This window comes from Pseudomonas sp. W5-01, assembly GCF_046540435.1.
Lineage (GTDB): Bacteria > Pseudomonadota > Gammaproteobacteria > Pseudomonadales > Pseudomonadaceae > Aquipseudomonas > Aquipseudomonas graminis_B.
In genome coordinates this window covers 115,343-230,685 of sequence record NZ_JAXCIP010000002.1, presented here as the reverse complement: position 1 = coordinate 230,685, position 115,343 = coordinate 115,343, and the positions used below count along the sequence as shown (strand labels likewise).

101 protein-coding genes, 1 other RNA gene and 1 pseudogene (1 of these 103 cut by a window edge) are annotated in these 115,343 nt (G+C 61.7%); 21 read left to right on the top strand and 82 right to left on the bottom strand.

Translation table 11 applies throughout. The annotated features are described in order from the left end of the window. Nucleotides 1–41: 41 nt before the first annotated feature. Entirely contained in the window at nucleotides 42–1,748 is a 1,707-nt protein-coding gene (gene acpA, locus SLW75_RS06415; protein ID WP_410933940.1) for an acid phosphatase, read from the top strand. A gap of 46 nt (nucleotides 1,749–1,794) precedes the next feature. On the opposite strand, the gene SLW75_RS06410 is transcribed toward acpA, so the two are convergent. From SLW75_RS06410 to ffs, 5 genes are all read right to left on the bottom strand, one after another. Next, nucleotides 1,795–2,991, bottom strand: a complete 1,197-nt coding sequence (locus SLW75_RS06410) for an MFS transporter (RefSeq protein ID WP_410933939.1) — start codon at nucleotides 2,989–2,991, stop codon at nucleotides 1,795–1,797. A gap of 100 nt (nucleotides 2,992–3,091) precedes the next feature. Beyond that, entirely contained in the window at nucleotides 3,092–3,460 is a 369-nt protein-coding gene (locus SLW75_RS06405; RefSeq protein ID WP_410933938.1) for a Rap1a/Tai family immunity protein, read from the bottom strand. Beyond that, nucleotides 3,460–4,386 (bottom strand): type I pantothenate kinase, encoded by a 927-nt coding sequence (gene coaA, locus SLW75_RS06400; RefSeq protein ID WP_065988705.1) that lies wholly within the window; start codon nucleotides 4,384–4,386, stop codon nucleotides 3,460–3,462. The genes SLW75_RS06405 and coaA overlap by 1 nt, the downstream gene beginning before the upstream one ends. A 102-nt stretch (nucleotides 4,387–4,488) precedes the next feature. Beyond that, the gene (locus tag SLW75_RS06395) at nucleotides 4,489–5,160 is read right to left on the bottom strand and encodes an HAD-IA family hydrolase (RefSeq protein ID WP_410933937.1); all 672 of its coding nucleotides are present in this window, start codon (nucleotides 5,158–5,160) and stop codon (nucleotides 4,489–4,491) included. A gap of 336 nt (nucleotides 5,161–5,496) precedes the next feature. After that, nucleotides 5,497–5,593: signal recognition particle sRNA small type (ffs, locus tag SLW75_RS06390), an RNA gene on the bottom strand. Between the two features lie 235 nt (nucleotides 5,594–5,828). On the opposite strand from ffs, the gene SLW75_RS06385 reads away from it, so the two are divergent. Next, nucleotides 5,829–6,323, top strand: a complete 495-nt coding sequence (locus SLW75_RS06385) for a GNAT family N-acetyltransferase (protein ID WP_410933936.1) — start codon at nucleotides 5,829–5,831, stop codon at nucleotides 6,321–6,323. A gap of 4 nt (nucleotides 6,324–6,327) precedes the next feature. Here the strand turns inward: SLW75_RS06385 and SLW75_RS06380 are convergent, their stop codons facing one another. The 6 genes from SLW75_RS06380 to SLW75_RS06355 all read right to left on the bottom strand — a co-directional run bounded on the left by SLW75_RS06380 (nucleotide 6,328) and on the right by SLW75_RS06355 (nucleotide 18,199). Next, a complete protein-coding gene (locus SLW75_RS06380) occupies nucleotides 6,328–8,133 on the bottom strand; it encodes a putative bifunctional diguanylate cyclase/phosphodiesterase (RefSeq protein WP_410933935.1) in 1,806 nt (601 codons plus the stop codon). A gap of 171 nt (nucleotides 8,134–8,304) precedes the next feature. Continuing rightward, nucleotides 8,305–9,471 carry a putative zinc-binding metallopeptidase gene (locus tag SLW75_RS06375; protein WP_065988709.1) on the bottom strand — a complete coding sequence of 389 codons (1,167 nt, stop codon included), beginning with the start codon at nucleotides 9,469–9,471 and terminating at the stop codon, nucleotides 8,305–8,307. Nucleotides 9,472–10,501: 1,030 nt separating this feature from the next. Continuing rightward, nucleotides 10,502–12,850 carry an NAD-dependent DNA ligase LigA gene (ligA, locus tag SLW75_RS06370; RefSeq protein WP_410933934.1) on the bottom strand — a complete coding sequence of 783 codons (2,349 nt, stop codon included), beginning with the start codon at nucleotides 12,848–12,850 and terminating at the stop codon, nucleotides 10,502–10,504. A gap of 74 nt (nucleotides 12,851–12,924) precedes the next feature. Next, nucleotides 12,925–13,773, bottom strand: coding sequence for a cell division protein ZipA (gene zipA, locus SLW75_RS06365; RefSeq protein WP_065988711.1), 849 nt, complete (start codon nucleotides 13,771–13,773; stop codon nucleotides 12,925–12,927). Between the two features lie 274 nt (nucleotides 13,774–14,047). Further along, complete coding sequence (gene smc, locus SLW75_RS06360; protein WP_410933933.1) at nucleotides 14,048–17,536, bottom strand: chromosome segregation protein SMC; 3,489 nt, start codon at nucleotides 17,534–17,536, stop codon at nucleotides 14,048–14,050. A 3-nt stretch (nucleotides 17,537–17,539) separates the two neighbouring features. Continuing rightward, complete coding sequence (locus tag SLW75_RS06355; protein WP_065988713.1) at nucleotides 17,540–18,199, bottom strand: GntR family transcriptional regulator; 660 nt, start codon at nucleotides 18,197–18,199, stop codon at nucleotides 17,540–17,542. Between the two features lie 318 nt (nucleotides 18,200–18,517). On the opposite strand from SLW75_RS06355, the gene xdhA reads away from it, so the two are divergent. The 4 genes from xdhA to guaD all read left to right on the top strand — a co-directional run bounded on the left by xdhA (nucleotide 18,518) and on the right by guaD (nucleotide 24,732). Then, nucleotides 18,518–19,987, top strand: a complete 1,470-nt coding sequence (xdhA, locus tag SLW75_RS06350; RefSeq protein ID WP_410933932.1) for a xanthine dehydrogenase small subunit — start codon at nucleotides 18,518–18,520, stop codon at nucleotides 19,985–19,987. Beyond that, nucleotides 19,980–22,388, top strand: coding sequence for a xanthine dehydrogenase molybdopterin binding subunit (xdhB, locus tag SLW75_RS06345; protein ID WP_410933931.1), 2,409 nt, complete (start codon nucleotides 19,980–19,982; stop codon nucleotides 22,386–22,388). Before xdhA ends, xdhB begins: the two co-directional genes overlap by 8 nt. Before the next feature lie 163 nt (nucleotides 22,389–22,551). Next, on the top strand, nucleotides 22,552–23,391 hold the full coding sequence (gene xdhC, locus SLW75_RS06340) for a xanthine dehydrogenase accessory protein XdhC (protein ID WP_410933930.1): 840 nt from the start codon (nucleotides 22,552–22,554) through the stop codon (nucleotides 23,389–23,391). A 24-nt stretch (nucleotides 23,392–23,415) separates the two neighbouring features. Further along, complete coding sequence (guaD, locus tag SLW75_RS06335) at nucleotides 23,416–24,732, top strand: guanine deaminase (protein ID WP_410933929.1); 1,317 nt, start codon at nucleotides 23,416–23,418, stop codon at nucleotides 24,730–24,732. A gap of 53 nt (nucleotides 24,733–24,785) precedes the next feature. Here guaD and SLW75_RS06330 read toward each other — a convergent pair whose 3' ends face one another. Further along, the gene (locus tag SLW75_RS06330; protein ID WP_410933928.1) at nucleotides 24,786–25,550 is read right to left on the bottom strand and encodes a GntR family transcriptional regulator; all 765 of its coding nucleotides are present in this window, start codon (nucleotides 25,548–25,550) and stop codon (nucleotides 24,786–24,788) included. Nucleotides 25,551–25,908: 358 nt separating this feature from the next. Here SLW75_RS06330 and SLW75_RS06325 point away from each other — a divergent pair, with 358 nt between their 5' ends. Further along, nucleotides 25,909–27,255: an NCS2 family permease gene (locus tag SLW75_RS06325; protein WP_410933927.1), complete on the top strand. Its 1,347-nt coding sequence runs from the start codon at nucleotides 25,909–25,911 to the stop codon at nucleotides 27,253–27,255. A gap of 1 nt (nucleotide 27,256) precedes the next feature. Here the strand turns inward: SLW75_RS06325 and SLW75_RS06320 are convergent, their stop codons facing one another. From SLW75_RS06320 to uraH, 4 genes are all read right to left on the bottom strand, one after another. Continuing rightward, nucleotides 27,257–28,846, bottom strand: a complete 1,590-nt coding sequence (locus SLW75_RS06320; RefSeq protein ID WP_410933926.1) for a gamma-glutamyltransferase family protein — start codon at nucleotides 28,844–28,846, stop codon at nucleotides 27,257–27,259. Between the two features lie 135 nt (nucleotides 28,847–28,981). Further along, on the bottom strand, nucleotides 28,982–30,148 hold the full coding sequence (gene oxlT, locus SLW75_RS06315; protein WP_410933925.1) for an oxalate/formate MFS antiporter: 1,167 nt from the start codon (nucleotides 30,146–30,148) through the stop codon (nucleotides 28,982–28,984). 450 nt (nucleotides 30,149–30,598) lie between these two features. Continuing rightward, nucleotides 30,599–31,024, bottom strand: a complete 426-nt coding sequence (locus SLW75_RS06310; RefSeq protein WP_065988722.1) for a DUF3830 family protein — start codon at nucleotides 31,022–31,024, stop codon at nucleotides 30,599–30,601. Between the two features lie 50 nt (nucleotides 31,025–31,074). Further along, on the bottom strand, nucleotides 31,075–31,428 hold the full coding sequence (gene uraH, locus SLW75_RS06305; protein ID WP_410933924.1) for a hydroxyisourate hydrolase: 354 nt from the start codon (nucleotides 31,426–31,428) through the stop codon (nucleotides 31,075–31,077). 384 nt (nucleotides 31,429–31,812) lie between these two features. On the opposite strand from uraH, the gene puuE reads away from it, so the two are divergent. The 7 genes from puuE (at nucleotide 31,813) to SLW75_RS06270 (ending at nucleotide 39,046) form a co-directional block, all read left to right on the top strand. After that, entirely contained in the window at nucleotides 31,813–32,739 is a 927-nt protein-coding gene (gene puuE / locus SLW75_RS06300; protein WP_410933923.1) for an allantoinase PuuE, read from the top strand. Continuing rightward, nucleotides 32,736–33,251 (top strand): 2-oxo-4-hydroxy-4-carboxy-5-ureidoimidazoline decarboxylase, encoded by a 516-nt coding sequence (uraD, locus tag SLW75_RS06295; protein WP_065988725.1) that lies wholly within the window; start codon nucleotides 32,736–32,738, stop codon nucleotides 33,249–33,251. The genes puuE and uraD overlap by 4 nt, the downstream gene beginning before the upstream one ends. Nucleotides 33,252–33,292: 41 nt before the next feature. Further along, the gene (alc, locus tag SLW75_RS06290) at nucleotides 33,293–34,288 is read left to right on the top strand and encodes an allantoicase (protein WP_410933922.1); all 996 of its coding nucleotides are present in this window, start codon (nucleotides 33,293–33,295) and stop codon (nucleotides 34,286–34,288) included. Between the two features lie 209 nt (nucleotides 34,289–34,497). Then, entirely contained in the window at nucleotides 34,498–35,001 is a 504-nt protein-coding gene (locus tag SLW75_RS06285; protein ID WP_122622636.1) for an ureidoglycolate lyase, read from the top strand. 47 nt (nucleotides 35,002–35,048) lie between these two features. Further along, nucleotides 35,049–36,404, top strand: a complete 1,356-nt coding sequence (locus SLW75_RS06280; protein ID WP_410933921.1) for a urate hydroxylase PuuD — start codon at nucleotides 35,049–35,051, stop codon at nucleotides 36,402–36,404. A 139-nt stretch (nucleotides 36,405–36,543) separates the two neighbouring features. Further along, nucleotides 36,544–37,899, top strand: a complete 1,356-nt coding sequence (locus tag SLW75_RS06275; RefSeq protein ID WP_410933920.1) for a nucleobase:cation symporter-2 family protein — start codon at nucleotides 36,544–36,546, stop codon at nucleotides 37,897–37,899. A gap of 358 nt (nucleotides 37,900–38,257) precedes the next feature. Next, nucleotides 38,258–39,046 carry a hypothetical protein gene (locus SLW75_RS06270; RefSeq protein ID WP_410933919.1) on the top strand — a complete coding sequence of 263 codons (789 nt, stop codon included), beginning with the start codon at nucleotides 38,258–38,260 and terminating at the stop codon, nucleotides 39,044–39,046. A gap of 131 nt (nucleotides 39,047–39,177) precedes the next feature. Here the strand turns inward: SLW75_RS06270 and SLW75_RS06265 are convergent, their stop codons facing one another. Next, nucleotides 39,178–39,402: a hypothetical protein gene (locus tag SLW75_RS06265; protein ID WP_065988731.1), complete on the bottom strand. Its 225-nt coding sequence runs from the start codon at nucleotides 39,400–39,402 to the stop codon at nucleotides 39,178–39,180. A gap of 239 nt (nucleotides 39,403–39,641) precedes the next feature. Here SLW75_RS06265 and SLW75_RS06260 point away from each other — a divergent pair, with 239 nt between their 5' ends. After that, on the top strand, nucleotides 39,642–40,250 hold the full coding sequence (locus tag SLW75_RS06260; protein ID WP_192130053.1) for a TetR/AcrR family transcriptional regulator: 609 nt from the start codon (nucleotides 39,642–39,644) through the stop codon (nucleotides 40,248–40,250). 3 nt (nucleotides 40,251–40,253) lie between these two features. On the opposite strand, the gene SLW75_RS06255 is transcribed toward SLW75_RS06260, so the two are convergent. Beyond that, nucleotides 40,254–40,652 carry a response regulator gene (locus SLW75_RS06255; RefSeq protein WP_410928795.1) on the bottom strand — a complete coding sequence of 133 codons (399 nt, stop codon included), beginning with the start codon at nucleotides 40,650–40,652 and terminating at the stop codon, nucleotides 40,254–40,256. Between the two features lie 618 nt (nucleotides 40,653–41,270). Here SLW75_RS06255 and SLW75_RS06250 point away from each other — a divergent pair. The 3 genes from SLW75_RS06250 to SLW75_RS06240 all read left to right on the top strand — a co-directional run bounded on the left by SLW75_RS06250 (nucleotide 41,271) and on the right by SLW75_RS06240 (nucleotide 45,086). Then, a complete protein-coding gene (locus tag SLW75_RS06250) occupies nucleotides 41,271–42,902 on the top strand; it encodes a methyl-accepting chemotaxis protein (RefSeq protein WP_410933918.1) in 1,632 nt (543 codons plus the stop codon). A gap of 181 nt (nucleotides 42,903–43,083) precedes the next feature. After that, nucleotides 43,084–43,950: an ion transporter gene (locus tag SLW75_RS06245; protein WP_410933917.1), complete on the top strand. Its 867-nt coding sequence runs from the start codon at nucleotides 43,084–43,086 to the stop codon at nucleotides 43,948–43,950. A gap of 134 nt (nucleotides 43,951–44,084) precedes the next feature. Then, a complete protein-coding gene (locus SLW75_RS06240; RefSeq protein ID WP_410933916.1) occupies nucleotides 44,085–45,086 on the top strand; it encodes a sulfate ABC transporter substrate-binding protein in 1,002 nt (333 codons plus the stop codon). Nucleotides 45,087–45,939: 853 nt separating this feature from the next. On the opposite strand, the gene SLW75_RS06235 is transcribed toward SLW75_RS06240, so the two are convergent. The 10 genes from SLW75_RS06235 to ccmA all read right to left on the bottom strand — a co-directional run bounded on the left by SLW75_RS06235 (nucleotide 45,940) and on the right by ccmA (nucleotide 53,560). Beyond that, nucleotides 45,940–46,356 carry a hypothetical protein gene (locus tag SLW75_RS06235; RefSeq protein WP_296314454.1) on the bottom strand — a complete coding sequence of 139 codons (417 nt, stop codon included), beginning with the start codon at nucleotides 46,354–46,356 and terminating at the stop codon, nucleotides 45,940–45,942. Between the two features lie 31 nt (nucleotides 46,357–46,387). Then, nucleotides 46,388–47,593, bottom strand: a complete 1,206-nt coding sequence (ccmI, locus tag SLW75_RS06230) for a c-type cytochrome biogenesis protein CcmI (protein WP_410933915.1) — start codon at nucleotides 47,591–47,593, stop codon at nucleotides 46,388–46,390. Continuing rightward, nucleotides 47,590–48,060 carry a cytochrome c-type biogenesis protein gene (locus SLW75_RS06225; RefSeq protein WP_410934362.1) on the bottom strand — a complete coding sequence of 157 codons (471 nt, stop codon included), beginning with the start codon at nucleotides 48,058–48,060 and terminating at the stop codon, nucleotides 47,590–47,592. The genes ccmI and SLW75_RS06225 overlap by 4 nt, the downstream gene beginning before the upstream one ends. Before the next feature lie 98 nt (nucleotides 48,061–48,158). After that, complete coding sequence (locus SLW75_RS06220) at nucleotides 48,159–48,695, bottom strand: DsbE family thiol:disulfide interchange protein (RefSeq protein WP_192130047.1); 537 nt, start codon at nucleotides 48,693–48,695, stop codon at nucleotides 48,159–48,161. Continuing rightward, on the bottom strand, nucleotides 48,692–50,665 hold the full coding sequence (locus SLW75_RS06215; RefSeq protein ID WP_410933914.1) for a heme lyase CcmF/NrfE family subunit: 1,974 nt from the start codon (nucleotides 50,663–50,665) through the stop codon (nucleotides 48,692–48,694). Before SLW75_RS06215 ends, SLW75_RS06220 begins: the two co-directional genes overlap by 4 nt. Nucleotides 50,666–50,668: 3 nt before the next feature. Next, nucleotides 50,669–51,142, bottom strand: coding sequence for a cytochrome c maturation protein CcmE (gene ccmE, locus SLW75_RS06210; RefSeq protein WP_410933913.1), 474 nt, complete (start codon nucleotides 51,140–51,142; stop codon nucleotides 50,669–50,671). Then, entirely contained in the window at nucleotides 51,139–51,315 is a 177-nt protein-coding gene (gene ccmD, locus SLW75_RS06205; RefSeq protein WP_065987324.1) for a heme exporter protein CcmD, read from the bottom strand. Before ccmD ends, ccmE begins: the two co-directional genes overlap by 4 nt. Next, complete coding sequence (locus SLW75_RS06200) at nucleotides 51,312–52,091, bottom strand: heme ABC transporter permease (protein WP_410934361.1); 780 nt, start codon at nucleotides 52,089–52,091, stop codon at nucleotides 51,312–51,314. Before SLW75_RS06200 ends, ccmD begins: the two co-directional genes overlap by 4 nt. Nucleotides 52,092–52,256: 165 nt before the next feature. Continuing rightward, nucleotides 52,257–52,928, bottom strand: coding sequence for a heme exporter protein CcmB (gene ccmB, locus SLW75_RS06195; protein ID WP_122536817.1), 672 nt, complete (start codon nucleotides 52,926–52,928; stop codon nucleotides 52,257–52,259). After that, nucleotides 52,925–53,560 carry a cytochrome c biogenesis heme-transporting ATPase CcmA gene (gene ccmA / locus SLW75_RS06190; RefSeq protein ID WP_410933912.1) on the bottom strand — a complete coding sequence of 212 codons (636 nt, stop codon included), beginning with the start codon at nucleotides 53,558–53,560 and terminating at the stop codon, nucleotides 52,925–52,927. The genes ccmB and ccmA overlap by 4 nt, the downstream gene beginning before the upstream one ends. Nucleotides 53,561–53,721: 161 nt before the next feature. On the opposite strand from ccmA, the gene SLW75_RS06185 reads away from it, so the two are divergent. Further along, nucleotides 53,722–55,350 carry a flagellar hook-length control protein FliK gene (locus SLW75_RS06185; protein ID WP_296306536.1) on the top strand — a complete coding sequence of 543 codons (1,629 nt, stop codon included), beginning with the start codon at nucleotides 53,722–53,724 and terminating at the stop codon, nucleotides 55,348–55,350. Further along, nucleotides 55,350–55,670 (top strand): EscU/YscU/HrcU family type III secretion system export apparatus switch protein, encoded by a 321-nt coding sequence (locus SLW75_RS06180; RefSeq protein ID WP_410933911.1) that lies wholly within the window; start codon nucleotides 55,350–55,352, stop codon nucleotides 55,668–55,670. Before SLW75_RS06185 ends, SLW75_RS06180 begins: the two co-directional genes overlap by 1 nt. 131 nt (nucleotides 55,671–55,801) lie before the next feature. Here SLW75_RS06180 and SLW75_RS06175 read toward each other — a convergent pair whose 3' ends face one another. The 44 genes and pseudogenes from SLW75_RS06175 to SLW75_RS05960 all read right to left on the bottom strand — a co-directional run bounded on the left by SLW75_RS06175 (nucleotide 55,802) and on the right by SLW75_RS05960 (nucleotide 100,337). Then, entirely contained in the window at nucleotides 55,802–56,206 is a 405-nt protein-coding gene (locus SLW75_RS06175; protein WP_410933910.1) for a DUF2802 domain-containing protein, read from the bottom strand. Continuing rightward, nucleotides 56,207–56,686, bottom strand: a complete 480-nt coding sequence (locus SLW75_RS06170; protein ID WP_065987319.1) for a chemotaxis protein CheW — start codon at nucleotides 56,684–56,686, stop codon at nucleotides 56,207–56,209. It lies immediately after the preceding gene. 84 nt (nucleotides 56,687–56,770) lie between these two features. Next, nucleotides 56,771–57,745 carry a chemotaxis protein CheW gene (locus SLW75_RS06165; RefSeq protein ID WP_410933909.1) on the bottom strand — a complete coding sequence of 325 codons (975 nt, stop codon included), beginning with the start codon at nucleotides 57,743–57,745 and terminating at the stop codon, nucleotides 56,771–56,773. 113 nt (nucleotides 57,746–57,858) lie between these two features. After that, on the bottom strand, nucleotides 57,859–58,647 hold the full coding sequence (locus SLW75_RS06160) for a ParA family protein (RefSeq protein ID WP_065987317.1): 789 nt from the start codon (nucleotides 58,645–58,647) through the stop codon (nucleotides 57,859–57,861). 37 nt (nucleotides 58,648–58,684) lie between these two features. Next, on the bottom strand, nucleotides 58,685–59,566 hold the full coding sequence (gene motD, locus SLW75_RS06155; RefSeq protein WP_410933908.1) for a flagellar motor protein MotD: 882 nt from the start codon (nucleotides 59,564–59,566) through the stop codon (nucleotides 58,685–58,687). A 7-nt stretch (nucleotides 59,567–59,573) separates the two neighbouring features. Then, complete coding sequence (locus SLW75_RS06150) at nucleotides 59,574–60,314, bottom strand: flagellar motor protein (RefSeq protein WP_065987315.1); 741 nt, start codon at nucleotides 60,312–60,314, stop codon at nucleotides 59,574–59,576. Further along, the gene (locus SLW75_RS06145) at nucleotides 60,314–61,486 is read right to left on the bottom strand and encodes a protein-glutamate methylesterase/protein-glutamine glutaminase (RefSeq protein ID WP_410933907.1); all 1,173 of its coding nucleotides are present in this window, start codon (nucleotides 61,484–61,486) and stop codon (nucleotides 60,314–60,316) included. Before SLW75_RS06145 ends, SLW75_RS06150 begins: the two co-directional genes overlap by 1 nt. Nucleotides 61,487–61,760: 274 nt before the next feature. Further along, nucleotides 61,761–64,103 (bottom strand): chemotaxis protein CheA, encoded by a 2,343-nt coding sequence (locus tag SLW75_RS06140; RefSeq protein ID WP_065987313.1) that lies wholly within the window; start codon nucleotides 64,101–64,103, stop codon nucleotides 61,761–61,763. 144 nt (nucleotides 64,104–64,247) lie between these two features. Further along, entirely contained in the window at nucleotides 64,248–65,036 is a 789-nt protein-coding gene (locus SLW75_RS06135; protein WP_065987312.1) for a protein phosphatase CheZ, read from the bottom strand. A gap of 19 nt (nucleotides 65,037–65,055) precedes the next feature. Beyond that, the gene (locus tag SLW75_RS06130) at nucleotides 65,056–65,430 is read right to left on the bottom strand and encodes a chemotaxis response regulator CheY (protein ID WP_172612850.1); all 375 of its coding nucleotides are present in this window, start codon (nucleotides 65,428–65,430) and stop codon (nucleotides 65,056–65,058) included. Between the two features lie 244 nt (nucleotides 65,431–65,674). Continuing rightward, nucleotides 65,675–66,418, bottom strand: coding sequence for an RNA polymerase sigma factor FliA (gene fliA / locus SLW75_RS06125; RefSeq protein WP_065987311.1), 744 nt, complete (start codon nucleotides 66,416–66,418; stop codon nucleotides 65,675–65,677). Further along, entirely contained in the window at nucleotides 66,415–67,248 is an 834-nt protein-coding gene (gene fleN / locus SLW75_RS06120) for a flagellar synthesis regulator FleN (RefSeq protein ID WP_037011520.1), read from the bottom strand. The genes fliA and fleN overlap by 4 nt, the downstream gene beginning before the upstream one ends. A gap of 117 nt (nucleotides 67,249–67,365) precedes the next feature. Further along, on the bottom strand, nucleotides 67,366–68,709 hold the full coding sequence (gene flhF, locus SLW75_RS06115) for a flagellar biosynthesis protein FlhF (RefSeq protein WP_065987310.1): 1,344 nt from the start codon (nucleotides 68,707–68,709) through the stop codon (nucleotides 67,366–67,368). A gap of 11 nt (nucleotides 68,710–68,720) precedes the next feature. Then, on the bottom strand, nucleotides 68,721–70,850 hold the full coding sequence (flhA, locus tag SLW75_RS06110) for a flagellar biosynthesis protein FlhA (RefSeq protein ID WP_065987309.1): 2,130 nt from the start codon (nucleotides 70,848–70,850) through the stop codon (nucleotides 68,721–68,723). A 694-nt stretch (nucleotides 70,851–71,544) separates the two neighbouring features. Further along, nucleotides 71,545–72,276, bottom strand: coding sequence for an anti-sigma factor domain-containing protein (locus SLW75_RS06105; RefSeq protein ID WP_410933906.1), 732 nt, complete (start codon nucleotides 72,274–72,276; stop codon nucleotides 71,545–71,547). Continuing rightward, nucleotides 72,273–72,836, bottom strand: coding sequence for a sigma-70 family RNA polymerase sigma factor (locus tag SLW75_RS06100; RefSeq protein ID WP_410933905.1), 564 nt, complete (start codon nucleotides 72,834–72,836; stop codon nucleotides 72,273–72,275). The genes SLW75_RS06105 and SLW75_RS06100 overlap by 4 nt, the downstream gene beginning before the upstream one ends. A 111-nt stretch (nucleotides 72,837–72,947) precedes the next feature. After that, a complete protein-coding gene (locus SLW75_RS06095) occupies nucleotides 72,948–73,490 on the bottom strand; it encodes a DUF3455 domain-containing protein (protein ID WP_410933904.1) in 543 nt (180 codons plus the stop codon). A 659-nt stretch (nucleotides 73,491–74,149) separates the two neighbouring features. Beyond that, nucleotides 74,150–75,289, bottom strand: a complete 1,140-nt coding sequence (flhB, locus tag SLW75_RS06090; protein ID WP_065987306.1) for a flagellar biosynthesis protein FlhB — start codon at nucleotides 75,287–75,289, stop codon at nucleotides 74,150–74,152. Nucleotide 75,290: 1 nt separating this feature from the next. Further along, on the bottom strand, nucleotides 75,291–76,076 hold the full coding sequence (gene fliR, locus SLW75_RS06085) for a flagellar biosynthetic protein FliR (protein ID WP_065987305.1): 786 nt from the start codon (nucleotides 76,074–76,076) through the stop codon (nucleotides 75,291–75,293). Nucleotides 76,077–76,083: 7 nt separating this feature from the next. Then, nucleotides 76,084–76,353 carry a flagellar biosynthesis protein FliQ gene (fliQ, locus tag SLW75_RS06080; RefSeq protein ID WP_065987304.1) on the bottom strand — a complete coding sequence of 90 codons (270 nt, stop codon included), beginning with the start codon at nucleotides 76,351–76,353 and terminating at the stop codon, nucleotides 76,084–76,086. Nucleotides 76,354–76,378: 25 nt separating this feature from the next. After that, nucleotides 76,379–77,122 (bottom strand): flagellar type III secretion system pore protein FliP, encoded by a 744-nt coding sequence (fliP, locus tag SLW75_RS06075; RefSeq protein WP_410933903.1) that lies wholly within the window; start codon nucleotides 77,120–77,122, stop codon nucleotides 76,379–76,381. 119 nt (nucleotides 77,123–77,241) lie between these two features. Further along, nucleotides 77,242–77,724: pseudogene (fliO, locus tag SLW75_RS06070) on the bottom strand (flagellar biosynthetic protein FliO); the annotation flags it as partial. Continuing rightward, entirely contained in the window at nucleotides 77,725–78,183 is a 459-nt protein-coding gene (fliN, locus tag SLW75_RS06065) for a flagellar motor switch protein FliN (protein ID WP_410933902.1), read from the bottom strand. A gap of 62 nt (nucleotides 78,184–78,245) precedes the next feature. Continuing rightward, on the bottom strand, nucleotides 78,246–79,214 hold the full coding sequence (gene fliM / locus SLW75_RS06060; RefSeq protein WP_065987300.1) for a flagellar motor switch protein FliM: 969 nt from the start codon (nucleotides 79,212–79,214) through the stop codon (nucleotides 78,246–78,248). Between the two features lie 9 nt (nucleotides 79,215–79,223). Then, complete coding sequence (gene fliL, locus SLW75_RS06055) at nucleotides 79,224–79,730, bottom strand: flagellar basal body-associated protein FliL (RefSeq protein WP_192130034.1); 507 nt, start codon at nucleotides 79,728–79,730, stop codon at nucleotides 79,224–79,226. Nucleotides 79,731–79,967: 237 nt separating this feature from the next. Continuing rightward, nucleotides 79,968–81,389, bottom strand: coding sequence for a flagellar hook-length control protein FliK (locus SLW75_RS06050; protein ID WP_410933901.1), 1,422 nt, complete (start codon nucleotides 81,387–81,389; stop codon nucleotides 79,968–79,970). 116 nt (nucleotides 81,390–81,505) lie between these two features. Continuing rightward, nucleotides 81,506–81,898: an Hpt domain-containing protein gene (locus SLW75_RS06045; RefSeq protein ID WP_410933900.1), complete on the bottom strand. Its 393-nt coding sequence runs from the start codon at nucleotides 81,896–81,898 to the stop codon at nucleotides 81,506–81,508. Nucleotides 81,899–81,927: 29 nt separating this feature from the next. Further along, on the bottom strand, nucleotides 81,928–83,637 hold the full coding sequence (locus tag SLW75_RS06040) for a fused response regulator/phosphatase (protein WP_065987297.1): 1,710 nt from the start codon (nucleotides 83,635–83,637) through the stop codon (nucleotides 81,928–81,930). Next, complete coding sequence (locus SLW75_RS06035) at nucleotides 83,637–83,951, bottom strand: STAS domain-containing protein (RefSeq protein ID WP_065987296.1); 315 nt, start codon at nucleotides 83,949–83,951, stop codon at nucleotides 83,637–83,639. Before SLW75_RS06035 ends, SLW75_RS06040 begins: the two co-directional genes overlap by 1 nt. A gap of 755 nt (nucleotides 83,952–84,706) precedes the next feature. Next, on the bottom strand, nucleotides 84,707–85,156 hold the full coding sequence (fliJ, locus tag SLW75_RS06030) for a flagellar export protein FliJ (RefSeq protein WP_065987295.1): 450 nt from the start codon (nucleotides 85,154–85,156) through the stop codon (nucleotides 84,707–84,709). A 6-nt stretch (nucleotides 85,157–85,162) separates the two neighbouring features. After that, nucleotides 85,163–86,521, bottom strand: a complete 1,359-nt coding sequence (gene fliI / locus SLW75_RS06025; protein WP_065987294.1) for a flagellar protein export ATPase FliI — start codon at nucleotides 86,519–86,521, stop codon at nucleotides 85,163–85,165. Beyond that, complete coding sequence (fliH, locus tag SLW75_RS06020; protein WP_410933899.1) at nucleotides 86,511–87,326, bottom strand: flagellar assembly protein FliH; 816 nt, start codon at nucleotides 87,324–87,326, stop codon at nucleotides 86,511–86,513. Before fliH ends, fliI begins: the two co-directional genes overlap by 11 nt. 15 nt (nucleotides 87,327–87,341) lie before the next feature. Next, complete coding sequence (gene fliG, locus SLW75_RS06015; protein ID WP_065987292.1) at nucleotides 87,342–88,358, bottom strand: flagellar motor switch protein FliG; 1,017 nt, start codon at nucleotides 88,356–88,358, stop codon at nucleotides 87,342–87,344. Then, entirely contained in the window at nucleotides 88,351–90,138 is a 1,788-nt protein-coding gene (gene fliF / locus SLW75_RS06010) for a flagellar basal-body MS-ring/collar protein FliF (protein WP_410933898.1), read from the bottom strand. Before fliF ends, fliG begins: the two co-directional genes overlap by 8 nt. A gap of 14 nt (nucleotides 90,139–90,152) precedes the next feature. Further along, on the bottom strand, nucleotides 90,153–90,482 hold the full coding sequence (fliE, locus tag SLW75_RS06005; protein ID WP_065987290.1) for a flagellar hook-basal body complex protein FliE: 330 nt from the start codon (nucleotides 90,480–90,482) through the stop codon (nucleotides 90,153–90,155). Between the two features lie 317 nt (nucleotides 90,483–90,799). Beyond that, nucleotides 90,800–92,206 (bottom strand): sigma-54-dependent transcriptional regulator, encoded by a 1,407-nt coding sequence (locus SLW75_RS06000; protein ID WP_410933897.1) that lies wholly within the window; start codon nucleotides 92,204–92,206, stop codon nucleotides 90,800–90,802. Next, a complete protein-coding gene (locus SLW75_RS05995) occupies nucleotides 92,203–93,468 on the bottom strand; it encodes a sensor histidine kinase (protein WP_410933896.1) in 1,266 nt (421 codons plus the stop codon). The genes SLW75_RS06000 and SLW75_RS05995 overlap by 4 nt, the downstream gene beginning before the upstream one ends. A 139-nt stretch (nucleotides 93,469–93,607) precedes the next feature. Continuing rightward, nucleotides 93,608–95,083, bottom strand: a complete 1,476-nt coding sequence (locus SLW75_RS05990) for a sigma-54 dependent transcriptional regulator (RefSeq protein ID WP_065987287.1) — start codon at nucleotides 95,081–95,083, stop codon at nucleotides 93,608–93,610. A 171-nt stretch (nucleotides 95,084–95,254) separates the two neighbouring features. Beyond that, a complete protein-coding gene (fliT, locus tag SLW75_RS05985) occupies nucleotides 95,255–95,551 on the bottom strand; it encodes a flagellar protein FliT (protein ID WP_065987286.1) in 297 nt (98 codons plus the stop codon). Between the two features lie 11 nt (nucleotides 95,552–95,562). After that, nucleotides 95,563–95,958 (bottom strand): flagellar export chaperone FliS, encoded by a 396-nt coding sequence (fliS, locus tag SLW75_RS05980; protein WP_296309079.1) that lies wholly within the window; start codon nucleotides 95,956–95,958, stop codon nucleotides 95,563–95,565. Nucleotides 95,959–96,078: 120 nt separating this feature from the next. Continuing rightward, nucleotides 96,079–97,509: a flagellar filament capping protein FliD gene (fliD, locus tag SLW75_RS05975; RefSeq protein WP_410933895.1), complete on the bottom strand. Its 1,431-nt coding sequence runs from the start codon at nucleotides 97,507–97,509 to the stop codon at nucleotides 96,079–96,081. A gap of 78 nt (nucleotides 97,510–97,587) precedes the next feature. After that, nucleotides 97,588–97,977 (bottom strand): flagellar protein FlaG, encoded by a 390-nt coding sequence (locus tag SLW75_RS05970; protein ID WP_410934360.1) that lies wholly within the window; start codon nucleotides 97,975–97,977, stop codon nucleotides 97,588–97,590. Nucleotides 97,978–98,050: 73 nt separating this feature from the next. Next, nucleotides 98,051–98,902, bottom strand: coding sequence for a flagellin domain-containing protein (locus tag SLW75_RS05965; RefSeq protein WP_192174134.1), 852 nt, complete (start codon nucleotides 98,900–98,902; stop codon nucleotides 98,051–98,053). A gap of 298 nt (nucleotides 98,903–99,200) precedes the next feature. Beyond that, complete coding sequence (locus SLW75_RS05960; RefSeq protein ID WP_410933894.1) at nucleotides 99,201–100,337, bottom strand: flagellin; 1,137 nt, start codon at nucleotides 100,335–100,337, stop codon at nucleotides 99,201–99,203. 423 nt (nucleotides 100,338–100,760) lie between these two features. Between SLW75_RS05960 and SLW75_RS05955 the strand changes: the two genes are divergently transcribed. Beyond that, nucleotides 100,761–101,156 (top strand): hypothetical protein, encoded by a 396-nt coding sequence (locus tag SLW75_RS05955; protein WP_410933893.1) that lies wholly within the window; start codon nucleotides 100,761–100,763, stop codon nucleotides 101,154–101,156. Between the two features lie 118 nt (nucleotides 101,157–101,274). Here SLW75_RS05955 and SLW75_RS05950 read toward each other — a convergent pair whose 3' ends face one another. From SLW75_RS05950 to SLW75_RS05905, 10 genes are all read right to left on the bottom strand, one after another. Next, complete coding sequence (locus SLW75_RS05950) at nucleotides 101,275–101,535, bottom strand: hypothetical protein (RefSeq protein ID WP_410933892.1); 261 nt, start codon at nucleotides 101,533–101,535, stop codon at nucleotides 101,275–101,277. Next, nucleotides 101,532–102,827 carry a motility associated factor glycosyltransferase family protein gene (locus SLW75_RS05945; RefSeq protein WP_410933891.1) on the bottom strand — a complete coding sequence of 432 codons (1,296 nt, stop codon included), beginning with the start codon at nucleotides 102,825–102,827 and terminating at the stop codon, nucleotides 101,532–101,534. Before SLW75_RS05945 ends, SLW75_RS05950 begins: the two co-directional genes overlap by 4 nt. Before the next feature lie 101 nt (nucleotides 102,828–102,928). Beyond that, nucleotides 102,929–103,861, bottom strand: coding sequence for a ketoacyl-ACP synthase III (locus tag SLW75_RS05940; RefSeq protein ID WP_192130025.1), 933 nt, complete (start codon nucleotides 103,859–103,861; stop codon nucleotides 102,929–102,931). An 867-nt stretch (nucleotides 103,862–104,728) separates the two neighbouring features. Continuing rightward, complete coding sequence (gene pseI / locus SLW75_RS05935; protein ID WP_410933890.1) at nucleotides 104,729–105,781, bottom strand: pseudaminic acid synthase; 1,053 nt, start codon at nucleotides 105,779–105,781, stop codon at nucleotides 104,729–104,731. 70 nt (nucleotides 105,782–105,851) lie between these two features. Beyond that, entirely contained in the window at nucleotides 105,852–106,958 is a 1,107-nt protein-coding gene (gene pseG / locus SLW75_RS05930) for a UDP-2,4-diacetamido-2,4,6-trideoxy-beta-L-altropyranose hydrolase (RefSeq protein ID WP_410933889.1), read from the bottom strand. Continuing rightward, the gene (gene pseF, locus SLW75_RS05925) at nucleotides 106,955–107,653 is read right to left on the bottom strand and encodes a pseudaminic acid cytidylyltransferase (RefSeq protein ID WP_410933888.1); all 699 of its coding nucleotides are present in this window, start codon (nucleotides 107,651–107,653) and stop codon (nucleotides 106,955–106,957) included. The genes pseG and pseF overlap by 4 nt, the downstream gene beginning before the upstream one ends. 30 nt (nucleotides 107,654–107,683) lie before the next feature. Next, entirely contained in the window at nucleotides 107,684–108,862 is a 1,179-nt protein-coding gene (gene pseC, locus SLW75_RS05920) for a UDP-4-amino-4,6-dideoxy-N-acetyl-beta-L-altrosamine transaminase (protein ID WP_410933887.1), read from the bottom strand. Next, nucleotides 108,859–109,860 carry a UDP-N-acetylglucosamine 4,6-dehydratase (inverting) gene (gene pseB / locus SLW75_RS05915; protein ID WP_410933886.1) on the bottom strand — a complete coding sequence of 334 codons (1,002 nt, stop codon included), beginning with the start codon at nucleotides 109,858–109,860 and terminating at the stop codon, nucleotides 108,859–108,861. Before pseB ends, pseC begins: the two co-directional genes overlap by 4 nt. A 25-nt stretch (nucleotides 109,861–109,885) precedes the next feature. Then, nucleotides 109,886–112,810 carry a glycosyltransferase family 2 protein gene (locus SLW75_RS05910; protein ID WP_410933885.1) on the bottom strand — a complete coding sequence of 975 codons (2,925 nt, stop codon included), beginning with the start codon at nucleotides 112,808–112,810 and terminating at the stop codon, nucleotides 109,886–109,888. A gap of 396 nt (nucleotides 112,811–113,206) precedes the next feature. Beyond that, nucleotides 113,207–115,343 carry the 3' portion of a glycosyltransferase gene (locus tag SLW75_RS05905; RefSeq protein ID WP_410933884.1) on the bottom strand. The gene runs 1,439 nt beyond the window's last position, so only the last 2,137 of its 3,576 coding nucleotides appear in the window; its start codon lies beyond the right edge, outside the window — the gene reads right to left on this strand; it ends in the stop codon at nucleotides 113,207–113,209.

Here is a 115,343-nt window from a genome sequence, read left to right as displayed (position 1 = left end):
GGCGACACATGTTGTAACAACTCGACCTGCGAGCGCCCGCCATGAGCAAGAAACCGGAAGATCCAGCACAGGCTTCAGTCCCCCGGCCACAGGTGGATGATAGCCGCCGACGCTTCCTCGGTGGCGTTGCGGTGCTGGGCGCAAGCGCGACCCTGAGTGGCGTGGTGGGCGCTGCCGAATCAGGCGTTGAAGGCAAGCCTGCAACGGACGCCCTGCTGACCGGCCCGGCGCTGGACAAAGCGCTGCAGGACAACGTCAAGACCATCGTGGTCATCTACGGCGAGAACCGCAGCTTCAATAACCTGTTCGCCAACTTCCCCGGCGTCGAGCACCCGCTTTCCGCCGTGAAAGCCGACCACTACCGTCAGCGCGACCGCGACGGCAAAGTCCTCGACACCCTGCCGCAGTGCTGGGGCGGTGTCTGCCAGATCGGCCCGCAAAGCGTCGACGGCGTGACCTACGCCACGGGCATGCAGTACCAGGAAAACCTGCCCAACGCGCCCTTCCCCCTCAAAGGCCCGAGTGGCGAGGACCTGCCACTCAGCGTCGTCACCCGGGACTTGTGGCACGTGTTTTACCAGAACCAGATGCAGATCAATGGCGGCAAGAACGACGCCTTCGTCGCTTGGGCGGATTCCGGCGGCCTGACCATGGGCTATTACGCCCAGACCCAATATTCCCTGCGCCTGTGGGACGTCGCCAAAGAATTCGTGCTCTGCGACAACTTCTTCCAGGGCGCTTTCGGCGGATCGTTCCTCAACCACCAATACCTGATCTCGGCCCGAGCGCCCTTCTACTCGGACGCGGCGAACTCCCCGGCCAAGTCGCAGATCGCCGTGCTGGAAAGCAGCGACCCGCTGGACTATCGGCTCAAACCCCTGGAGAAGTCACCGGCCAGCGCCATGACCGGCCCGCCACAATTCGGCCCGAGCGCGCTGACGCCGGACGGTTACGGCGTCAACACCATGGCCCCGCCCTACTGGCCGACCTGGCTGCGTGACAAGGAGAAACCGGACTATTCGCAGCCGGGGCTGGCCAACGTGCTGGTGCCGCAAACCCATGAACACATCGGCGACAAGCTCTCGAAAAAGAACGTCGACTGGGCCTGGTACGCCGGCGCCTGGCAGGTGACGCTGGATGAATACAAGGACTCGACCGGCATCCCGAAAATCCCGAACTTCCAGTACCACCACCAGCCGTTCAACTACTTCAAGCAGCAGGGCCCCGACAATCCGGCAGAGCGCAAGAAGCGCCTGCGCGACGGCGGCCTGGGCGACGAGTCCTCCAGTAATAAATTCCTGGCCGACGCCGAGGCGGGCAAGCTGCCCGCAGTGACCTTCTACAAACCCCAGGGCAATCTCAACATGCACGCCGGTTACGCCGACGTGGCGGCCGGCGACCGACACATCGACCGTACGATCAAGGTGCTGCGCAACAGCCCGCAGTGGAAGAACATGGTGATTGTCGTCACGGTCGATGAAAACGGCGGCTGGTGGGACCACGTCGCGCCGCCCAAGGGCGACCGCTGGGGACCGGGCACGCGGGTGCCGGCGATCGTCATCTCACCCTTCGCGCGCAAAGGCACGGTCGACCACACGGTGTACGACACCGCCTCGATCCTGCGTCTGATTACACGGGTGCATGGTCTGGAGAAACTGGACGGACTGACCGAGCGCGACAACGCCATGGCCGCACGGGGTCAGGCACCGATGGGTGATCTGAGCAATGCGCTGCAGTTTCCGGCGTAGACAGGCGCGCAACCATCGCGGGCAGGTGAGCTGATCTTATGTGTAATCAAGCCGCCTGCCGACCGCCGCGCTCGTTCGGCAAGCAGGCGGTCAACACCGCCAGCACAACGGCAACTCCTGCAATCACCCCATACACGGCAACGAACGAGCCGCTCAGGCTCGCCAGCAGCCCGGCGCAGTAATTACCGAGCATGCCGCCGATGCCTTGCATGATGTTGGCGATGCCGAAGATGGTCACGGCCAGCGCAGCACGGGACGCCATCTTCGACACGTACGCCGGTATCAGTCCGAAGATCGGGTAGAACGCCACGGCAAACACGACGCCCGCCACCAGCGGCCAGTAGCCGGTCGGCGCGACGACCAGAATCACCGCTGCCGTCGCCACGCAGACGGACACCATCAGCATCGCCGCACGCAGGCCGATGCGGTCCGACAACGCGCCGAGCGCCAGGCCGCTGAACATGCCGACGAAACCGATGCTGGCCCAGATCTGCGCGGTGTATTCGACGCCGAAATGCAACTCCGTGCGCAAGTAGGACGACAGGTAGTTCTGAAACGGAAAGGTCGAGAAACCAATCAGAAAATTCATCGACCAGACTTTGTACACCCAACCCTGCAGCGCCTCACGCAGCACGCCTTTGCGTGGTGCGCCCTCACTGGCGCTCTCATCGTTGCGCAGAAAGAGCCGCGCGCGTTTGAACACCAGAAACACGCCGGCCACCAGAACGACCGTGATCAGCCCGACGATCCACCACACCGTGCGCCACTCGCCCTGGGGCGCATACAACGGCACCAGCAGGCTGTTGATGAACACGCCATAACTGGTGCCGCTCGACACCAGCCCCATGGCCATGCCGCGGTATTGATAGGGCACGGCGCGCGCGATCACGTCGACCATCGGCACGAACACCGTTGCCGCCGTGCCGGCCAGCACCGTCAGCAGCAGACCGATCAGCACCACATTCTGCGCCAGGGGCATGAGCAGCAAGGCCAGGGCGCACACCGCGCCCGATCCGAAGATCATCCAGCCGCCCCCAACACGAGGCGTCAGCCAGGCCGCCAACAGCGCGCTGGCGAGAAACCCCGCCTGCCCCGCTGCGGTGATGGTGCCCACGTAAGCGATGTCGAAGCCCAGGCTGGCGCGCATGTCCGGCACCAGTTGGGCAAAAAGATAGATTCCGAAACCGTAAGTGGCGGCCACGAGTCCGGTGAGCAGCAGCACAATCAGTGCATTGACACGCATCGTCGGCATCCTTGCTGATGGCCGTCGCAGACGCGGCGGCGCAGGTCGACCCGTAGAATCACTTCTGGATCAAGCAACAGGCTAGCTGAGAACTCGAGGGTTACTGGCAGGGAAACGCGTTTTTCAACGCCGCGACGACCAACACTGATTCATTCAAATGCAAGCTCTCGGAATGGGCCTGCAAGGACTGCACAATAATGCGCATCGACTGGATCATCGGAATGCCACCTTCGGGCACGCACACCAGCCGGGGCAATCCGCCCGCCTCGTGGAACAGATCCAGAGTGTCCATCGTCGCTTGCAGCACCCCGACACAATGCCCGACGCCCACGCCGTTCTGCGCCACGCCGCCGCTCATGCTGTTGATCCCGTCCTGGCATTCGAGCAGCAACTTGTTGCCGTCCGCCAGAGCGCCAGCGCTCACGCAGAGCGCGAATAACGCCGACACGCCCGCGATTGATTTACCCATCAGCGTAGCCACAATTCCTTCACCGAATGGTCCGACGCCTTACGCACCACGAGACTGGCGCGCTCACGGGTCGGCAGGATGTTTTCCAGCAGATTGGGCCGGTTGATGTCGTGCCAGATTTTGCGCGCCGCGTCCGGGGATTTCTCCGGCGGCAGATCGGCCAGTTCGCGGAAGTAGGCGCCTCGCGCGCGAAACGCGGTGCGTTGCAGCATCAGAAAGCGCTCGACGTACCAGCGCTCGATGTCACCCTCTTCGGCGTCCAGATAGATTGAAAAGTCAAAGAAGTCCGAGACGATGCTGCCGGGTTTCTGCCCGTCATTGCCCGCGGTCTGCAACACGTTCAACCCTTCGAAAATCAGGATGTCGGGCTGGCTGACCTTGAAGAACTGGTCCGGGACGATGTCATAGCTGATGTGGGAATAGACCGGGGCGGTGATTTCCGGCGTGCCGGCCTTCAGGTCAGAGAGAAACTTGACCATGCGCTTGCGATCGTAGCTTTCCGGAAAGCCCTTGCGGTGCATGATGCCGTCGGCGACAAGCCGGGCATTGGGGTGCAAAAAGCCGTCGGTGGTGATCAGATCGACCCGGGGATGATCCGGCCAGCGCGCCATCAGCGCCTGCAGCACCCGGGCGAAGGTGCTCTTGCCGACCGCGACGCTGCCTGCCACCGCGACGACATAGGTCTGTCGCTTGGCAGGGCGTCCGAGAAAGGTGTCCTTGATGCTGTCGAGATTGCGCGCGGCGCTGACGTGCAGGTTGATCAGGCGCGACAACGGCAGGTAGATGTTGGCAACATCCTCCAGCGAGATGTCCTCGTTCACGCCCCGCAATGCGGCGAGGTCCTCTTCGGACAACGTCAATGGCGTACTGGCGCGCAGCCCCGCCCACTCCGCGCTGCTCATTACCAGATAGTCATCAGGGGCCATCAATCGCGTTCCAGTCAGGTGTCCGTATCAACAATGGTGCGAAGACTATCGTATTGGTCCAAATGGAGGGCAGATTTATTTGAAGCTGCCGGGGCGACTGGCTTACCTCGCTGACGGCATCTCTGACAGATCCGCAGCCAGGGTTTCCAGCGTCGGCCGCATGATCAGAGGCGCCGGCGCACCTTCGGGCGCAGACAGGCCAAGGCGGTTATGCCAAATCGTCGGCAGTCCCACCTTGGCCGTGCCGAACAGATCGTACCCCGAACCCGCGACGAACACGGCATGGCTGGCATCGACACCCACGGTGTCCAGCGCCAGCCGATAAGGCGCGGGGTCGGGCTTATAAAAGCCGGCTTTCTCAGAGGTAATGACCACGTCGAACGGGATACCCAGCACCTCCGCCGCGATCCGGCCCAGGCGCTCCGAACAGTTGGTGACGATACCCAGCTTGTAATGAGGCTTCAGGGATTCGAGGACCGACTGGGCTTCCGGCCAGGGCTGCAACTCCCCGAAGCGCCGATCGAGCTCTGCGGCGGCATGCTTACCCAAGCCGACTTCCATCGCCGCCTCCTCGACCAGCGTGTCATAGGGGCGATAGCGGCCGCAGCCGTAGGTCGCCTTCAGGTAGGCCATGCGCCAGGTCCGGCCCAGCTCCTCGTAGCCGGCGACTGAATTCCACAGGGTCCAGGAGTCCAGCAAGGCGGTGAGCAGGTCGAAAAGTACGAGTTGGATGGGGGGTGTTGGACGCAGGGGTGATGGGGTGTCGGTTGTCATTATTATTATTCCTGAGCGGAGGGGTGGCGTGCGGAGGATGCCCGGCCAGTCAGCGTGATGGGCCTGTGGGTTTCTTCGCGATGGACTCCATTCTAGGCGGCGCATACGGCGATGAACCGCATGTGGCCTAACACTATGGTTCAGCGTTGGTTAAGGATCATTCGCTCAAGGTCGGGTTCCGACGAGCCAAGCGATCAGAGATAACAACGTTGAGACACGCAGCCATTTGCCAACAAGACAGGGATGAAAAATTTGAGAGAGTGGAAGGGATCGAGGCCGCCAGGGATGCGGATGATCAATACTCGTCATGGCGACGAGAGTGCGTTATGGAGGCAACCCCACCAGCCACACCCCGGCACACAATGTTCCCGCTGTGGCTGCTGCCTTCCGGCTCTGACCAGGTTCACGGGTAATCGTTGCGGGGGGACCGATGGGGTCACCATAACGACGCTCGCCAGTGGCGAGCCGCGCCATTGTACCGGTCTCGCGAGAAGTTACAACCTCTTGTTTCAGATTAAGATTTTGAGTGCCGTGAGCCCCTCGCCGCCTGCGCGATGCAGCGGCTAAGGCGCTGAATGCGGCACAATGGCGCCTGCCTTTTCACCTCCCACACGCAAGTGGCTGGCCCCTGCCCGGCACCGCCAGGGCGCAAGACCCAGGAACCACCGATGCATTTCGCGCTCACCCGCCATGAATCCCTCTCCCCCATTCAACAGCGCCAGTTGCTGGAGATCGAGCTGCTCCCCGCGCAGATCCGCCACGTCGGCGACATTCATGGCGGTCTGCACACGCTGACCGCACGTCCCGTCGCCGACCGGCAGGGCTTCGTACTGCTGGTGAACGACATCCCCCGGGGCTTTTTCGTGCTCAAGCGCAGGTCGCTGTTGCCGGAGTGGGCACGTGAACACGCGAAGGTGACCACCACGCTGCACGCGTTGATGGTCGATAAACGCTTTCAAGGCCGTGGTCTTGGCAAGCAATGCCTTAGGGCCCTGCCGGCGTTGGCGCGGGATTTATGGCCAGACACTGCACAGTTGATGCTGGCGGTGGAGGCCGGCAATCACCCGGCGCGCCAGTTGTACCTGGCGCTGGGCTGGCAGGCGTTGCCCGAGCGCGATCCGGACCACGTCAGCGTTGAGCGGCTGATGCTGCTCGCACTGTAATCACTCAATGGGCCAGTGATCGCAACTGCCAGACTTTGCTGCAGCACTCGACGTTCATCCAGTGCTCGAGCGCGGTGACGGTCATGGGCCGCGCGACCAGGAAGCCCTGCACTTCGTGGCAACCCAGCTCGCAGAGAATTTCGTAGACGCCTTCGGTTTCGGCGCCTTCTGCAACGACGCGATAGCCCAGGCGCATCGCCAGATCAACGATGGCTTCCACCAGGCCGCGATCCTTTTCATTGCTGTCGATGTTTTCCACCAGCGATTTGTCCAGCTTGACCGTGGTGGCGGGCAATTGCCGCAGGTAGGTCCAGTTGCTGTAGCCGGTGCCGAAGTCATCGATGGCGATGTCGATGTTCAATGCGCGCAAGCGCTCCAGCTGCAGCCGGGTGACTTCGGGGTTGTCGCACAGGGCGCTTTCGGTGAATTCGAGCTCGAAGCCACTCGGGTCGAGACCGCTGACCGTCAATTGCTCGAACAGCGCATCGCTGAATGACGCGTTGGCCAGATCGATTGCCGACACGTTCATCGCCACTTTGAAGGCATAGCCCTGCGCCTGCCAGAGCGCCGCCTGGGCAACGGCCTTTCTCAACACCCAAAGGCTGAGCGAGCGAATCAGGGCGGTCTTTTCCGCCAACGGGATGAATTCCGCCGGGCTGATCGGGCCCAGCACCGGGTGCTGCCAGCGCAACAGCGCTTCGACGGTCACGATACGGCCGGTGGCCACTTCAAGCCTTGGCTGATACACCAGCGACAGTTGGTCCGGGCAGCGCACGGCTTCGGCCAACGCCGCCAGCAGCAGAAAGGCCCGTTGCTGGGCGAAGTCTAGGTGCGGCTCGTACCAGCGCCAGCCCGTCGACTTGCCGCGGGCTTCGTCCGCCGCGCTGACCACCAGCCGAATCCAGTCGTGCTCATCACAGCGGTCCAGGCCCAACGGCAGCACGCCGATGCCGACGTCCATTTGAATGGGGATGTTGCGACAGATCAGCGGCCGCCGAAAATGCTCGAGCAACTGCCGAAACAGCAGCTCGGCCTGCTCCGGCCGGGCGTTGCGGGCGATCAGCGCGATGCGCGTGGGGCTGACCTTGTACAACGCGGTGTCGGCAGGCAGCTGGCTGCGGCAGTTTTCGATCATGCAGCGCACCAGTTCCTGGGCGAAGCTGTAGCCCAGCGCTTTGACGATGCTGTCGAGAAACGCTGGCGCGACCATGTCCAGCGCAACCAGCGCATATTTGCGCCGATCCGCCAGGGCGGCGAGGTCTTCTTGCAGGCGCAGACGGTTGAACAGACCGGTGGGCTGATCGACGTAGCTGGCATGGCGCAGGTTGTTGAGCCGCTTCATGACCAACTGGCCATACATCTCCAGCATTGCCACGTCGCGCGGGTCGAGTGGCGGCCGAGGCGTACTGTCGATGATGCACAGCGTGCCCAGGGCCAGGCCGTCGGCGGTCACCAGCGGCACGCCGGCGTAGAAGCGGATGTGAGGCTCGCCAGTCACCAGCGGATTGTCGCTGAAGCGCGGATCGAGCATCGCGTCAGGGACCTGAAAGATTTCGGGGCTGAGGATGGTGTATGCGCAGAAGGCGATCTCGCGGGGCGTCTCGCGCTCGTCCAGGCCTGCCCGTGCGCGGAACCATTGGCGGTGCTCGCTGACGATGGAAACAAGGGCAATGGGGACCTCGAAATAGTGGGTCACCATCAAAATGATGTGGTCGAGCACGTCGTCCGCTGTCGCATCGATTAAACCCATGTGGGTGATGCGCGAAATCCGGGAACGCTCGTTTTGGGGAAATGGAGCACCAGTGGCCATAACTGAAGTCCCTTTAAGACCGCTTTGCCAATCGCCTTGCCAGTAGTGTCAAAACGATATGTACAGGGAAAATAGCACCCCTTTTTCCCCGTTGCAGGCATCGCGGACAAGCGGCGAAGTCCTTTCACCGCTTCGTACCCGTGCTTTTTAGCCCTCACTCACCTGAGTGAATCACTGCACCTGCAGCACCTCATCAGCCTTGCCGCCAGCACCCTGTATGACCAGATGGATGAAATGCAGCTTGGTGATGACCGCCGGAGGCAACACGAACGGATAGAAATCCGCCTGACCCATGGCGCGGGACAATTCGTTGAGCATGCCCGCCAGCTCGATCCACGCATTGACGAACGAGAGAAACGCCGGACCGCCCGGATGCTGAGGGTCGTACAGGGTTTCCAGCGGGAACGGCTGGTAGTCGAGGTCCATGTCACGGGCGCTCATGCCCAGGCTCAGCGCGGTGTCGACGGCGTCCATCATGTGCAGGTAATGCGCCCAGGTTTCGGCCCAGTCTTCCCACGGGTGCATGGTCGCGTAGGCGCTGACGAAGCTCTGCTGCCAGTCGGCCGGCGCGCCATGCTGGTAGTGATGGTCAAGGGCGTCGGCGTAGCTGGCGCGGTCATCGCCGAACAGGTTGCGGAAACCGTCCTGCCAGTAGGTGTCGGCGATCAGGCGGTCCCAGTAGTAATGCCCCACTTCGTGACGGAAATGCCCGAGTAGCGTGCGGTAGGGTTCGTGCATCTGCACGCGAACCTTCTCACGAATGGCGTCGTCGGCTTCTTCGACGTTGAGGGTGATCAAGCCACTGGCGTGGCCGGTGGTGGGCAGGTTGCCTTCCAGGTCGACGCCGAGGAATTCGAAGGCCAGACCGCGTTCTTCGTCGACGCTTTTGGGGACGACGTGAAGGCCGAGGGTGATCAACTGTGCAACCAGCCGGCGCTTGGCGGTCTCGATCTTGCCCCAGCGCTCAGGGTTTTCCGGCACGGACAGGTCGGGGATGGTCTTGTTGAGGCTGCAAGCGATGCAAAAGTCGCCGGCGTTCAGCGCCGGAAACACCCAATTGCAGGCGGCTGCTGTGTCGAGGTTGGCGCAACGGCGGTAGAGCCCGGCCTGGGGCTCGTCGGTGAGACGCCAGGTCTGCGCCTCAGGGCCCGGTTCCAGCGCGGCAATCTTGCTCTGCTCGGGGAGATACCCCAACGCTGCGGAGCAGGCCAGGCACTGGCTGTTGCGGAAAAACACCGACTGTCCGCAATGGCATTGCCAGACTTTGCTGTTGCGTTTGTTCTCACCGGCGAACGGCGCCGCGATCCGTGTGCTGAGTTGCTCGAAGAACTGGAACATGGCGATATCCTGATGGGGCTGCAAGCACTAGATCGTCAAGGGTGGCGGGGGTTCCGTGGGATTTTCTTACTCTTTTAAGCGCGCCGTCGTCGATACTCCTTTATCCAAGTTCAGATCCGTGGCCCGCCTAACGGCGGACATTTCGCCTTCGGCGAGTTACTTGGAAAAGTCGAAAGTCGCACCATCCCCAAGTAACCAAGGGTGCCTGCTCCTGGTTTGGCCCTTCGTTCCTCAGGGTTCCCTCACTCCGACGACGCTCCGTGGGCCCGCGCCGAACGGACATCCATGTCCTGACGGCGCTCTCGCGGCATCCATGCCGCTCGGCCCACTCCGCGTCGTCTGCGTTCGGCCTGCACCCAAGTCGCGATTGGCGGTGTCTGGGCTGGCTGTGTATGAAGATCAAGATCAAGTGCAGATCAAAGGCTTCCCGGCTGAAGCCGGTCCTACGGGTGCGCGTTGTTTCTGCTGATCGTTGATCGTTCCCACGCTCCGCGTGGTAACGCCACCTCGGACGCTCCGCGTCCCTGCATGACGCGGAGCGTCTTGGGATGCATGCCCACGCGGAGCCTGGGAACGATCAGTTGCCGAACTGCGAAATTGATGGTGACTGAACTGCCCCCTTCCCGGCTAAAGCCGGTCCCACTAACGGCAGCGCGTGCATTCTGCGAGAGTCGCGGCAGACCTCGACCGTAGGACCGGCTTTAGCCGGGAAGCTTTTGATCTGCTTTTGATCTTCCTACACAAAAAGCCCAAACACCGCAGAACGCGACTTGGGTGCAGGCTGAACGCAGGTCTCGCGGAGTGGGCCGAGCCGCATGGATGCGGCGAGAGCGCCGTCAGGACATGGATGTCCGTTCGGCGCGGGCCCACGGAGCGAGACCGGAGTGAAGGAACCCCGACGCAGGAGGGGCCCAACCAGGAGCACAAGCCCTTGGTTACTTGGGGCTTTATCAAGTAACTCGCCGAAGGCGAAACAGTCTGCCCCCAGGCAGACGCTCTTGATCTTAAGGACCTTGATCTCGATATTGATCTAGCCGACCTCAACGCCTTGTTGCTTCAGAAACCCCACAAACGCCTCTTCGTCGAGCACCTTCAGCCCCAGCTCGTTGGCCTTGGTCAACTTCGACCCCGCCCCCGGCCCGGCCACCACCGTGTGGGTCTTCGCCGAGACAGAACCGGACACCTTCGCCCCCAGCCCCTCCAGCTTCTCCTTCGCCACATCCCGGCTCATCAACTCCAGCGAACCGGTCAAGACCCACGTCTGCCCGGCCAGCGGCAAACCCTCCACCACCTTTTTCTCGCTCTGCCAGTGCATGCCGAAATCCTTCAGCTGCTGCTCGATCGCCAACGCCCGCTGCGCATGCTCCGGGACATCGAAAAACGCCCGCACCGCCTGCGCCTGCTTCTCCGGCAGTGTCTGCCGCATATCCAGCCAGTCTGCCGAAACCACCGCCTCAAGGGTGCCGAACTTGTCCGCCAGTTTCTGCGCCGCACCCGGCCCTACCGACGGAATATTCAGCTTGTCCAGCATCCCGCCCAAGGTCGCACTGGCTGCGAACTCAGCGCCCAAGTCGCCCGTGTCCTGAAGCTCCATCTGGCATTCGCCGAGCAAGGCCCCGATCACGTTCTGGTTGTGCTCGTCTTCGAAAAAACTGTGGATCTCATGGGCGACTTCCAGGCCCACGTCCGGCAGATACGTCAGCACCTCCGGCAGCGCCACAATCACCCGATCCAGCGAACCCAACGAGCGCGCCAGCACCTTGGCCGTCTCCTCACCCACGTCCGGAATGCCCAGCGCATAGATGAAGCGCGCCAGCGTCGGCTGCTTGCTGTCATCGATGGCCTTGAGCAGCTTCTTGCTGGAGATCTCGGCAAAACCTTCCAGATCGATGATCTGCTCGTACTTAAGTTTGTACAGGTCAGCGGGCGAACCGATCAGTTTCTCGTCCACCAATTGCTCGATGGTCTTATCACCCAGGCCCTCGATGTCCATCGCCCGACGGGACACGTAATGGATGATCGCCTGCTTGAGCTGCGCGCCACAGGCCAGACGGCCGACGCAACGGTAAACCGCGCCTTCGCTGATGGTTTCCTTGCCCTTGCTGCGCTTGATCAGTTGCGTGCGCTCGACCTGGGAGCCACACACCGGGCAGGTCTGCGGGATCTCGACGGCGCGCGCGTCCTTCGGGCGGCGCTCCTGCACGACTTGCACCACTTGCGGAATCACGTCGCCGGCTCGGCGGATGATCACCGTGTCGCCAATCATCAGGCCCAGGCGGGCCACTTCGTCCATGTTGTGCAGCGTGGCGTTGGCGACGGTCACCCCGGCGACTTTTACCGGTTTCAAACGGGCGACCGGCGTGACGGCGCCGGTGCGGCCGACCTGGAATTCCACGTCGAGCAGCTCGGTGAGTTCTTCCATGGCCGGGAATTTGTGAGCGATGGCCCAGCGTGGTTCACGGGCGCGGAAACCCAGCTCGCGCTGGGCGGCAACGCTGTTCACCTTGAACACCACGCCGTCGATTTCGTACGGGAGCGTGAGACGTTTCTCGCCGATGTCGTGGTAGTACGTCAGGCAGTCTTCAATGCCGTGGGCAATTTTCATCTCGCGGCTGATCGGCATGCCCCACTCTTTCAGTTGCTGGAGGTTGCCGGTGTGGGTGTCGGCGATGTCGTGGGACACCTGGCCGATGCCGTAGCAGCAAAATTCCAGCGGGCGGTTGGCGGTGATTTTCGAATCCAGCTGGCGCAGGCTGCCGGCCGCCGCGTTGCGCGGGTTGGCGAAGGTCTTGCCACCCACTTCAAGCTGACTGGCGTTCAGACGCTCGAAGCCGGCCTTGGACATGAAGACTTCGCCGCGCACTTCGAGGATGTCCGGCCAGCCCTTGCCGTGCAGCTTCAGCGGGATATTGCGCACGGTGCGCACGTTGACGCTGATGTCTTCGCCGGTGGTGCCGTCGCCGCGGGTGGCACCACGCACCAGCGCGCCGTTCTGGTACAGCAGGCTGACCGCCAGGCCGTCGAGTTTCGGCTCGCAGCTGTATTCCACCTTCTTCGAAGCAGCCGGCAGGTCCAGCCCTTCGTTGACCCGACGATCGAACTCGAGCATGTCGGTTTCTTCGAAGGCGTTGCCGAGGCTCAGCATGGGGATTTCGTGGCGCACCTGGGTGAACGCCGACAGTGCCGCACTGCCCACCCGCTGGGTCGGCGAGTCAGGGGTCACCAGATGCGGGTTCTCCGCCTCCAGCGCCTTCAGCTCGTGGAACAGCCGGTCGTACTCGACGTCCGGGATGCTTGGCTCGTCGAGCACGTGATAGCGGTAATTGTGCTGATCCAGCTCAGCGCGCAGTTCAAGGATGCGGGTTTCGGCGGCTTTCATAGGTGTGATCTCGAAATGCAAAAGAGCAGCCGAAGCTGCTCAATTGGTGATGCTTGAATCTGTGGGAGCGCCAATCAACGGCGCTGGGTCAGGGCGCGACGTTCGAACTCGACGATGCGCTGACGGTAATGCTCGATGGTCTGCGCGGTCATGACGCTGCGCTGGTCATCTTTCAATTCACCGTTGAGCTCGTGGGCCAGCTTGCGAGCGGCGGCGACCATGACATCAAACGCCTGCTTCGGATGACGCGGCCCTGGCAGACCCAGGAAGAAGCTGACGGCGCGGGTGCTGAAGTGGTCGATATCGTCCAGATCGAACACGCCCGGCTTGACCGCATTGGCCATCGAGAACAGCACTTCGCCGTTGCCGGCCATGCTTTCGTGACGGTGGAAAATGTCCATTTCGCCAAAGCGCAGGCCGCTTTCCAGAATGTTCTGCAACAGCGCCGGACCTTTGAAGCCGCTTTCGTCCCGGGAGATCACGCTGATCACCAGCACTTCTTCCACCGGTGGCAGGTCCTTGTCTTCGGTGATGCGCTGGTTCGGCTTGTCGTCCGGGAAGTCGTCGTCGCGGGCACTGAACAGGTCAGGACCGGCGCTCAGGTTAAGGTCGCCCTGATGCGGCTCGTCCTTGCGCTTGCCCCGTCGCGGTTCACGTTCGGCGCGCTCCCGGGGCGCTGCACTCATCGTCGGCAGGTCATGCTCGTCGAGTTTCGGTTCTTTATGGGTGTCGAGGACGCGCGCAGGGCCCAGCACTTCGGCGGACGTTGGTTCGTCGTCGTCCGGCAGGTTGGATAAGTTGCGGTCCAGCCTGAATTTCAATTTGCCCTTGCCGCCGCGCATACGGCGCCAGCCGTCAAACAGAATACCGGCAATGACAATAATGCCGATGACGATCAGCCACTCTCGCAGACCGATTTCCATGTAGTCCCGTGCCTCTAATGAAATTCTGAAAATTAAGGGCGCAAACCCCTTTAAAACGTGGAGCCAACTCTATGTTCTGAATGGCCTTTTACCCACGCGAAATGGAAAAGTGGACATTAAGCTAGCACGACCAAAGGCAACTTTACACCGTCTGTTACATCTGGCAGGTCACAAGCATCTGTCACGCTGCGGCGGTGGTTCCTGTACTGGACGTCCGTGCGCCACTTTTCCCTGCAAATCTGCATGATCGCCACGCGATCAACTGCGCATCCTGCTATGACTCCACCAGCGCCATCGCCTCCTCTACGTCCACCGCCACCAGCCTTGAACAACCCGGTTCGTGCATGGTGACGCCCATCAACTGGTCAGCCATTTCCATGGCGATCTTGTTGTGGGTGATGTAGATGAACTGCACCGTCTGCGACATCTCTTTGACCAACCGGGCGTAGCGCCCCACGTTGGCGTCGTCCAGCGGCGCATCGACTTCGTCGAGCATGCAGAACGGCGCCGGGTTGAGTTTGAAGATGGCAAAAACCAGCGCCAGCGCGGTCAGGGCTTTCTCACCCCCGGACAGCAAATGGATCGTGCTGTTTTTCTTGCCGGGAGGACGCGCCATGATCGTCACCCCTGTATCGAGTAAATCTTCGCCCGTCAGTTCCAAGTAAGCGCTGCCGCCACCGAAAACTTTTGGAAAAAGTGCCTGAATTCCGCTGTTTATCTGATCAAAGGTCTCTTTGAAGCGGTTCCGCGTTTCCTTGTCGATTTTGCGGATCACGCTTTCCAGCGTGTCCAGCGCTTCGACCAGATCGGCGTCCTGGGCGTCCAGATAGCGTTTGCGTTCGGACTGCTGCTGATACTCGTCGATGGCAGCAAGGTTGATCGCGCCCAGACGCTGAATCCGCGCGGCGATGCGTTCCAGCTCTTCTTCGGCGGCCTTCTCGTTGGCGTCGGCGGTCAGGGTCGCCAGCACGCCATCCAGGTCGTAGCCGTCTTCGTGCAGTTGCTCCTGAAGCGCCTTGCGCCTTACGGTCAGGGTCTGCCATTCCAGGCGCTGCTGCTCCAATTGCCCACGCAACAGCGCCGATTGCTGCTCGGCCTGGTTGCGACGTTTCTCGGCTTCCCGCAGTTCGCGGTCGGCGTCTTCCAGGGCGTTCTTGGCGGTGCGCATCTCCTCGTCGACCACCATGCGCTTTTCCAGCAGCTCTTCGAGCTTCATGCGCAACTCTTCCAGCGGCGCGGCGCCCTCCTCCAGATTCAGGCTCAATTGCTCGCGCTTCTCGGTCAGGCGCTCGGACTGCATCTCCAGCCGTTCCAGGGCCTGACGGGTGGAATCATGCTGCGCGCGCAGCGAACCCAGGCGCACGGCCAACTGGTTGGCGTGATCCTTATGCTGCCGGGCTTCCTGACGCACCCGGTCCAGGCGCTCGCGCAGGCTGTCGCGCTGGGCCAGTAGCAGCTCGCGCTGTTCGGTGTCCAGCGCCATGCTGTCGAGGGCGTCCTGCAGTTGCAGACGGGATTCGCCGAGGGTTTCCTGCTCCATGGCCCGCTGTTCAGCGAGCTCGGTCAATTCTTCATCGAGCCGCGTGCGGCGCAGGGTCAGTTGCTCGACCTTGGCTTTGGCAGCGGACAACTGCGCCTTGAGCTCACTCTGCTGACGGGCTTCGTCCTGCAAACGGCGGCGCAATTGCTCGCGGTTGTCTTCCTGGGTGCGTTGCTGCTCGCGCTGAGTTAGCAATTGTTCTTCCAGCGCAGCCAGGCTCGCCTCACGTTCGTCGCGCTCGGCTTCAAGGCGCTCCAATTCCTGCCCCCGCGCCAGCACGCCGCTTTCGGCCTCGCTGGCACGGCGCACACGGAGAAAATCCCGGCCGACCCAATAGCCGTCGCGGCTGATCAGGCTCTCACCGGCGCCCAGTTGCCCGCGAAGCGCCAGGGCATCGTCGAGGGTTTCCACGGGTTTGACCTGGCCCAGCCAGTGGGTCAGATCGACCTGTGTATCGACTTTGTCCAGCAAACTACCAGGGATCCGGGTGACATCAGCGCCGGGATTCACCAGGCGCAGGTCGCCCTGACTGAATCCGGCCAGATCGAGACCGGCGAAATCATCCACCAGCACCGCATTCAGGTCGGCGCCCAGCACGGTTTCCACGGCCATTTCCCAGCCCGCCTCGACCCGCAGCCCCTCGGCCAGACGCGGACGCTCACTGAGTTGATGATCGCGCAGCCATTCGGCGGTACCGGTGCCGGGATCGAGTGCCGCCTGTTGCAAGGCTTCCAGCGAAGCGAGGCGACCGTTCAAGCGTTGCAGATCGCCCTGGGCCTGTTGCTGCGCCTGGGTGGCCTGTTGCAGATCGACGCGCAGTTGCTCAAGGCGCTCGATCAGGTGTTCTTCTTCAGCGGTCAGTTCTTCGAAAGCCATTTCCCGCGCGGCGAGGTCTTCGCTGAGTTCGAGAATCGCGGCGTCTTCGGGGTCAGCCGCGAGCAATTGGCGCTCTTCACCCAAACGCCGCTGACGCTCGGCCAGGCGCTCCAGGCTGGTTTCCAGCTGCTGAATGCGCGACTGCTGCACTTCCGCCTGGCGCCGGGGTTCGGCGGACGTGAGGTTGAAAGCGTCCCACTGCTCCTGCCAGCCTTGCATGGCGGTCTCGGCGTCTTCCAGCGCGGCGGCGGATTCTTCGGCGGCGGCGAGGGTGATTTCCTGCTCCGGCTCGAGCATTTCCAGCTCTTCGCCAAGGGTCGCCAGCAGTGTGCGGTCGTGGCCCAGGTGGGATTCGGTTTCCAGGCGCGCGCGCTCGGCTTCGCGCAGGTCGTCCTGCAACTGACGCAAGCGTTGCTGACCGTGCTGGATGCTCTGCTCGACCCGGGCGATGTCGCCGCCCACGGAATAGAAGCGCCCCTGCACGAGGTTGAATCGCTCGGACAGGTCGTGATGGCCATCGCGCAGGCGCTCGATGGCCGCGTCGGCGCTGCGCTGGTCGGCGACCAATGACTCGAAGCCGACCTCCTGATTGCCGATCACCGATTCGCGCTGGGCCACTTGCTCATTCAGCGCCTGCCAGCGCAAAGCCGACAGTTGCGCCTTGAGCTGACGCTCTTCGGCCTTGTATTCCTGATACTTCTCGGCCGCCTGGGCCTGACGCTGCAGGCGCTCCAGCTGCCGACCCAGTTCTTCGCGCAAATCGGTCAGGCGCGCGAGGTTTTCGTGGGTGCGGCGAATGCGGTTTTCGGTGTCGCGGCGGCGCTCCTTGTACTTGGAGATGCCGGCAGCTTCTTCGATGAAATTGCGCAGGTCTTCGGGCTTGGCTTCGATCAGCTTGGAGATCATGCCCTGCTCGATGATCGAGTAGCTACGCGGACCCAGGCCGGTACCGAGGAAGATGTCGGTGATGTCGCGGCGACGGCATTTGGTGCCGTTGAGGTAATAGCTGTTCTGGCTGTCGCGGGTGACTTTGCGGCGAATGGAGATTTCCGCGTAGCTGGCGTATTCGCCGACCAGGGTGCCGTCGGAGTTATCGAAAACCAGCTCGATGCTCGCCTGACTCACCGGCTTGCGGCTGGTGGAGCCGTTAAAGATGACATCGGTCATCGACTCGCCGCGCAGGTTCTTGGCCGAGCTTTCGCCCATGACCCAGCGCACCGCGTCGATGACGTTGGATTTGCCGCATCCATTGGGGCCGACCACGGCCGCCATGTTGCTGGGGAAGTTCACCGTCGTCGGGTCGACGAACGATTTGAACCCGGCCAGCCTGATGCACTTGAGGCGCATGAATCAGCTGGCCGCCAGGGCAGACAAAACCGATTGGCAGCTGCGCTCGGCGTAGCAGGTCAGCACGTCGCGGATGCGCGCCAGATCCCGCGCCACCACTGCTTCGAGCAACTGGCCGAACAGGGTCAGGTATTCGCTCATTTCCGCCTCGCGTTGATCCAGGGCGAGGAAATAGAAGCGGCTCATGGAGGGCTGCAGGTTCTCGACGGTCTCTTCCAGGTACGGGTTGTTGGCGAACGGATAGGCCGCGCGCATCACGTTGAAGCTCTCTTCGACGAAGCCTTTCACGTCCTGGCGCTCGCAACTGGCCATGAGCCGCTGCTGAATCTGCTGGAACGGCGCCAGATCGACCGGCTCCTTCCAGCTGCGCGCCACGGCCAGACCGAGCAGGATGTACATCTCGCTCATCAAGGCGCAGAGGCTGGTGATGTTGTGCGGGGTCAGGACCGACACCTGCGCGCCACGACGGGGCAGGATCACGATCAGGTGGCGGCGCTCGAGGATCAACAAGGCCTCGCGCACCGAGCCCCGGCTCACGTTCAGCGCGGCCGTGACCTTCTGCTCCTGAATCCGCTCCCCTGGCTTGAGCTCGCCGCGGATGATGCGCTCGGCAAGGTGGTGAGCGATCTGCTCGGCGAGGCTGTCAGGTGCCTTGAACGTCATTTCTTACCTTCAACTTCTTGGGTCGCAAACAAGCGGCGGAGTGTATCGCACTGCAGGTCTGTGGCGCAGGGCCATACTGTGGAAACTGGCACGAATTAAGCAGAAACACGGATATGTTCTGCTCACGCGCACCCAGTCTTTAAACATCATGTTCACCTGAGTTATCGGCCATATTTCGAAATAATGAATTTCTTGACCTTTGAGTCAGAAATTAATTGACCCGATAGTCAGAGCTGATAGATTCATCGACATGTTCGATGACCCCTCCGCCGGCAGCTGTGACCAGTGCTTTTAAATGACAAGAACGAGGCGCGACCCGTGATCCAGTTTCTCCTGAACCAAGAGCTGAAAACCGAACAGGCTCTGGACCCCAATGTGACGGTGCTCAACTATCTGCGCGAGCATCTGCACAAGTCCGGCACCAAAGAAGGCTGCGCCAGCGGCGATTGCGGCGCGTGCACCGTGGTCGTGGGCGAGCTGACCACCGATGCGGCGGGCCGGGAGCAACTGAGTTATCGCAGCCTCAATTCCTGCCTGACCTTCGTGGCCTCGCTGCACGGCAAGCAGCTAATCAGCGTCGAAGACCTCAAGCATCAGGGACGCTTGCACAGCGTCCAGCAGGCGATGGTCGACTGCCACGGTTCCCAGTGCGGTTTCTGCACGCCGGGCTTTGTCATGTCGCTGTTCGCGCTGCAAAAGAACAGCGCCGAATCCGCCTCCTCCGAGACCAGGCACGCCCAGGCCCACGAAGCCTTGGCCGGAAACCTATGCCGTTGCACCGGCTATCGACCCATCCTCGCGGCGGCCGAGCAAAGCTGCAGCCAAGCGCAGCCTGACCAGTTCGATGCCCTGAAATCTCAGACCATCGCCCGCCTCAAGGCCATTGCGCCGACGCAAACCGGCGAGCTGAACAGCGGTGACAAGCGCTGCCTGGTACCGCTGACCGTCGCCGATCTGGCGGATCTCTACAACGCCTATCCTCAGGCGCGATTGCTGGCCGGCGGCACTGATCTGGCCCTCGAAGTGACGCAATTCCATCGCCCGCTGCCGGTGATGATCTACGTCGGCAACGTCGCGGCGATGAAGAAGATCGAGCATTTCGAAGACCGCATCGAGATCGGCGCGGCCACGGCGCTCACCGATTGCTACGAAGCACTGAGCCGCGAGTACCCGGATTTCGGTGAATTGCTGCACCGTTTTGCATCGCTGCAGATCCGCAATCAGGGCACCCTCGGCGGCAACATCGGCAACGCTTCGCCGATTGGCGACTCGCCGCCCCTGCTCATCGCCCTGGGCGCGAAGATCGTGCTGCGCAAAGGCGAGCAGACCCGCACCCTGGCGCTGGAGGATTACTTCATTGATTACCGGGTGACGGTGCGTCAGGAAAGCGAGTTCATCGAGCGCATCATCGTGCCCCGCGCCAACGCCCGGCAGACGTTTCGCGCGTACAAGGTTTCCAAGCGGCTGGACGACGACATCTCGGCGGTGTGCGCAGCGTTCCGCGTGCAGGTCGAGAACGGTGCCATCGTCGACGCCCGCGCGGCCTTCGGCGGCATGGCGGCGATCCCCAAACGCGCCGCCCATTGCGAACAGGCGCTGATCGGCCAGCCGTGGACGTCGGCCACCATCGAGCGTGCCTGCGCCGCACTGGCCGAGGATTTCACGCCGCTGACGGATTTCCGCGCGAGCAAGGAATACCGCCTGCTCAGCGCACAGAACCTGCTGCGTAAGTACTTCATCGAAGTGCAAACGCCCCACATCCAGACGCGGGTGACAGCTTATGTCTAACCATCATTCAGCCAAGTCCCAGGAAGAAATGGTCGCCCTGTTTCAACAGGACCTGACCACCGGCGTGGGCCGCAGCGTCAAGCATGACAGCGCCGACAAGCACGTCTCCGGCGAAGCGATCTACATCGACGACCGCCTCGAATTCCCCAATCAGCTGCACGTGTATGCGCGGCTGTCCGACCGTGCCCACGCGCGCATCGTCCGCGTCGACGTGTCGCCCTGCTACGCCTTCGACGGCGTGCGCATCGCCATCACCCACGAAGACATTCCGGGCCTCAAGGACATCGGCCCGCTGCTGCCCGGCGATCCGTTGCTGGCCATCGACACGGTCGAGTTCGTCGGTCAGCCGGTGATTGCCGTGGCGGCCCGAGATCTGGAAACCGCACGCAAGGCGGCCATGGCCGCGATCATCGAATACGAAGACTTGGAGCCGGTGCTCGACGTCGTCCAGGCCTACCGCAACAAGCACTTCGTCCTCGACAGCCACACCCACCAGCGCGGTGATTCGGCGACGGCGCTGGCGTCCGCCACCCACCGGATTCAGGGCACGCTGCACATCGGCGGTCAGGAGCACTTCTACCTGGAGACGCAGATTTCGTCGGTGATGCCCACGGAAGACGGCGGCATGATCGTCTATTGCTCGACGCAGAACCCGACCGAGGTGCAGAAGCTCGTCGCCGAAGTGCTGGACGTGCCGATGAACAAGATCGTCGTCGACATGCGCCGTGTGGGCGGCGGCTTCGGCGGCAAGGAAACCCAGGCCGCGAGCCCCGCGTGCCTGTGCGCGGTGGTTGCGCGTCTGACCGGTCAGCCGACCAAGATGCGCCTGCCCCGCGTGGAAGACATGATGATGACCGGTAAGCGGCACCCGTTTTACGTCGAGTATGACGTGGGGTTCGACGACGACGGACGCTTGCACGGGATTCAGCTGGAACTGGCGGGCAACTGCGGTTACTCACCGGACTTGTCGGCGTCCATCGTCGACCGCGCGATGTTTCACGCCGACAATTCGTATTACCTGGGCGACGCCACGATCAACGGCCATCGCTGCAAGACCAACACCGCGTCGAATACCGCTTATCGTGGCTTCGGCGGCCCCCAGGGGATGGTCGCCATCGAGGAAGTCATGGACGTCATCGCCCGGCATCTGGGCAAGGACCCGCTGGCGGTGCGCAAGGCCAACTATTACGGCAAGACCGAGCGCAACGTCACCCATTACTACCAGACGGTCGAGCACAACATGCTCGAAGAGATGACTGCCGAACTGGAAGAAAGCAGTGACTACGCCGAGCGACGTAAAGCGATCACGGCCTACAACGCCCACAGCCCGATTCTGAAGAAAGGCCTGGCCCTGATTCCGGTGAAATTCGGCATTTCCTTCACTGCCAGCTTTCTCAACCAGGCCGGCGCGCTGATCCACATTTACACCGACGGCAGCATCCACCTCAATCACGGCGGCACCGAGATGGGCCAGGGTCTGAACGTCAAGGTGGCGCAGGTGGTGGCCGAGGTGTTCCAGGTCGACATCGACCGTGTGCAGATCACCGCGACGAATACCGACAAGGTGCCGAACACGTCGCCGACGGCCGCCTCCAGCGGCGCTGACTTGAACGGCAAGGCGGCGCAGAACGCTGCGGAAATCCTCAAGCAGCGGCTGGTGGAATTCGCAGCCAGGCACTATCAGTGCGATGAGTCGCGGGTCGAGTTTCGCAACGGTCATGTGCGCGTCGGCGAGCAGGTCATCAGCTTCGACACCCTCGCCCAGCAGGCGTGGATGGGCCAGGTGTCGCTGTCGAGCACGGGCTATTACAAGACGCCGAAGATCTTCTACGACCGCAGCCAGGCGCGCGGCCGGCCCTTCTATTACTTTGCCTTCGGCGCGGCCTGCACCGAGGTGCTGGTCGACACCCTGACCGGCGAATACAAAATGCTGCGCACGGACATTCTTCACGACGTCGGCGCCTCGCTGAATCCGGCCATCGACATCGGCCAGGTCGAGGGCGGCTACATTCAAGGGATGGGCTGGCTGACCACCGAGGAACTGGTCTGGAACGACAAGGGCAAACTGATGACCAACGGCCCGGCCGGCTACAAGATTCCGGCCGTGGCCGACATGCCGGCGGACCTGCGCGTGAAGCTGGTGGAAAACCGCAAGAACCCCGAAGACACGGTGTTCCATTCCAAAGCCGTGGGCGAGCCGCCGTTCATGCTGGGCATCGCCGCGTGGTGCGCGATCAAGGACGCGGTGGCGAGCCTGGGCGATTACAAGCATCAACCGAAGATCGACGCGCCGGCGACCCCGGAGCGGGTGTTGTGGGGCTGTGAGCAGATGCGCGCGTTGCGGGCTGCGGCGCCGGAAGCGGAAGGTGTCGCCCATGAGCTGGCGGGTTCGCCAGTTTGAACAGTGGTGGCTTGAGCCAACGCCTTCGCGAGCAAGGTGGAGCGCCACCCCGGTCGTTCCTACAGTCCAAATGCGAGCCTGTAGGAGTGAGCTTGCTCGCGATGAGGCCAGCACGGGCAATGACGATGTTTGATCTGCCAACCCGCCGATCAGGAGAAATCACATGAATAACTGGATCAGCGCCCTCGCCGATTTGCAGCAGCAGGGCGAGGCCTGCGTGCTGGTGACCATCATCGAGGAGCGGGGCTCGACGCCGCGCAATGCCGGCTCGAAAATGGTCGTCAGCGCCGGGCGGATCTTCGACACCATCGGCGGCGGTCACCTGGAATACAAGGCCATGGAAATCGCCCGGGAGATGCTCGCCAGCGGTAGCCAACAAACCCGTCTGGAGCGCTTCAGCCTTGGCGCCAGCCTGGGTCAGTGCTGCGGCGGCGTTAACGTGTTGCTGTTCGAACCCATGGGCCAGCCCCAGGCGCACATTGCCGTTTTCGGCGCCGGCCACGTCGGTCGGGCGCTGGTGCCGCTGCTGGCCAGCCTGCCCTGCCGCGTGCGCTGGATCGATTCCCGCGAGGCCGAATTTCCCGCGCACCTGCCAGAAGGCTTGACGCAGATCCTCTGCGAGGACGTCACCGAAGAAGTGGATAACCTCCCCGCTGGCAGCTATTGCATCGTCATGACCCACAATCATCAGCTGGACCTGGAACTCGCCGCTGCGATTCTCAAGCGTGGCGACTTCAGCTATTTCGGCCTGATCGGCTCGAAAACCAAACGGGTGAAGTTCGAGCATCGCCTGCGGGATCGTGGTTTTGAGCCCGCAGTGCTGCAGCGGATGCGGTGCCCGATGGGCCTGACGGAGGTCAAAGGCAAGCTGCCCATGGAAATCGCCGTGTCCATCGCCGGCGAAGTGATCGCCACCTACAACGCTCATTTCGGCGAGCAAAGCACCACCGCCGAACCTGTCGCCAAGCTGCTGCCGGTGTCCCGCCGCAGCCAGGCCCAATGAATCCCGGAAGAACGATCAACTGACATGACCACAGATATCAGCACCGCCAAAAAAGCCTACCGCGCCGCCATCATTCACAGCATCGCCGACCCTGCCGACGTAGCGGTGGAAGCGTCGTACGAATATTTCGAAGACGGCCTGATGGTGGTCGACAACGGCAAGATCATCGCCCTCGGCAATGCCGAAGACCTGTTGAAGACCCTCGCCAACGACGTCGAAATCGTCAGCTATCAGGACGCGCTGATCACCGCCGGTTTCATCGACACCCACATCCATTTGCCGCAGACCGGCATGGTCGGGTCCTACGGCGAGCAGTTACTCGACTGGCTGAATACCTACGTGTTTCCCTGCGAGAAGCAGTTCGAAGACCCCGAGCATTCGGCCCAGGTGGCTGACATCTTTCTCAAGGAACTGCTGCGCAACGGCACCACCACGGCACTGGTGTTCGGCAGTCGTCACAAGGAGTCGGTGGAGGCGCTGTTCAGTGCCGCCGAGAAGCTCAATCTGCGCCTGATTGCCGGCAAGGTGATGATGGACCGCAACGCGCCGGATTATCTGGTGGACACCGCTGAATCCAGCTACGTCGACAGCAAGGCGCTGATCGAGCGCTGGCATGGCAAGGGCCGTCTGCATTACGCCGTCACCCCGCGCTTCGCCCCGACCAGCACGCCCGAGCAATTGACCCTGGCCGGCCAGTTGCTGACCGAATACCCCGACCTGTACATGCAGACCCACATCAGTGAAAACCTGAAGGAAGTCGAGTGGGTCAAGGCGCTGTTCCCGGAGCGCAAGAACTACCTGGACGTGTACGACCATTTCAACCTGCTCGGAGAGCGCTCGATGTTCGCCCATGGCGTGCACCTGTGCGACCAAGAGTGTGAACGCCTGGCAGAAACCGGGTCAGCCATTGCCTTCTGCCCGACCTCCAACCTGTTCCTCGGCAGTGGGCTGTTCAACTTGCCGATGGCGGAAAAGCACAAGGTCAATGTAGGACTCGGAACGGATGTCGGCGCCGGGACGAGCTTTTCGCTGCTGCACACGTTGAACGAGGCGTACAAAGTCATGCAGCTGCAAGGCGCCAAACTGAGCCCGTTCAAATCGCTGTACCTGGCGACACTGGGCGGCGCACGGGCACTGCGGCTCGAAGACAAGATCGGCAATCTGCAGCCGGGCAGCGAAGCAGACTTCGTGGTGCTGGACTTCAACGCCACACCGCTGCTGGCCTACCGCATGAGTCAGGCGACCAGCATTGAAGAGCGGTTGTTCGTGTTGATGACCCTGGGGGATGACCGGACCGTGAGCGAAACGTATTCGGCGGGGGGGTTGGTGCATAAGCGTTGAGGCGCTGCTGCACGCTCTGCGTTCGCCGCAAGAGATGCGGCGAACTGGCGGGGTTAGACGGCGGTGCTGCGTCCTGCTTTTTTCTTCGGCAGCATCAGGTGCGAGAACACGGCGTGGAGGTCGTCGGAGGCGCTGTCTTCGTCGAGGTTGAGCTTGCTGTCGATGTGATCCATGTGGTGCATCATCAGGTTCACCGCCAGGGTCGCGTCGCGGGCTTCGATGGCGTCGATCAGTTGGGTGTGTTCATCGTATGAGCAGTGCGAGCGGTTGCCGCTTTCGTACTGCGCGATGATCAGCGAGGTCTGCGAGACCAGACTGCGCTGGAAGCTGATGAGCGGAGCATTTTTCGCCGCTTCCGCCAGCTTCAGATGGAATTCCCCCGACAGACGAATCCCCGCCCCGCGATCCCCTTTGGAAAAACTGTCGCGCTCGTCGCTGACCATCTGGCGCAGCTGGCTGAGCTGTTCCGCCGTGGCGTGCTCGACCGCCAGTTCAGTGATCGCCTTCTCCACCAGACGCCGGGCAAAGAACACCTGTCGTGCCTCATCGACGCTCGGGCTGGCCACCACCGCCCCACGGTTAGGGCGCAACAACACCACCCCCTCGTGGGCCAGTCGCGAGAGTGCGCGACGAATGATGGTGCGGCTGACGCCGAAGATTTCACCCAGGGCTTCTTCACTCAGTTTGGTGCCGGGCGCCAGGCGCTGTTCGAGAATCGCCTCGAAAATGTGCGCGTAGACGATGTCGTCCTGGGTGCCGGTACGGCCGGATTTGGCCGTGCGTGAGTGTTTCTTGAGGGGTTGCAGCTGATCGTTCATGGGCACTCGTGGTAACAGAATCCGGCGCGGGGCCTTGCCGTGATCAGGGCGGGTACGACCACTGTTGGAGCAACCAATAGCAGATATCCCGGCAAAGTCACAGTAAAAGTAATGGCGCATTGTACACAGCCGGCAACGTCTGCACAGGCCCCGAAACGGCGGGGCGTTATGCACACAATCCGCCAAATATCCCGAACAATATCGAAAACATTATTTGCATTATTTGTATACAAAAGCATAATCCTCTCGTGCACGTTTCTGACCTTTCAGTCAACAAATCGGCCTGACAGGTCCACTCGCCTCCCGGAGCCCGCAACCGGCTTTGTCATAACAACAAAAACGTCCCGAGGATTTCACTGTGGAAAGTCGCAAAACCGAAGCCACGCCGCTGGATCTCACGCTGCCGCGCAAAGGCCTGCTTGAACGCCTCTTCAAACTGAGCCTGCACGGCACGACCGTCCGGACCGAGCTGCTGGCGGGGCTCACGACCTTCATCACCATGGCCTACATCATCTTCGTCAACCCCAACATCATGGCCGACGCCGGCATCGATCATGGCGCGGCGTTCGTCGCGACCTGCATCGCCGCGGCGCTGGGCTGCCTGCTGATGGGGCTGTACGCCAACTGGCCGGTGGGCCTGGCGCCGGGGATGGGCCTGAACGCGTTCTTCACCTACACCTTGGTCGGCACCATGGGTTACAGCTGGGAAACGGCCTTGGGCGCGGTGTTCGTCTCGGGCGTGATCTTCATGTTCCTGACGCTGTCGCGGATCCGCGAATGGCTGCTCAACAGCATCCCGGTCAGCCTGCGCTACGCCATGGGCGCCGGGGTCGGCCTGTTTCTCGGGCTGATCGGCCTGAAGACCGCCGGCATCGTGGTCGACAGCCCGGCGACGCTGATCAGGCTCGGCTCGTTGCGCGAACCCGGTCCGCTGCTCGCCGCCATCTGCTTTCTGATGATCGCCGTGCTCAGTTACCACCGGGTCTTCGGCGCGATCCTCATCAGCATCATCGCGGTGACGCTGGCCGGCTGGGGCCTGGGGCTGGTGCATTACAACGGCATCTTCTCCACCCCGCCGAGCCTGGCGCCGACCTGGATGGCCATGGACCTGGCGGGCGTGTTCAACGTCAGCATGATCAGCGTAGTGCTGGCGTTTCTGTTCGTGCACATGTTCGACACGGCCGGCACGCTCATGGGTGTGGCACAGCGCGCCGGTCTGGTCCGCGAAGACGGTCGCATCGAGAACCTCTCACGGGCCTTGAAGGCAGACAGCGCCTCCAGCGTGTTCGGCGCAATGGTCGGTGTGCCGCCAGTGACCAGCTACGTGGAGAGCGCCTCGGGCGTGGCGGCCGGGGGGCGGACGGGGCTGACCGCCGTGACCGTGGGCGTGCTGTTCGTGGCGGCGATGTTCTTCGCCCCGCTGGCTGGCATGATTCCCGCCTACGCGACGGCAGGGGCATTGATTTATGTGGCGATGTTGATGATGGGCGGCATGGCGCACATCGACTGGGACGAAGCCACCGACAGCATCCCGGCGATCGTCACGGCGATCATGATGCCGCTGACGTTCTCAGTCGCCGACGGCATCGCGCTGGGCTTCATCACTTACGTAGTGCTCAAGGCCGGCACCGGCAAACACAGGGAGATTTCGGTCAGCCTGTGGGCGCTGTGCGCGATCTTCATCGCCAAGTTTGTGTTTCTGTAAATCAATAGCCGGCGGCGGCGCCATTGCCACGCGGGTCGAAAGCGCCTTCAAAACTGCCATTGACCAGCCGCACCGCAGCCCCGGCATGCCCCATGGTTTCAGTGAAGGCCGCAAGCAACTCGACCTCGTGGCCACGGCGCTTGAGTTCATCGACAACGGACGCCGGGAAACGCGACTCCAGTTTCAGGGTGTCCGACGTATCACCCCAGGTCCGCCCCAGTAACCAGCGCGGCGCCGTCACCGCCTGCTGCAATGGCTGACCAAACACCGCGTAGCGGCTGAACACCGCCGCCTGCGTCTGCGGCTGACCGTCTCCACCCATGGTGCCGTAGACCATGGCGCGGCCATCCTTCAAGCGGGCCGCCGCAGGGTTGAGCGTGTGGAACGGCTTCTTGCCCGGCTTCAAGACCAACAGGTGCTCAGGATCGAGACTGAACGAGGCGCCGCGGTTCTGCCAGTTCAAGCCCGAGCCCTGCAACACCACGCCGCTGCCGAATTCGTGGTAAATGCTCTGAATGAACGAAACCGCCAACCCGTCGTTATCGATCACACCCATCCAGATCGTGTCGCCCGGCCCCTTGCCTTCACCCCACGGCGCGGCTTGCTGCGGGTCAATGCGCGCGGCCAGCGCTTGCAGATTGTCCGGCGCCAGGCAGCTCTGTGGGTCGATAGTCATGTGCTCGGGGTCCGTTATGTGACCATCGCGCAGCGCGAATGCGAGCTTGGTCGCCTCCACCAGGGTATGAATATGGTCTGCCTCGTCCGCGGCATGTGAGGCCAAACCTGCGTGATCGGAAATCCCCAGGATCAGCTGCGAAACCAGCCCCTGGCTAGGGGGCGTCAGGTTGTAAACCGTGCCTGCGCTGTGGGTCAGCTCAAGGGGGCGCACACGCCTGGCCCGGTAGCCGGCCAGATCGGCGCGTGTCACCGGCGCGCCCAGTGCCTCCAGATCATGGGCAATGGAATCGGCAAGCGCCCCGCGATAGAAACTGTCGAGACCGTCGTCGGCCAAGGCTTGCAGCGTGTCCGCCAGACGCGGTTGCCGGAACAGACTGCCAGCTTGCGGTGCTGCGCCGTTCGGCAAAAACGTCTCCGCAAAACCCGGCACATGCTGCAGCTCAGCCTGCTTGGCAGAAGTGGCGACGTGTTGCGAGACGGTGGTGGGGATTCCAGACCGTGCATAGTGGATCGCGTCTTCGAGCAGGCGCGGCAAAGGAGTATGGCCACCCCGTTGCGCCGAAACTGCCAAGGCCTCCTGCCAGCCGCCTACGGTTCCCGCCACCGTCAGCGCCGCATCGACGCCACGGGTCGGGATCTTGCTCATGCCTTCGTAGCGGCTCAGGGTGGCCAGACTGCCAGCCGGACCGCTGGCGTCAATCGCCACCGGCTCGCCCTGAGCAGGCATGATGAGCCAGAAACCGTCGCCGCCCAGGCTGTTCATGTGTGGGTACACAACGGCGATCGTGGCGGCTGCCGCGACCATGGCCTCGATCGCGTTACCGCCCTCGCGCAATACTGCCAGCGCCGATTGGGCAGCGAGGCTGTGAGGTGCAACGGCAATGCCCCGAGCGGCCAGTGTGGTGTTCAACATGCGCAAATTCCTTGTTGTAAAAATTACAGAGCGTGTGCGGCAAGCCAGTTCATACGCATGCGTTTGAGCACTAAGAAGGCCAGCAGAGCGGTGACGATGTCAAAGCTGATGGCCACTGCGAATACCGGGTACCAGCTACTTGTGTACTGGTGCAGCAGCGCTGCAACCGGACCGCCAAACACCGCGCCAATCCCCTGCGCCATGTACAGAAAACCGTAGTTGGTGGTGGCGTGGCGGGTGCCGAAGGTGTCGGTCAGGGTCGAAGGAAACAGCGAGAAGATTTCGCCCCAGCCCAAGAACACGACACCCGACACCCGACAACAGCACGAACAGGACCGGATTATCACTGGTCAGCAACCACAGCGTCATGGCGACACCTTCAAACAGGAACGCGAACGCCATGGTGTTTTCACGGCCGAAACGGTCGGAAATCCAGCCGAACAATGGCCGGGTCAGGCCATTGCAGACCCGGTCGATGGTCAGGGCCAGTGGCAAGGCCGCCATGCCCATCACCATGACGGTGGTCATGCCGAAATCCTTGGCGAAGCTGGCCATCTGCGAAGTCACCATCAGACCGGACGTGGACATCATGGTGAACATGGCAAACATCAGCCAGAAGACTGGCGTCTTGAGCATCTCGCGGGGCGCGACATCAGAAACGGTCTGGGGCGTTTGCGCCACCGCCGCATCACGCAACAGTGCCGGTGGTTGACGCAAAAACCGCGACGCGGCAAGCCCGACCACCCCCAGCACCAGGCCGAACGTCATCATGGTCTGTTCCATGCCAGCACTTTGCAGACTGTTGCTGATAGGAAACGTGGTGAGCATTGCGCCCATTCCATAGCCTGCCGCCACAGCGCCTGCCGCAAAACCGCGACGGTCCGGGAACCAGCGCACCATCAGACCGACAATTCCCACGTAGACAATCCCGGTACCCAGGCCACCCACCACGCCATAACTCAAGTACAGCATGCTCAGAGAAGAAGCCTGACTGGCCAGCACCCAACTAAGGCCGGACAACGTGCACCCCAGACCGACCAGCAGGCGAATGCCAAAACGATCGACCAGATAGCCCTGCACGGGGGAAAAGAATGTCTGCAAAATAATCAACAGGGAAAAGGTGATTTGCACTTGCGCCAGCGAAACACCAAGTTTATTGGTCAGCGGGCCGGTAAACAGCGTCCAGACATATTGCGGACTGGAAATCGCCATCATGCACACAACACCGATGAAAAGTTGATACCAACGGGCGGTCGCAACAGGCGTACGTGCGCCTTCAATAATGTATTGATCACTGCTCATGGCATTAGGCTCGAAGTTGGGTTTATCGAGTCAAAGCAAAGAGCAAACGGCATGCCAGCTACTTAAATCGCTTCAACTTATCTGCCTATTAAAAACCAAACTTACGCCGGTCAAAACCTTTCGTCCGCGCCTCCGCCTTCCGGCTATTTATCCGAAATTCAATGTATATATAAGTCCAACTAAACAATGAGTGGAAAAGAACGTACGCGCCAAGCGCAGGCTTGTCTATCGCTAAAGGGACGGCGTATATCGCCTAACGGACACGCGCAAAATTCGAGGTCAGCTTATCGCCCGACGTCGGTGCAGCGACGCACGCCGCGCACCAGGCTGACCCGATTTACAACCGCGGCAACGGTATTGCCGAGTATGAGAAGAGCGGTCCGAACCCGGCCGCCCTCTTCATTCATAGCGCGCCGGGAATAGATCCAGCCGCCTTTGCGAGCGCGAACCTCACGCCCGCTCGAATACGATCTCTTGAGCCCCTTCCCATAACGTCTTCACGCCCAGGGCGCGCAAGTTTTCCTTGCCTTGCACGATGGTCAGAAAGTGATTGCCCGCCAGTTGCCCCATTTTGCTGGCAAAGCAGCAAGAGCCGTACGCCACGAGAATCTCGGTTTCGCTATAGGGGCCGGGGTAGAAAAGAATGTCACCCACGGAAGGATGGCTGGTGTGATTCTCGAAGCCGATGGGCTCCTCGCCCTTCAGAAGTTGATACTCACCCAATGGCACCCAGCATCCCTCGCCACTCCAACGCACGTGAATCAGCTTCTGACGATAAGGCAGCAATGCGAGAAACGCCGAGACAGTTTCCGGGGCATCGGGGTGAGTTTCGGCGAGAAACTGATACCCGCCTGCGGTGATTTTAAGAGTGGTCATGCAGCATTGTCTCCTCAATAGGCATGGCGATGATCCGAGGCGCGGCGGCCCTAGCTCCCGCGATAGGTCGAATAACTATAAGGCGAGATCAGCAGTGGCACGTGATAGTGGTCCTGCGCCGCATCAATGCCGAAGCGCAGCACGACCACATCAAGAAACGCGGGGTCGGGCAATTGAACGCCTTTGGCGCGGTAGTAATCACCTGCGTGGAATTGCAACTGGTAGACGCCTGAACGGTAATCATCGCCCTCCAACAATGGCGCGTCGCATCGACCGTCGGCGTTAGTGACGGCGTCGGCGACTTTCTCCAGCCGTTCGCCTTCAACCCGGTAAAGCACGATGTGAATGGAGCTGCCGGGGCAGCCGTGAGCGGCGTCCAATACGTGTGTGGTCAGTCGTCCCATGCTTGTCGGGGCCTCGCTTGAGAAGTGGAAAATCAGGCACGCGCACCAAATTGAGGGCTCGGCGGGTGCGGGGAATGAACGATTAAGACACTTTGAGCTTAAATTGTACACAATAGATATCGTTCCATAGCCCGTTTTGCTTGTCGCGTCTGGATAACCCATATTTCAGAGCCGAGTCAGGAAATTATTAGGGTTTTTGTAAAGATCCTGACCAATAAGGCAGGTTTCTTGCAGCACCAGCCTTCGCAAGAAAAGAAAAAACAGGCTTACAAAAAGCGGACAAGGTTGTATACAATCTTTTCACCGCAACGGCAGTCCACTGCATCGTTCTTGCAATGTCAGACAGCCACAGCAACAGACAACACGCACAGAAGGAATCTCGCAGTGAGCGCCGACTACCCACGCGACCTGATCGGTTACGGCAGTAACCCGCCCCATCCCCACTGGCCAGGCAACGCCCGTATCGCGCTGTCGTTCGTGCTCAATTACGAGGAAGGCGGCGAGCGCAACATTCTGCATGGCGACAAGGAATCCGAGGCGTTCCTCTCTGAGATGGTCGCCGCGCAACCGCTGCAGGGCCAGCGCAACATGAGCATGGAATCGCTTTACGAATACGGCAGCCGCGCCGGCGTGTGGCGCGTGCTCAAGCTGTTCAGGCAATTCGACATCCCGCTGACCATTTTCGCTGTGGCGATGGCCGCCCAGCGTCACCCGGACGTGATCCGCGCCATGGTCGACGCCGGCCATGAGATCTGCAGCCACGGCTATCGCTGGATCGACTACCAGAACATGGACGAGGCCCAGGAACGCGAGCACATGCTCGAAGCCATCCGCATCCTCACCGAACTCACCGGCGAGCGTCCGCTGGGGTGGTACACCGGGCGCACCGGCCCGAACACCCGGCGGCTGGTGATGGAAGAAGGCGGCTTTCTCTACGACTGCGACACCTACGACGACGACCTGCCCTACTGGGAGCCGAACAACTCCACCGGCAAGCCGCATCTGGTGATCCCCTACACCCTGGACACCAACGACATGCGCTTCACCCAGGTGCAGGGTTTCAACAAGGGCGATGACTTCTTCGATTACCTGAAAGACGCTTTCGACGTGCTCTACGCCGAAGGGGTCGAAGCGCCGAAAATGCTTTCGATCGGCTTGCACTGCCGCTTGATTGGCCGCCCGGCCCGCCTGGCCGCGCTGCAGCGTTTTCTTGAGTACGTCAAAGGCCACGAGCAGGTCTGGTTCGCCCGTCGCGTGGAGATCGCGCGGCACTGGCACCAGGTTCACCCCTTCAACGGAGCTGCCGAATGAGCCGTTTTCAGACCCTGACGCCCTCTTCCTTCAGCCGCGAAGCCTTCGTCCAGACCTTCGCCGACATCTACGAACACTCGCCTTGGGTCGCCGAACAGGCCTATGACCGGGGCCATCTGCACGAACTCGATGATATCGAGACGCTGCATGCACGCATGAGCGACATCCTGTTGAGCGCCGATCACGCCGCGCAACTGGCGTTGATCAACGCCCACCCGGACCTTGCCGGCAAAGCCGCCGTGCAAGGCCAACTGACCGAAGCCAGCACCTCTGAACAGGCTGGCGCCGGTATCCACCAATGCACGGCCGAAGAGTTTCAGCGCTTCACCGAGCTGAACGACGCCTACAAGGCGACGTTTGCGTTCCCCTTCATCATGGCGGTGAAAGGCAGCAACCGGCATCAGATCCTCGAGGCCTTCGAGACGCGCATTCACAACACGGCAGACGCCGAGTTTGCCTGCGCCCTCGCCGAGATCAACAAGATCGCGATGTTCCGCCTGCAAGCCCTCTGACCGACCGTTCCCACGCCCCTTATCAAAGGCAGACAAAAAGAATGAAAGCTTACGCCGCACCCTTCGAGAAGTTCGTCAACCTGGCCGATGCGCGTCTGGGGACGAAGATCCTGTCCGTCACCGATGACTGGTTCGCCGACGCCAACCGCCTGTTCCAGCCGACCCCTGCGGTCTGGAAAGAAGGCGTGTTCGACGACAACGGCAAGTGGATGGACGGCTGGGAGTCGCGCCGCAAGCGCTTCGAAGGTTACGACAGTGCAGTGATCCGTCTGGGCGTCGCCGGTTCGATCAAGGGCGTGGACATCGACACCTCGTTCTTCACCGGCAACTACCCGCCCTCGGCCTCGCTGGAAGCGTGCTTCCTGGCGTCGGGCGAGCCGGACGAGCACACCGTGTGGACCGAAGTGCTGCCGGCCGTGGAGCTCAAGGGCGACAGCCACCACTACCACGAGATCGCGGACGCCAAGGCCTACAGCCACTTGCGTTTCAATATCTACCCGGACGGCGGCGTGGCGCGTCTGCGGGTGTACGGCGTGCCTCACCGGGACTGGTCGGCAGTGGGCGACAACGAGCAGATCGACCTGGTCGCGGCGCTGAATGGCGGCCGTGCACTGGCCTGCTCCGACGAGCATTTCGGGCGCATGAGCAACATCCTCAACCCGGGCCGTGGCGTGAACATGGGCGACGGCTGGGAAACCGCACGTCGCCGCACCCCCGGCAATGACTGGGTGATCGTGGCGCTGGGGCATGCCGGTGAGGTCGAGCAGATCGTCGTCGACACCCTGCACTTCAAGGGCAACTACCCGGACAGCTGCTCGATTCAGGCAGCGTTCGTCAAAGGCGGCACCGACAGCCAGATCGAAACCCAGAGCCTGTTCTGGCGCGAACTGCTGCCGAGCCAGAAGCTGGAAATGCACGCCGAACACACGTTCGTCGAGCAGATCAGGGCGCTGGGACCGATTACCCATATCCGCCTGAACGTGTTCCCGGATGGCGGTGTGAGCCGGTTGCGGGTGCTGGGCAAGGTGGCGAGATAACACCTGACCCTATGGGAGCGTGGCTTGTCCCGCGATCGGCGACGAAGTCGTCGCAATAGCGGCAACTGCGCTCTGTCTGATACCCCGCGTGCGCCGGTCTTGCTGACGCTTCGCGCCAGATCGCGGGACAAGCCACGCTCCTACAAAAGATTGCGTAGACCAAAGACCACAGTGTTTTCATTTACGAATAACGAGAAAGAAGACCCCGCATGCGCACACTGATCATCGAGCCGTTGACCAAGGCAGCCTTCGCCCCGTTTGGCGATGTCATCGAAACCGACGGCAGCGATCATTTCATGATCAATAACGGCTCGACCATGCGCTTTCACCGTCTGGCCGAGGTTGAAACGGCCACGCCGGACGACAAGGCGATCATCAGCATCTTCCGTGCCGAGGCGCTGGACATGCCGTTGACTATCAGCATGCTGGAGCGCCATCCGCTGGGCAGCCAGGCCTTTATTCCGCTGCTCGGCCATCCTTTTCTGGTCGTGGTCGCGCCACTTGGCGATGCACCTGAACCCGAGTTGACCCGCGCCTTCATCACCAATGGCAGGCAGGGTGTTAATTACCATCGCGGCGTCTGGCACCACCCGGTGCTGACGATCGAAAAGCGGGATGACTTCCTGGTGGTTGATCGCAGTGGCAACGGCAATAACTGCGATGAGCATTTCTTCGAAGAGAGTCAGAAGATGGTTCTCGATCCCCAACTATAAGAAGGGTCTGACCATCCGCCAAGGGGTGGCAGGCAAAGGGTAAGACTGTGGCTGCACATCTGATGGAATGGCTGAATCTGGGCGTGCGCTGGATTCACATGATCGTCGGGATCGCCTGGATCGGCGCGTCCTTTTATTTTGTCTGGCTGGAGAACAACCTCAACCGCGCCAACCCCCGTGACGGTCTGTCGGGCGACCTCTGGGCGATTCACGGCGGCGGTATCTACCACCTGGAAAAGTACAAGCTGGCCCCGCCGACCATGCCGGACGACCTGCACTGGTTCAAATGGGAAGCCTACTGGACCTGGATGTCGGGCGTGGCGCTGCTGTGCATCGTGTTCTATGCCAACCCCACTCTTTACCTGCTGGCACCCGGCAGCACGCTGAGCGGCGGCGCAGGCATCGCCATCGGCGTCGGCTCATTGATCGCCAGCTGGACGATCTACGACATCCTCTGCGATTCACCGCTGGGCAAGCGCCCTGTCCTGCTGGGCCTGGTGCTGTTCGTGCTGGTCATCGCGGCCTGCTTCGGCTTCAGCCAGGTGTTCAGCGGGCGAGCAGCTTACCTGCACACGGGTGCGATCATCGGCACGATCATGGTCGGCAACGTGCTGCGCATTATCATGCCGGCCCAGCGCGCGCTGGTCGCCGCCATCGCCGAGAACCGCACGCCGGACCCGTCGCTGCCCGCCAAAGGCCTGCTGCGTTCACGGCACAACAACTACTTCACCCTGCCGGTGCTGTTCATCATGATCAGCAACCACTTCCCGAGCACCTACGGCAGTCAGTACAACTGGCTGATCCTGGCCGGGATCGCGGTGTGTGCGGTGCTGGTCCGTCACTTTTTCAACACCCGCCACAACAGCCACAAATATGCCTGGGCCCTTCCGGTCGGCGCGTTGGGGATGATGTGTCTGGCGTACGTCACCGGCCCGGCGCAAACATCTCGCAGCCCGGACGTGGCGGCGAACATCCAGTACCAGCCGCTGCCGGGCACGGCCATCGGCGGTCATCGCGCCGACGAGCCGAAGCCCGAGGTCGCGCCAGCGCCTGTCGCCGCTGCGCCTGAAACTGCAACTGCGCCTGCGCCCGCTGCCACTGCCCCCGCTGCCGCGAAACCCGCGCAGGCCAGCAGCGGCGGTGTGGATTTCGAGAAAGTCCACAGCGTGATTCAGGAACGCTGCACCGTCTGCCACTCCGCCAAACCCACCAGCCCGCTGTTCAGCAGCGCGCCGGCCGGAATCATGTTCGACACGCCGCAACAGATCCAGCAACTCGCCCCGCGCATCCAGGCCCAGGCCGTAACCGCGCAGATCATGCCGCTGGGCAACATCACCCAGATGACCCAACAGGAACGTGACCTGCTGGGTCAATGGATTGATAAGGGGGCGCAGACGAACTAAGCAGCTGCAAGCTTCAAGCGGCAAGCCACAAGTCAGAAGCAGTACGCGATCGGCTTTAGCTTGAGGCTTGCCGCTTGAAGCTTGTCGCCTTCACCGATTCAAAGCTTCAACCCCAAAATAAGAACAAATGAGGTGTTGCATGTCCGAGTCAACTCACGCGCGCATCCCTGCCGCGCCGCCACGACAGCCCCTGCCCTTGCTGCAACTGATTCTGGTGGGCCTGCAACACGTCCTGTTGATGTACGGCGGTGCCGTTGCAGTGCCGCTGATCATCGGCCAGGCCGCCGGGCTTTCCCGGGAAGACATCGCCTTTCTGATCAACGCCGACCTGCTGGTCGCCGGCATTGCCACGGTGGTGCAATCCCTCGGCATCGGTCCGCTCGGCATCCGCATGCCGATCATGATGGGCGCCAGTTTCGCCGCTGTCGGCAGCATGGTGGCGATGGCCGGGATGAGCGGCGTCGGCCTGCCGGGGATCTTCGGCGCGACCATCGCGGCGGGCTTCTTCGGCATGCTGATCGCACCGTTCATGTCGAAAATCGTGCGCTTCTTCCCGCCGCTGGTGACCGGCACGGTGATCACCTCCATCGGCCTGTCGTTGTTCCCGGTGGCGGTCAACTGGGCCGGCGGCGGCAGCAAGGCGGTGAGCTTCGGCGCCCCGGTGTACCTCGGTGTCGCTGCGCTGGTGTTGCTGACGATTCTGCTGATCAACCGCTTCATGCGCGGGTTCTGGGTGAGCATCTCGGTGCTGATCGGCATGGGCCTGGGCTACATCCTCTCCGGCTTCATCGGCATGGTCGACCTCAGTGGACTGGGTCAGGCCGAATGGCTGAAAGTGGTCACGCCCCTGCACTTCGGCATGCCGCAATTCAGCCTCGCGCCGATCCTGTCGATGTGCCTGGTGGTGGTGATCATTTTCGTCGAATCCACGGGGATGTTCCTCGCCCTGGGCAAGATCACCGACCGCGACGTCACGCCCGGCATGCTGCGCCGGGGCCTGCTGTGCGATGCGGCCGCCTCGTTTCTTGCGGGCTTTCTCAACACCTTCACCCACTCCTCGTTTGCGCAGAACATCGGCCTGGTGCAGATGACCGGTGTACGCTGCCGCTCGGTGACCATTGTCGCGGGCGGGTTTCTCATCGTGCTCAGCCTGCTGCCGAAAGCGGCCTATCTGGTCGCCTCGATTCCGCCTGCCGTATTGGGCGGCGCGGCCATTGCGATGTTCGGCATGGTCGCCGCCACCGGGATCAAGATCCTCCAGGAAGCGGACATCTCCGATCGGCGCAACCAGCTGCTGGTCGCGGTGAGCATCGGCATGGGCCTGATCCCGGTGGTGCGGCCGGAGTTCTTCAGCCAGCTGCCGCAGTGGATGGGCCCGATCACCCACAGCGGCATCGCCATGGCGACATTGAGCGCGGTGTTGCTGAACCTGCTGTTCAACGTGCTGGGCGGTGCCGATCGTGCGGTGATGGCCGGACCGTTGCATCCACACTGAGGGGTTGCCCTGTTTTCGACGGGAGTGCGCTGTGACAGAGCACTTGAGCACCGCCGCGCGAGTCAGTATCCTCCGCCGCCGCTCGAATTCACTCCAATAACAACACCGCAACTGACCTGACTGGCCGGACAACTCTCCGATCAGCCCGTGCCTCTTCCAAACGGCATCGATAAAACGACCCATCGACTGTTCTTTAAACAGCAGGCAGGACTTTTTTGTCTTTTTTCAACGTGTTGGCTCAGCTCTTGCTATCCACTCAAAGCTGACCAAACAGACAACTTAGTTAATTAAAACCAAGGCGCCATAACAGAGCGTCAGTTCGCAAAAAACCACGACGTCAATCCAAGGGAGTATTTACATGAACCGCACGCTTTCCAGCCTGATGGCCGCCAGCAGCCTGCTTGCCGCGGCGCCGGCCATGTCGGGTGATCTGCTGCAGTGGCAGAGCAACAGCCTGACTTATCTCTACGGCAAGAACTTCGCCGTGAACCCTGAGAACCAGCAGACGTTCACCTACGAACATGCCGATGGCTGGAAATACGGCGATAACTTCGTCTTCCTCGATTACATCAACTACAACGGCAAAAAAGACGGCAGCCTGGGCAACGCCTCGACGTACGGGGAGATCTCCCCTCGCCTGTCCATGGGCAAGATCTTCGATCAGAAGTTTCAGCTGGGGCCGATCACTGACGTGTTGTTGGCGACGACGTACGAGTTTGGCGAAGGGGATGTCGAGTCGTACCTGATCGGCCCGGGTTTTGACTTGAAAGTGCCTGGCTTTGATTACTTCCAGCTGAACTTCTACAAGCGTTACACCGACGGCCACCGCGCCGGTTACGGTGCCTGGCAGATTACCCCGGTCTGGTCCTACACGATCCCGGTGGGCAAGTCCGACATTCTCATCGACGGTTTCATGGACTGGGTCGTGGACAACAAACAGTCCAACAGCAAAGGTGATTACCACTCCAACCTGCACTTCAACCCGCAGATCAAATACGACCTGGGCAAGGCGCTCAATCTTCCGGACCGGCAGTTTTATGTGGGCGTCGAGTACGACTACTGGAGCAACAAGTACGGCATCAACGACACGCGCTCTTTCGACACCGATCAGAACACCGCCAGTTTGCTGGTAAAAGTGTTCTTCTAACGAAGCGTTGATCTGTTGCCGATCGATGGTCGACCGGCAAGATCCTTGTCGACCTGAGGCGCAGCGGATCAGACACCAAAGGTCTCTGATCCGCCACTTTCAGCCGCTCCAGCCCTGCCGACAGCACCCCCTCAGGAGTGCCCTTCCCACGGCAGCGGCTTGCCCGCTCGCACCCTCGCGTTGAGCGAGCGCAACAGGTCGAGGGGATCACGGTCCTTCATCGCATGACTCTGCTCGTCGACCCAGGTCATGACCTGCTGCCGGTCGAGCGTTGGCCGGCGGTGCAGGATTTCCACCAGCTGTCGCTCGCAATGCTGGGCATACGCAACGACGCTGGAAAACAATGGGCTGTTCATGCTGCCGACACCTCGCCACCGAATACGCGTTCAGCCTTGATAAGGCGCCCGTTCTGTTACTGCCCTTCTGCTACTGCTCCCGATGCAACCCGCCACACAATACCACCGGCACGCCGTCGCGCCAGTGACAAAGCCGGTGGACAAAGGGGTTGTTGTTGCACAGCAGTGGCAATGTTGAGCCTGCTGCGAGGCCGGTGCTAACATTCGCCACCGCCGAGCAGGCAAGGACATACCGGTTTATGAGCAGCATCCGCGAGCGCAACAAAGAACTGATCCTGCGCGCAGCCAGTGAAGAATTTGCCGATAAAGGATTCGCTGCCAGCAAGACCAGCGACATCGCCGCCAAGGCGGGTGTGCCCAAGCCCAACGTCTATTACTACTTCAAATCGAAGGACAACCTGTACCGAGAGGTGCTCGAAAGCATCATCGAGCCGATCATGCAGGCGTCGACGCCATTCAATCGTGAGGGGGTGCCGGCTGAAGTGCTGACAAGCTACATCCGCTCGAAGATCCGCATCTCCCGCGACCTGCCTTTCGCTTCCAAAGTGTTCGCCAGCGAGATCATGCACGGCGCGCCACATCTGACGCCCGAGCAGGTTGACCAGTTGAATGGTCAGGCCAGGCACAATATCGAGTGCATCCAGGGCTGGATCGATGACGGCCTGATCGCACCTATCGACCCCCATCATCTGATGTTCAGCATCTGGGCGGCGACCCAGACCTACGCCGATTTCGACTGGCAGATCTCAACAGTGACGGGCAAAGCGACCCTGGACGACGCTGATTACGAAGCGGCCGCCCAGACCATCATCCGGCTGGTGCTCAAAGGGTGTGAGCCGGACCGCTGAGGGTCACAGGCTTTCGTGCTTGTCGTAGCCCAAGGCCTTGTTAACGCCTTGTAAAAGCTGGCCGAAACTCCAGGGCTTGCGAATGAACACGACCGGGTGCACGACGCCAGAACTCTCGGGGGTCTCGTGACCTGACATGATCAGGATCGGGATGTGCGGATACTTGTTGCCCGACAGGTTCGCCAGATCGGCACCGTTCAACTGACCCGGCATGAGGATATCGGTGAGAAGGAGCGCCACGTCGTCGGAGTTACTCTCGAGGTACGTCGCAGCCTCGTCGGCAGTCTCCAGCGCATAGGTCATAAAATCTTCGTCCTGGAGGATTTCGCAAACAAACTCGCGAATGATTTGCTCGTCCTCAACCACCAGAATGAGTCTCTTGTTCGGTACGTCTGCTGCCATTTGCGCCACATCCACAATAATTATTTCCCATGCCTGCCCGGCCGGCCCTGTCCTGGACTCGGGTGTAGTCCGTACTGTGAGCGGCGCGAGCGCAGGAAATTCCATCGGGAAGCAACATTTGGTCGAAACGCTGTACAGATTCGGTAAATGAATGGGTACAAAAGGGCGTTCGCCAAATCGCGGGCAATAAAAAACCCGCCGAAGCGGGTTTGTGCAACACCGTCCAACTTCCTGTTGGCCGCCAATGCCTGGCAACGGTCGATCATCCTTGATCCTGCAGCGGTCCGTTGCTGCAGTTGATGGATCCAATGTACCGCGCCGAAGTGTTTCAACCTAGAGCCAAGTTCCTCAGCTCGTGTAAGCCTTTCGCTATACCTGTATCGGATCTGACGTCAGGCGAAGGCATTTCTTACAGCTTATTTGGCTTTGATAACTACCATTGCAGATATATCCCTGCACCGCTCTCACGTTTGTCACAAACAAGCCGAGACGCTTAATGACACGCGTCCTCTGTCTGTCGTTTGACGGTCATCGATCCGGTGTGCCGCAACCGGTTTGACTGGCGCGCTGCCCAGGACGCCAGCCCCATAAAAAGAACAAAGAAACGGAGTGACGATCATGAACATGCGCAATCTTTCCATCAGCCGGCGCTTGTGGTTGATTCTCATCGTCGCGGTGGTGATGTTGTTTACGCTGGCAGCGGCGATGCTCAAGCAGATCCATGACGATCTGTACGAAGCCAAAACCGTCAAGACCATGCACGTGGTGCAGACCGCCAGTGGCCTGCTTGATTACTACCATGGCCTGGAAACCGCCGGCACCCTGACCCGCGAGCAGGCGCAGCAGCAGGCCATGGATGCCGTTCGCGGGCTGCGCTATAACCAGACCGACTACTTCTGGATCAATGACCTGCGCCCGGTGATGATCATGCACCCGGCCAATCCCAAGCTGGTGGGCCAGGACCTGTCCGGCATCAAAGACCCGGACGGTTTCCAGGTCTTCAATGAGATGGTCACCCTGGCCAAGGCCAAAGGCGCAGGCATGGTCAACTATCGCTGGCCCAAGCCCGGCGCCACTGACGCAGTCGGCAAGACCTCCTACATCTCGCTGTTCGCGCCGTGGGGCTGGATCATCGGCTCAGGCGTTTACATCGATGACGTGCAGGGCGAGTTCTACAAGCAAGTGGTCAAGGCACTGTCGATCAGTGCCGGCATTTTCCTGGTCATGGCGCTGCTGTTGATTCTGATCGCACGCAGCATCGCCGGCCCGCTCAAGGCCACGGTCGAAGCGATGGCCAATATCGCCAGCGGCGAAAGCGACCTGACCCGCACCCTGGAAACCCAGGGCAACGACGAAGTCACGCAGCTGGCCCGGCACTTCAATGCGTTCACCGCCAAACTGCGGCGGGTGGTCAGCGAGCTGCAGTCGTCTGCGGTCGGTCTCGGCCAGGCATCCAGTGAGCTGGGCAGCAATGCCATCCAGGCCCAGGAGCGCAGCCAGCAGCAGTCGCTGCAGATGGAGCAGGTGGCGACGGCGGTCAATGAGGTCACGTACGGCGTACAGGACGTGGCGAAGAATGCCGAGCACGCCGCCAGCGAGATGCGCAATGCAGAGTCCCAGGCGCAGCAGGGTCAGGCCAAAATCGACAGCAGCCTGAAGCAGATCGGGCACCTGTCCGGCACCATCGATCAGGCCGTGGAGGTCATTCGGACACTGGCCAGCGAAAGCACGCAGATCGGCGGGGTGCTGGAGGTGATCAGTTCGATCGCCGAGCAAACCAACCTGCTGGCGCTCAACGCCGCCATCGAAGCCGCCCGCGCCGGTGATCAGGGCCGAGGCTTCGCCGTGGTCGCAGACGAAGTCCGCCTGCTGGCCCAGCGCACGCAGAAATCCACGGCGGAAATCCAGGCGATGATCGAGCGCCTGCAAGCCCATTCGGACGCTGCAGTGAAAGTGATCGCTGACAGCAGTCGTTCGTCGCAGCTGACCATCGAACAGGCCAACCTGGCCGGCCAGAGCCTGACATCGATCAGCCAGGCACTGCGCAACCTCAACGGCCTCAACGCCTCGATCGCCAGCGCCACCCTTGAGCAATCCCACGTGGTGGAAGACATCAACCAGAACGTCACCCAGGCCGCACAACTCTCCCAGAGCACGGCAGTGGCGGCGGAACAGTCCAGCGCGGCGAGCAATCAGCTCAAGGGGTTGAGTGAGCAGTTGAATGGGTTGTTGAAGCAGTTTCGGGTTTAAGCGACTGACGCCTTCCCGGCTGAAGCCGGTCCCACAGGGGTACGCGATGTTTTCGTAGGACCGGCTTCAGCCGGGAAGAGGCCGGTGGGAGCCCCATCAGATGTGCGGTGCGACGCCTCACAGGTTGCGCTCCTGAGCGCTTTGTCCCACGCTCTGCCGACCTTGCACGCGGAACGATCCCATGGACAGCAACATCAGCTGGCGCGAACAGCTACGCATCATCGTTTTTCAAAGTGACACCAAACCCGGCCGACGCTTCGACAAGATTCTGCTGGTGCTCATCCTCTGCAGCTTGCTCGTGGCGATCATCGACAGCATCGAGGCCGTGCACCGCAATTACGCCGCGCCATTGGCCTGGGTCGAGTGGACCTTCACCTTCATCTTCGCGGTCGAGTACCTGGTGCGCCTGTACTGCTCGCCCAAACCCCTCAAATACGCGTTCAGCTTCTACGGCCTGATCGACCTGCTGGCGATCGTGCCGGGCATTCTGGCGATCTATTACAGCGACGCGCAGTACCTGCTGATCGTGCGCGTGGTGCGGATGCTGCGGATCTTCCGGGTGCTCAAGCTCAGCCCTTATCTGAAACAAGCCAACTACCTGCTCGCCGCCCTGCGTGGCAGCAAACAGAAGATCATCGTGTTTCTCGCCACCGTGTCGACGCTGGTGACGGTGTTCGGCACCTTGATGTACGTCGTCGAAGGCCCGGAGCACGGCTTTACCAGCATTCCCAAGGGCATCTACTGGGCGATCGTCACGCTGACCACGGTGGGCTTTGGCGACATCGTGCCGAGAACACCGATCGGACAGATCCTGTCGTCGCTGGTGATGATCACCGGTTACTCGATCATCGCCGTGCCCACCGGGATTTTCACCGCCGAACTGGCCAATGCCATGCGCGGCGATCAACTGCAGCACGACTGCCCAGTGTGCGCCAAGAATGCCCATGAACCCCAAGCGGCGTTCTGTTCGCGCTGCGGCAATGCGCTGTTCCCCAAGCTCGGCGCGATCGCTGGATCGGCCAATGCAGAACCCGACATAAGCACATGAGTTTTTGATCTATTGGGGGGCTGGCGACTTTGGTTATAGTCGCCAGCCATTGGCCCTCTCGTCTGGTTATGACAACGGCTCAGTCAAGAGCGAATCAATAAACGCCTCATGCTCAACGCCACAAGGAATCCACAGTGAAAAAGATCTTCGCCGCTTCCCTGCTCGCCGCAGGACTGGCGCTGGGCAGCGCTGCACAGGCCGCCGCGCCATCGCTGCTCAACGTGTCGTATGACGTGATGCGCGATTTCTACAAGGACTACAACGCCGCGTTCCAGAAGCACTGGAATGCAGAGCACCAAGAGACCCCGACGATTCAGATGTCCTTTGGCGGGTCGAGCAAACAGGCGCGTTCGGTGATCGACGGCCTGCCGGCCGATGTCATCACCATGAACATGGCCACTGACATCAACGCGCTGGCCGATAACGGCGAGCTCGTGCCCAAGGACTGGGTCACTCTCCTCCCGAACAACAGCGCGCCGTTTACCTCGGCCACGGTGTTCATCGTGCGCAAGGGCAACCCGAAGGCGTTGAAGGACTGGCCGGACCTGGTCAAGGAGGGCGTTGAAGTCGTGGTGCCCAACCCGAAAACCTCCGGCAACGGCCGCTACACCTACCTGTCGGCGTGGGGCTATACGCTGAAGAAGGGTGGCGATGAAACGGCGGCCAAGAAGTTCGTCGGCGAGTTGTTCAGCCATGTGCCCGTCCTCGACACCGGTGGCCGTGGCGCGACCACCACGTTCATGACCAACCACATCGGCGACGTGCTGGTGACCTTCGAAAACGAAGCGGAGATGATCGCCCGCGAGTTTGGTCGCGATCAGTTCGAGGTGGTCTACCCGAGCGTCTCCGCTGAAGCTGAGCCGCCGGTGAGCGTGGTCGACAAAGTGGTCGACAAGAAAGGCACCCGCGCGGTGGCCGAGGAATACCTGAAGTACCTGTGGTCGCCAGAAGGCCAGGAAATCGCGGCCAACAATTACCTGCGCCCACGGGACCCGGCAGTGCTGGCCAAATACACCGACCGCTTCCCGAAAGTGGATTTCCTGTCAGTGGAAAAAACCTTCGGCGACTGGCGCACCGTGCAGAAGACCCACTTCAACGATGGTGGGGTGTTTGATCAGATCTACCCGGCGAAATAAAGCCCCCGGTTGCCGGCGGCGCGGCTTAGTACGCCAAGATCAAGAGCGTCTGCCTAAGGGCAGACGTTTCGCCTTCGGCGAGTTACTTGGAAAAGCACCCCCCTCTCGGTTTTAAAGAGCAGCCAAGGGTGCCTGCTCCTGGTTGGGCCCCTCGTCCCTCGGGGTTCCTTCACTCCGGTCTTGCCTGCACCCAAGTCGCGATGGGTGTCGTCTGGGCGTTAGGTGTTTGAAGATCAAGATCAAAAACAGATCAAGGGCTTCCCGGCTGAAGCCGGTCCTACGAGTGCGCGGTGTTCCGGTGATCTTTGATCGTTCCCCCGCTCCGCGTGGGAATGCATCCCGTGACGCTCCGCGTCACCTCCCCAGGCCTTGATGCGCGTCGGATGCGGGACGCGGAGCGTCCGGGGCGGCGTTACCACGCGGAGTGGGAACGATCAGAACACTGCAGAATGTTTGGTGCTCACACCGGTCTCTTCCCAGCTAAAGCCGGTCCCACTAACAGACCGCGCGCGCCCGTAGGACCGGCATCAGCCGGGAAGCCCTTGATCTGTTTTTGATGTTCATACACAGCAGGTCCAGTCACCGCTAAACGCGACTTGGGTGCAGGCTGAACGCAGGTCTCGCGCAGTGGGCCGAGCCGCAGGGATGCGGCGAGAGCGCCGTCAGGACATGGATGTCCGTTCGGCGCGGGCCCACGGAGCGTCGTCGGAGTGAGGGTACCCTGACGAAGGAAGGGCCCAACCGAGAGCAGGCACCCTTGGTTACTTGGGGTGCTTTTCCAAGTAACTCGCCGAAGGCGAAACAGTCTGCCCCCAGGCAGACGCTCTTGATCTTGATCTCGCCAAAGCAAGACTCAATTCCCGAACTGCTTACTCAACCCCGGCGGCACACCGCTGGCATCGGTCTCTTGCCACGGGCCACTTGGCGAAGTCGACCAGGTCCAGCCATCATTCCAGCGGTAGTACGTGCGCTGGCGATAGAACGTGTTCGGCACGTTATCCAACACATGCACACCCAGACGCGCATCCCAGTGGCTGTTACCACCCGGCGGCGGCGCGAAGTGCGAAGAGGTTTTCGGGCCGGGCGCAGGGATCGGCGTCGACGGCGGTGTCTGCGGCGCAGTGCGCGGGGTGCCGGGCTGCGGCGTCGGCGACGGACCAGGAACGGTCGGGATCGGTTCGGAACTCTGCGGCCCTGGATGCTGCACCGCACAGGCTGCGGTCAATCCCACCACCAGACTCAACAAGGCAAAACGGGCGACGCGATACATAAGGGCTCTCTACTCGCTGCGTTAACGGAGGTTACTGATCAGGGCTGTCGATGGTCAGGGTCTGCAGCGCCGTCACATTGCTCGGCAACGGCTGGCTACGGCCGATCCATTCGCCCGCCGTAGGTTGACCGGCGCGGGACACCCGGGCCACGAGTTGGACTTCGGCAAAGTTCGACAGTTTCAGCTGCGGCATCATAGCGTCGGCGTCGCTCAGCTCGACCTCCACCGGCAAGTCGGCCACGGTCACGCGCTTGACCGCCAGCGGCGCCGGCGGACCCGACACCGCGCGGGCAAACACAAACACCGTGTCGCTTGGTTGCACCTTGGCTTTCAGCGCCGCCGACAGCGTAACGCGCACCTTCAGATGTGCGGCCTGCACCGCCAACGGCTGGGTGTCTTCCAGCTTGCCGCCGCTTTGCACGAGCTTGTCTTTGGCACGTTTGATCCCGCCTTCCAGCGCCCCACGGGAGGGATCGTCCGGCGGCAACACGGCCAGCAAACGCGTCCAGTAACTGACTGCCTGATCAAACTGCTGGCTTTCAAACGCGTTGATCCCCATCAGGCCCAGGCTGGTGACCTCTTTGGGATTGAGCTTCAGCGCTTCTTCGGCAATCCCCTGAATCTGCGGGCTCCAGGTCTTGTTGCCAGCGAAATACAGCGCCTGAGCCCATTGCCCCAGCAGTTCGGGCTGGCGGCCGGCCAGCTTGGCCGCGCGCTCGAACATCCGCGCGGCATCGGCCGGGCGATCCTGGGCCATGTAGGTCCGCGCAAGGAAGTACGCGCTCTCGGCGGAATCCGGCTGCGCCTTGACCGCACGCTCCAGCCGCTCGGTCATCTGCGCCAGTGAACCCGGTGGCTGGGAGAACTCCCGGGTCAGCTCGACTTTGTCCGACGCGCCGAAGTGCAGATACAGGCCCAACGCCAATACCGGGACCAGAATCGCGGCGAGCAGCGGCAGCGGCTTGCCCAGGCGCGAAACCCGCTCGCCCTCCACGCCTTCGGTGTCGGCGAGCAATTCACGGGCAGCCTCGGCACGACCGCCGTCCAGTTGCGCCACCGAGAGCACGCCCTCCTCCTGCTGCGCTTGCAGCTCGGCGATGCGTTCCTGATACAAGGCGACGTTGAGGGCGGTGCGATCTTCTTCAGTTTGTACGCGGCGGCCGCGCACCACCGGGATCAGCAGAAAACTCAGGGCCACCAGCAACAGCAGGCCGGCGGCCATCCAGAAATCGATCATTCGCGGTTCTTATCCAGCAAGTGGGCGAGGCGCTGACGCTCCTCGTCGGAAAGCACGTCGGCGTCTTCGCGGCCTGAGCGGCGCCGGCGCACGACAATCACACCAATCAACACCGCGCCAACCGCCAGCAGCCCGGCCGGGCCGAACCAGAGGAGCCAGGTGTGGGCATTGAGCTCGGGCTTGTAGCGCACAAACTCGCCGTAGCGATCGACCATGAAATCGATGATCTGCTGATTGCTCTGGCCTTCGCCGAGCATGCGGTAGATCTCTTTGCGCAGGTCTGCGGCGATGGGCGCATTGGAATCGGCGATGTCCTGATTCTGGCATTTCGGGCAGCGCAGCTCGCGGGTCAGCTCGGTATAGCGGGCACGCTCGGCGTCGTCCTTGAAGGTATAAGCGTCAATGGCCGCCTGAGCAACACCTGCAAAACCCAGCGCCAACACCGCAGCAGCAGCCCATTGCCGCACTCCCTTGAGGAGCAAGCCAGCAGACACACCGCCGAACCCCTGTGGGAGCGAGCTTGCTCGCGAAGAGGCCCGACCAGCCGGCACATCATCGCGCCTGATCATGGCTTGCCCTCATCCACCAGCGCCTGATACTGGCCCGCCAGCTTCTCGCGCCAGACCGTCTCGTCGATCACGCCGACATGCTTGTAGCGAATGACACCCTTGGCATCGATCAAAAAGGTCTCCGGCGCGCCATACACACCGAGATTCAACCCCAGGCTGCCGGCCTCATCGTTGATGTTCAGCTGATACGGGTCGTGAAACGCCTTGAGCCACTTCTGCGCCTCGGCATTAACGTCCTTGTAGTTGACGCCATAGATCACCACGCCCTGCTGCGCCAGCTTGGTCAGCACAGGGTGCTCGACGCGGCAGGCCACGCACCAGGTGCCCCAGACGTTAACCAGTGCCGGTTTGCCAAGCAGGTCGGCGCGGGTCAGCGGCTTGCCGTCCTGCACCGCGGGCAAGCTGAACTCAGGGAAGGGTTTGCCGATCAGCGCCGACGGCAGTTCCGACGGATCCAGATACAAGCCTCGGTACAGCAACCCCGCCATGCCGAGAAACAACACCAGCGGCGCCAGCAACATCCAGCGCTTCATACCGCCGCTCCCGTCATGCCCAGCGCGTCGCGCACTTTCGCGCGGACTTTGACGCGATATCGTTTATCCAGCGCCGCCAGCACCCCGCCCAGCGCGGTGATCAACCCGCCAAACCAGATCCAGCGCACGAACGGCTTGACGTGGACACGCACCGCCCACGCGCCGTTTTCCAGCGGTTCGCCCAGCGCCACGTACAGATCGCGGGTAAAACCGGCGTCGATGCCGGCCTCGGTCATCATCGAGCGCTGCACGGTGTACAGGCGTTTTTCCGGGTGCAGCACAGTGATTTCCTTGCCGTCCTCCAGCACGCGAAGGGTGCCGCGATCGGAGGTGAAATTCGGGCCCTGATAATGCTGAGCGCCCTCGAACACAAACGTGTAGCCGCCTAGGTCCACCGATTCTCCGGGGGCCATGCGCAGGTCACGTTCCGCGCTGTTCTGGCTGGACAGCACCACGCCCAGCGCCAGCACCGCGATGCCGAGGTGCGCCACTTGCATGCCCCAGTAACTGCGGGTCAGCGAACGCATGCCTTTGAGCAGGCCTTTGTGCCGCGTCTTGTCGAACAGGTCGCGCACGCCGGCCAGCAGCACCCAGGCCGCGAGCAAACAGGTGGCAAGCACCGCCCAGTGGAAGTCGGCCATGGCAAACCCGGCGATCACCGCCAGCACCGCGCTGCCCACCAACACCGGCGCGAGCATGCCCATCAGCCACTTGACCGGCGTGTCCTTCCAGCGCACCAGCACGCCCACCGCCATGACCGCCATGAGCAACCCCATCAGCGGCACGAACAACGCGTTGAAATACGGCGGGCCGACCGACATCTTCGCCCCGCTCAGGGCATCCAGCACCAGCGGGTACAGGGTGCCGAGCAGAATCATCGACGCGGCCACCACCAGCACCAGGTTATTGCCCAGCAGCAAGGTTTCCCGCGACCACAGGCCAAAACCGACGTGGCTCTTCACCACTGGCGCGCGGAGGGCGAACAGGGTCAGTGAGCCGCCGACCACCATCAGCAGAAAGATCAGGATGAACACGCCACGGGCCGGGTCGGAGGCGAAGGCATGGACCGACGTCAGCACGCCGGAGCGCACCAGGAAGGTGCCCAGCAGGCTCAACGAAAACGCCGCAATGGCCAGGAGCACGGTCCAGCTTTTGAACACGCCGCGCTTTTCGGTGACCGCCAGGGAGTGAATCAGCGCCGTGCCCACCAGCCATGGCATGAACGAGGCGTTTTCCACCGGGTCCCAGAACCACCAGCCGCCCCAGCCGAGTTCGTAATAGGCCCACCACGAACCGAGGGTGATGCCAACGCCGAGAAAGGCCCAGGCGACGATGGTCCACGGCCGCGACCAACGCGCCCACGCTGCATCAAGACGACCGCCAAGCAACGCGGCGATGGCGAAGGCAAACGCCACGGAAAAACCGACGTAACCCATGTACAGCATCGGCGGGTGAACGATCAGGCCAATGTCCTGTAGCAACGGGTTGAGGTCGCGCCCGTCCTGGGGTACCTGCGGCAGGATGCGGCTGAACGGGTTGGAGGTGAGGATCAGAAACAGCAGAAAGCCGACGCTGATCATGCCCATCACGGCCAGGACACGGGCGAGCATGACCTGGGGCAATTGCCGGGAAAAGATCGACACGGCGAAGGTCCAGCCACCGAGGATCAGCGCCCAGAGCAGCAACGAGCCTTCGTGCGCCCCCCACACGGCGCTGAACTTGTAGTACCAGGGCAGCGCGCTGTTGGAGTTTTCGGCGACGTAGGCCACGGAAAAGTCATCAACCATGAACGCGTGGGTCAGGCAGCCAAAGGCAAACACCAGAAAGGCAAACTGCCCCCATGCGGCGGGCTGGGCGAGGCTCATCCACAGGCGGTCGCCGCGCCAGGCGCCCATCAGCGGCACGATGGCCTGCACGATGGCGAAGCACAGGGCCAAAATCATGGCCAAGTGGCCGAGTTCGGGAATCATCGTTTACCCCTGTTTGTCCGGGAGAGTGGCGGGCGTGGCGGCGGGTGCGGGCTGGCCGCTGTCTTTCAGCGCTTTCGCGACTTCCGGCGGCATGTATTTCTCGTCGTGTTTGGCCAGCACTTCATCGGCAACGACCACGCCGTCGGCATTGAGCTTGCCGAGGGCGACGATCCCCTGCCCTTCACGGAACAGGTCCGGCAGGATGCCGCGATAGGTGATGGGCACCGACTTGTTGAAATCGGTGACGGCAAACGTCACGTCCAGGGAATCCGGCGAGCGCTGCAGCGAGCCCTGGACCACCATGCCGCCGGCGCGAATCCGCGTGTCACGGGGCGCTTCGCCGCTGGCGATCTGAGTCGGGGTGTAGAACAGGTTGATGTTTTCCTTCAGCGCGCTGAGTGCAAGGCTGACCGCGATGCCGACCCCGGCGAGGATCGCCAGGATGATCAACAGGCGCTTTTTTCGCAGCGGATTCACGTAATGCTCTCCCGGCGCAGACGGCGCGCCTCTTGTTGCAGGTAACGCCGACGCGCGAAAACCGGTGCCAGGACATTGATCGCCAGCACGGTGAAACAGATGCCATAGGCCGACCAGACATACAGCCCGTGCTTGCCCATGGCGAGAAAATCACTGAAAGACTCGAAGCTCATCGTTCGGCTCCGTGGCGAGGGGACGCGGTGTGGCCAAGGTGCTTCGCTACGGCCTCTTTGACCCAACCGGCGCGGGCCTCGCGCTTGAGCACGTCCAGGCGCATGCGCATCAGCAGCAACGCCCCGAAGAAGCAGTAAAACCCCAGCACGGTGAACAGCAGGGGCAGCCACATTTCAGCGGGCATGGCGGGCTTTTCCGTCAGGCTGAAGGTCGCGCCCTGGTGCAGGGTGCTCCACCACTCCACCGAGTACTTGATGATCGGGATGTTGATCACGCCGACAATCGCCAGCACGGCGCAGGCTTTGGCGGCGCTGTCGCGGTTGGTGATCGCGTTGCCCAGCGCGATCAGGCCGAAATAGAGAAACAGCAGAATCAGCATCGACGTCAGCCGCGCGTCCCAGACCCACCACGAACCCCACGTCGGCTTGCCCCAGATCGCGCCGGTCACCAGCGCCAGGGCAGTCATCCACGCACCGATGGGCGCCGCGCATTGCAGGGCGACGTCGGCCATTTTCATCTTCCAGACCAGCCCGACCACGCCGCACACCGCCATCATCACGTAGCAGGACTGGGCCAGCATCGCTGCCGGCACGTGGATATAGATGATGCGAAAACTGTTGCCTTGCTGATAGTCCGGGGGCGCGAATGCCAGGCCCCAGACCACGCCAATGCCGATCAACAGCGCCGCAGCGATGCTCAGCCACGGCAGCAGACGGCCGCTGATGCCGTAAAACCATTTGGGCGAACCGAGTTTGTGGAACCAGGCCCAACTCATGCCGCCTTTAGCCTTGGCGCTTGTGTTCATCACGCTGCCTTTTCATCACGGTGCTCTTTATAACGGTGCGTCTCAGCACGAGTTGCTGTCAGGGCAAGGCGCTTCTTATGGCTGAAGCGTCCGTGACCTGCCGACGGAAAAACTGTCCGCTCGGTCAGGGTGCGATTATTCGCCAACGCTGATCTTCAAACCAGCGGCAATTGCAAAGGGCGTCAGGGTTACCGCCAGTGCGGTGAGGCTGCCAAGCCAAAGCAGATAACCGGTCGCGGGCATGCCCTCAAGGGCAGCCTGCAAGGCGCCGCTGCCGAGAATCAGCACCGGGATGTACAGCGGCAGAATCAACAGCGCCAACAGCAGACCGCCGCGCTTGAGCCCTACGGTCAAGGCCGCGCCCACCGCGCCAAGCAGGCTCAACACCGGCGTGCCCAGCAACAGCGACAGCAGCAACACCGGCAAACACGCGGTGGGCAGGCCCAGCATCAGCGCCAGCAGCGGAGACAGCAACACCAGCGCCAGCCCTGAAAATGCCCAGTGCGCCAGCACCTTCGCCAGCACCAGCAGCGCCAGCGGTTGCGACGACAGCACCCATTGTTCGAGGGAGCCGTCTTCGAAATCACTGCGGAACAGGCCGTCCAGTGACAGCAGCACGGACAACAGCGCGGCCACCCACACCAACCCCGGCGACAGCCGCTGCAGCAGTTGCGTGTCAGGGCCGACGGCCAGGGGAAACAGGGCGATGACGATGGCGAAGAACACCAGCGGGTTGAGCAGTTCGGCCGGGCGCCGAAACAGCAGGCGCGCTTCGCGGGCGATCAACAGGGTGAACACGTGACTCATGCCGCCCACTGCCCCAGGTCCAGCTCGCGATAACCCGAGGGGGTGCGACTCAGCGTGTGGTGAGTGGTCAGGACCACGGCGCCGCCCTTTTCACAGTGAGCGGCCAGGTGCGCTTCCAGTTGGGCGACACCCTGCTTGTCCAGCGCCGTGAAGGGCTCGTCAAGCATCCACAGGCCGGGGCCCGGCAAGTATAGGCGGGCCAGTGCCACCCGACGGCGCTGGCCGGCCGACAAGGTGTGGCACGGCACGTCTTCAAACCCGCGCAGTCCGACCGCTTCGAGGGCGCGCCAGATCTCGGCGGCCGCCACGGGGGTGTGCAGCGCGCAGAGCCAGGCGAGGTTCTCCAGGGGTGTGAGCACGTCTTTGATGCCGGCGGCGTGGCCGATCCACAGCAGGTGGCGGGTCAGTTCGCTACGCTGGCTGGCAAGGGGCTTGCCGTCGAGGAGCACATAGCCAGCGGTGGGCTGCATCAGTCCGCACAACAGGCGCAGCAGGCTGGTCTTGCCGCTGCCGTTGGGGCCGCTGATCTGCACCATGTCGCCTGCGCTCAGCCGCAATTCGAGATGCTCGAACAGCAGGCGCCAGTCACGCTCGCAAGTCAGCGCCACGGCTTCAAGAACGGGGATCGGCATCGGGACCTTCTTTTCGGTAGCAGCGGCACGGCGGTTCAAGTCGGGATCATGACGGCCGTTATACTGGTGCAGCTTAACGGTGGACCGCCGACGCAGTCGGTACCGGATTATACATACCCGGGCCCGCCACCCAGAGCGCAAATTCACCGAGTCGGGATCTGATGACAGGCGATATACCCAATCTTTCTCCAGTAAACGTGGCCACGGCCTTGCTGCGCGCAGGTGTGCCGGCGGGCGAAGTGCTCAAGCTGATGGAGCCGCGCGAAGGGCTGTTGTCCTCAGGTCAGGTGGCCAGCGCTGAAGTGGTGAGCCTCAAGCAACTGGGGCAGGACTTTCAGCTCTTGCTCAAACTGACCATGGACAACGGCCGGCAAACCACCCTGCCCGTCAGCAGTTCGCTGCCGCTGACGCCGGGCACCAGCGTCAACGTCGCCCAGGGCTCGGCCGACACCCTGACCATCAGCGTGCAGGACCTGCAGAAAGCCGCCACCAACAGCCTGACCAGCATCGACACGCGGCAACTGCCCGCTGGCACGCTGTTGCAAGGCAAAGTGCTGACCACTCAGGTGGCGGCACAGAATGTCGCGCAGTTGGCGGGGCAATCCCCCGGGCAATCGTCGGGCGGGGCGCAGCCGGCGAATTACCGCTCCATCGTCATCCTGCTCAACACGGCCCTGGCCGGCACCAGCCTGACCGTCGACAGCCCGCAGCCGTTGCGGGTCGGCAGTCTGCTCAGCGCCCAGGTGCAGAACAGTCAGGCGCTGAATTTCGTCGCCCTGCCCAATCGTCTGGATGAACTGGCCCTGGCGCAGCAGTTGTCGACACAACAAAGCCGCCAGGGCTCGCTGCAGGGCCTGATCACCGCCCTGCAGAACCTGCCGCCACCGGCCGATGGCGACAACCTTTCGCCGTCACTGCGGGCCAGCATCGAGCAACTGTTGGCCGATCTGCCGGACGTCCCACAGATGACCACTGCCAAGGGCGTGGCCCAGGCGCTGAATGCCAGCGGCCTGTTCATGGAACCGCGTTTGCTGGCCGGGCAGAACCCGACGCTGGTGCCGGACATGAAAGCCAACCTGCTGCGCCTGATCACGCAAATTCTGCCGGGCCTGCCGGACAGCGTCAGTTACAGCGCTGCCGCCGCCGGCAACACCCTGGCGCGGGCGATGCCTAGCGTGTTGCGCAGCGCCTTCGGCACCTTGGGGCTGGTGGCGCCGCCGAGCGAAACGATCAACTTCCCATTACCACCGCGCACCCTCGGCCATCCGGAAAACAAAGACGATCTGGAGATGCTGTTGAAACTGGCGGCGGGGGCGATATCGCGGCTGCAGAGCCATCAGTTGGGTGGCCTGGAGCAAACCCGGACCCATGCCGACGGCACCCAGGTGACCACCTGGCAGCTGGAGATCCCGATGCGCAACGCCCACGACATCGTGCCGTTGCAGGTCAAGGTTCAGCGCGAGGAGACGCCCGAGCGCGATGAGCATGCCGATACGCCGGCGCAGGAAGCCAGGGAGCGAGAAAAACTCTGGCGGCTGGAGTTGGCGTTTGATCTGGAGCCTCTCGGCCCGTTGCACGTGCAGGCGCAACTGATTGCCGGCAGCATCGCCAGCCAGTTATGGGCTGAACGCGAAGGCAGCGCCGAGTTGATTTCCAGCGAGCTGGGCAATCTGCGTGCGCGCCTGGTGGCATGCGGTCTGAACGTCAAGGAACTGGAATGCAATCGCGGCGTACCGCCCCAGGGGCCACGCGCCGTGCTCGAACAACGCTGGATCGACGAGAACGCCTGATGAGCAGACCCGAGCAGACACCGCGTCAGGCCATTGCCCTCAGCTACGACGGCCACCAGGCCCCGACGCTGACGGCCAAGGGCGACGACACCCTGGCGGAAGCCATTCTGGCGATTGCCAGGGAGTACAAGGTGCCGATCTACGAAAACGCCGAACTGGTGAAAATGCTCGCCCGCCTGGAACTGGGCGACAGCATTCCTCAGGAGCTGTACCTGACCATCGCGGAAATCATCGCGTTTGCCTGGCACTTGAAAGGCAAGTTTCCGGTGGGCTTTGACCAGAATGCAGGGCCGGTGGAGCGGGATATCACCCCTCGGTGAAATATGCACGGCGCCTTAACAGACGCCTTCCCGGCTAAAGCCGGTCCCACTAAAAACCGCGTACCCGGTAGGACCGGCTTTAGCCGGGAAGACATCAGTCGCATCATCCGGAACTCGCGATTTCCCGCCATTCAGGCGCTCCGATTGCCGCCATGCATCTTGGTCATCAGCTGCGCTTCGGCCTGGGTCAGGCCGCAGGATTGGGTGAGCTCGTCGATGCTGGCACCCATCCCGACCAGGCGGGCGGCCTGGGCGAAGGACAGCGTGGAAGGATCGCGCTGCTCGAGGGCAGTGATCTTGTCCGGCAGCAGCGCGATGATGGAACGCAACTCGTGCAGTTCCTCACCCATTTTCACCGTGCCACCCTGGTAATTTTCCAGGCGCCGGGCCAGCTCACGGATGCGCTGATCACGCAGCGAATCCGCTTCCAGCTGCTGCACGGCCAGCGTGCGCAAGCGTTTGGTGTGGGCCATGAACATCGCGACGCTCGCGACCCACAACACCGCCAGAAAAATGACCGCTACATCAAGAATCAATCAGATGTTCTCCAGCTCGGACCACTCTTCCTCGGACATCATCTTGTCCAGTTCCACGAGGATCAGCAGTTCGCCGTTCTTGTTGCACACGCCCTGGATGAATTTGGCGGATTCGTCGTTGCCCACGTTCGGCGCGGTTTCGACTTCCGACTGACGCAGGTAAACCACTTCAGCCACGCTATCGACCAGGATCCCGACCACTTGCTTGTCGGCCTCGATGATCACGATACGCGTGTTGTCGCTGACTTCAACCGGCGGCAGACCAAAGCGCTGACGGGTGTCGATGACAGTGACGACGTTGCCGCGCAGGTTGATGATCCCCAGCACGTAGCTTGGCGCGCCCGGGACCGGTGCGATCTCGGTGTAGCGCAGCACTTCCTGAACCTGCATCACGTTGATGCCATACGACTCGTTGTCCAGGCGGAAGGTGACCCATTGCAGAATCGGATCTTCGGAACCCTGTGCTGACGACTTCTTCATACCCCTAACCCCTTGCGTGTTGTGCCGTGCGGTCGACGATTCGTACGCCGGCCTGTGTTTATGTGATGTGCGTGATGACTGATGCTATTTGCGCGTGTGCATGTGCTTGACCGCGCCACTGGCGATCAGCTCGGCCAGCTCGGAAACGTCCAGCAGCGCACACATGTGCTCGATCACCGTCCCGGCAAGCCAGGGCCGCTGACCACGGTGGGTGCGCCATTTGATTTCATTGGGGTCCAGGCGCAACGAGCGGCTGACCTGGTGCACGGCCAGCCCCCATTCATAGCCCTGAACCGAGATCACGTATTGCAGGCCCTGACGAAAATCGTCGCGGTACCGGTCCGGCATGATCCAGCGCGCGGTGTCCAGTACCTTCAGGTTGCCCGCCTGGCTGGGCAGGATCCCGAGGAACCAGTCCGGCTGGCCGAACAGCGGCGTCAGATCATGGCCCGCCAGTGGGTAAATCGAACCCAGACACACCAGCGGCACCGCGAGGGTCAGACCGGCGACGTCGAACAGCAGGCATTCGAACGGCTCGGCAGCCCAGGCCGGGCGCTCGTCGCCGGTGGGCGGAGGCGTCGGTGTGCGCTGGGCAGACAGATGCACGTCAACCACCGGCTCGACCAGGGCCACTGGCGGTTCTTCCACCACCCGGGCCTCAAGGGCCGGGCTCTCAACCGCAGGCTCGACCTCCGGCATGATGACGGGCGGCAGAATCACCGGTGGCATCACCACTGGCCGTTCCATCACCCGCGCGGCGACCGGTTCAGGCTGAGCCGTATAGGCCAGCGACACCGGCGCAGGCCGGCTCATCGGAGCAGGCCGGCTCATCGGAGCAGGCTGGGACGCCGGCAGCGCAGGGGGCAACGCGGCAGCCACAGCCGCCGCTACCGCGGAACGCATGCGTGCATCATGGGCCTGCTCTTCGAGCACGGCCGCTTGAAATTCATCGACGGACTCGACGACCTGCAACTCCTCGGTCGCGTCAAACAGCAACGCGTCAAGGTAGTTCTGCAGCGCCAGTTGTGGTCGTGTAGCGATGTCCAGGGGGCGGTTCATACGGGAGCCCGAAAAGTAGTGATGCGATTGCCGCCTGAAACAGATATCGGCTGCATAGCCGATGGACTTGAGCGTGCAGACGCGCCGCTCGACAAATAATGATCAGCGGACACTCAGGCCACCTGCCCGACAAGCTGTTCGGTGAGCATGTGTTTGAGCAACGCGCGGTAGGCCAGCACGCCACGGCTCTTGTTGTCGAACTGCGAAGGCGTCACGCCGGCGCGGCTGGCATCGCGCAACCGCGTGTCCACCGGAATGAACGCATTCCAGACGTGGTCCGGATAACTGTCACGCAGCAGCTTGAGGGTGCTCATCGACGCCTGGGTGCGGCGGTCGAACAGCGTCGGGACGATGGTGTACGGCAGCGGCACCTTGCGCGAACGATTAATCATCGCCAGCGTATTGACCATGCGCTCCAGGCCCTTCACCGCCAGGAATTCAGTCTGCACCGGGATCGCCAGTTGCTGGCTCGCCGCCAGGGCGTTGACCATCAACACGCCGAGCAACGGCGGGCTGTCGATGATCGCGTAATCGAAGTCCTGCCACAGCTGCGCCAGACTCTTGGCAATCACCAGCCCCAGGCCGCTCTGCCCCGGCGACTGGCGCTCAAGGGTGGCCAGCGCGGTGCTCGACGGCAGCAGGGAAATACGTTTGTCGCTGGTCGGCAGCAGCAACTGGCCAGGCAAGCCTTCAGGCACCACGCCCTTGTTGAGGAACAGGTCGAAGCTGCTGTGTTCCAGCGTATCGGGGTCTTGCCCGAAATAGCTGGTCATCGAGCCATGGGGGTCGAGATCCACCACGACCACGCGCTTGCCCGCCTCTGCCAGCAAGCCGGCTAAAGCGATGGAGGTGGTGGTCTTGCCGACCCCGCCTTTCTGATTGGCTACTGCCCAGACTCTCATGTACTCGTTTTCCCCCCGACCAAAGCGACGACCGGGTTTAAGGGGCAGCTGACGAAGATTTGACGCCTTGCGGCGGCTTGGCCGGGACCGGTGCAGTTTGTGTGCCAGCACGGCGCAGCGCAGCATCCGGTTTTGCATTGGCCGTGGTGCCCGAGCCCGTGAGGCTGCGGCGCACGTCCAGGTTGCGCGAGATCACCAGCACCACGCGGCGGTTCCGCGCGCGGCCGTCAGCGGTGGCGTTGGAGGTCAGCGGCTGAAATTCGCCGTAACCGACCGAGGCCAGCCGCGCCGGGTTGATCCCGTCCATGGCCAGCATGCGCACGATGCTCGATGAACGCGCCGACGACAGCTCCCAGTTGGTCGGGAACTGCCCGGTGTTGATCGGCTGGTTATCGGTGAATCCTTCGACGTGTACAGGGTTGTCGAACGGCTTGATGATTTTCGCGACCTTGTCGATCAGGTCGAACGCCTGATTGCTCGGCATCGCGTCGCCGCTGCCGAACAGCAGGCTGGAATTGAGCTCGATCTCGATCCACAGCTCGTTGCCACGCACGGTCATCTGCTTGGAAGCGATCAGGTCACCGAACGCTGCGTTGACGTCATCGGCAATCGATTTCAGCGGGTCGTCCGCAGCCTGACCCAGGGCGGCGTCGGTCTGGTCGCTGTCCTGAACCAGCGGGTCGGCGGGTCGTACGGTCTGCGGTTTCTGCTCGCCGATGGGGATCGGCCTGACACTGCGCTCAGGCTCATTGAAGACCCCGACCAGCGCCTCGGACAGCACCTTGTATTTGCCTTCGTTCAGCGACGAGATGGAATACATGACCACGAAAAAAGCGAACAGCAAGGTGATGAAGTCCGCGTAGGACACCAGCCAGCGTTCGTGATTTTCGTGCTCTTCGTGGAGACGTCGGCGGGCCATCAGTCCATCACTCCATGAAGCCTTGCAGCTTCAGTTCGATCGAGCGCGGGTTCTCGCCTTCGGCAATCGAGAGCAGGCCTTCGAGGAGCATTTCGCGGTAGCGCGACTGGCGGATCGCCACGGCCTTGAGCTTGTTCGCCACCGGCAGAAGAAACAGGTTGGCGGACGCTACGCCATAAATGGTGGCAATAAACGCGACAGCGATACCGCTGCCCAGTTGATTGGGGTCGGCCAGGTTGCCCATCACATGGATCAGGCCCATGACGGCGCCGATGATGCCTATCGTGGGCGCATAGCCGCCCATGCTTTCGTAGACCTTCGCGGCCTGAATGTCGCGGCTTTCCTGGGTGATGAAGTCCACTTCCAGAATGCCGCGAATGGCCGCCGGTTCAGCGCCGTCGACCAGCAGTTGCAGGCCTTTGCGTGAATAGGCATCGGGCTCCGAGTCCGCCACGGCTTCGAGGCCCAGCAGGCCCTCTTTGCGCGCGGTGAGGCTCCAGGACACGACGCGATCAATGCCGCCGGCCAGGTCGATGCGTGGCGGAAACAGAATCCAGATGAAGATCTGCATCGCCCGCTTGAACGCGCTCATGGGCGTCTGCACCAGGCAGGCCGCCAGCGTACCGCCAAGCACGATCAGCGCGGCCGGGCCGTTGAGCAAGGCGCCCAGATGCCCGCCTTCCAGGAAGTTGCCGCCAATGATCGCGACGAACGCCAGGATGATCCCTATGAGCGTCAAGACATCCATCAGCTGCAGGCCTCCACCAGGTGGCGCCCGATGTCGTCGAGGCTGTAAACGGCGTCGGCCAGTTCGGCTTTGACGATCGCCATGGGCATGCCGTAGATCACGCAGCTGGCTTCGTCCTGCGCCCAGATCTGGCTGCCGCTCTGCTTGAGCAGACGCGCGCCTTCACGGCCGTCAGCGCCCATCCCGGTGAGGACGACGGCGAGGACTTTGTCACTGTAGGATTTCGCCGCCGAGCCGAAGGTGATGTCGACGCACGGCTTGTAGTTCAGGCGCTCGTCGCCCGGCAGGATTTTCACCGCGCCGCGACCGTCGACCATCATCTGTTTGCCACCCGGGGCCAGCAGTGCCAGACCGGGACGCAGGATGTCGCCGTCCTCGGCTTCCTTGACGCTGATGCGGCAGAGCTTGTCGAGGCGCTCGGCGAAGGCTTTGGTGAACGCGGCCGGCATGTGCTGGATCAGCACGATGGGCGCCGGGAAATTGGCCGGCAGTTGGGTCAGCACCCGCTGCAAGGCCACCGGGCCACCGGTGGACGTGCCGATCGCCACCAGTTTGTAGGCTTTGCGCTTGGGCGCAGCCGACGTCGGCGCGTGGTGATGGGACGCCGGGGCATGATGCTGCGGCGCTGGCGCGGCTGTACGTGCAGGCGCAGGGGCTGGCGCCGAACGTGACGGGCTCGGTGCGGCAGACGTGCTGCGCGGTGCCGGCGTTGAGGCGGAAGGTGCCGCTGCCGGCGCTGCGGCAGGCGTGCTGGTGTAACCACCGAAACGACGGTTGCTGCGGGAAATGCTGTGTACTTTCTCGCACAGCATCTGTTTGACCTTCTCGGGGTTGCGCGAGATGTCTTCGAAGTTTTTCGGCAGGAAATCCACGGCGCCAGCGTCCAGCGCATCGAGGGTGACTCGGGCGCCTTCGTGGGTCAGGGAGGAGAACATCAACACCGGGGTCGGGCAGCGCTGCATGATGTGACGGACCGCGGTAATGCCATCCATCATCGGCATTTCGTAGTCCATGGTGATCACGTCGGGCTTGAGGGCCAGGGCTTGTTCAATGGCTTCCTTGCCATTGGTGGCGGTACCGACCACCTGAATCGTGGGATCTGAAGAGAGAATTTCCGAAACACGACGTCGGAAAAAACCCGAGTCGTCCACGACGAGAACCTTGACTGCCATAAACACTCCAAAGAGCGCGCGCCACCCCTGAGGGTCGGCGCGCCCTGAATCACGTAGCTTGGGTCACATTGGCGATACGGGACAGGCCAGTGAGACCGGTTTTCGCGCTTAAAACAGGACCCGCGGGACCAGTAGGACCTATACCTGTAGGACCGGCTTTAGCCGGGAACCCGTCGGAAGTCACACCGAGAAATCCACGGTGTATATACCGGCCCTTTCCCGGCTGAAGCGGTCCTACAGAACATCGAAAGCCGCCTGCCTAAGCCGATCCTGCCTAACCAATCCGTCGTGCCGCGTAGCGCTTGAGCATGCTCGGGACATCGAGAATCAGTGCAATGCGACCGTCACCGGTGATGGTAGCGCCCGACATGCCCGGCGTGCCTTGCAGCATCTTGCCCAGCGGCTTGATGACCACTTCTTCCTGGCCGACCAACTGATCCACCACGAAGCCGATGCGTTGCGTGCCGACCGACAGGATCACCACGTGACCTTCGCGCTGCTCCTCGTGAGCCGCCGAACTGACCAGCCAGCGCTTGAGGTAGAACAATGGCAACGCCTTGTCGCGCACGATCACCACTTCCTGACCGTCGACGACGTTGGTGGTCGACAGGTCCAGGTGGAAGATCTCGTTGACGTTGACCAGCGGGAACGCGAAGGCCTGATTGCCCAGCATGACCATCAGCGTCGGCATGATCGCCAGGGTCAGCGGTACCTTGATGACGATCTTCGAGCCCAGGCCCTTGGTCGAATGGATGTTGATCGAGCCGTTGAGCTGGGAGATCTTGGTTTTCACCACGTCCATGCCCACGCCACGCCCGGACACATCGGAAATCTCGGTCTTGGTCGAGAAGCCCGGTGCGAAGATCAGGTTGTAGCAGTCGGTGTCGCTGAGGCGATCCGCTGCGTCCTTGTCCATCACGCCACGCTTGACCGCGATCGCACGCAGGACCGCAGGGTCCATGCCTTTGCCGTCATCGGAAATCGACAGCAGGATGTGATCGCCTTCCTGTTCGGCCGAGAGAATCACACGACCGTTCCGGGCCTTGCCCGACGCCTCGCGCTCTTCAGGCGACTCGATACCGTGGTCGACCGCGTTGCGCACCAAGTGGACCAGCGGGTCGGCCAGGGCTTCGACGAGGTTTTTGTCCAGGTCGGTTTCTTCACCCACCAGTTCAAGGCTGATTTCTTTCTTCAGCTGACGGGCCAGATCGCGAACCAGTCGCGGGAAGCGACCGAACACTTTCTTGATCGGCTGCATGCGGGTCTTCATGACCGCGGTCTGCAGGTCAGCAGTCACCACGTCCAGATTGGACACGGCCTTGGACATGGCTTCATCGGCGCTGTTGGCGCCCAGGCGCACCAGGCGGTTACGCACCAGCACCAGTTCACCGACCATGTTCATGATTTCGTCCAGCCGCGCGGTGTCGACGCGCACGGTGGTTTCGGCTTCAGCCGGCGGTTTTTCGCTGGCCGCCGGAGCAGCAGCACGCGCCGGAGCAGGCGCAGAGGCAGGCGTCGCTTTGGCCGGTGCCGCCGCAGCAGGCGTCGGTTTGGCGGGTTCGGCTTTGGCCACGGGCTCAGGCTTGTTGACCGGTGCAGCAGGTGCAGCCGGTGCCGCGGCGGCCACCGCAGGTTCGAACTTGCCTTTGCCGTGCAACTGGTCCAGCAGGTCTTCGAATTCGTTGTCGGTGATTTCGTCCGAGGCCGCCGCTTTCGACGGGGCCGCAGGTGCAACCGGCGCGGCAGGCGCAGCGGCAGCAGGAGCAGCATGAGCCGCGGCGTCAGGAGCAGCAGTACCAACGGCATCCGGCGAGAACGAGCCTTTGCCATGCAACTGATCCAGCAGCGACTCAAATTCGTCGTCAGTGATTTCGTCACTGGCCGGTGCGGCAGACGGCGTCACGGCCGCCGGCGGTTGCACGGCATCGACGGCGAACTGGCCTTTGCCATGCAACTGATCGAGGAGTGATTCGAATTCAGCGTCGGTGATTTCATCGCTGGCCGCAGCGCCCGCCGGTGCAGCGGGAGCCGCTGCCGCCGGTGCTGCCGCGACAGGTGCGGCTGCCGCAGGGGCAGAGGCAACCGGTGCAGGACCGCCCGCCGCTTGGGCCTTGACGGCGTTCAGCGAATCCAGAAGCTGTTCGAATTCAAGGTCAGTGATGTCTTCGGACGGCGCTTCAGCCACCGGCTCTTCGACCACCGGGGCTGCAGCCACTTCCTCTTGCGAAGCAGGCTCGGCCAGGCGAGCCAGCGCGGCCAGCAATTCAGGTGTGGCGGGGGTAACGCTGGAGCGCTCGCGCACTTGACCGAACATGCTGTTGACGGTGTCGAGTGCTTCAAGGACCACGTCCATGAGCTCCGAGTCGACGCGGCGTTCACCCTTGCGCAGGATGTCGAACACGTTCTCGGCGATGTGACAGCATTCAACCAGCTCGTTGAGCTGGAGGAAGCCGGCGCCCCCTTTTACAGTGTGAAAACCGCGAAAAATTGCATTGAGCAGGTCCGCATCGTCCGGCCGGCTTTCCAGCTCGACCAACTGCTCTGACAACAGCTCGAGAATCTCGCCGGCCTCTACCAGAAAATCCTGAAGGATTTCTTCATCGGCGCCGAAGCTCATTGGGGGGTGCTCCTAAAATTAACCGTCAAACCGATCCGGAGGCTGCACTGACGGCCTGCGCGCATTGCTTTCGTCGAAGCATTGGCGCGCGGGTCCAGCAGCCACTTTCACAGAAAACCTGAAGACCGAGACAGAATGACCGAATCAGAATCCGAGGCTGGATAGCAGATCGTCAACATCATCCTGTCCGGATACAACGTCTTCACGTTTATCGGCATGAATCTGCGGACCTTCACCCTTGGAGTGAAGTTTTTCTTGTTCTTTTTGCTGACGGAACATTTCCTGGTCGTGCTCGATGCCCGCGAAGCGGTCCACCTGGCTCGCCATGAGCACCAGCTTGAGCAGATTGCGCTCGACTTCGGTGACCAGCGTGGTCACGCGCTTGATCACCTGACCGGTGAGGTCCTGGTAATCCTGAGCCAGCAGAATGTCGTTCAGATGCGCGGAGACTTCGGTGGTCTCTTTCTCGCTGCGGGTCAGGAACACATCGACGCGGCGGGCCAGATCACGGAACTCTTCGGCGCTGATTTCGCGGCGCATGAAGCGTCCCCAATCGGCGCTCAACGCCTTGGCGTCATCACTGAGCCCGTGCATCAACGGCGTGCTCTGCTCCACCAGGTCCATGGTCCGGTTGGCCGCGTTTTCGGTCAGCCTGACCACGTACGACAGCCGCTCGGTGGCGTCGGTGATCTGGGAGACCTCCTCGGCCTGCGGCATGTTCGGGTCGATCTGGAAGTTGACGATCGCGCTGTGCAGCTCGCGCGTCAGTTTGCCGACTTCCTGATACAGGCCGCGGTCGCGGGTCTGGTTAAGCTCATGGATCAGTTGCACGGCGTCGCCGAACTTGCCTTTTTCAAGGCTCGCGACCAGCTCTTGTGCGTGTTTCTTCAGGGTTGACTCAAAGTCACCCATTGTCGAATCTTTGGAATCCATAGCGCCCTCGCAGCGGACATCAGCTATTGACGCGCTCAAATATTTTTTCGATTTTTTCTTTGAGCACTTGCGCGGTGAACGGCTTCACCACGTAGCCGTTCACACCGGCCTGAGCGGCTTCGATGATCTGCTCGCGCTTGGCTTCGGCAGTCACCATCAGCACCGGCAGACTGCGCAGACGCTCGTCGGCACGCACCTGACGCAACAGGTCGATGCCGGACATGCCCGGCATGTTCCAGTCAGTGACGAGGAAGTCAAAGGCGCCGCTTTGCAGCATGGGCAATGCGGTGAGTCCGTCATCTGCTTCGGCCGTGTTGGTGAACCCAAGGTCACGCAACAGGTTTTTTATGATCCGCCGCATCGTTGAGAAGTCATCAACGATGAGGATTTTCATGTTCTTGTCCAATTCGACCTCCAAGCAGTCTTTAACGCGTTCAGCACCTGAACGCGCGTCCAATCAATACCGGCTGTGCCGAACATGAAAAAGGGATTTCAATCGACCGGAACGAGCGCAGCGAAACCGGATCATTTACGACCCGGTTCGACCGACTCCTGCCGTGTCTCTTTTGCTTCCCGCTCACGTCTTGCACAGCCGGTCTTACAAGCAAAACACGCAGGCCTCATGGCCTGCGCCTGATTCACGAACGTGCGCGCCACTCGCCAAGACGACCGCGCAACCGCGCCGCGCATTGACTGTGCAGCTGACTGACACGCGATTCGCTGACCCCCAGGACCTCACCGATTTCCTTGAGGTTCAGCTCTTCGTCGTAGTACAGCGACAAGACCAGGCGTTCACGTTCGGGCAAGTTGGCGATCGCCTCGGCCAGCGCGGCCTGGAAGCGCTCGTCTTCCAGATCCCGCGACGGTTCGAGGGACTGGCTCGCGCCGTCCTCGTGCAGCCCTTCGTGTTCGCCGTCCTGCAACAGGTCGTCGAAACTGAACAGGCGGCTGCCCAGGGTATCGTTCAAAATCCCGTAGTAATCGTCGAGACTCAATTCAAGTTCGGCAGCAACCTCGTGATCTTTAGCGTCACGGCCGGTTTTTGCTTCGATTGCACGAATCGCGTCGCTGACCATGCGCGTGTTGCGGTGGACCGAGCGCGGTGCCCAGTCCCCCTTGCGCACTTCGTCGAGCATCGCGCCACGGATACGAATACCCGCGTACGTCTCGAAACTGGCCCCTTTGGTGGAGTCGTATTTGGTCGAGACTTCGAGCAAGCCAATCATGCCCGCCTGAATCAAATCCTCGACCTGCACACTGGCCGGCAGACGCGCCAGCAAGTGGTAGGCGATTCGTTTGACCAGCGGTGCATAACGCTCGATCAGCTCATACTGGGAGTCTTTGGACGATTTGCTGTACATGCGATAGCCACTTGCTGTCATGAGACGGGCCCTGCGCTGGTGTGATGCACGAGGCGTTCTACGAAAAATTCCAGGTGACCGCGCGGGTTCGCCGGCAGCGGCCAGGTGTCGACTTTCTGCGCGATGGCCTTGAACGCCAGGGCACATTTGGAACGCGGAAACGCTTCGTACACGGCGCGCTGTTTCTGCACGGCCTTGCGTACGCATTCGTCGTACGGCACGGCGCCTACATACTGCAGGGCCACGTCGAGAAAACGGTCGGTGACTTTCGTCAGCTTGGCGAAGAGGTTGCGCCCTTCCTGCGGGCTCTGGGCCATGTTGGCCAGGACGCGGAAGCGGTTCATGCCGTAATCGCGGTTGAGCAGTTTGATCAGGGCGTAGGCGTCGGTGATCGACGTGGGCTCGTCGCACACCACCAGCAGCACTTCCTGGGCGGCGCGGACAAAGCTCACGACCGACTCGCCGATGCCGGCGGCCGTATCAATGACCAGCACATCGAGGTTGTCGCCGATGTCACTGAAAGCCTGGATCAGCCCGGCATGCTGCGCCGGGGTCAGGTGGACCATGCTCTGGGTGCCCGATGCCGCCGGCACGATGCGTACGCCGCCCGGGCCCTGCAGCAGGACATCGCGCAGCTCGCACCGCCCTTCGATGACATCAGCCAGGGTGCGCTTGGGGGTCAGACCCAACAATACGTCGACGTTGGCCAGACCCAGATCGGCGTCCAGCAGCATGACGCGACGTCCCAGCTCGGCCAGCGCCAGTGAAAGATTCACTGAAACGTTGGTCTTGCCTACGCCACCTTTGCCACCGGTCACCGCGATAACCTGTACGGGATGCATGCTGCCCATGTTAATTGTTTACCTTGTCTTGCTTAGACCTAAGCCACATGTCGGGCTGCACGTTCAGTGCCTGAACAATGCCTGGCAGACCATCGATGCAGGAAAATTCCACTGTCATTTCTCTACCTAGCCCGCACGCTTGCCGGTGCTGTGATAAAGATCCGCAAACATATCCGCCATCGCTTCCTCGCTAGGCTCCTCCTGCATCTGCACACTCACAGCCCGGCTCACCAATTGGTGCCGACGCGGCAAATGCAGATCATCCGGTATCCGTGGGCCATCCGTGAGATAGGCCACAGGCAGTTCGTGTGTCACGGCCAGGCTGAGCACTTCGCCGAGGCTGGCCGTTTCGTCGAGCTTGGTCAGGATGCACCCGGCCAGGCCGCAACGTTTGTAACTGTGATAAGCCGCTGACAACACCTGCTTCTGGCTGGTTGTTGCCAGCACCAGGTAGTTGCGCGCCTTGATGCCACGGCCGGCGAGGGTTTCCAGTTGCAGACGCAGTGCCGGATCGCTGGCTTGCAGGCCGGCGGTGTCGATCAACACCACACGCTTGCGCAACAGCGGCTCCAGCGCCTGTGCCAGGGACTGGCCCGGGTCGACGTGGGTGACCGGTACATTGAGGATCCGGCCCAGGGTTTTAAGCTGTTCCTGAGCGCCAATGCGGAAACTGTCCATGCTCACCAGCGCGATATTTTGCGCGCCGTATTTCAACACATATCGGGCCGCCAGTTTAGCCAGCGTGGTGGTTTTACCCATGCCGGCAGGGCCGACCATGGCAATCACACCGCCCTCTTCCAGCGGCTCGATGTCCGGCGTGGCAATCATGCGGGCCAGATGGGCCAGCAGCATGCGCCAGGTGTGAGCCTGATCACCGGATTCCGGGACCATCGCCAAGAGATCGCGGGACAGCGGGCCGGAGAGGCCAACGCGTTGCAGACGGCGCCACAGGTTGGCCTGCTGCGGACGGCTGCCTTGCAGCTGGTTCCAGGCCAGCGAGCCCAGCTGGACTTCCAGCAGTTCGCGCAGGCCGTTCAATTCGGAGCGCATCGCTTCGTAGGCACGGTCGCCGACGGCAGGCTCGGCGTTGCGTTCGGCACGCTCGGCGGCAACAGCGGCGTGGACCGACGGGCGAAACGGTTCTTCCAGGGTCGGTTCGATCTGCTTGCTGTCATCCATCGCCAGACCGACGAACAACTGGCGATTGGCGACAGTGTCCAGTTCGCTGCGGTGGGTCAGCTCCGCCTGAGCGGTGACGATGCGCGACTGAGTCTTGCGCAGCTCTTCTTCGAGTTCGATGTTCGGCACACGGGGGGCCAGCGCAGACAACTTGTAGTCCAGGGCCGCGGTCAGTTCCACGCCGCCGGCGATCCGCCGATTCCCGATGATGGCGGCTTCAGCGCCCAGCTCATCGCGAACCAGTTTCATGGCTTGTCGCATATCGGCGGCGAAAAAACGCTTAACTTGCATGACTCACTACCTCAGCCGTTAGGCCCGACAGTCGCTACGATGGTGACTTGCTTATTGTCAGGAATTTCCTGGTAAGCCAAAACATGCATATTCGGTACAGCCAACCGTCCAAAGCGGGACAACATGGCGCGAACCGGACCTGCGACCAACAAAATAACCGGCTGCCCCTGCATCTCCTGACGCTGCGCCGCTTCGATCAACGAGCGCTGAAGTTTCTCAGCCATGCTCGGTTCGAGGAGAACGCCTTCTTCCTGACCCTGACCTGCCTTCTGCAGACTATTTAGCAATATCTGTTCCAACCTTGGTTCAAGGGTGATCACAGGCAGCTCCGGCTCAATGCCGACAATGCTTTGGACGATTGCGCGGGACAATCCGACCCGTACTGCAGCCACCAGCGCGGCGGTATCTTGACTACGCGCAGCGTTGTTGGCGATAGCCTCGGCGATGGAGCGGATGTCGCGAACCGGTACCTGTTCGGCGAGCAGCGCCTGCAGCACCTTCAGCAGGGCCGACAGCGACAGCACACCCGGGACCAGCTCTTCCGCCAGTTTTGGCGATCCCTTGGCCAGCAGGGTCATCAATTGCTGGACTTCCTCGTGGCCGATCAGTTCATGAGAGTGCTTGTAGAGAATCTGGTTCAAGTGGGTCGCCACCACGGTACTGGCGTCCACCACGGTGTAACCGAGGGATTGCGCCTGGGCGCGCTGGCTGATTTCGATCCACACGGCCTCCAGTCCAAACGCCGGGTCTTTGGCAGTGATGCCGTTGAGGCTGCCAAATACCTGGCCGGGGTTGATGGCCAGTTCGCGGTCGGGGTAGATCTCGGCTTCGGCCAGGGTCACGCCCATGAGCGTCAGGCGATAGGCGCTGGGCGCCAGGTCGAGGTTGTCGCGAATGTGCACGGTCGGCATGAGGAAGCCCAGCTCCTGGGAGAGCTTCTTGCGTACGCCCTTGATCCGCGCCAGCAATTGACCACCCTGGTTGCGGTCCACCAGCGGAATCAGGCGGTAACCGACTTCCAGGCCGATCATGTCGATCGGGGTGACGTCGTCCCAGCCCAGCTCCTTGGATTCCTGCGCACGGGTCGGCGATGGCAGCAGCTCTTGTTGACGCTTGACCTCCTGCACCGCCGCGAGCTTGACCTGGTTCTCTTTCTTCCACAGCAGGTAGGCGCCGCCGGCGGCGACCAGGCCGAGGCTGATGAAGGAGAAGTGCGGCATGCCCGGGACCAGGCCCATGACGATCATGATCCCGGCGGACACGGCGAGTGCCTTGTGGGAGGCGAACATCTGGCGGCCCACCAGCTTGCCCATTTCTTCCGAACCGGACGCACGAGTCACCATGATCGCGGCCGCGGTGGACAGCAGCAGTGATGGCAATTGCGCCACCAAACCGTCACCGATGGTCAGCAGCGCGTAGACCTTGCCGGCGTCGCCGAAGGTCATGCCGTGTTGCAGGATGCCCACCAGCATGCCGCCGATGAGGTTGATGAAGAGGATGAGCAGGCCGGCGATGGCGTCACCGCGGACGAACTTGCTGGCACCGTCCATGGAGCCGTAGAACTCGGCTTCCTGGGCGACTTCGAGGCGACGGCGCTTGGCTTCGGGCTGGTCGATGAGGCCGGCGTTGAGGTCGGCGTCGATGGCCATCTGTTTGCCGGGCATGGCGTCGAGGGTGAAGCGCGCGCTCACTTCGGAGATGCGCCCGGCACCTTTGGTGACGACGACGAAGTTGATGATCATGAGGATGGCGAAGACGACGATACCGACGACGTAGTTGCCGCCGATGACGACTTCACCGAACGCCTGGATGACCTTACCGGCGGCGGCGTGGCCGTCCTGGCCGTGGAGCATGACGACGCGGGTGGAGGCGACGTTGAGGGCCAGTCGCAGCAGGGTGGCGACGAGGAGGATGGTCGGGAATACGGAGAAGTCGAGGGGCCGCAGGGCGTAGATACAGACGAGCAGGACGACGATGGACAGGGCGATGTTGAAGGTGAAGAAGACGTCCAGGAGGAACGGCGGCATGGGCAGCATCATCATGGCGAGCATGACGAGGAGCAGTAGCGGTACGCCAAGTTGTCCACGGCCCAGGCCGATCAATCCGGTTCTGGCGTGGGAGATGAGTTGTGAGCGTTCCACCGATGGGCACCTGCGCGTTAAATCAATCTTTTGACGCCGAAGCGTTGTATCGGGGTTATTGCAAGAAGGGGTCCAACATTTGACAGTGGGTTGAAAATATCAGAGTGCCAGTATTTAGATTTGTGGTCGTCCGACGGTTTTGCATCTCTGCGGTGGGGATCAAGATCAAGAGCGTCGGCCTAACGGCCTCGGTTTCGCCTTCGGCGAGTTACTTGGAAAAGCACCCCAAGTAACCAAGGGTGCCTGCTCCTGGCTAGGTCCCTCCTCCGTCGGGATTCCCTCACTCCGACGACGCTCCGTGGGCCCGCGCCGAACGGACATCCATGTCCTGACGGCGCTCTCGCCGCATCCATACGGCTCGGCCCACTGCGCGTCGTCTGCGTTCGGCCTGCACCCAAGTCGCGATGGGTGGTGTCTGGACTTTTTGTGCATGAAGATCAAAAGCGCGCTTACGCTTGGTAGGACCGGCTTTAGCCGGGAATAGGCCTGTGTGACCACCACCAATTTCACTGAATGCACGCGCTGCTTTTTGCGGGACCGGCTTTAGCCGGGAAGGCGTCAGGTGGGACACCGCAAGCCTGGCGTCCCGCACCCACGGCTGATCGCCTCGAGGGCGGCTCGAGGGGACTGATTTATTTACAGCGCTTCACCGTAAATTAATCTGTCCCCGCCAAGCGCTTGTCCCCACCAAGCGCTAGATCACTTTCACGGCCCGCCCGATGAATTGAATCGGCCCGGTGGGCTTGCCGGTCGGGGAGCCGTTGGGGTTTTCGAGGGTGAGTTCGAAGAGTTGGTTGGGTTGCAGGGGCGGCAGTTTGTTTACGGGGACGGAGAGGGTCTGGCCGGGTTTGACCAGGCCCAGGGACACGGGGCCCTGCCAGCCGTCGGCCTTGGTCCAGAACTGGAGGGCTTTGTCGGTCGGGACTGGGGTGGCGCCCAGGGGTATCAGCTGGATTTCTTCAGGGTTGTTGGCCTGGATGACCCAGCCGGGGGCCAGGTTCTGTGGGGCGACGAGCACGACGAGGTACGTCGTGGGGTTTACCGGTGCTGTCCGGGTCACCAGCATTGTGGCCAGCAGCAGGGTGGCAAAAAGACTGGCGCCGGCAAGTCCGCGCCACAACGGCAGAAGATCCCACCATGAATGCGGTTTCACGGGAGGCGCTACGTCGGGGGCCCGGCGTTCGTGGCTGATCATGCTGCGCTCGATCCGCCCCCACAGCCGTGGGCTTGGGGTGTGGGGTTCGGCGAGTTCGGTCAAGGCCAGCAGGCGCCCTTCCCACGCGTCCACCGCTGCGCGCAAATCGGTGTCCGTGGCGAGGCGGCTCTGGACGTCGAGTCGTTGCTCGGCCGGCAGTGTGCCTAACACGTACTCGCTGGCCAGTGCGTCCAGTTCATTGGCGCTGTCTTTCGACGGATAGCCTGTCATCCCATGCACTCCCGCAATGCCACCAGACTGCGTTTGATCCAGGCTTTCACCGTGCCCAGCGGCGCGCCCACTTTCTGCGAGATCTCCGAGTGCGAATAGCCGTCGACGTACGCATGAAGAATGCAGTTGCGACGCGCCGGTTCCAGTTGCTCGAGGCACCCATAGATACGTCCCGAGCGAGCACGGTATTCGAAGGTGTCGGCTTCGGTGACTGCCTCCAGTGAGGCCTCGGCCAGTAAAGCGCTTTCGCTCTGTTCGCTGACCTGAACAATGTGCGCGCTGTCACGCATGAAGTTCAGCGCCAGGTGCCGCGTCACGCTGAAGATCCAGCCACGGGCCGTGCCTCGCGCCGGGTCGAAACTGCCGGCGCGGGTCCAGATTTTGAGGAAGGCGTCGTGCACGATGTCCTCGGCCAGCGCGTCGGTGCGGACGATCCGCATGGCGACGCCGAGCAGGCGTGCGCTCTCCTGGGTGTAGAGGTCGTGCAAGGCCTGCTGCTCACCTCGGGCGCAGGCCGCCAGACAGGCTTCGTAGTCAAAACAGTCTTCAGGTAAGGACAAAATGCTCAACCGCCAACGAAAAGAAATACCCCGACCCAGAGGCCGGGGTTGCGTCGGTGCAGCGTAGATGACTTTGTGCGCCAGCGACGCTGCATGACGTGGGACGTTGGTCTACTTGGCAGCCCAGAAAATATAGTCCGCCTGGTATTTCACGATTTCTTGCTTGCCCTTGGTCGCCATCGAGCACTCCATCTTCGGCGCGACACCGCCTTTGGTCGCCACTCGCTGGATGTAACTGACGTTGCTCATCGCGCCCTTGCCTTCTGCAGGGTTTGCCTTCACCAACTGATACGGAATGTCGCCCGTGCCGGCGGGGGCGACAGCGAGTTGCGTGCCGGTGATCTTCGAACCGTCAGCGGCCTGCCAGGTCGCCGGTGGCCCGAAGTACGTGCCGACCTGCTTGCCGCTGCGATCATTCAACACCGCTTTCGGACCGACAAACGTCCATTCGGTCTGGCCGGCAGCGTTGGGCTTGTCGCGGCACTCATAGGTGATCTCGCCCACGCCTACCGTCTCCATCGCAATCTTGTGACCGTCCGGAACCTTCACCGCGTCAGGCAACGCCATCTGCGCATACGCCACCGGCGCCGTGGCCAGCAGGCAAGTGGCTGCCAATGAAACACCGAACGAACCCAGCAATTTTTTAGCGTTCATGCCATCTCTCCATTAGATAAACAGGTCAGCAGCCATCGCTACTTCTTGTACTACCCGGGGGAGAACGAACTGGATGCAGGGATTTGAAAAAAAATTATCTGAGCGAGGATGAAAGTGTCCGCAAAGCGAGTGACGCGGAGCGTCAAGGGATGCATGCCCACGCGGAGCGTGGGAACGATCTGAATCAAAAGCTTCCCGGCTGAAGCCGGTCCTACAACGCGCGCTTTTGATCTGCTTTTGATCTGCTTGCGCAAATAGCTCAAACGCCGCCAAACGCGACTTGGGTGCAGGCTGAACGCAGGTCTCGCGCAGTGGGCCGAGCCGCAGGGATGCGGCGAGAGCACCGTCAGGGCATGGATGCCCGTTCGGCGCGGGCCCACGGAGCGAGACCGGAGTGAAGGAACCCTGACGAAGGAAGGGCCAAACCAGGAGCAAGCACCCTTGGTTACTTGGGGATGGTGCGACTTTCGACTTTTCCAAGTAACTCGCCGAAGGCGAAATGTCTGCCGTTAGGCAGACCTCTCCCAGCCGTTCCGCGCAATCGGGAACAGATTAATTTACGGTGAAGCGCTGTAAATAAATCAGTCCCCTTTACGTAACGGTGAATCGCTGTAAATAAATCAGTCCCCTTTACGCTGCCTTTACGAATCGTAATCCCTTTACGAATCACGCCTCAAATCCGGCGGAATCGGCAAATTATCCCTCAACGGATCAGGCCGCTTGCCACGCCCCGCCCGATACTGCCGAATCTGATACACATACGCCAACACCTGCGCCACCGCCAGATACAACCCCGCCGGAATCTCCTGATCCAACTCCGTACTGTAATAAATCGACCGCGCCAGCGCCGGCGACTGCAACAACAAAATCTCATGCTGCGCCGCAATCTCCCGAATCTTCAGCGCCATGAAATCACTGCCCTTGGCCAACAGAATCGGCGCCCCGCCCCGCTCCGCGTCATATTTGAGCGCCACCGCATAATGCGTCGGGTTCGTGATAATCACATCCGCCTCCGGAATCGCCGCCATCATCCGCCGCTGCGACATATCCCGCTGCAACTGACGAATCCGCTGCTTGACCTCCGGCCGACCCTCACTGTCCTTGTGCTCATCGCGCACCTCCTGCTTGGTCATCAGCAGCTTCTTGTGCGACTCCCACAACTGCACCGGCACATCGATCGCCGCGATGATCAACAGGCCCATCGCCATCCACAGCGTGCTCCAGCCCACCAACTGCAAACTGTGCACCACCGCCATCTCCACCGGCTCCTTGGAGATGGACACCAGGTCGGCCTTGTCCTTCATCAGCACCACCAGCGCCACCGCCAGCACAATCAAAAACTTCGCAAACGACTTCAACAGCTCAATCAGCGCCTTGGGCGAGAACATCCGCTTGATGCCGGCGGCCGGGTTCATGCGGCTGAACTTGGGTGCCAGGGAGCCGGCGGCAAACAGCCAGCCGCCGAGGGAAATGGGGCCGACGAATGCCGCCACGGTCAACGCCAGCAGAATCGGCTGCACCGACAGCAACGCGGCTTTGCCCGAAGCCATCAGCATGATCGCCATGCTGCGCTCGTCGAGAATCGCCTCGCGGGTGATGGTGAAATTGTCGCGCATCAGCTGCATCATCATTTCCGCCATGGAGCCGCCAAACGCCAGCAGCCCCGCCGCGCCCACAATCATCACCACAACCGTGTTCAGCTCCTTGGAGCGGGCGATCTCGCCCTTCTCCCGGGCGTCGCGTTTGCGTTTGTCCGTGGGGTCTTCTGTCTTGTCCTGACCACTCTCGCTTTCGGCCATGTCAGCGCGCCTTGACCAGGTCTCTGAGCAACTGCAGGGCGTCGACCGCCAGCGGTTGGTATTGATTGAGAATGTCGCCGAGGGTGATCCACAGAATCACCATGCCCAGCACCAGCGTCAGCGGAAAACCGATCGAGAAGATGTTCAGCTGTGGCGCCGCGCGGGTCATCACGCCCATGGCGATGTTCACCACCAACAGCGCCGCGATGGCCGGCAGCACCAGCACCAGTGCCGCGCCGAGCACCCAGCCCAGACGCATCACCAGCAGCCAGATGTCCGAGGTACTGATGCCCTGCCCCACCGGCAAGGTGGTGAAGCTCTCGATGAGGATTTCGAACACCACCAGGTGGGCATTCATGGCCAGGAACAACAGGGTCACGAGCATGGTGAGGAACTGCCCGATGGTCGCCACCGACACGCCGTTGACCGGGTCGACCATGGACGCGAAGCCCATGCCCATCTGAATCCCGATGATCTGCCCGGCGATGACGAATGCCTGGAAAAACAGCTGCAGCGACAGGCCCATGCCGGCGCCGATGAGGATCTGCTGCGCGATCAGCAGCAGCCCACTGAGGTCCAGCGCATGCACGGCGGGCATGGGCGGCAGGCTCGGCGCGACAACGACCGTGATCGCCAGCGCGAAATACAGCCGAACCCGCTTGGGCACCAGCGTGGTACCGATGATCGGCATGGTCATCAGCAGCGCGCCGATGCGAAACAGCGGCAGCATGAACGCCGCCACCCAGGTGCTGATCTGGGTGTCGGTCAACGCCAGCACAGGTTCCATCGAGGGGTCAGCCGATCACTTGGGGAATGCTGGTGTACAGATTGGTGATGTACTCCATGAAGGTGCGCACCATCCACGGGCCGACCACGATCAGCGTGACCAGCATGACCAACAGGCGTGGCAGAAAGCTCAAGGTCTGTTCGTTGATCTGCGTCGCGGCCTGGAACATCGAGACGATCAGGCCGACGATCAGGCTCGGCACCACCAGAATGGCGACCATGGTCGTGGTCAGCCACAGCGCTTCGCGAAACAGGTCGACAGCTACTTCCGGGGTCATGCTGCGCACTCCATGTCAGACGAATTCATACACCACCAAAGCTGCCGGCCAGGGTGCCGATGATCAGCGCCCAGCCATCCACCAGCACGAACAGCATGATTTTGAACGGCAGGGAGATGATCAGCGGCGACAGCATCATCATGCCCATTGCCATCAGGATGCTCGCCACCACCAGATCGATGATCAGGAAGGGGATGAAAATCATGAAGCCGATCTGGAACGCGGTTTTCAATTCCGAGGTGACGAACGCCGGCACCAGAATCGTCAGCGGCGCCGCATCAGGGGTCGCAATATCGGTGCGCTTGGACAGGCGCATGAACAGCTCCAGGTCGCTGGAGCGGGTCTGCGCCAGCATGAAATCCTTGATCGGCACTTCGGCCTTGGCCACGGCGTCCTGGGCGGTGAGTTTTTCCGCCAGGTACGGCTGCAGGGCATCGCTGTTCACCCGGTCGAACACCGGCGCCATGATGAACAGGGTCAGGAACAGCGCCATGCCGGTGAGGATCTGGTTGGACGGCGTCTGTTGCAGGCCGAGGGCCTGCCGCAGGATCGAGAAGACGATGATGATCCGCGTGAAGCTGGTCATCAGCATGACGAACGCCGGGATGAAGCTCAGCGCGGTCATGATCAGCAGGATCTGCAGGCTGACCGAATATTCCTGCTGGCCGTTGGCGCCGGTGCCCAGCGTGATGGCCGGGATCGACAACGGATCGGCGCCGAACGCCAGCGGCGCTGCAAGCAACAGCAGCAGCGTCAAAACAATGCGCATCAGTTCGTGTCCTTCTGATCCGTAGTACGTGTCGCGCCCGTCGTGCCTGGCGTACCTGCTTTCTTACCTGCGCCACCGAAAATATTCTTGCCTGTGCGTTGCCCCGCTCCGCCCTTGTTGCCCAGCGCTTCCAGCAGGCGCTTTGCGAATTCCGGCTGGACGCTTTGTGGGTCAGGTACGTCAACCGGCTCGTTCATCACGTGCAACGCAGTGATGCTCCCGGGGGAGACGCCGAGCAGAACCTGTTCGTTGCCGACCTGCACCAGCACCAGCCGATCGCGAGTCCCCAGGGCGCGGGAGCCCACCAGTTTGATCACCTGATTGCCCGCCGGCCCCGCGCGCTGCACCCGGCGCATCAGCCAGGCCAGTACGAAGATCAGCCCGATTACCAGCAGCAGACCCAGCACCAGCTGCAGCAGCTGCCCGCCGATCCCGCCGTTCAGGGTTCCGGCCACCGGCGCGGCGACCGCTGGCGTGGTTGTCGCCGCCGTCGTCGCTGTCGTCGCAGCAGGCGCGGCCGGCGTCGCCGGATCGGCCGCCATCACCGCCCAGGACAATGCCAGCAGCGGCAGGCTCGACAGGGTTCTGAACAGGCCGCGCACTTAACGCAGCTTCTTGATACGTTCGCTCGGGCTGATCACGTCGGTCAGACGGATGCCGAACTTTTCGTTCACCACAACCACTTCGCCGTGGGCGATCAGGGTGCCGTTGACCAGCACGTCCAGCGGCTCGCCAGCCAGACGGTCCAGCTCGATGACCGAGCCCTGGTTGAGCTGCAGCAGGTTGCGGATGTTGATGTCGGTGCTGCCCACTTCCATGGAAATCGACACCGGGATATCAAGGATCACGTCCAGGTTCGGGCCGTCCAGGCTGACCGAGCCGTTGCTTTTCGGCAGGCCGCCAAACTCTTCCATCGTCATGCGATTGGCGTTGTTGCCGGCGTCGGCCGCCAGCAGCGCGTCGATGTCCGCTTGCCCGTCCCCGGCCTCACCCAGTGCAGCCGCCCACTCGTCGGCAAGAGCCTGGTCGTCAGCGGAATTCATTTCGTTGTCATTAGCCATGGTTGTCCTCGGGGAACTGTGATTCGTTTACGCAGCGCATTCGTTTTGCCGGCGACGGAGGGTCACCGGCGTTCTATGGGTTCGACGACTTGCAGGGCGAGGTTGCCCTTGTGCGAACCCAGTTTGACCTTGAAGGACGGCACGCCGTTGGCGCGCATGACCAAGTGTTCCGGGAGATCGACCGGAATCACGTCGCCCGGCTGCATGTGCAGGATGTCGCGCAGTTTGAGCTGACGCGTGGCGACTGCGACGCGCAACGGCACCGACACGTCGAGCACGTCCTGCTTGAGCGCGTTGACCCAGCGTTCGTCCTGATCGTCGACATCCGACTGGAAACCGGCATCGAGCATTTCGCGCACCGGCTCGATCATCGAATACGGCATGGTCACGTGAAGATCGCCGCCACCGCCGTCCAGTTCGATATGGAACGTGGACACCACGATGGCTTCGCTCGGGCCGACGATGTTGGCCATGGCCGGGTTCACTTCCGAGTTGATGTACTCGAAGTTGACTTCCATGATCGCCTGCCAGGCTTCCTTCAAATCAATGAAGGCCTGATCCAGCACGATGCGCACCACGCGCAGCTCGGTCGGGGTGAATTCACGCCCTTCGATCTTGGCGTGACGGCCGTCGCCGCCAAAGAAGTTGTCCACCAGCTTGAACACCAGTTTGGCGTCGAGGATGAACAGCGCGGTGCCACGCAGGGGTTTGATCTTGACCAGATTGAGACTGGTCGGCACGTACAGCGAGTGCACGTATTCGCCGAACTTCATCACCTGCACGCCCCCCACGGCCACATCGGCCGAGCGACGCAGCAGGTTGAACATGCTGATGCGGGTGTAACGGGCGAAACGCTCGTTGATCATTTCCAGGGTCGGCATGCGCCCGCGGACGATGCGATCCTGACTGGTCAGGTCGTAACTCTTTACGCTGCCGGGGTCGGCAACGCTATCGGTCTGTACCAGACCGTCGTCGACGCCATGCAACAGCGCGTCGATCTCATCCTGGGACAGCAGGTCTTGCACGGCCATGTCGTGGTCCTACTGCAGTACGTAGTTAGTGAAAAGTACCTGTTCGATCACGCTCTTGTTCAGCTCTTTCTGGCCCACTTCCTGGACCACGGCTGCCGCCTTCTGGCGCAGCATTTCCATGCCCACCGGCGTTGCGATGGTATCGAATGGCTGACCGGAGAACATCATCACCAGGTTATTACGGATGACCGGCATGTGCGCTTTCAACGCTTCGAGGTCGGCCTTGTCACGGGCCAGCAAGGTGATGCTGACCTGCATGTAGCGCTGACGGCCATTGACGTTGTAGTTGACGACGAAGGGTGGCGTCAGAGGTTCGAAGATCGCCTCTTTTTTGGCATTCGCCGCTTCGGCAATGGCAGCTGCATCCGGCTTGCTCTCGGCCTTGTGCATGATGAACCAGGTCGCGCCTACCGACACACCAACGGCCAGCAGCAGCCCCACCACGATGAGGATGATGACTTTCAACTTGCCCTTTTTTGCAGGGTCCGCCACTGCTGCGTCGTCACTCTTTGCCATGCCAATAATCCGTCACTATCCAAGGGGTTCGGTGTTGCGTGACAGAGGAAGAGCAAGGGTTGTGCCACATGGGCGGCTTCAAGCTGCAAGTAATGAGCGGCAAGTAACAGCAAAAAGCGGCAGCGCCCGAGAAACCGGGGTCTCCCACGCACTACCGCATTTGATCTTGCCTTTACTTGCCGCTTGCCGCTAACCACTTGCCGCTACTGACAACGCCCAAGCGTTGGCAGGGCGTTTTCAGGCGTAGTAGTCAACCGCGCTTGAACCCACGACGGTAAGCGGCGCGTTGGCAGCGGCCGAAGCGGCATCCACCGGAGCTCCGTCGGCGATGAGGTCGCTGCCGCCGCCACCGCTGCTGCGGTCACTGCCGCCGTTGCGTTGCCCGTCACCGCCCGACTGCTGTTGAGCCTGTTGCTGCCAGCCCTGGGACTGGTCGGAGACGTTGACGTTGACCTGACCCATGCCCTGCTGAACGAAGGAATCACGCAGGCGCGACATCTGGCTTTCCAGCGCTTCGCGCACGCCGACATGGGCACTCATGAACGTGACCTGGGTCTGCTGGTCCGCCGCCATATTGACGCGGATGTCCAGACGGCCCAATTCAGCGGGCTCCAACTGAATGTCCGCCTGCTTGAGGTTCTGGCTCGACAGGTACATCACGCGGTTGACCACGCCTTCGGTCCATCCCCCCTGATTCATCGCCAGTGGCTGATTGAGCAGTGGCGTGGCCGGGGCCGAGGTGTTCTTCACCTGAGCGGCCTGGGACAAGGCCGCCAGTCGATCGGCGAAGTTATCCACCCGCGTATCGCTGGTGGCGCCCTTCACGTCTTTCAGGCCGTCAGCCAGCAGGCCGCTGAATGCTTTGTCGCCGCCGCCTTCGGTGGTGCTCTTGTCCACGGGCTGGTCACCCAGCGCCGCCAGGTTATTGGCCAGCAGCTGCGAAGGATCTGCGTTCGGGTCTTGCTTGCCCCCGCCTTTGCCGTCGCCATGCACGCCGTTATTATGCGCCGTCTGCTGCGCCTTGTTTTCCAGGGCGACTTGCACGGCGGTCAAGCCTTCCAGCGGATCGGCCGAGGGATCGAAATCGTCGCCGGCTGCGTCGGTCGCGTCGGTCGGCGCTTGCACCGCAGGAGGCGGCATCACGGGCAGCGCGGAGGCGAGAAGCGCCGGATCCACCACGGGCTCAACGGCAGGCGCGACGGCCACAGGCTCTTGAACCGCCGGCGTCACGGCCAGTGTCGGGTCAAGCACGGGATCGACCGAAGGCGCATCCGCCACCGTCGGATCCTGGCCGGTGTCGGAGGCGTCGTCCTTATCGTCGGCGTGGCCCTTGCCCGCGCCGGGCTCATCGTCCGCTTTGCCGTTCACCGGCCTGGCAGGCAACCCATTGCCGTTATCGGCAACGGTCTTGTCATCGGCGGCAGACGTATGGCTGACGGCGGGCTTGTCGTCCGCTGCCGAACTCTTGGCGCTTGCCGCTTTTGCCGTCGCGTTGTCCGCGCTGTGGGACTTGACCGGCGCCTGCTTGGCGAACACGTCAGAGAAGCTGGAAGTGTTGTGCTTGACGGGGTCCGGCGCCTTTGCCGCCGAGGTATTCCCGGCTTTCTGGGCTTTGGCCGCTGTCAAAGCCGTCAGTAATGGGTTGTTGGCGAGGGCCATGTGAATCTCCGCAAGAGCGCAATTACACAGAGACAAAGCAAATGGCGGGCCAAGTGCGCCGACTGGCTGGATTAAAGGTGGGTCAGAGGTTGAAAGCCGGGTTGGGGATACCCGGCTCAGTGGCTGGCATGGCAGAGCTGCAGTTCGTCTTCGAAAATCTTCCTGACGGCGTAGAATTCCTCCTTGATCTCGGACACCAGCCGCCTTATCCGGGCGTCGTCCGCGGCCGCCAACCCGCGCCCCTGTTCTTCCAGTTGCAGGCAGAGTTCGGACAAGTGCGTGGCGCCCATGTTGCCGGTGCTGCCTTTGAAGCTGTGGGCCATGAGGCCGAGGCGTTGCAGCGAGGCGGTGGAGGCGGCAGTGAAGGAAGGGTCACGCAACAGCAGGGTCATGTCGTTGACCCGATTGACGGAATCGGAAATGAACACCTGCAGCAGCGCCGGGTATTCGGCTTCCATCACGTCACGCAGCGTGCTGAGCACGTTGAAGTCCACAGGATTATTCGACACTTGTTCACTCCTTGATCAAGACGCGCGGATTATGCCAGACCCTCCCACGCAAATTCCACGCTGGCCGTCCGCCCCTCATCGGACCACTGGCAGCGGTCGCTGAGCTGCCGGACCAGCGCAAGGCCGCGCCCGGACAATTGGGTGACCGCAGGCGGCAGCGCCAGCACCCGATCGGAATCGAAACCCGCACCGCTGTCCTGCACCCGCACTGTCAGGCGACCGCCCTCGCCGTCCGGGACGATCTGGAAATCGATGCGGATAAAACCCTCCACCAGACAATCCAGGCGTTCGGCGCGCTGCTGGTAGTAAAGCCCAAAACCTGCGGCGTCGCGCTTCAACGCCGAGTCGAGCCCGAGCACGCCGTGTTCCAGCGCATTGCTGTACAGCTCCGACAGCACGATATACAGCTCGCTGCTCTGCATGCGCAAGCCATGGACTTCCTGCAGCAGTTGCAGCAGATAAGGCAGGGGATTGAAGCGCTTGAGCGTTGCCGCGCGGTACTCGAACGAAGCGCACCAATCCAGCGGACTGGAATCGCCGCTGTCGGTATAAATGACCGAGGGCGGGCCGAGCAAGTCAGGCTCGGTGAATGCCACCTCGACCATGCTCACGTCGTCCCGCGCCTGGCCGCGAAACCGCGCCAGGGCCCACTGCACTTCTTCGATCAGCAGCGCCGGGTTGCGATTGCTCACCAGCACATTTTGCAGACGCCGGGCGCCGAACAGCTCGCCGTCCTGACCGGTGCTGTCGACAACGCCGTCGGACAGCAGAAACACCCGATCCCCCGGCCCGAAGGGATACACCTGGGTGTTGTCGTCGAAACTGCCGGCGCTCAATACACCGAGGGGCACGTTGGCCGAAATCAGCGGCGTGTGCGGCCGGCCATCGCCATGCAGCAGGTAACCATCCGGCAGGCCGCCGTTCCACACCTCGACCAGCTGCTGCTTGAAGTTCAGGCACAGCAGCGCGGCGCAGCAGAACATGTCGACCGGCAGGATGCGTTTGAGCTTGGCGTTCATCTCCCGCAGGGTTTCGGGCAAACCGTACCCTTTGGCGGTCATGCCGTAGAACACCTCGGCCAAGGGCATGGCGCCTACCGCGGCGGGCAAGCCATGGCCGGTGAAATCCCCCAGCAGCAGGTGCATGTTGCCGGACGGCGACCACGCGGCCAGCAGCAGGTCGCCGTTGAACAGCGCGTAGGGCGATTGCAGGTAGCGGATGTTGCGCGAGCTCAGGCACCCGGAGTGGGCAATCTGATCAAACACGGCCTTGGCCACGCGCTGCTCGTTGAGCAGGTATTTATGGTGGCGGGTGATCAGGTCGCGCTGGTGCAGCACAGTTTCCTGCAACACGCGCAGGCGGTTCATGGCGTTGATCTTCGCCGCCAGCACCACTTGGTTGTAGGGCTTGGCAACGAAGTCGTCGCCGCCGGCGTCGAGGCATCGGGCGAGGTCTTCGCCTTCGGTCAGCGACGTCAGGAAGATGATCGGCACCAGCGCGTCACCCGCCAGCGTCTTGATCTGGCGCGCCGCTTCGAAACCGTCCATGACCGGCATCATCGCGTCCATCAGCACCAGTTGCGGCCGCCGACGCTCGAACAGCCCGACGGCTTCGGCGCCGTCACTGGCGGTCAGAACATCATGGCCCTGGCGGCTGACGATGGCGGACAGGAGCATCCGGTCGCTGACGTTGTCATCGGCGATGAGGACCGTCAGGCGATCGGAGGCAGAGGAGATCATCAGGCGGTTATGACTATGTTGAAGAGTTTGGAGAAGTTGGAGATGTCGAGGATTTTCTTGACGTCGTTGTTGCAGTTGACCAGTTGGATATCGGCTCGTTCGCCGCCGGCGTGGTCACGCAGCAGCAGGAGCATGCCCAGCGCGGAGCTGTCGAGGTAGTGGGTGTCTTTCAGGTCGACCTTGTAGCGGCTGGCCTGTTTTTCTTTGGGTTCGTAGGCGCTCCGGAATTCCTGGTGCGTCGAAAAATCGAAGCGTCCTTTGATGGTGATGGTCAGTTCTTGGCCATCGGCGGAGCGTTCGGAGGTTACTGACATTGGCAAATTCCTTGTATGAAACAGCGCCAGATGCTTGAGTTTTAGCAGCCCTTGTGAGGCGTTGCAAATCGTTAGCTTTTACTTGGCGTTTAGGATCAAGAGCGTCCGCCTAACGGCAGACATTTCGCCTTCGGCGAGTTACTTGGAAAAGCACCCCAAGTAACCAAAGGTGCTTGCTCTCGGTTGGGCCCCTCCTTCGTCGGGGTTCCTTCACTCCGGTCTCGCTCCGTGGGCCCGCTGCCATCCGCCATCCATGGCGGGGGGCAGCTCTCGCCGCATCCATGCGGCTCGGCCCACTCCACGAGACCTCCGTTCAGCCTGCACCCAAGTCGCGATTGGCGGTGTTTGGGCTTTCTATGTACGAAAATCAAAAGCAGATCAAAAGCAGATCAAAAGCTTCCCGGCTAAAGCCGGTCCCACTATGTCGTTGTCCTCGCCGTTGCCGTTGCCGTTGCCGTCGCTTTTGCCCTTCCTACGCAAAAAGCCCAGACACCACAAAACGCGACTTGGGTGCAGGCCGAGCGCAGGTTTTGCGCAGTGGGCCGAGCCACATGGATGCGGCGAGAGCGCCGTCAGGACATGGATGTCCGTTCGGCGCGGGCCCACGGAGCAAGACCGGAGCGAGGGAACCCGACGCAGGAGGGCCAAACCAGGAGCAGGCACTTTTGGTTACTTTTAGTGCTTTTTAAAAGTAACTCGCCGAAGGCGAAACAATCTGCCCCCAGGCAGATGCCCTTGATCTTGATCTCAAGCCCTTAAAACTGCTCGGTCCTAGGGAGTCGCTGAACCAACTCATCCAGCAATTTCTGCTCGCGTTTATCTTCCAGCGCGCGCGCCTCATCGATATACCGCTGCACCAACTTACGCAGCCCCTCCACCCGCGCATACGCCTTCTGCCACTCTTCGCGCGCCTTGTTCAAATTATTCTGATGCCACGCCAGACTCTGACGCTGCTGCGCCACCGCCGTCTCCAACTGATTGAGAAAGCGCTGATAATTCATCAGCCACTGACCCGACACCCCGTGGGCGCCCTTGTCGATCCACTGCTGCTGATAATCAGAACGAAATTTATCCAGCTCACCCAACTTGGTTTCAGCCAGCCGCACCTGCCCCTGAAAATGCCCCAGACGCTGGACGGCAGCCTTCTCGACCTTTTCGGCCATCTCGACCACCGGCGCCAGACGGCCTGCGCGACTCAGAGCCATGGCCGATTAACCGCCGGCCTGAGGATTGAAAATCTTCGCCAACTGCTCCTCACTGCTCTGCATGCTCTCGTTCTCCTGCAAGCCCTGGCGCAAATACTTCACCAGCTGCGGCTGCAGCGAAATCGCCAGATCCGTCTCGCGATCCCCGCCGGCCACGTACGCGCCGACACTGATCAAATCGCGGCTCTGCTGATAGCGCGACCACAACTGCTTGAAATACTGCGCCTGCACCATGTGCTGCGGATCGACCACAGAAGGCATTACCCGGCTGATCGACGCTTCGATATCGATGGCCGGGTAATGGCCTTCTTCGGCCAGCCGCCGCGACAGCACGATGTGGCCGTCGAGCACGCCCCGGGCCGAGTCAGCGATCGGGTCCTGCTGGTCGTCGCCTTCGGACAAGACGGTGTAGAACGCGGTGATCGAGCCACCGCCCGCCTCGGCGTTACCGGCGCGCTCCACCAGCTTGGGCAGCTTGGCGAACACCGACGGTGGATACCCTTTGGTCGCAGGCGGCTCGCCGATGGCCAGGGCGATTTCCCGCTGGGCCTGGGCGAAACGCGTCAGCGAATCCATCAGCAACAGGACGTTCTTGCCCTTGTCGCGAAAATACTCGGCGATGCGCGTGCAATACATCGCGGCGCGCAGACGCATCAACGGCGCATCATCCGCCGGAGAGGCCACGACGACCGAACGCTTGAGGCCCTCCTCGCCCAGGCTGTGCTCGATGAACTCCTTCACCTCGCGGCCCCGTTCGCCGATCAGCCCGACGACGATGATGTCGGCCTCGGTGAAGCGGGTCATCATCCCCAGCAGCACACTCTTGCCCACGCCGGTGCCGGCGAACAGGCCCAGACGCTGGCCGCGCCCGACCGTCAACAAACCGTTGATGCAGCGAATGCCCACGTCAAGCGGCTGGCTGATGGGGTTGCGCTTGAGCGGGTTAATGGTCGGGCCGTCCATCGGCACCCAGTCTTCGGCTTTCATCCCGCCCTTGCCGTCGAGAGGACGACCGGCGCCGTCGAGGACGCGGCCGAGCATGGTCATGCCCATCGGCAGACGGCCGGTGTCCGGCAGCGGCACGACGCGGGCGCCGGGCGCAATGCCGGAGACGCTGCCGACCGGCATCAGGAACACCTTGCTGCCGGCAAAACCCATGACTTCGGCTTCAACTTCGACCGGGTGATGACTGCCGTCATTGATCACCATGCAACGGCTGCCCATGGCGGCGCGCAGGCCCTCGGCTTCGAGGGTCAGGCCGACCATGCGCAACAGCCGTCCTTCGACGATCGGCTGCGTAGGCAGGGAGATCGCGTCAGGGTACGTGCTCAGGCGCTTGGCGAAACTGGTGCGTTCAAGGCGCATCGACAGCACCCAGTGGGTAAGTGGTTTTCTCGGCGCTCTGGAGCGCCTCTTCCAGTTCGATCGTCACATCGGGCGGCGCCGGGTGCAGGGCCTGCTCGTGCAACTGGTCGAACATCTTGCCAAGGGCCTGACTGATTCGCGCCTCGACCGTGGCGTCGATGCGGCTGTGCTCACTCTCGACCCGGCAACCACCCGGCTGCAGCGTCTCATCCTCGAGAATGCGCCAGGTTTCTTCGTGACGCTCGCGCATGGCCTTGACCAACGCGAAGTCCTGCGGATTGACCAGAATACGCACGTTGGCCGCGCCCATCGGCAGCAGCCGCAAGGCTTCGCGCAGCACCGTGCCGATCTGGGTGGAGTCGGTTTTGAGCTCGCGCTGAATGACCTGGCGGACCACATGCTCGACCAGCGACACCATCGATTTCTCGATCTGCGCATCCTGGTCGGCGATGGGTTCGAACAGATGCCCCATGAGGACTTCCATGCTGTCCAGCTTGGCCGCCAGCGCCACTTCCGCTTCCTGACGAACCTTGAGCTGAGTGCTGTGAAAACCCTCTTTTTCGCCGATGGCAAACCCCTCGTTGTAGGCGTCCTGACGGATGCTTTCCAACTCTTCCAGGGTCATCGGCTGGACTTCTTCCAGCGGTACTTCTTCGCTTTCGGCGAGCTCGGCTTCCTCGATAACCGGTTCCGGCTCGGGTGCTTCCACGTGCGGGTCGAAGCTGGGCAAGGCCCAGACGTCGATCCCGCGCAAATCCTGGGCGCGGATGAGCTCACTGGGTGGTGCTTTATCGGAGCTGGACATCAACGGCACCTACGCTTAAATCATTTCCTCGCCACCTTTGCCGCCAAGAACGATCTCCCCGGCCTCCGCCATACGACGGGCAATGGTGAGAATTTCTTTCTGGGCGCCTTCCACATCGCTGACGCGAACCGGGCCTTTGGCTTCCAGGTCGTCGCGCAGCAGTTCGGCGGCACGTTTGGACATGTTCTTGAAAATCTTTTCTTTGATGGCGTCGTCCGAGCCCTTCAGTGCCAGTACCAGCACATCGGAGGAGACTTCGCGCAGCAAGGCCTGAATCCCGCGGTCGTCGACGTCGGACAGGTTGTTGAAGACAAACATGAGGTCTTCGATCTGCGTCGACAGGTCTTCGTCCACTTCGCGGATCGAATCCATGAGCTGGCCTTCGATCGAGCTGTCGAGGAAGTTCATGATATCCGCCGCACGCTTGATACCGCCCAGGGTAGTACGCGATGTGTTGGCGTTGCCCGAGAACTGCTTCTCGAGGATCTGGTTCAATTCTTTCAGCGCCGCCGGCTGCACGGTGTTCAACGACGACACGCGCAGGATGATGTCCAGGCGCACTTTGTGGTCGAAGTGGCTCAGCACTTCACCGGCCTGATCGGCGTCCAGGTAGGCGACGACGATGGCTTGAATCTGCGGGTGCTCGAAACGGATGACGTCGGCCACCGCGCGCGGTTCCATCCACTTCAGGCTATCGAGACCGCTGGTGTTGCCGCCCAGCAGAATCCGGTCGATCAGGCCGTTGGCCTTGTCCTCGCCCAGTGCCTGGGTGAGCATCTTGCGGATGTAGCCGTCCGAGCCGATGCCGACACCGGTCTGATCGCCGACCACGTCGACGAACTCGCTCATCACCTGTTCGACCTGCTCGCGGTGCACATTGCGCATCTGCGCCATGGCCACGCCCACCCGTTGAACCTCTTTGGGTCCCATGTGACGCAAGACCTGCGCGGCGTCCGTCTCACCCAGGGTGAGGAGCAGAATCGCGGCCTTGTCCACGCGGGTCAATTTAAGTGCAGCAGCTCTATCACTCATCAGCGTTGATCCACTCTTTGACGACCTGGGCTACACGCGCCGGATCCTCGGCCACAAGGCTCTTGATTGCGTTGAGCTGTGCGTCATAACCCTCGGTAGGGCTCGGCAACAGAATACTTTGCGGACCGCCCAGACTGACGCGGTCGTTTGCCAATTCACCGTCCATCCCGACCATGCCGCCCAGCTCGGAGTCGCCGTCGAGGCGCTTGCCTTGCGGATTGGTGATGCCCTTGAGCACCGGACGGAGCACACCGAACACCAGCACCAGGATGAACAGCACGCCCATGGCCTGTTTGACGATGTCCCAGAACCACGACTGCGAATAGAACGGAATATCCGGGATGACTTCGCCGCGATCGGTGGAGAACGGCACGTTGATCACGCTGACGCTGTCGCCACGGCTGGCATCGAAGCCAACGGCGTCCTGCACCAGACGGGTGAAGCGCGCCAGTTGCTCGGCGGTCCACGGCACCATGGTGGTTTCGCCATTGGCCGGGTTGACCTTGACCTGATCATCGACCACCACGGCGACCGACAGGCGATTGACCTTGCCCTGCTGCTGCTTGGTGTGGCTGATGGAACGGTCGAGCTCGAAGTTCTTGGTCGACTGGTTACGCTTGTCCGCCGGGTACGGCGCCAGCATCGGCTGACCGGTGGCCGGGTCCATGATCTGTTGGCCGTTGGCGTCGAGCAGCGGTTGGCCCGGGGCGATGGCGCCTGCGGCTCCGGCAGCACCGGCAGCACCGGCGGCGGCGTTCTGTGGCGCCGTTGCCGGGCCTGGCGGCTGGTTGCTCAGCGCACCGGGTACGCCCCCTGAACCGCTGCTGCTGGAGCGCTGTTCGTTGACCGTCTGCTCACTGCGCAGCGCAGGCGTGTCCGGGTTGAAGCTTTCGGCGGTGGACTCGACGGCGCTGAAATCAACGTCTGCCGACACTTCTGCCTTGTAGCGGTCATTGCCCAGCACCGGCTGCAGAATGTTCTGCACACGCTGAGTCAGCATGCTTTCCATGCGGCGGGTGTAATCGAATTGCTTGCCGGCCATGGACAGCTCGGAGTTCTCGGCCTGATCGGAGAGCAGGTTGCCCTTCTGATCGACGACAGAAATCTGCGACTTGTTCAGTTCCGGGACGCTGGTGGCGACCAGGTTCATGATCGCCAGCACCTGACCCGGCTCCAGCGAACGACCGGCATACAGCTCAACCAGAATCGAAGCGCTGGGCTTGCGATCGTCACGCACGAACACCGAGCTCTTCGGAATCGCCAGGTGAACGCGAGCGCCCTTGACGTTGTTCAGGCTTGAGATGGTCCGCGCCAGTTCGCCTTCCAGGCCACGACGGTAACGAGTGGCCTCCATGAACTGGCTGGTCCCCAGGCCTTGATCCTTGTCGAGGATTTCGAAACCGACGTTGCCGTCGGTCTGGGCGATACCGGCACCCGCCAGCTTGATGCGGGCACGGGACAGGTCCTCGGACTTCACCAGCAGCGCGCCGGAATTGGGCTCGACGGTGTAGGGAATGTCGGCCTGGGCCAACGTGTCCATGACCTGCTTGGTATCGACACCCGACAGGCTGCCATAGAGCGGCTTGTAATCGGGCTGCTGCGACCAAAGCACGACGGCAAAACCAATCGCCACGCTGGCAGCCAGACCGACCATGAGGCCGACCTGACGCAGCATGGTCATCTCGGAGAGATTTTGCAGGAAGGCCAGCCCGAACATTGGCGGCTTGCTTCCTGGCGCACCCGTTTTGGCGGGTACGTTATCGACGACGGCTTCGGCCATGACTTAAATCGTCCTCAAACCGGCATTTGCATGATGTCTTGGTACGCCTGAACCAGCTTGTTGCGTACCTGGGTCAGCGCCTGAAACGACACGCTGGCTTTCTGCGAGGAGATCATCACGTCGGTGAGGTCCACGCCGCTCTTGCCCATCTCGAAAGCGGTCGACAGCTGATTCGACGCCTGCTGGGTGTCGTTGACCTTGTTCACCGCCATGCCGAGCATGTCAGCGAAACTGCTCGCACCGGCCTGTTCTGGCGCTGCGATGGCCTTGGGCTGAGCCATGGCGTCCATCTGCATGGAGCGCATGTCCAACATCAAGCGATTAAATTCAACACCTTGGGTCATGACGTTTCTCTCAAAAGGGCCGCAAATTTTTGACACGGATTCAGCGGTTACCTAAGCATTAGCAACAAGGGTGCCAGACCAATAGCGGCGATATGCCACGTTTGATGAAAGTGTTCGGATGGGTATTTAAACGGATACGTAAACGAAGAGGCGCTTCACGCATTGACACCGCGCGATGCCCTATCAGGCGCAGTCCCTGCGGGAGTGAGCTTGCTCACGAAGACGGCATCACACTCTCTGGAAAATCAGCAGGTTGTCGAATATCTGTCGTCAGCTCCAGTCAGGCAGGCATCCATCTCACCGACACGCGCGCCTGCTCAGGATGCAAACAGAAACCCTTCGACATCCATCCCCGCATCACGCATCTGCGCCAGCTTGTAGCGCAACGTACGCGGGCTGATACCGAGGCGTTCGGCGGCCTCTTTGCGACGGCCACGCTCGGCACGAAGGGTGTCGATGATCATCTGGAACTCACGGCGACGCAGGTCTTCACCCAGGGCGCCCGCCCCTTCCCCGCTGCTCGCCTCGGGCGACGCTTCCATGGCGCCAGTCGCAACTGGCACCACCAGAGGCGTCGGCGCGGCGGCGAAGGTTACCGGGCCGGCCAGGCAGAAATCCTCAGCCTGAATGACACCGCCCTGCTGCAGGATCAGCGCCCGCTGCACGGCGTTATCCAGCTCGCGAACATTGCCAGGCCACGCATAGCTGATCAGACACGCCTGCGCCTCGGCCGACAGCCGCACCGGGGCATGCTTCATTTTATTGACGTGTTTGGCCAACAGACGCTCGGCCAGCGGCAGAATGTCGGCGGGACGCTGGCGCAAGGATTGCCACGCGAGCGGGAACACCGAGAGACGGTAAAAAAGGTCTTCGCGAAAGCGCCCTGCGGCCACTTCGCCCGCCAGATCGCGGTTGGTGGTCGCCAGCACGCGGATGTCCAGTTCGATGGGCTTGCGCGCACCGACCCGCTCCACTTCCCGCTCCTGCAACACACGCAACAGCTTGGCCTGCAGGCCCATGGGCATTTCGGAAATCTCGTCGAGCAGAATGGTGCCGCCTTCGGCCTGCTCGAACTTGCCGGCCTGGGACGCAATGGCACCGGTAAACGAACCCTTCTCGTGGCCGAACAGCGTGGCTTCGAGCATGTTGTCCGGAATCGCCGCGCAGTTGATCGCGATGAAAGGCTTGCCGGCGCGGGGCGATTGCTCATGAATGAAACGCGCCAGCACTTCTTTACCGGTGCCGGACTCGCCTGAAATCAACACCGTCGAATCACTCTTCGCCACGCGGCTGGCGAGGCTGAGCAATTGCACGCTGGCAGGCTCGACCGCAATCGGACCCTCGCCATCGGCCGGGCCGAGGCGGCCCAGTGCATGGCGAGCCACCAACGCCAGCAACGCCTTGGGCTCGAAGGGCTTGACCATGTAATCAGCCGCGCCCTGACGCATCGCCTCCACGGCGCGGTCCACCGTGCCATGGGCCGTCATCAACAGCACCGGCAACTGGGGGTAGCGGCTGCGCAACTGGCCGAGCAATTGGTGGCCGTCCATGCCGGGCATATTGACGTCACTGACCACCAGGCTGAACGGCGAATCGGCAGCGGCAACTAACGCCTCTTCCGCCGACCCGACCGCCTGATAGGCATGGCCGGCCAGCGCCAGGGTTTCGCCCAGCGCTTCACGCAGAGAAGGGTCGTCCTCGACCAGCAGCACCTTGATGCTCATGAGCGCTCACCTGAAGCAATCGTCAACGGACCGGCCTCACTGCCAGTGGACGGCTCAATCCCGGCCCCCGGAACCAGAGGCAGCGACACGATGGCGCAGGTGCCACGACCCGGACGCGAGCGGAATTCGACACGGCCCTGATGCGCCCGCGCCACCGCAGTGACAACGGCCAGACCCAGGCCGGTGCCGGTGGTTTTGGTGGTGAAGAAGGGCTCGCCGATGCGGGCCAGGGCCGCCGGCTCGATGCCGCTGCCACTGTCGCTGATACACAGACGTAGCGTATTGCCGCGGTTGTACGCATGAATCTTGATGCGCCGCCGCCCGTCACGCTGGCCGGCACTGGCCTGGACGGCATTTTCGATAAGGTTGAGCAGCGCGCCGACCAGCGTGTCGCGGTTGCACAGCAATTCCCCCGCCGGGCTGTCGCACTGCCAGCGCACGGCCACGTCGCGGACATGGGTCTGGGCGGCGGATTCTAGGGCAGCGACCAGCGCAGTCGGCGTCACCCGATCGGTCAGCGGCAGTTCGCCACGAGCAAACACCAGCATGTCGCGGACCTGATGCTCGAGCTCGTGCAGGCGCTCCTTGAGCCGGCCGGCGAAGCGCTGTTGGGTCTCGACGTTCAACGCCTGCTCGGCCAGATGGCTGGCGTAAATCATGGCGGCGGACAGCGGCGTGCGGATCTGATGGGCCAGTGATGCGACCATGCGCCCCAGGGACGACAAGCGCTCATGACGCGCCAGCTGACTTTGCAGATGGCGGGTTTCGGTCAGGTCATTAAGCAGCACCAGCTGGCCCGGCTCGGCGTCCAGGGAACGGGTGGCAATGGACAGCCGGCGCCCGTCCTTCAGGGAGATTTCGTGGCCGTCGTCTTCGCGCGGGGCAAAGCAGCGGGCGATGACGTGCCGCCAGAGCATGCCGATCAACGGTTCGCCCAGCAGATCCAGCGCGGCAGGATTGGCCTCACGGACCCTGCCGGTGCCGTCGATCACGATGACACCGCCGGGCAGCAGGTCGAGCAGGTTTTGAAGGCGGTTCGCCAGACGCTCTTTCTCAGCAAGCTCCTCCATGCGCTGGGCGCTGACCACGGCCAGCTCGCCCTTGAGCTCGGTGACCCGTGCTTCCAGCAGGCCGTAGGAATCGGTGAGCTGAGTCGACATCTGGCTGAACAGCGCGAAGGCCTGTTCAAGCCCTTGCCTGCTCGCCACTTCCGGGGACTGCTGCACTAACGAACCAATGGATGAACCGGGTTCGGAAGACATCTGAGCGGCCTGGGGCATAGTTGATCTCTCGGGTAGCGAACCGTCAGTAAACGGTATGTTCCCAGAGACATAGCAATCCTCGTGCCGAAAAAAAACCGCTGAGAAATCAGCGGTTTATTTTTGACGCGTCAAACGACAGTCAGTCGTCGACCTGCTCGTCGCCTTCGCGGCGGCTCATGCCGTACTTGCGCATTTTTTCCACCAGCGTGGTGCGGCGGATGCGCAAACGTTCGGCGGCGCGTGCCACGATCCCGTTGGCATCGTCCAGCGCCTGCTGGATCAAGCCCTGCTCCAGACCGCCGAGGTAGTCCTTCAAGTCCAGACCTTCAGGCGGCAGCAAGGCGCTGCTGGCGAAGTTCGGCGTATGGCCGTTGATGGCCACGCGCTCTTCCAGATCGCTGCGCAGGCTGTCGACCAGTTGCTCGTCTTCGTCGTCGACGTAGCGGAATTTTTTCGGCAGCTCCGAGACACCGATGACACCGTACGGGTGCATGATCGCCATGCGCTCGACGAGGTTGGCAAGCTCACGAACGTTGCCGGGCCAGCCGTGACGACACAGCGACATGATGGCGGCGGAGTTGAAGCGAATCGAACCGCGCTTCTCGTGTTCCATGCGCGAGATCAGCTCGTTCATCAGCAGCGGAATGTCTTCCACACGCTCACGCAGCGGCGCCATTTCGATCGGGAACACGTTGAGGCGGTAGTAGAGATCCTCGCGGAAACTGCCGATCACGATCATGTCTTCAAGATTTTTGTGCGTCGCGGCAATGATGCGCACATCAACGCTCTGGGTCTTGTTGCTGCCCACGCGCTCGAAGGTGCGCTCCTGCAGGACGCGCAGCAGCTTGACCTGCATCGGCAGCGGCATGTCGCCGATTTCATCGAGAAATAGCGTGCCGCCGTTGGCCAGTTCGAAGCGCCCTGCCCGGCTGGTGATGGCGCCGGTGAAAGCACCCTTCTCGTGGCCGAACAGTTCGCTTTCGAGCAACTCGGCCGGAATCGCGCCACAGTTGACGGGCACGAACGGCGCATCGCGGCGCTTGGAATGGTAATGCAGGTTACGGGCGACGACTTCCTTGCCGGTCCCGGACTCACCGAGGATCAGCACGCTGGCGTCGGTGTCGGCGACCTGCTGCATCATCTGCCGGACGTGCTGAATGGCACGGCTGGTGCCGACGAGGCTGCGGAAAAGATTGGGTTCGCGCTGACGCCCACGTTCACGGGCCTGGTCGTACATCTCGCGATAGACCTGGGCACGGTGCAAGGAATCCAGCAGTTTGCTGTAGCTGGGCGGCATCTCGACGGTGGAGAGGACCCGGCGACGCAGATCGTCCGCCAGTTCGGACGAGGAGTTCTCGCCCATCAGCAGGACCGGGAGAAACTCGTCCCACGCGGCCACGGTTTTGAGCAGGCCTTGAAGGCTGCCCGGGGCGTTCACGCTGCCGACCAGCACGCACAGCACTTCTCGGGTAGAGGTCAGCGAACCCACGACTTGCTGCCAGTCTGTGCTGGAGCAGGACAGGTTCTCATCACCCAGAAAATTCAGAATCACCGCCATGTCACGGCGGCGCTGGCTATCGTCATCGATCAGCAGGATTTTGATTTCACGCCACATGCAATAGCAACTTCCCTAGTCAACTCGATGCCCGATCACGGGCAAGCTTTGGCTTTTGTTTCGTCCGTTGAGACGTGTCAATCACCAGAAATTAGTGAACTTCACTAGTTAAGTCAAAAATCCGTACACAGTCAATTTTATGGCGTACATATTTTGGCTACCGACCAAGTGTCAACCGAACAGATGGTAAACCTTTGCCGCGCTTTTCGCTCGCTGGATCTGGGACATTTCGTCGACGATCGCCTGACGTTCGCCCACAGCGACGTCGATAAGCTTGCGATAGACGCCTAGCAGCTCTTCCAGATTTGTTCGCAACTCAGGCTCATCGTTGCTCGCCTGACTGATGACTTCATCGACGCAGGCCCGGCAGGCCATATCGAGCTGGCCGATTGCCTCCCAGTCACGCTGCTCGAGGGCATCGACCAAGGCTTCACGGGTTTCTTCGATTCGCTTGAGTGCAACGCTCATGGGGTTCTCCTTCAGAGCACGGGTTGCTGATCGCCGATCGCATCCCAGCCTTCCTTGACCGTGATCAGCAGGCCGCTGACTTCGTCGAGGATCTTCGGATCGGATTTGATGTTCGCTTCTGCGAGACGCTTCATCAGGTAGACGTAGAGGTTGTCGACGTGGGCCAGGGCTTCAGCCTGTTTTTCCATGTCCAAGCCTTCGCGCAGCCCACCGATAATTTCAATTGCCTTGCCAATCAACAGCCCTTTGGCGGGGATGTCCTTGCGCTCGATGGCGCCCTTGGCCTGGGCGATACGGTCCAGGCCGGCTTCCATCAGCATCTGCACCAGACGGTGTGGCGTGGCCACGGCGGTCTGGGCTTGTGAGTTGACCTTCTGATACTGCCGAAGGGCTGCCATACGGTTCATTGTCTTACCTCGCGCAACGAAGTTTCTATAGTGAGGGTATCGACACGGCCCAGGAAAACTTTAAGGCCAGATGCCAAAAACCCGGCACTGGGAGCCGGGTCTTGATCAAGTCGTCAACGGTCAGCCACTTTGCTGGGCATTGAGCGAGTCGAAGAACGAGGTAATGCTTGTCGCGGAGGCTTTCAACTGCCCCACCAGCAAGTCCATCGCGTTGTATTTGGCAGTCAGGGTGGCGGTCAGGGTCGTCACACGCAGGTCAAGCGCCGTCTGCTGGTTCTGCAGATCAGTCTGCTGCTTGTTAAGGCTGCTGGTGCGCGTGTCGAAAATACCGCCGGTCTGGGTGTACGGCGTGATGGCAGCCTTCATCCGAGACAGCAAGCCGTTGGTGCTGTCTGTGCCGCTGAAGAGCTGCTGCACGTCGCCCGCAAGGCCTTGATCCATCGCAGCGGTGAACTTCTTGGCATCGAGGCTGAGCGTACCGTCGGACTGTCCGGTGGTAATACCCAATTGGGAGAGCACGGAAATACCGCCAGGTGCTCCTGAAGTTACCAATTGATCGCGAATCGCTGAAAGAATCGAGCGCGGCAACGCATCGCCGGTCAATGCCGCCGGGGTTACTGTTGCCCCAGTGGTTTTATCCGGGGTGTCGCTGACCGTCGCTTTGGTGACGCTGGACACGGCTTTGACGACGTTGTTGTAGGCATCCACGAAGGTTTGCAGCGAGGCCTTGAGGCCATCGTTGTTCGCCGACACCGTCACAGTCGAAGGACCCGTCCCCCCCACCAGTGTCATGGACACGCCGCCGAGGCTCTTGTCGATGGTGTTGCTGGCGCTGGTGATGGTCAGGCCGTTGACCGTCAGGCTAGCGTCGACAGCTTGCTTATCGATGTAGCCGGCGCTGGTGGTGCTTTTCGGGTCAAGCGCAGCGCCGGCGACAATGTTGAATTCGCTGGACGTCGTGCTGGAGGCCGTGATGTCCGTGCCCTTGCCCGTCACCGTGGAGCTGAATACCAGGCGTGAGCCGTTGTCATCGGTGATGATGTTGGCGCTGATGTTCGACGTCGCGGATTGCGCATTGATCTGCTTGGCGACCGACGCCAGCGTAGCGCCGGACGGAATGGTGATCTTGGTGTCAATGCCATTTTGAGTGAGGGTCAAATCGCCACTCGGAATAGCACTGGTGGTCCCGCCTGAGAACGAAGCGCTCGCGACACTGGAGCTTGTGGCGAGGTTGCCTACTTTGATGGTGTAAGTACCGGGCACGGCCGAGTTGTCGGACGTAACGGTGAGCATGCTGGCGTCAGACGCTTTTGCCGCATAACCGGCGAACGCAGGGGTGTCGGTCTTGCCGAGGTTGGTCAGTGCGGTCTGAAATGCGGTCATCGCACTTGTCAGCGTGCCAATGCCGGAGATTTTCGTGGTGACCAGTTTGGTCTGGGTGGTGATCTGGGTTTGCTTCGCGAGCTTGTCGGAGTTGACCAGCGCGGTAACAATCTCACCGATTGCCAGGCCCGAGCCGAGGCCGGTGGAAGGGGTAATAGGACTAGCCATGTGAGTCTCCTTTCAGTTGTAGTCGGCATTTTGACGAGCACGCAATGCCACACGCATAGCGTTCACGTTTCATGCCATTTAAACTTTCGCGTCGAACAACAGGCTGTTTGCATTCTTCAGGCTGTCAGCGAGCTTCAACGCTTCGGCAGACGGCAATTGCCGCACCACTTCACCGGTTTCCGTAGCGATCACTTTGACCACCACTTTCCCCGACTTGTCGTCAATGGAGAATTCCAGGTTGCGATGAACCGACTGGAAGAACTTTTCCATTTGCTTGACGGCCGCTTGCAGCTCTTCGGTTTTCTTTTCGGGATCTGAGTCTTTACTTGTCGATGTGCCTGACGGCGATGACGCAGCCGGAGCAGGAACGACTTGAGGCGCCACGGCTGGCTTGTCAGCAACCACAGGCACCGCGGGCAACGACTGGACCATTGAATAAGACAAATTCAGCCTGTTACTTATGTCCATGTCCACTCACCTCTTGAAAGTAAAAAGCGGGGGAGCACGCAAGCATACTCCCCCGCCAAAACTCTAGCCGTTATTACTGAAGCAGTTTCAGAACAGCGGATGGCAGCTGGTTAGCCTGGGCCAGAACAGAGGTGGAAGCCTGTTGCAGAGTCTGTTGTTTGGTCAGGTTAGCGGTTTCAGCGGCGAAGTCGGTGTCTTGAACGCGGCCCAGTGCTGCGGTGGCGTTTTCGTTAACGTTTTGCAGGTTGGAGATGGTGCTGGTCAGACGGTTTTGCGCGGCACCGAGGCTCGAGCGGGTGCTGTTGATTGTTGCCAGAGCCGCGTCGATTGCCGAGATAGCGGCGTCGACGTTGGTGTGAGCAGTAGCGTTATCCGCGCCGCTGATCGAAGTAGAGCCGCTTGCAACGCCCAGGGCCGAAGCAGTGAAGCTGCCAGTCAGAACCAAGTCGATGTGGTTCGAAGTACCGGTGTTGGAACCAACTTGCAGGGTTACGGTGCTAGCCGAACCGTCCAGCAGGTTCTTGCCGTTCAGGTTGGTCGAACCGGCGATACGGGTCAGTTCGTCCGACATTTGTGCGTATTCGGAGTCCAGTGCGCCACGGTCAGCAGTACCGTTGGTGTCGTTTCGGGACTGAACAGCCAGTTCACGCATACGCTGCAGAATGTTGGTCGATTCTTGCAGAGCGCCTTCAGCGGTCTGAGCGATCGAGATACCGTCGTTGGCGTTCTTGATGGCAACAGTCTGGCCGCGGATTTGCGAAGTTTCGCGGGTTGCGATCTGCAGGCCGGCTGCGTCGTCTTTAGCGCTGTTGATTTTCAGACCGGAAGACAGACGAGTCATCGAAGTCGACAGTGCATCGGAAGCTTTGGACAGGTTCTTCTGAACAGCCAGGGAAGCTACGTTGGTGTTTACGCCTAAAGCCATGATGAATTCCTCGTGAGTTGTTTGCTGCGGCTATCCGGCCCTGGCAAGCGCCGGGTGTGGCCTAGAGAACCTACGTAATGTTTATCGTCGCGGTTGCCAGGAGCTTGAGGGCTTTTTCAAATTTATTTGCCACCAGAGCGCCACCCCCGCAGTTTGTTGTCCGGGGATACACAGCGTTTCGGCGCAACCCCTGGAAGCTTTAACCTGACCCGGCGATTTGTTAACCAGTTCTCAAAAGAAGGGCGCGCCCTGCGGCGCGCCCGGGTTTTGGTTGCTCCTATCTATAGAGGCGTGTGGGTTATTGCAGCAGCTTGAGGACGGCTGCCGGTAATTGGTTGGCTTGGGCCAGGATGGCGGTAGAGGCTTGCTGAAGGGTCTGTTGCTTGGTGAGCTCGGCGGTTTCGGCGGCGAAATCGACGTCTTCGATCTGACCTCTGGACGCGGTGGCGTTCTTGGTCATGTTCTGGAGGTTTTCGATCGCACTGGTCATCCGATTCTGCTTTGCACCCAGATCGGCACGACCTGAGTTGATCAAACCAATAGCTTTATCAAGAATCTTGACGGTCTCCTCGATATTCTCTATTCGTGCGGGCTTATTGAGCGGATGAAGCTCATCTTTAGCTTGGGTGTCGGAAACCACTTTCTCCGCATCAGCCAGTACCTGTTTTGCGTCAGCCAGAGTTTTCCGGTCGGCATCGGAAGGCGCTGCGATGGCATCAAACGTTTGCTGTGCCGTCGCAAGGTCGATGGTGGCTTTATCCACAGCGTCAGTCATGACGGTAGTCACGGTATTGACGAGATTTCTGAATCCTGTGCCATCAATGGCCAGCGGAGTGTACTCACCTTTAAGCACAGCCTTGGAGCCCGTCGTTGTCGCGTCCGCAAGTACCTCAGCTCGACTCTCCAATGCTGAGAGAATTGACTCAGAGGAAAAATCATCGCTCAACGACAAGGTTATTTTTTCAGTGACGCCAACATTTGCGCCTATTTGGAAACTCAATTCCCCCGCGCTGCCATCCAGCAAATTAAGCTCGGCACCAAACGTAGTTCCCTTGGCTAGACGCGTGACCTCAGCGGTAAGCTGCTGAAATTCGGCATTTAAGGCGCTGCGTTCTTTAGGGCCTTTATCGCCGTTGGCGGCCTGCACCGCTAGATCTCGCATACGTTGAAGATTATTGAGCGATTTATCCATTGCCCCTTCAGCAGTTTGAATAATCGAAATCGCCGCCCCGGCATTGCGCGTCGCCACAGTAAGACCGCGAATCTGGGTGGTCAGACGCGTCGCAAGTTGCATACCCGCAGCATCGTCTTTTGCAGTATTTATCCGCAGCCCTGAAGACAGGCGGGTCATGGCGGTACTCAGTAAGTCCGAGGACCTGTTCAAGTTCCGCTGAACAGACAGCGACGCAATATTGGTATTTACGGTTAAAGCCATTTTTAGTTCCCTCGTTGATAGAAACGGAGAGTTCTCTGATATCGGGGAAGTCCATTTCTCCCGGAGAACCTACCTACTCGCTATCGACAAAGACATACATCGCTTTAGCTCTAAAATTCGCGTTTCAGCAACTTTCGAAAATGCCATCACTACACATGTAGGGCAATTAATTACCTAAACGAAGGTAATCATAGTAAAAACTGTTTTTTGAATTTTTCTGATAAAAAAATCACAAGCCACTCAATTTGACTACCCACTGCAACCTGATCAAGTCAGTCCTGCTCCGGACAGTAAAAGTCTTCGAGAAATTTCCTACATTAGCTTGGGACATGCCTGTCTTCCCTTTTCAAAGCGAACACGCTTACGTCGAATGGTGGATTAAACATCTGCAAAAATAAAAACTAACGAACGGATTTGAAAACCATGAAACTAAAAAACTTATTTACCTTGACCGTACTGACTACATCTGTGCTCGGGGGAACTGCCAACGCAACTGAGGTGGATGTCCATATTCAGAATCTTTCGACTGAAGTTATACAAACATCGGATTCTGGTTTTCCACGATACTTGGCGCCCGGTGAAAGCGGGACGGTCACTCTTAACTTCCCGAACACCGGCAGTTCTGTGAACTTCACCTATACGTCAGCATCGGGCAAGACTTGCAGTTTCAGGGGCGGACACCGTAGTTACGGTGACCGAGCGGAGAGAAAAGCAGATGCCGTTGGCTCTCAGAGCTACAACAACTGCGGGGCAATCGTTACCGCCCGAAAATGGTCAAGTCCATTCCATTATCGGCTGGGATTTTGGATGACCGATTGATACCCACTGAAGCGCTAGATAAGGAAATTGACGGCGTGTACATATAGCGTTCGATGAATCTACGACCAATGTCGCGATTTTTTTGCAGCATTGGTCGTAGGCTACAGCCACGGACGACTCAGACGTGACTCACTATTTCTACCAATTCGACCTGCAGCCAATCCGCCACCCCCAACCAATCCTGCCGCTCCTGGCACGCCAGAATCGCACCCAGCACCCTCTCCCATTCAGCCTGTCTTTCGACAGAAGCCCCGTCCATCAGTGGCAGCGACCGGTCAATCAGTTCGACCATTTGCAAGGCCCCTTCAATATCGCGGCCCAGGCGGAACAGCTTCGCGCATTCGCGCGCTTCATCTACAACGTGTTCAGGCAGGGTCATGGCGCGGTCCAGTCAGGGTCGAAGTCGGCGCCGGTGATCAGGGCACCGTCGCGGCTGGTGTTGAGAAAGGTGACCTCTGGGTGGCGGGCGATGAAGCGTTCGAGTTCGATGAGGTAGCTGCGGAAATTGAGCTGCGTCTTGACCTTTTGGCCCCGCCCGTCGCGCACCCAGTGTTTGGCGATGCTCAGGGCAGGCCCCAGGTCGCCGTCCTGCCAGCCGGTGTGGGTCTTGCCGCCGGGGAAGGCGAAGTCGGCGCCGAACAGGGTAATCCGCGCGGCGCCCATTTTGACGGCGAGATCGACGGCGGGATGAATGACGCTGCCGCCCACATGCAAGGTGGCCTTGGGGATCTGCTCCCGCAGCCGGGCATACAGCGGGCTGCTGGAATAGCCGACGTAGCGCGGGCCTTGCCATGCCCCCAGCATTCCCGCGTCTTGGCCCGGCACATAGACCAGCGCGATGTGCGCCGAATCCTCGGTGGGGAGATGCCGGGGGGTGATGCGGTGGTCGATGCTCACCACCACGTCCGGCCTGATGCCCTGGTTGCGCAGCGGCACGTAAGCGGTGTCAACGCAGATGATCAGCGGCCGGTTGGCGCTGTTTGACGTGCTCAACAGGCGCGGCAAATGCTGTTGCAGACTTGGCCCCGTCGCGATGACGAACACGTCACACCCCGACTGCGTGGCAAACAACGCAGCGACATCGGTGTCCCGCTGCACAAGCGCCCTGCCCTGCTCCAGCAGGCGCGCGTTGTCGGGGGTGTCGGCAGCGAACGCCTGGTTGTTGAAATCGACGTGCACTTCGCTGACCAGACGATCGCGGATCCGCGCGCTGCTGTCGTCTGCCAGCACCAGTTCAGCCGGCAACGCAAAGAAGGGCAGTTGAATCTCGCTGCGGGCGTCGGCGTACGCGAGGTTCACGCGGGGGTCGGACAGCCAGTCATCCTGTTCCAGCAGTTGCAGCATCAAGGCAAACAGCGCGCCGTTGAGGATGTGGACGTGCAGCGTTTGCAGGGAAGCGTCGGCCAGCAATACCCGCTGCAGATCGCCGAGGGCGGTGCCATAGAGATGCACGACGGGGCTGTTGGCGGGGAGGCTTTGCGCCTGGGTTTGCGCTTCGGCGAGGCGATCATGGCGGCTGGTGAGCTGAATGCCGCCAATGCTGAGGGTCGATTGTCGGCCTTCGATCAACTGCGCGGGAATGGATTCGACGTTTTCGGCCCGCAACCGCTGGGCCTCGTCCGGCCAGCGCTGTTCGATCACGGCGAGGTTGTGCTGGAGAATCTCGCTCATGACGGCAATCCTTTTCCTGGGGGAAGTGCAGAAAGCAAAACGGCGACCTGAGTCATCAGCGTCGCCGTTGTGCAGGCTGGAGGCAGCCCGGTGATTCGCTGTCAGGGACGATAAAGGATCGCCGAGCCCCACGACAAGCCCACGCCGAAACCGCTGACCGCGATGCGCTTCCAGGTGGCGTTCATGACGTGTTTTTCCAGCAGCAGCGGAATGCTGGACGACACCGTGTTGCCGGTCTCGAGCATGTCCTTGACGAATTTCTCCGGCGACTTGCCGTCCTCGAACCGACGGGCGACCGCATCGACGATGGCCGCGCTGCCCTGGTGGATGCAGAACGCATCGACGTCGGAGGATTGCAGGCCGGAGTCTTCGAGCAATTCGTTGAGATGCGAGGGCACTTTGACCAGCGCGAAGTTGAATACCTGACGCCCGTTCATGTAGAACGCGCCGTCGGTGGTCTTGAGGAACTCTGCGCCGGAGCCGTCGGTGCCGAACTTGGATTTACCCAGCTGCCATGGGGCGTCGTCGCTCATCCAGGTGGCGGTGGCGGCGTCGCCGAAGAGCATGGTGGTGTTGCGGTCTTCCGGGTCGACGATCTTCGAATACGGGTCGGCGGTGACCAGCAGGCCGTTTTTCAGGCCGGTCGCTTCCATGAAGCCTTTCAGCGCATAGATGCCGTAGACGTAGCCCGAGCAACCCAGGGAAATGTCGAACGCGGCGACGTGGGTCGGCAGGCCGAGTTTGTGTTGAACGATGGCGGCCGTGTGCGGCAGGCCTTCTTCGTCACCGTTTTGGGTGACGACGATCAGTGCGTCGATGGCGTCCCGCGAGAGACCGGGGTTGTTGGCGAACAGCTGGTTGACCGCTTCGACGCACAGGTCCGAGGTTTCCTGGGTGTCGTCTTTGCGCGGCAGAAAAGCAGAACCGATCTTGCCAAGGATGAAGTCTTCATCCTTTCCGAATTTGGCACCCTGGGCGTAATTGTCGACGCCGGCCGTGGGCACATAACTCGCTATGCTCTTGATGCCAATCATCATGGCTTCCCAATAAAAAACTGCTGAACATCACCCGGCGCGGTTAGGCGGGGCGTTGAAAATCCGGGGCTTGCGGCCTGAAAAAAAGGCAACGTACAGGTCAGGGCGACACCAGAACCGCTCTGGAATCAGCCCGAGGACGTCACGGACCGCCAACACGATACAGTGAAGATGCCCGTTATGACCCACAGGTCACCAAAAGTTTTACAAGCTTTTAGCTGACCGACGGGTGCCGCGCAACATCAGATCGCTGCTCAGACAGGTGATTGACATGAAGATGTCACGGGAATGTGGCGTGTGGTCGAGCTTCAACGCGCTGTTTAGCAGGACCGGCTTTAGCCGGGAAGAGGCCTTACATGCACCCTCGATTTTGCGGTGTAGCGTATGCCGTCTTCCCGGCTGAAGCCGGTCCTACGTTCGTGTTCACCGCCAATCTCACTGGCTGCACGCGTGCTTTAGTGGGACTGGCTTTAGCCGGGAAGAGGCCTTTACATGCACCCTCGATTTCGCGGTGTGACGAATGCCGTCTTCACGGCGAACGCCGGTCCTACATTCGTGTTCACCGCCAATCTCACTGACTACACGTTTAGTAGGACCGGCTTCAGCCGGGAAGAGGCCCTTATATGCTCCCTAGATTTTCGCGGTGTAACGAATGCCGTCTTCCAGGCTAAAGCCGGTCCTACATTCGTGTTCACAGCCAATCTCACTGACTGCACGCGTGCTTTAGTGGGACCGGCTTCAGCCGGGAAGAGGCCATTACATGCACCCTCGATTTTGCGGTGTAGCGTATGCCGTCTTCTCGGCTAAAGCCGGTCCCACATTCGTGTTCACAGCGCAATTCCCAAGTGATGCCGGTCCAGCCTTCACTCAACCCACCACATCCCAACTCAACGCGGTCCCGCGGTTCAGTGCGTGTCGGGCTTTGCGCCCCAGCACGGCATCGATGTGTTTGGGCGCCAAACCGAGGCCGGGGCGGATGGCGCGGATGTTGTCCGGGCTGAAAGCCTCGCCCTCGGCGATGTCACGCACCACGTACAACGAGCGGCGATATTGCAGCGATTTCTGCTCGGCTTCGGTCGCGCCGTACTGCACGCGGCCCATGCCCTGCCAGGCCCGCTCGGTTTCGATGACCAGGCTGGCCATTTCCGCCGGTTCCAGGGAAAAACTGGCGTCGACCCCGCCATCAGCGCGGTCGAGGGTGAAGTGTTTTTCGATCACCGTCGCACCCATGGCCACTGCCGCCACCGACACGCCGACGCCCATGGTGTGATCCGACAAACCCACCTGGCAGCCAAATAAGCCGGCCATGTGCGGAATCGTGCGCACGTGGCTGTTGGCCGGGGTCGCCGGGTAGGTGCTGGTGCATTTCAGCAGCACCAGATCCTTGCAGCCCGCCGCCCGCGCGGCGCGCACGCTTTCATCGAGCTCAGCGATGCTGGCCATGCCGGTGGAAATGATCATCGGCTTGCCGGTCGCCGCCACTTTGCGGATCAGCGGGATGTCGGTGTTTTCAAAGCTGGCGATCTTGTAGGCCGGCACGTTGAGGCTTTCGAGAAAGTCCACGGCGGACTCATCAAAGGGCGTGGAAAACGCCAGCAGCCCCAACTCTTTGGCCCGAGCGAAGATCGGCGCGTGCCACTCCCACGGCGTGTGCGCCTGTTCATACAGCGCATACAGCGAGGTCCCGGCCCACAAACTGTTGGGGTCCTTGATGAAGAACTCACCCTCGGCGATGTCCAGGGTCATGGTGTCGGCGGTGTAGGTTTGCAGTTTGAGGGCATGGGCGCCCGCCCTGGCCGCCGCCTCGACGATGCGCAACGCCTGATCCAGCGACTGATTATGGTTGCCGCTCATCTCGGCAATGATGAACGGCGCCGCATCATGGCCAATGGTTCGGGAACCGATCTTGAAAGAAGTCATCGTTGCTCACTCGTTGCAGTGACGTCGGCCGGCCCAAGGCCAGACGATAAAAATAGGAACGGGCAGCGGCTCATGCGCCCTGCCCCGTTACGACGGTAGCGGGACTGTCTGGGTTGACCAGGGCCGCCAATGCGTCAGCGATGCGCCGGGCACCACGGCCATCCACCAACCACCTCGACTGTTCGGCGAACGACCGGCGTAAAGCGGCATCACCCCACAGCTGCCCGATCGCATCACGCAAACGCCCGGCCTCAAGCTGCACATGGGGCCCGAGGTACACATGCACACCGGCCTCGGCCAGCAATTGCGCATTGAGCTGCTGATTGTTCGCCACCGAAACACAGATCGTCGGCAACCCCAGCGCCGCGCGCTCCCAGGTGGTGCCGCCGCCGGCGCCGATAAACAGATCAGCCGCCTGCATCAGCGCGAAAAAATCACCGGTCAGCGTGTGCAAATGCCACTCAGGCCGAGAGGCTGCGAGATCGCTCATCGCCTCCCAGTGAGGGTTGTGCAAACCGGCGACGAAATCCACCTGCAGATCATCGAAGCCTTGAAGCGCCAGCATCGTGGCGTACACCTGCCCGGCCGCATCGAAGCCACCGAAGTTGACCAGCACCCGTTCGACACGCGGCTTGATCTCGATGGGGTCGCACTGAAACTCGTCGCGCAGCAGGGCAAATCGCGGCCCCAGAAACGCCTGGCACTCACGGTCGATCCAGGGGGCGTACGGCTGATTCAGCGCCTGCGCGCTGTAATTCTGGTCGAGCAACACTTCAACCGAATGGGGCCGGTTGGCCAAGTCGTCGATCGCCATCACTCGATCGGCGAGACCGCGCGCCGCCTTTTCCCAGCGTGCATCCAGGCCGTAATGATCAACGATCAGCCAGTCAAAGAGGCGCTCATCCTCAAGCTCTTCGGCCAGGGCAGACAGGTCCGCCTGCCAAGGCAACGCTGCTTCGATGTCCTGGTCTTCCTGCGCGCCATAGCGTGCCGGCAGGGCGTAGGCAACATAGCCCTGATCCGCCAGCCGCTGAAGCAGATGCCCCGGCAATTCGCGGCAGGCAAAGCGCACATCGGCGCCATCTGCACGCAGCGTGTTGGCGAGCGTGAGGCAGCGGGCGATGTGGCCGCTGCCGATGGTCACCGAGGCGTCGGCGCGGATCAGCACGCGCATCATTGCAGCTCCCCACCGGCCTTGAGCGCGGCGTACAGGTATTCCGCGCGCAACCAGTCTTCCGGGCTGTCGATGTCCTGCACCAGATGCCGGGGCAGAATCACCGGCAGGCTGAGTTCGGAAAACACCGTGTCGCCGCGCCGCCAGGCGTCGCTGCGGCCCCAGTAGAACTGGCCGGCGTCCTGATAGGCGACGGGCAGGTCCTGGGAGCGCACGCTGCTAAATTCCGGGTGCATCGCGCACAGGCTGCCGTCGCTGTCGATCAACAACGCACGCTGCACCGGGAAGCCGAAGCTGCACACCGAGAACGCATAGGATTTTGCCGCAGCGGCTTCGAGTACTTCCAGGCCCTGACGCAGATACCGCGCCTGCAACAGCGGCGCGGTGGCGTAAATGCAGCAAGCGTAATCAAAGCGCTGATCAAGTGCGCAAAGCGCGTGTTGAATCACTGCCGCCGTGCCAGTGAAAGCGTCGGCCAGGTCCGCCGGGCGCATGAACGGCACGTCAGCGCCACAATCGCGGGCAACGTCAGCGATTTCTTCGTCGTCGGTGCTGACCACGATCTGATCAAACACCCCGCTCGCCCGCGCAGCACGAATGGAATACGCGATCATCGGCTCGCCGTTGAACAGCTTGATGTTCTTGCGCGGGATGCGCTGGCTGCCGCCCCGTGCGGGGATGATGGCGACGGCGCTCATGCTCGTGGGCCTGTCATGGGTTCGTCCGCATCAAGTGGCCGCCGGGTGCGTTTCGCCGAGCAAACGGTGAAGCTGTTCAACAACGTCATCCTGCTGCGCTTCGGTCATCGCCGGATACAGCGGCAGGCTGATGGCCTGGGCGTAATAGGCCTCGGCTTCTGGGAAATCACCCGGGTTGAAACCCAGGTCGCGGTAATAGGGCTGCAGATGCACCGGGATGTAGTGCACGTTCACGCCGATGCCTGCCCCGCGCAAACCTTCGAAGACTTGCCGATGGCTCAGCGCAAGCAGGTCGGTCTGCAGGCGCACGACGTACAAGTGCCACGCAGAATCGGCCTCAGCCTGAAGGGTCGGCAAGGTCAGCGGCAGGTCGGCAAGCAGCGTCTGATAGCGCGCCACCAACTGCCGACGCCGGGCCAGAAAACCGTCGAGCTTGTTCAGCTGCGACAGCCCCAGTGCCGCCTGCATGTCGGTCATGCGGTAATTGAAGCCCAGCTCGACTTGCTGGTAATACCAGGGGCCGTGGCTGGGCTCGTCCATCTGCGCCGGGTCACGGGTCATGCCGTGGCTGCGCAGGCGGCGCAAATGTTCGGCCAGTTCAGGGCGATTGGTCAGCACCATGCCGCCTTCGCCGGTGGTGACGATCTTCACCGGATGAAAGCTGAACACCGTCATGTCGGCGAATTCGCCGCAGCCCACCGGGCGCCCGGCATAGTCCGCGCCCACCGCGTGGGAGGCGTCTTCGATCACCACAAAACCGTAACGCCGGGCCAGTTCGCCGATGGCGCGCATGTCGCAGCTCTGGCCGGAAAACGCCACCGCCACCAGCACCTTGGGGAGCGTGCCGTTGGATTCCGCCACTTTTAGCTTTCGCGCGAGGGCGTTGGTGTCGAGGTTCCAGGTCAGCGGGTCGATGTCGACAAAGTCCACATCGGCGCCGCAATAGCGCCCGCAGTTGGCCGAGGCCAGAAACGTATTCGGGCTGGTCCACAGCCAGTCGCCCTGCCCCAGTCCCGCCGCCAGACAGGCAATGTGCAGCGCCGCCGTGGCGTTGCACACCGCCACCCCGAAACCGGCTTCACAGCGCTCGGCCATGGCCGATTCGAAGCGCTCGAGGGTCGGGCCCTGGGTCAGCCAGTCCGATTTCAACACCTCGACAACGGCGTCGATGTCGGCCTGATCAACGCTCTGCCTGCCGTACGGAATCATGGCTGGACGTCAGCGTGCAGCTCGCCGATCTGGCGGATCGACAGGAAGTCCGGGTTGGTGTCGGAGCGGTACTCGAAGTCGTCGTGAACCGCTTTGCCCTGCGCGCCGGTGGCGTCGACGGCGAAGTCGGTGTCGACGTTGTTGAAGCGAATCGACGGCACGATGGTGTAGTGGTCGTCGAATTCCAGGGTCATGCGCGCGTCGCCCTGGGGCACCATCAGCTCGTGGAGTTTTTCCCCGGGACGGATGCCGACGATCTTGTGCGGCAGGTCGGGGGCCATGGCCTGGGCCAGATCGACGATGCGCACCGACGGAATCTTCGGCACGAACACTTCGCCGCCGTGCATGCGCTCGAAGCTCTGCATGACGAAATCCACGCCGTGGTCGAGGGTGATCCAGAAGCGCGTCATGCGCGGATCGGTGATCGGCAATTCAGCCGCCCCACCCGCCAGCAGCTTGTTGAAGAACGGCACGATGGAGCCCCGGGAGCAGGCCACGTTGCCGTATCGCACCACGGAAAAACGCGTCTGCTCCTCGCCGCCGATGTTGTTGGCGGCGACGAACAGTTTGTCCGACAGCAGCTTGGTGGCGCCGTACAGATTGATCGGGCTGGCGGCCTTGTCGGTCGACAGCGCCACGACCTTCTTCACGCCGTTGGCGATCGCCGCCGAGATGATGTTTTCGGCGCCATTGACGTTGGTGCGGATGAACTCGGTCGGGTTGTATTCCGCCGCCGGCACATGCTTGAGCGCCGCCGCGTGGACCACGTAATCGATGCCGCGCATGCCCTGCTGCAAGCGATCGGCATCGCGCACGTCGCCGAGGAAATAGCGCATGCAGGGCGCGTTGAATTCCTGCTGCATTTCGTACTGCTTGAGTTCATCGCGAGAGAACACCACCACGCGCCGGGGCTGATAACGCGCCAGCAGCGTGCGGATGAACATGCGGCCGAACGAGCCGGTCGCGCCTGAGATGAACACTGATTTGCCGTTGAACATGACGTAGTCCTTTAACCCGGAGGCCTTAAGCGAGCAGCTCGGCCCAACTGGAACCGTCGGCCTGAGCGAGGGTGAAGCCCTTGCCGGTCAGTTGCAGATTTTTGTTGTACGCCAGGTCGTGCGCAAACGCCCCGGACCATTTGTCTTGCAGCGCGGCCAGCGCCTGTGGCGCGTCGGGCAATGCGCCCGAATGCACGAACTGCACGTGAGGTGTCCACACCGTCAGGTACCCGGCCTGGGCCACTTTCAGGCACAGGTCCACATCGGCGAAGGCGTCGGCAAAATGCCCTTGATCCAGGCCGCCGACGTCATCGAACAGCGCCGAGCGCACCATCAGGCAGGCGTCGGACACCGCCGAATAATTCTGATCCAGTAACAGTCGGCTCATGTAGCCGGCGGCGTCTTTCGCTTCGCCGATGAAGGCCGAACCCACACCGCCGTCCATGCCGAGGATCAAACCGGCCTGACTGACCGTGCCGTTGCGGTCGATCAACTTGGCGCCAACCACGCCGACTTCCGGGCGCATCGCCTGATTGAGCAAGGCGTCGATCCAGTTCGGGCTGATGACTTCACCGTGGGCCGAGAGCAGCGCCAGGTATTCGCCTGTGGCCTGTTCGCGCAGGGCGTTGACCCGCGCTGAATGACTCAACGGTTGATCCATGGCGATGACCCGCACGCGACCTTTGTGCTGGCGACCCAGCCATTCGCTGAGCTCCGCCGAGACACTGTGATCGTCCGCGATCAGCACTTCGTAATTCGCGTAGCGCGTGCGCAACAGGACACTCGCCAGGCAACGCTGCAGCACGGGCAGGTCGTCAACGCCATGGACGAGGATCGACACCAGCGGGCGCTGGATGTGGCGGTAGTCGATGCGCCAGGTACCCGGTGCCGCCGGACTGATCTGGGCCTTGAAGCCGCGATTGTTCAGGTGCCGGGTCAGGGCCAGGCGTTGCTGGGCGTTCTCTTCCAGCGGTTGCGCGTCGGTGACCAGCAGCGGCTCGTCCAGATGCGCCAGCCAGCCCATGCCGCCCTTCTCGATGATGCGCAGCAGGAGTTCGAATTCGGCGGCCTGGGCGAAGTCGGCGGAGTAACCGCCGGCCTCGACCAGCACGTCGCGGCGGACCAGCCAGTGGCGGGACATCAGCGTCGGGTTGCTCAGCAACAGGTCGAGGTTGAAGCCCGGGCGCATGACGTGGGTCAGCGCACCGCTGGCCTCACGTTGAACTTCATCGGCGAACACCGCGCGGCAGTCAGGCGCGGCCTGCAGTTCCAGCGAGGCGCGCAACAGGCCGCCGGCGGTGAACGCATCACCGACTTCGGCCAGCATCAGCCAGTTGCAGGTGGATTGGCGGGCGATCTGATTGACCTTGTCGACCCAGTTGCTCTTGCTGACCTTGACGAAATGCAGGGTGTTTTGCGCGCTGGTCGCCGCCGGTGGCTCGCCGCTGGTGAACACCACGACCTTGAAGGTCTTGCAGTGGCCTTCGACCAGACTGTCCAGGGTGACCTGGAGTTTATTCATGTCATCGTCGAGGTCCAGCAACAGAATGCCGAACTGCAGTCCGCCGCCGAGGCTGTCGATGCGGCAGAGGATGGCTTGTGCGTCGCTCGGGCTCGGCTGGCGTGCGTCGAGCCACTGCAACAGCTGACCCGATGGCATGTTGGCGAGGGTCACACGATGGTCCTGGCGCTGGACCGAATTGAGGCGCTGCAACCAGCGCGACATTTCCAGCGCTTCTTCGGGGTCACCCTGGCGCGCCATGAGACCGGCGAGGGGCTCGACGATGTGCGGGTTGAAGATGTTCAGGGCCATCGCTTCCCACATCCGGTTGGCGATGGTTTCGGGGTTGTCGTTGCCGTGGCTGCGCAGCAGCACTTCGTGCTGAACCCAGGTCCCTTCGAGCTGTTCCATCTGCAGCTTGCCGGCCGGCAGCGCGTGGATCAGAAACTCGATCTTGGTCAGGACGTCGAAGAAGGCCTGGTTGTAAAACGGCATTTCGACGAACTGACGGGGACCGAACTGGCGGTCCGCGGGTTTGAACACATCTTTCCAGCGCGACAGCACGATGCTGGTCAGGCCCAGGGAACGCTGGTCTTCGAGACAGGCCTGCAGGGCGGCGTAGGCCTTTTTGACCTGCTCGGTGCCGTCGGCTGCATTCAGCTCACCGTGGGTAGTAATCAGGGCTGCCAGAAAACTGGCGAATTCGTGGCGCTCGAGGACAGCTGACGGATCGCTGTCACTGAGCTTTTTCAGCATGTGAGTCGGGCGGTCGGAGAGCCGGTGGTTGAGCTCGCGGACCACGTAGGGGATCGGCAAGGTCCGCGCCTTGGCGGCCGAGAGCAGGAAGTAGGCGTGACCGAACTCTTGCAGCTCGCCACTGACGCCTTGGGGCAGCGCGGCGAACCATTGTTGTAGCAGCGCCGTGCGAGTGACGGCGTAGAACGGCGGAATGTAGTGGTCCATGAAGTTCAGGACGCGCTCGCCGCTGTTGTCGGCGGCGAAGTCTTCCTGGCCCTTTTTGTCGCGGCGGAAGTATTCGACCTTATCGCCGTGGGCCTGGTACATCAGGCAATAGCCGTGGCAGAGGCCGTAGTCCGGGTGGGTAGCCAGAAATTCCACCGACTGGGCCAGCGCGTCATGCATCAGAAAATCTTCGTCGCCCACGAACGCCATGAACGGCGTGGTCACTTGGGTCACGCCATGGACGATCCTGCTAAGGACCCCGGTCTCGGCGAACTGCGGCACGTGGCGGTAATCCACCTGCGGGAACAGCGCGGCGATGTCGGCGGCTGACTGCTGCGAAGCATCCAGCACCAGCACGTGGGCCGACGAGGAGCTGTAGTACTGCAATGTCCGGCGCAGGAGTGCGGGCCGGTCATGGGTGAGGACCACAAGCGTCAGTTGGGCATCGAGCGGCATGGTGTTTCCCGGAGATGAATGAGGGTGCATTACGTTTTCCCTGTGATGCGGCCAAGCGTCAAAAAGATGATCAATGGCGATATCGGGGAGACGAAGCAGGAAGCACGCCAACTCTGGATGGCGGGGCTGCGCGCAATGGGCAGGATGGGCTTTAGCCGGGAAGGAGGCTGGCGATGATGCGGCGGACACCGGTCATGTGGGAGTGAGCTTGCTCACGAAGGAGACATCTCTACCGATGGATATTCGGCGGATGTGCCGGCTTATTCGCGAGCAAGCTCGCTCCCACAAGTTCTTGACCTGCCGAAAGATCGGCGACGTCTGGATGTTCGACAAGCGCTGGTGGCCGTCCATGCGTCACACCGCGGGATTGAGGGTGCACATGCCGGCCCCTACCCTGCTGAAGCCGGTCCCGCTAAAACAGCGCGGTTAATCCGCCAGCCAGCCGTTGACCCAGTGCTGAAGGTTGTCGCCGCGCAGGACGTAGTCGCGCATGACCACTTCTTTCAGCTCATCGCCCATGCGGTAGCTGGCGTCGGGGTCGGCCAGGTGCATGCGGATCGCTTCGAGCCATTCGGCGGTGCTGTTGGTCATCACACGGGTACATGGCAGGTAGCCGTCGTAGGCCCGGGTGTCGGTGCAGATCACCGGGTAGCCGCAGGCGCCGTATTCCAGCAGGCGCAGGTTGCTCTTGCAGTCGTTGAAAATGTGGTGCTCCAGCGGCGCCAGCGCGAGGTCGAGGTTCAACGCCGCCAGTTTCGCCGGATAGGCCAGCAAGCCCACGGACGGATGGAACTCGTGCACGTACGGGCGCAACGACTCGGGGCACATGCCGAAGAACACCCACTCGACCTGATCGGCGAGCTCGCGCACGACCTCGGCGATGATCTCCAGATCCCCGGCATGGCTGGTCCCGCCGCCCCAACCGACCCGAGGCTTTTTCGAAGTGCGGCGCTGGCTGCGCAGGCCGGTCCAGAGTTGCGACGCCAGCATGTTCGGCACCACGCGGATGTCGTGGTGCATCCCCGACAGTGCATCGGCCAGCGTCACCGTCGAGACCACCACCCGATCACAGAGGCTGATCCCCAGACGCACCATCGCTTCCATGTTCGATGGCATGCTGCGCAGATGGCCGTTCTTTTTCGGCACGCTGATCACGTAGTCGTCCAGCTCGTAGATGCGGCGGGCGTTGGAGTACGCCTTGAGGCTGGCGACCTGATCGATGGAATTCTGGCTGTAGCGGCACTGCACAATGATCACGTCCGGCGACTGACGCTCCAGCTCGATGATCGACGGCAGGTCGTAGCTCATCCGTCCGCCGATTCGGCCGTCGGCCTCCAGTTCCAGAAACGGCTGGGACACGCGGTAGTGACCCACCGCCGTGCTGTTGACCGGGATCGCCAGCACATTGGGCAAACGTCGCGATGAATAAGGGTTCCAGCCTTTCTTCAGGCCGGGTTCCAGGCTGTAAAACGAACCGGTCAGGCGCAGGTTGGGGTTGTAGGCCGGGTCACGGGCGAGGATCGGCAGCCAGCGTTTGTAGAAGGCATGCTGATCGTCGACCTGGGATTGTTTATCGCGCAGCTGTTCCGCCGGCGTAGAGGCGCCGATCGCCAACACCGCACGGGGTGCCCAGACCACCAGATGACCGGACTCCCGTACGCGCAGGCAGAAATCCACTTCGCTCAGGCTGCCGCTGAACTCGTCGCCGTTCAGGCCGCCGAGCTGCTCGAACAACGCGCGCCGCACCAGCAGACAGTGCCCGCCCACCGCGCTCAAGTCCTGGGCCGCCTGCAACCGCAGCAGATGACCGGGCGCGTGCAGTGGCTCGCCAAAAAACGCAGGGCCGGCCGGGCCGTGGTAACCCAGAATCAGCCCGGCCTGGAGAATGTAGCCTTCGGGGGTGAACAGCTTGGCGCCGACCACGCCCACTTCTTCGCGCCGCCCGTGATTGACCAGTTCGCCCAGCCACGCGGAATCGGCGACCACCGCATACACACTGAGCATCAGCAAGTGCTCGCCCCGGGCATGGCCAGCGGCGAAGTTGCGCACGTCGGCGCCATTGCCCTGCCCTTCGTAATGCAGGACGCGCAGGGTGTCGCCACCGATCTGCTGCATGTCCGCCAGCCAGGACCGAGCCTCCGGCTGTTGACTGGCGCAGTCGACGATCAGCACTTCGAAATGATCGTAAGGGGTCTTCGACAGCAGCGACTCGACGCAGCGCTGCAACGCCGCCAACTGGTCCTGATGGACGATGATGATCGAGACGAGCGGACGCGCGTCACTCAGATATTCCACGTGATTGAGCCACTGCCCTTCCACCTCGTGCAGCTGATGAGCAATGCCCATGCGCTGCAGATGTGCGCGGAGCACCGGGGCGTTTTGCGCCATGACCTCATCCAGCGCCAGCCACGCCTGAAACGGGAACTGCGACTCGACGAGGATTTCCGAAACGTGCTGAACCACCACGCCGTGGGCTTCAGTCAGGCGCCAAATGGCGTCATGGGGCGCGAGTTCGCCGTAGGCCGAATCGAAACCGCCGAGCCTGACCAGCGCATCGATCTGA

Coding starts and splice junctions, on each gene's coding strand:
- ccmI (WP_410933915.1), bottom strand. CDS start 47,593: ATGATCGATTTCTGGATGGCCGCCGGCCTGCTGTTGCTGGTGGCCCTG.
- oxlT (WP_410933925.1), bottom strand. CDS start 30,148: ATGAGCAGTGATCAATACATTATTGAAGGCGCACGTACGCCTGTTGCG.
- fliJ (WP_065987295.1), bottom strand. CDS start 85,156: ATGGCTCTGAGTCGCGCAGGCCGTCTGGCGCCGGTGGTCGAGATGGCC.
- SLW75_RS06235 (WP_296314454.1), bottom strand. CDS start 46,356: ATGTATCGCGTCGCCCGTTTTGCCTTGTTGAGTCTGGTGGTGGGATTG.
- ccmA (WP_410933912.1), bottom strand. CDS start 53,560: ATGCCGATCCCCGTTCTTGAAGCCGTGGCGCTGACTTGCGAGCGTGAC.
- SLW75_RS05995 (WP_410933896.1), bottom strand. CDS start 93,468: ATGTCTTCCGAACCCGGTTCATCCATTGGTTCGTTAGTGCAGCAGTCC.
- SLW75_RS06215 (WP_410933914.1), bottom strand. CDS start 50,665: ATGATTCCCGAACTCGGCCACTTGGCCATGATTTTGGCCCTGTGCTTC.
- SLW75_RS06245 (WP_410933917.1), top strand. CDS start 43,084: ATGGACAGCAACATCAGCTGGCGCGAACAGCTACGCATCATCGTTTTT.
- pseG (WP_410933889.1), bottom strand. CDS start 106,958: ATGATGCGCGTGCTGATCCGCGCCGACGCCTCGGTGACCATCGGCAGC.
- flhF (WP_065987310.1), bottom strand. CDS start 68,709: ATGCAAGTTAAGCGTTTTTTCGCCGCCGATATGCGACAAGCCATGAAA.
- SLW75_RS06200 (WP_410934361.1), bottom strand. CDS start 52,091: ATGAGTTGGGCCTGGTTCCACAAACTCGGTTCGCCCAAATGGTTTTAC.
- fliS (WP_296309079.1), bottom strand. CDS start 95,958: ATGAACCGTATGGCAGCCCTTCGGCAGTATCAGAAGGTCAACTCACAA.
- SLW75_RS05970 (WP_410934360.1), bottom strand. CDS start 97,977: ATGGACATAAGTAACAGGCTGAATTTGTCTTATTCAATGGTCCAGTCG.
- SLW75_RS06035 (WP_065987296.1), bottom strand. CDS start 83,951: ATGTCAGTAACCTCCGAACGCTCCGCCGATGGCCAAGAACTGACCATC.
- fliG (WP_065987292.1), bottom strand. CDS start 88,358: ATGAGTGATAGAGCTGCTGCACTTAAATTGACCCGCGTGGACAAGGCC.
- pseF (WP_410933888.1), bottom strand. CDS start 107,653: ATGAGCGCCGTCGCCATCATCCCCGCACGGGGCGGCAGCCAGCGCATC.
- SLW75_RS06255 (WP_410928795.1), bottom strand. CDS start 40,652: ATGGCAGCAGACGTACCGAACAAGAGACTCATTCTGGTGGTTGAGGAC.
- pseI (WP_410933890.1), bottom strand. CDS start 105,781: ATGACTTCTTTCAAGATCGGTTCCCGAACCATTGGCCATGATGCGGCG.
- SLW75_RS06000 (WP_410933897.1), bottom strand. CDS start 92,206: ATGAGCATCAAGGTGCTGCTGGTCGAGGACGACCCTTCTCTGCGTGAA.
- SLW75_RS06150 (WP_065987315.1), bottom strand. CDS start 60,314: ATGGATGTCTTGACGCTCATAGGGATCATCCTGGCGTTCGTCGCGATC.
- SLW75_RS06410 (WP_410933939.1), bottom strand. CDS start 2,991: ATGCGTGTCAATGCACTGATTGTGCTGCTGCTCACCGGACTCGTGGCC.
- SLW75_RS06320 (WP_410933926.1), bottom strand. CDS start 28,846: ATGTTGAACACCACACTGGCCGCTCGGGGCATTGCCGTTGCACCTCAC.
- SLW75_RS06250 (WP_410933918.1), top strand. CDS start 41,271: ATGAACATGCGCAATCTTTCCATCAGCCGGCGCTTGTGGTTGATTCTC.
- SLW75_RS06260 (WP_192130053.1), top strand. CDS start 39,642: ATGAGCAGCATCCGCGAGCGCAACAAAGAACTGATCCTGCGCGCAGCC.
- SLW75_RS05960 (WP_410933894.1), bottom strand. CDS start 100,337: ATGGCTTTAACCGTAAATACCAATATTGCGTCGCTGTCTGTTCAGCGG.
- SLW75_RS06135 (WP_065987312.1), bottom strand. CDS start 65,036: ATGGATTCCAAAGATTCGACAATGGGTGACTTTGAGTCAACCCTGAAG.
- fliH (WP_410933899.1), bottom strand. CDS start 87,326: ATGTCCAGCTCCGATAAAGCACCACCCAGTGAGCTCATCCGCGCCCAG.
- SLW75_RS06140 (WP_065987313.1), bottom strand. CDS start 64,103: ATGAGCTTCGGCGCCGATGAAGAAATCCTTCAGGATTTTCTGGTAGAG.
- fliM (WP_065987300.1), bottom strand. CDS start 79,214: ATGGCCGTGCAAGACCTGCTGTCCCAGGATGAGATCGACGCGCTGTTG.
- uraH (WP_410933924.1), bottom strand. CDS start 31,428: ATGGGACGACTGACCACACACGTATTGGACGCCGCTCACGGCTGCCCC.
- SLW75_RS06040 (WP_065987297.1), bottom strand. CDS start 83,637: ATGATCTCCTCTGCCTCCGATCGCCTGACGGTCCTCATCGCCGATGAC.
- fliP (WP_410933903.1), bottom strand. CDS start 77,122: ATGCGCATTGTTTTGACGCTGCTGCTGTTGCTTGCAGCGCCGCTGGCG.
- SLW75_RS06285 (WP_122622636.1), top strand. CDS start 34,498: ATGCGCACACTGATCATCGAGCCGTTGACCAAGGCAGCCTTCGCCCCG.
- SLW75_RS06180 (WP_410933911.1), top strand. CDS start 55,350: ATGAGCAGACCCGAGCAGACACCGCGTCAGGCCATTGCCCTCAGCTAC.
- fliE (WP_065987290.1), bottom strand. CDS start 90,482: ATGACCCAAGGTGTTGAATTTAATCGCTTGATGTTGGACATGCGCTCC.
- xdhB (WP_410933931.1), top strand. CDS start 19,980: ATGTCTAACCATCATTCAGCCAAGTCCCAGGAAGAAATGGTCGCCCTG.
- SLW75_RS06130 (WP_172612850.1), bottom strand. CDS start 65,430: ATGAAAATCCTCATCGTTGATGACTTCTCAACGATGCGGCGGATCATA.
- SLW75_RS05950 (WP_410933892.1), bottom strand. CDS start 101,535: ATGACCCTGCCTGAACACGTTGTAGATGAAGCGCGCGAATGCGCGAAG.
- SLW75_RS06095 (WP_410933904.1), bottom strand. CDS start 73,490: ATGAACGCTAAAAAATTGCTGGGTTCGTTCGGTGTTTCATTGGCAGCC.
- acpA (WP_410933940.1), top strand. CDS start 42: ATGAGCAAGAAACCGGAAGATCCAGCACAGGCTTCAGTCCCCCGGCCA.
- SLW75_RS06275 (WP_410933920.1), top strand. CDS start 36,544: ATGTCCGAGTCAACTCACGCGCGCATCCCTGCCGCGCCGCCACGACAG.
- guaD (WP_410933929.1), top strand. CDS start 23,416: ATGACCACAGATATCAGCACCGCCAAAAAAGCCTACCGCGCCGCCATC.
- SLW75_RS06380 (WP_410933935.1), bottom strand. CDS start 8,133: ATGGCCACTGGTGCTCCATTTCCCCAAAACGAGCGTTCCCGGATTTCG.
- SLW75_RS05910 (WP_410933885.1), bottom strand. CDS start 112,810: ATGCACCCTCATTCATCTCCGGGAAACACCATGCCGCTCGATGCCCAA.
- fliN (WP_410933902.1), bottom strand. CDS start 78,183: ATGGCTAATGACAACGAAATGAATTCCGCTGACGACCAGGCTCTTGCC.
- fliI (WP_065987294.1), bottom strand. CDS start 86,521: ATGCGCCTTGAACGCACCAGTTTCGCCAAGCGCCTGAGCACGTACCCT.
- coaA (WP_065988705.1), bottom strand. CDS start 4,386: ATGGCCCCTGATGACTATCTGGTAATGAGCAGCGCGGAGTGGGCGGGG.
- SLW75_RS05940 (WP_192130025.1), bottom strand. CDS start 103,861: ATGATTGGCATCAAGAGCATAGCGAGTTATGTGCCCACGGCCGGCGTC.
- SLW75_RS06185 (WP_296306536.1), top strand. CDS start 53,722: ATGACAGGCGATATACCCAATCTTTCTCCAGTAAACGTGGCCACGGCC.
- ligA (WP_410933934.1), bottom strand. CDS start 12,850: ATGAAAGCCGCCGAAACCCGCATCCTTGAACTGCGCGCTGAGCTGGAT.
- fliD (WP_410933895.1), bottom strand. CDS start 97,509: ATGGCTAGTCCTATTACCCCTTCCACCGGCCTCGGCTCGGGCCTGGCA.
- uraD (WP_065988725.1), top strand. CDS start 32,736: ATGAGCCGTTTTCAGACCCTGACGCCCTCTTCCTTCAGCCGCGAAGCC.
- SLW75_RS06330 (WP_410933928.1), bottom strand. CDS start 25,550: ATGAACGATCAGCTGCAACCCCTCAAGAAACACTCACGCACGGCCAAA.
- SLW75_RS06395 (WP_410933937.1), bottom strand. CDS start 5,160: ATGACAACCGACACCCCATCACCCCTGCGTCCAACACCCCCCATCCAA.
- SLW75_RS06220 (WP_192130047.1), bottom strand. CDS start 48,695: ATGAAGCGCTGGATGTTGCTGGCGCCGCTGGTGTTGTTTCTCGGCATG.
- SLW75_RS06170 (WP_065987319.1), bottom strand. CDS start 56,686: ATGAAGAAGTCGTCAGCACAGGGTTCCGAAGATCCGATTCTGCAATGG.
- SLW75_RS05990 (WP_065987287.1), bottom strand. CDS start 95,083: ATGTGGCGTGAAATCAAAATCCTGCTGATCGATGACGATAGCCAGCGC.
- SLW75_RS05965 (WP_192174134.1), bottom strand. CDS start 98,902: ATGGCTTTAGGCGTAAACACCAACGTAGCTTCCCTGGCTGTTCAGAAG.
- pseB (WP_410933886.1), bottom strand. CDS start 109,860: ATGTTCAACGGCAAATCAGTGTTCATCTCAGGCGCGACCGGCTCGTTC.
- SLW75_RS06385 (WP_410933936.1), top strand. CDS start 5,829: ATGCATTTCGCGCTCACCCGCCATGAATCCCTCTCCCCCATTCAACAG.
- fleN (WP_037011520.1), bottom strand. CDS start 67,248: ATGGGCAGCATGCATCCCGTACAGGTTATCGCGGTGACCGGTGGCAAA.
- fliL (WP_192130034.1), bottom strand. CDS start 79,730: ATGGCAAAGAGTGACGACGCAGCAGTGGCGGACCCTGCAAAAAAGGGC.
- fliR (WP_065987305.1), bottom strand. CDS start 76,076: ATGGAACCTGTGCTGGCGTTGACCGACACCCAGATCAGCACCTGGGTG.
- SLW75_RS05945 (WP_410933891.1), bottom strand. CDS start 102,827: ATGAGCGAGATTCTCCAGCACAACCTCGCCGTGATCGAACAGCGCTGG.
- SLW75_RS06310 (WP_065988722.1), bottom strand. CDS start 31,024: ATGACCACTCTTAAAATCACCGCAGGCGGGTATCAGTTTCTCGCCGAA.
- fliF (WP_410933898.1), bottom strand. CDS start 90,138: ATGGCCGAAGCCGTCGTCGATAACGTACCCGCCAAAACGGGTGCGCCA.
- SLW75_RS06405 (WP_410933938.1), bottom strand. CDS start 3,460: ATGGGTAAATCAATCGCGGGCGTGTCGGCGTTATTCGCGCTCTGCGTG.
- SLW75_RS06270 (WP_410933919.1), top strand. CDS start 38,258: ATGAACCGCACGCTTTCCAGCCTGATGGCCGCCAGCAGCCTGCTTGCC.
- pseC (WP_410933887.1), bottom strand. CDS start 108,862: ATGATTCCGTACGGCAGGCAGAGCGTTGATCAGGCCGACATCGACGCC.
- zipA (WP_065988711.1), bottom strand. CDS start 13,773: ATGGAAATCGGTCTGCGAGAGTGGCTGATCGTCATCGGCATTATTGTC.
- xdhC (WP_410933930.1), top strand. CDS start 22,552: ATGAATAACTGGATCAGCGCCCTCGCCGATTTGCAGCAGCAGGGCGAG.
- flhB (WP_065987306.1), bottom strand. CDS start 75,289: ATGGCCGAAAGCGAGAGTGGTCAGGACAAGACAGAAGACCCCACGGAC.
- SLW75_RS06050 (WP_410933901.1), bottom strand. CDS start 81,389: ATGGCCCTCGCCAACAACCCATTACTGACGGCTTTGACAGCGGCCAAA.
- SLW75_RS06145 (WP_410933907.1), bottom strand. CDS start 61,486: ATGGCAGTCAAGGTTCTCGTCGTGGACGACTCGGGTTTTTTCCGACGT.
- alc (WP_410933922.1), top strand. CDS start 33,293: ATGAAAGCTTACGCCGCACCCTTCGAGAAGTTCGTCAACCTGGCCGAT.
- ccmD (WP_065987324.1), bottom strand. CDS start 51,315: ATGAGCTTCGAGTCTTTCAGTGATTTTCTCGCCATGGGCAAGCACGGG.
- smc (WP_410933933.1), bottom strand. CDS start 17,536: ATGCGCCTCAAGTGCATCAGGCTGGCCGGGTTCAAATCGTTCGTCGAC.
- SLW75_RS06375 (WP_065988709.1), bottom strand. CDS start 9,471: ATGTTCCAGTTCTTCGAGCAACTCAGCACACGGATCGCGGCGCCGTTC.
- fliQ (WP_065987304.1), bottom strand. CDS start 76,353: ATGACCCCGGAAGTAGCTGTCGACCTGTTTCGCGAAGCGCTGTGGCTG.
- ccmB (WP_122536817.1), bottom strand. CDS start 52,928: ATGAGTCACGTGTTCACCCTGTTGATCGCCCGCGAAGCGCGCCTGCTG.
- fliA (WP_065987311.1), bottom strand. CDS start 66,418: ATGACAGCAAGTGGCTATCGCATGTACAGCAAATCGTCCAAAGACTCC.
- SLW75_RS05955 (WP_410933893.1), top strand. CDS start 100,761: ATGAAACTAAAAAACTTATTTACCTTGACCGTACTGACTACATCTGTG.
- SLW75_RS06355 (WP_065988713.1), bottom strand. CDS start 18,199: ATGACGTTCAAGGCACCTGACAGCCTCGCCGAGCAGATCGCTCACCAC.
- SLW75_RS06165 (WP_410933909.1), bottom strand. CDS start 57,745: ATGAACCGCCCCCTGGACATCGCTACACGACCACAACTGGCGCTGCAG.
- motD (WP_410933908.1), bottom strand. CDS start 59,566: ATGGCCCGCCGACGTCTCCACGAAGAGCACGAAAATCACGAACGCTGG.
- SLW75_RS06105 (WP_410933906.1), bottom strand. CDS start 72,276: ATGACAGGCTATCCGTCGAAAGACAGCGCCAATGAACTGGACGCACTG.
- SLW75_RS06265 (WP_065988731.1), bottom strand. CDS start 39,402: ATGAACAGCCCATTGTTTTCCAGCGTCGTTGCGTATGCCCAGCATTGC.
- fliT (WP_065987286.1), bottom strand. CDS start 95,551: ATGAGCGTTGCACTCAAGCGAATCGAAGAAACCCGTGAAGCCTTGGTC.
- SLW75_RS06160 (WP_065987317.1), bottom strand. CDS start 58,647: ATGAGAGTCTGGGCAGTAGCCAATCAGAAAGGCGGGGTCGGCAAGACC.